Annotated in this window: 113 protein-coding genes and 2 tRNA genes (1 of these 115 running past the window's edge); 47 read left to right on the forward strand and 68 right to left on the reverse strand. The window is 38.8% G+C overall.

Annotated features, from left to right (window positions below; genetic code table 11):
* The first annotated feature begins 42 nt into the window (after positions 1-42).
* From RM549_RS06540 to RM549_RS06555, 4 genes are all read left to right on the forward strand, one after another.
* Complete coding sequence (locus tag RM549_RS06540) at positions 43-288, forward strand: hypothetical protein (protein ID WP_311683310.1); 246 nt, start codon at positions 43-45, stop codon at positions 286-288.
* 269 nt (positions 289-557) lie between these two features.
* Positions 558-713: a lmo0937 family membrane protein gene (locus RM549_RS06545; protein WP_311682987.1), complete on the forward strand. Its 156-nt coding sequence runs from the start codon at positions 558-560 to the stop codon at positions 711-713.
* A 72-nt stretch (positions 714-785) separates the two neighbouring features.
* Entirely contained in the window at positions 786-1,544 is a 759-nt protein-coding gene (locus tag RM549_RS06550) for an SDR family oxidoreductase (RefSeq protein ID WP_311682989.1), read from the forward strand.
* A 70-nt stretch (positions 1,545-1,614) separates the two neighbouring features.
* Complete coding sequence (locus tag RM549_RS06555; protein WP_311682991.1) at positions 1,615-2,283, forward strand: hypothetical protein; 669 nt, start codon at positions 1,615-1,617, stop codon at positions 2,281-2,283.
* A 51-nt stretch (positions 2,284-2,334) separates the two neighbouring features.
* Here RM549_RS06555 and kynU read toward each other — a convergent pair whose 3' ends face one another.
* The gene (gene kynU, locus RM549_RS06560; protein WP_311682993.1) at positions 2,335-3,618 is read right to left on the reverse strand and encodes a kynureninase; all 1,284 of its coding nucleotides are present in this window, start codon (positions 3,616-3,618) and stop codon (positions 2,335-2,337) included.
* Between the two features lie 93 nt (positions 3,619-3,711).
* Between kynU and RM549_RS06565 the strand changes: the two genes are divergently transcribed.
* Positions 3,712-4,353 carry an O-methyltransferase gene (locus RM549_RS06565; RefSeq protein ID WP_311682995.1) on the forward strand — a complete coding sequence of 214 codons (642 nt, stop codon included), beginning with the start codon at positions 3,712-3,714 and terminating at the stop codon, positions 4,351-4,353.
* Between the two features lie 29 nt (positions 4,354-4,382).
* Here RM549_RS06565 and RM549_RS06570 read toward each other — a convergent pair whose 3' ends face one another.
* From RM549_RS06570 to RM549_RS06600, 7 genes are all read right to left on the reverse strand, one after another.
* Positions 4,383-4,943, reverse strand: a complete 561-nt coding sequence (locus RM549_RS06570; RefSeq protein ID WP_311682997.1) for a phosphatase PAP2 family protein — start codon at positions 4,941-4,943, stop codon at positions 4,383-4,385.
* Between the two features lie 17 nt (positions 4,944-4,960).
* The gene (locus RM549_RS06575) at positions 4,961-5,242 is read right to left on the reverse strand and encodes a Sec-independent protein translocase subunit TatA/TatB (protein WP_311682999.1); all 282 of its coding nucleotides are present in this window, start codon (positions 5,240-5,242) and stop codon (positions 4,961-4,963) included.
* An 81-nt stretch (positions 5,243-5,323) separates the two neighbouring features.
* On the reverse strand, positions 5,324-7,636 hold the full coding sequence (locus tag RM549_RS06580) for a M1 family metallopeptidase (protein WP_311683001.1): 2,313 nt from the start codon (positions 7,634-7,636) through the stop codon (positions 5,324-5,326).
* A 60-nt stretch (positions 7,637-7,696) separates the two neighbouring features.
* Positions 7,697-8,203 (reverse strand): DUF6702 family protein, encoded by a 507-nt coding sequence (locus RM549_RS06585; RefSeq protein WP_311683003.1) that lies wholly within the window; start codon positions 8,201-8,203, stop codon positions 7,697-7,699.
* A gap of 29 nt (positions 8,204-8,232) precedes the next feature.
* Positions 8,233-9,015, reverse strand: a complete 783-nt coding sequence (locus tag RM549_RS06590; RefSeq protein WP_311683005.1) for a peptidase associated/transthyretin-like domain-containing protein — start codon at positions 9,013-9,015, stop codon at positions 8,233-8,235.
* Positions 9,016-9,065: 50 nt separating this feature from the next.
* Positions 9,066-9,860, reverse strand: a complete 795-nt coding sequence (locus tag RM549_RS06595; RefSeq protein WP_311683007.1) for a peptidase associated/transthyretin-like domain-containing protein — start codon at positions 9,858-9,860, stop codon at positions 9,066-9,068.
* A gap of 25 nt (positions 9,861-9,885) precedes the next feature.
* Complete coding sequence (locus tag RM549_RS06600) at positions 9,886-10,683, reverse strand: peptidase associated/transthyretin-like domain-containing protein (protein ID WP_311683008.1); 798 nt, start codon at positions 10,681-10,683, stop codon at positions 9,886-9,888.
* A 98-nt stretch (positions 10,684-10,781) separates the two neighbouring features.
* Between RM549_RS06600 and pepE the strand changes: the two genes are divergently transcribed.
* Positions 10,782-11,489 carry a dipeptidase PepE gene (gene pepE, locus RM549_RS06605; protein WP_311683010.1) on the forward strand — a complete coding sequence of 236 codons (708 nt, stop codon included), beginning with the start codon at positions 10,782-10,784 and terminating at the stop codon, positions 11,487-11,489.
* A 1-nt stretch (position 11,490) separates the two neighbouring features.
* Positions 11,491-12,405 (forward strand): glutaminase, encoded by a 915-nt coding sequence (locus RM549_RS06610; RefSeq protein WP_311683012.1) that lies wholly within the window; start codon positions 11,491-11,493, stop codon positions 12,403-12,405.
* 122 nt (positions 12,406-12,527) lie between these two features.
* Here RM549_RS06610 and rpsT read toward each other — a convergent pair whose 3' ends face one another.
* The 4 genes from rpsT to proS form a co-directional block, all read right to left on the reverse strand.
* A complete protein-coding gene (gene rpsT / locus RM549_RS06615; protein WP_311683014.1) occupies positions 12,528-12,776 on the reverse strand; it encodes a 30S ribosomal protein S20 in 249 nt (82 codons plus the stop codon).
* A 33-nt stretch (positions 12,777-12,809) separates the two neighbouring features.
* Positions 12,810-12,881: transfer RNA gene (locus RM549_RS06620), tRNA-Glu, on the reverse strand.
* A 67-nt stretch (positions 12,882-12,948) separates the two neighbouring features.
* Positions 12,949-13,020: transfer RNA gene (locus RM549_RS06625), tRNA-Glu, on the reverse strand.
* Positions 13,021-13,097: 77 nt separating this feature from the next.
* Positions 13,098-14,576 carry a proline--tRNA ligase gene (gene proS / locus RM549_RS06630; protein WP_311683016.1) on the reverse strand — a complete coding sequence of 493 codons (1,479 nt, stop codon included), beginning with the start codon at positions 14,574-14,576 and terminating at the stop codon, positions 13,098-13,100.
* Positions 14,577-14,687: 111 nt separating this feature from the next.
* Between proS and RM549_RS06635 the strand changes: the two genes are divergently transcribed.
* Positions 14,688-15,860, forward strand: a complete 1,173-nt coding sequence (locus tag RM549_RS06635) for a hypothetical protein (RefSeq protein WP_311683018.1) — start codon at positions 14,688-14,690, stop codon at positions 15,858-15,860.
* Positions 15,861-15,955: 95 nt separating this feature from the next.
* Positions 15,956-17,464: an OmpP1/FadL family transporter gene (locus tag RM549_RS06640; protein ID WP_311683020.1), complete on the forward strand. Its 1,509-nt coding sequence runs from the start codon at positions 15,956-15,958 to the stop codon at positions 17,462-17,464.
* A gap of 74 nt (positions 17,465-17,538) precedes the next feature.
* Here the strand turns inward: RM549_RS06640 and RM549_RS06645 are convergent, their stop codons facing one another.
* Positions 17,539-19,392 carry a T9SS type B sorting domain-containing protein gene (locus tag RM549_RS06645; RefSeq protein WP_311683022.1) on the reverse strand — a complete coding sequence of 618 codons (1,854 nt, stop codon included), beginning with the start codon at positions 19,390-19,392 and terminating at the stop codon, positions 17,539-17,541.
* Between the two features lie 144 nt (positions 19,393-19,536).
* Between RM549_RS06645 and folE the strand changes: the two genes are divergently transcribed.
* Genes folE through RM549_RS06670 form a run of 5 tightly spaced genes read left to right on the forward strand, consistent with a single transcriptional unit; the run spans position 19,537 to position 23,350 of the window.
* A complete protein-coding gene (folE, locus tag RM549_RS06650) occupies positions 19,537-20,214 on the forward strand; it encodes a GTP cyclohydrolase I FolE (RefSeq protein WP_311683024.1) in 678 nt (225 codons plus the stop codon).
* A 34-nt stretch (positions 20,215-20,248) separates the two neighbouring features.
* Entirely contained in the window at positions 20,249-21,733 is a 1,485-nt protein-coding gene (gene cysS, locus RM549_RS06655; protein ID WP_311683026.1) for a cysteine--tRNA ligase, read from the forward strand.
* A gap of 5 nt (positions 21,734-21,738) precedes the next feature.
* Positions 21,739-21,978 (forward strand): membrane protein insertion efficiency factor YidD, encoded by a 240-nt coding sequence (gene yidD / locus RM549_RS06660; protein WP_311683028.1) that lies wholly within the window; start codon positions 21,739-21,741, stop codon positions 21,976-21,978.
* 56 nt (positions 21,979-22,034) lie between these two features.
* The gene (gene lgt / locus RM549_RS06665) at positions 22,035-22,856 is read left to right on the forward strand and encodes a prolipoprotein diacylglyceryl transferase (RefSeq protein ID WP_311683030.1); all 822 of its coding nucleotides are present in this window, start codon (positions 22,035-22,037) and stop codon (positions 22,854-22,856) included.
* Positions 22,853-23,350 (forward strand): DUF192 domain-containing protein, encoded by a 498-nt coding sequence (locus RM549_RS06670; RefSeq protein ID WP_311683032.1) that lies wholly within the window; start codon positions 22,853-22,855, stop codon positions 23,348-23,350. Before lgt ends, RM549_RS06670 begins: the two co-directional genes overlap by 4 nt.
* A gap of 623 nt (positions 23,351-23,973) precedes the next feature.
* Here RM549_RS06670 and secDF read toward each other — a convergent pair.
* The 5 genes from secDF to asnB form a co-directional block, all read right to left on the reverse strand.
* Positions 23,974-27,000: a protein translocase subunit SecDF gene (gene secDF, locus RM549_RS06675; protein WP_311683034.1), complete on the reverse strand. Its 3,027-nt coding sequence runs from the start codon at positions 26,998-27,000 to the stop codon at positions 23,974-23,976.
* A gap of 163 nt (positions 27,001-27,163) precedes the next feature.
* Positions 27,164-28,090: a malate dehydrogenase gene (mdh, locus tag RM549_RS06680; RefSeq protein ID WP_311683036.1), complete on the reverse strand. Its 927-nt coding sequence runs from the start codon at positions 28,088-28,090 to the stop codon at positions 27,164-27,166.
* Positions 28,091-28,178: 88 nt separating this feature from the next.
* Complete coding sequence (locus RM549_RS06685) at positions 28,179-29,147, reverse strand: DUF6588 family protein (protein ID WP_311683038.1); 969 nt, start codon at positions 29,145-29,147, stop codon at positions 28,179-28,181.
* Between the two features lie 121 nt (positions 29,148-29,268).
* Positions 29,269-31,209, reverse strand: coding sequence for a DNA topoisomerase (ATP-hydrolyzing) subunit B (gene gyrB, locus RM549_RS06690; protein WP_311683039.1), 1,941 nt, complete (start codon positions 31,207-31,209; stop codon positions 29,269-29,271).
* A gap of 185 nt (positions 31,210-31,394) precedes the next feature.
* Positions 31,395-33,014, reverse strand: coding sequence for an asparagine synthase B (gene asnB, locus RM549_RS06695; RefSeq protein ID WP_311683041.1), 1,620 nt, complete (start codon positions 33,012-33,014; stop codon positions 31,395-31,397).
* 269 nt (positions 33,015-33,283) lie between these two features.
* Between asnB and RM549_RS06700 the strand changes: the two genes are divergently transcribed.
* Entirely contained in the window at positions 33,284-33,841 is a 558-nt protein-coding gene (locus RM549_RS06700; RefSeq protein ID WP_311683043.1) for a DUF2911 domain-containing protein, read from the forward strand.
* A gap of 53 nt (positions 33,842-33,894) precedes the next feature.
* Here RM549_RS06700 and RM549_RS06705 read toward each other — a convergent pair whose 3' ends face one another.
* Positions 33,895-34,527: a 7-carboxy-7-deazaguanine synthase QueE gene (locus RM549_RS06705; RefSeq protein WP_311683044.1), complete on the reverse strand. Its 633-nt coding sequence runs from the start codon at positions 34,525-34,527 to the stop codon at positions 33,895-33,897.
* A 133-nt stretch (positions 34,528-34,660) separates the two neighbouring features.
* Here RM549_RS06705 and RM549_RS06710 point away from each other — a divergent pair, with 133 nt between their 5' ends.
* From RM549_RS06710 to RM549_RS06725, 4 genes are read left to right on the forward strand one after another with little or no spacing between them, the layout of a single operon-like run.
* Positions 34,661-35,998: a D-alanyl-D-alanine carboxypeptidase/D-alanyl-D-alanine-endopeptidase gene (locus RM549_RS06710; protein WP_311683047.1), complete on the forward strand. Its 1,338-nt coding sequence runs from the start codon at positions 34,661-34,663 to the stop codon at positions 35,996-35,998.
* Positions 35,999-36,056: 58 nt separating this feature from the next.
* Complete coding sequence (locus tag RM549_RS06715; protein ID WP_311683048.1) at positions 36,057-37,106, forward strand: S66 peptidase family protein; 1,050 nt, start codon at positions 36,057-36,059, stop codon at positions 37,104-37,106.
* A 16-nt stretch (positions 37,107-37,122) separates the two neighbouring features.
* Entirely contained in the window at positions 37,123-38,640 is a 1,518-nt protein-coding gene (locus RM549_RS06720) for a helicase HerA-like domain-containing protein (protein WP_311683050.1), read from the forward strand.
* A gap of 13 nt (positions 38,641-38,653) precedes the next feature.
* Positions 38,654-39,208 (forward strand): hypothetical protein, encoded by a 555-nt coding sequence (locus tag RM549_RS06725; RefSeq protein WP_311683052.1) that lies wholly within the window; start codon positions 38,654-38,656, stop codon positions 39,206-39,208.
* An 82-nt stretch (positions 39,209-39,290) separates the two neighbouring features.
* Here the strand turns inward: RM549_RS06725 and ftsZ are convergent, their stop codons facing one another.
* The 13 genes from ftsZ to mraZ form a co-directional block, all read right to left on the reverse strand.
* Entirely contained in the window at positions 39,291-41,261 is a 1,971-nt protein-coding gene (gene ftsZ / locus RM549_RS06730) for a cell division protein FtsZ (protein WP_311683054.1), read from the reverse strand.
* Between the two features lie 29 nt (positions 41,262-41,290).
* On the reverse strand, positions 41,291-42,646 hold the full coding sequence (gene ftsA, locus RM549_RS06735) for a cell division protein FtsA (protein WP_311683055.1): 1,356 nt from the start codon (positions 42,644-42,646) through the stop codon (positions 41,291-41,293).
* A 3-nt stretch (positions 42,647-42,649) separates the two neighbouring features.
* A complete protein-coding gene (locus tag RM549_RS06740) occupies positions 42,650-43,366 on the reverse strand; it encodes a cell division protein FtsQ/DivIB (protein ID WP_311683056.1) in 717 nt (238 codons plus the stop codon).
* Positions 43,363-44,709 (reverse strand): UDP-N-acetylmuramate--L-alanine ligase, encoded by a 1,347-nt coding sequence (murC, locus tag RM549_RS06745; protein WP_311683058.1) that lies wholly within the window; start codon positions 44,707-44,709, stop codon positions 43,363-43,365. The genes RM549_RS06740 and murC overlap by 4 nt, the downstream gene beginning before the upstream one ends.
* Positions 44,710-44,721: 12 nt before the next feature.
* Entirely contained in the window at positions 44,722-45,825 is a 1,104-nt protein-coding gene (gene murG / locus RM549_RS06750) for an undecaprenyldiphospho-muramoylpentapeptide beta-N-acetylglucosaminyltransferase (protein WP_311683060.1), read from the reverse strand.
* A gap of 1 nt (position 45,826) precedes the next feature.
* Entirely contained in the window at positions 45,827-47,029 is a 1,203-nt protein-coding gene (locus RM549_RS06755) for an FtsW/RodA/SpoVE family cell cycle protein (protein WP_311683063.1), read from the reverse strand.
* A gap of 64 nt (positions 47,030-47,093) precedes the next feature.
* On the reverse strand, positions 47,094-48,434 hold the full coding sequence (gene murD, locus RM549_RS06760) for a UDP-N-acetylmuramoyl-L-alanine--D-glutamate ligase (RefSeq protein WP_311683065.1): 1,341 nt from the start codon (positions 48,432-48,434) through the stop codon (positions 47,094-47,096).
* 1 nt (position 48,435) lies between these two features.
* Complete coding sequence (gene mraY / locus RM549_RS06765; protein WP_311683067.1) at positions 48,436-49,668, reverse strand: phospho-N-acetylmuramoyl-pentapeptide-transferase; 1,233 nt, start codon at positions 49,666-49,668, stop codon at positions 48,436-48,438.
* A 44-nt stretch (positions 49,669-49,712) separates the two neighbouring features.
* On the reverse strand, positions 49,713-51,179 hold the full coding sequence (locus tag RM549_RS06770; RefSeq protein ID WP_311683069.1) for a UDP-N-acetylmuramoyl-L-alanyl-D-glutamate--2,6-diaminopimelate ligase: 1,467 nt from the start codon (positions 51,177-51,179) through the stop codon (positions 49,713-49,715).
* Positions 51,176-53,173 carry a penicillin-binding protein gene (locus RM549_RS06775; protein ID WP_311683071.1) on the reverse strand — a complete coding sequence of 666 codons (1,998 nt, stop codon included), beginning with the start codon at positions 53,171-53,173 and terminating at the stop codon, positions 51,176-51,178. Before RM549_RS06775 ends, RM549_RS06770 begins: the two co-directional genes overlap by 4 nt.
* Before the next feature lie 7 nt (positions 53,174-53,180).
* Complete coding sequence (locus tag RM549_RS06780) at positions 53,181-53,498, reverse strand: FtsL-like putative cell division protein (protein WP_311683073.1); 318 nt, start codon at positions 53,496-53,498, stop codon at positions 53,181-53,183.
* Positions 53,499-53,538: 40 nt separating this feature from the next.
* Positions 53,539-54,435, reverse strand: a complete 897-nt coding sequence (rsmH, locus tag RM549_RS06785; protein WP_311683075.1) for a 16S rRNA (cytosine(1402)-N(4))-methyltransferase RsmH — start codon at positions 54,433-54,435, stop codon at positions 53,539-53,541.
* A complete protein-coding gene (gene mraZ, locus RM549_RS06790) occupies positions 54,422-54,889 on the reverse strand; it encodes a division/cell wall cluster transcriptional repressor MraZ (RefSeq protein ID WP_311683077.1) in 468 nt (155 codons plus the stop codon). The genes rsmH and mraZ overlap by 14 nt, the downstream gene beginning before the upstream one ends.
* A gap of 289 nt (positions 54,890-55,178) precedes the next feature.
* On the opposite strand from mraZ, the gene RM549_RS06795 reads away from it, so the two are divergent.
* Positions 55,179-55,943: an alpha/beta fold hydrolase gene (locus tag RM549_RS06795; RefSeq protein WP_311683079.1), complete on the forward strand. Its 765-nt coding sequence runs from the start codon at positions 55,179-55,181 to the stop codon at positions 55,941-55,943.
* Between the two features lie 56 nt (positions 55,944-55,999).
* Positions 56,000-56,605 (forward strand): ribosome biogenesis GTP-binding protein YihA/YsxC, encoded by a 606-nt coding sequence (gene yihA / locus RM549_RS06800; RefSeq protein WP_311683081.1) that lies wholly within the window; start codon positions 56,000-56,002, stop codon positions 56,603-56,605.
* 45 nt (positions 56,606-56,650) lie between these two features.
* Here the strand turns inward: yihA and RM549_RS06805 are convergent, their stop codons facing one another.
* The 3 genes from RM549_RS06805 to gldB form a co-directional block, all read right to left on the reverse strand.
* A complete protein-coding gene (locus tag RM549_RS06805) occupies positions 56,651-56,842 on the reverse strand; it encodes a hypothetical protein (protein ID WP_311683083.1) in 192 nt (63 codons plus the stop codon).
* A gap of 238 nt (positions 56,843-57,080) precedes the next feature.
* A complete protein-coding gene (gldC, locus tag RM549_RS06810) occupies positions 57,081-57,419 on the reverse strand; it encodes a gliding motility protein GldC (RefSeq protein WP_311683085.1) in 339 nt (112 codons plus the stop codon).
* Complete coding sequence (gene gldB, locus RM549_RS06815) at positions 57,419-58,381, reverse strand: gliding motility lipoprotein GldB (RefSeq protein WP_311683087.1); 963 nt, start codon at positions 58,379-58,381, stop codon at positions 57,419-57,421. Before gldB ends, gldC begins: the two co-directional genes overlap by 1 nt.
* 106 nt (positions 58,382-58,487) lie before the next feature.
* On the opposite strand from gldB, the gene nadE reads away from it, so the two are divergent.
* Together nadE and RM549_RS06825 are read left to right on the forward strand one after the other, a co-directional pair.
* The gene (nadE, locus tag RM549_RS06820) at positions 58,488-59,279 is read left to right on the forward strand and encodes an NAD(+) synthase (RefSeq protein WP_311683089.1); all 792 of its coding nucleotides are present in this window, start codon (positions 58,488-58,490) and stop codon (positions 59,277-59,279) included.
* 117 nt (positions 59,280-59,396) lie between these two features.
* Positions 59,397-60,035: a response regulator gene (locus RM549_RS06825; RefSeq protein WP_311683091.1), complete on the forward strand. Its 639-nt coding sequence runs from the start codon at positions 59,397-59,399 to the stop codon at positions 60,033-60,035.
* Here RM549_RS06825 and dnaG read toward each other — a convergent pair.
* The 4 genes from dnaG to RM549_RS06845 all read right to left on the reverse strand — a co-directional run bounded on the left by dnaG (position 60,028) and on the right by RM549_RS06845 (position 64,575).
* Positions 60,028-61,995: a DNA primase gene (gene dnaG / locus RM549_RS06830; protein WP_311683093.1), complete on the reverse strand. Its 1,968-nt coding sequence runs from the start codon at positions 61,993-61,995 to the stop codon at positions 60,028-60,030. The genes RM549_RS06825 and dnaG overlap by 8 nt on opposite strands.
* A 133-nt stretch (positions 61,996-62,128) precedes the next feature.
* On the reverse strand, positions 62,129-63,151 hold the full coding sequence (locus RM549_RS06835; protein ID WP_311683095.1) for a hypothetical protein: 1,023 nt from the start codon (positions 63,149-63,151) through the stop codon (positions 62,129-62,131).
* 91 nt (positions 63,152-63,242) lie between these two features.
* A complete protein-coding gene (locus tag RM549_RS06840) occupies positions 63,243-64,025 on the reverse strand; it encodes a hypothetical protein (protein WP_311683096.1) in 783 nt (260 codons plus the stop codon).
* Positions 64,012-64,575 carry an RNA polymerase sigma factor gene (locus RM549_RS06845; RefSeq protein WP_311683097.1) on the reverse strand — a complete coding sequence of 188 codons (564 nt, stop codon included), beginning with the start codon at positions 64,573-64,575 and terminating at the stop codon, positions 64,012-64,014. The genes RM549_RS06840 and RM549_RS06845 overlap by 14 nt, the downstream gene beginning before the upstream one ends.
* A 194-nt stretch (positions 64,576-64,769) precedes the next feature.
* On the opposite strand from RM549_RS06845, the gene rluF reads away from it, so the two are divergent.
* The 4 genes from rluF to RM549_RS06865 all read left to right on the forward strand — a co-directional run bounded on the left by rluF (position 64,770) and on the right by RM549_RS06865 (position 67,649).
* Positions 64,770-65,609, forward strand: a complete 840-nt coding sequence (gene rluF / locus RM549_RS06850; protein ID WP_311683098.1) for a 23S rRNA pseudouridine(2604) synthase RluF — start codon at positions 64,770-64,772, stop codon at positions 65,607-65,609.
* 125 nt (positions 65,610-65,734) lie between these two features.
* Positions 65,735-66,157: a VOC family protein gene (locus RM549_RS06855; RefSeq protein ID WP_311683099.1), complete on the forward strand. Its 423-nt coding sequence runs from the start codon at positions 65,735-65,737 to the stop codon at positions 66,155-66,157.
* A 16-nt stretch (positions 66,158-66,173) separates the two neighbouring features.
* Complete coding sequence (locus RM549_RS06860; RefSeq protein ID WP_311683100.1) at positions 66,174-67,193, forward strand: AI-2E family transporter; 1,020 nt, start codon at positions 66,174-66,176, stop codon at positions 67,191-67,193.
* Between the two features lie 27 nt (positions 67,194-67,220).
* A complete protein-coding gene (locus tag RM549_RS06865; protein WP_311683101.1) occupies positions 67,221-67,649 on the forward strand; it encodes a YkvA family protein in 429 nt (142 codons plus the stop codon).
* A gap of 6 nt (positions 67,650-67,655) precedes the next feature.
* Here RM549_RS06865 and RM549_RS06870 read toward each other — a convergent pair whose 3' ends face one another.
* From RM549_RS06870 to argS, 5 genes are all read right to left on the reverse strand, one after another.
* The gene (locus RM549_RS06870) at positions 67,656-68,549 is read right to left on the reverse strand and encodes a bifunctional 5,10-methylenetetrahydrofolate dehydrogenase/5,10-methenyltetrahydrofolate cyclohydrolase (protein ID WP_311683102.1); all 894 of its coding nucleotides are present in this window, start codon (positions 68,547-68,549) and stop codon (positions 67,656-67,658) included.
* A gap of 34 nt (positions 68,550-68,583) precedes the next feature.
* A complete protein-coding gene (locus RM549_RS06875) occupies positions 68,584-68,955 on the reverse strand; it encodes a four helix bundle protein (protein WP_311683104.1) in 372 nt (123 codons plus the stop codon).
* A gap of 43 nt (positions 68,956-68,998) precedes the next feature.
* Complete coding sequence (gene ffh / locus RM549_RS06880; protein ID WP_311683105.1) at positions 68,999-70,327, reverse strand: signal recognition particle protein; 1,329 nt, start codon at positions 70,325-70,327, stop codon at positions 68,999-69,001.
* A 154-nt stretch (positions 70,328-70,481) separates the two neighbouring features.
* The gene (locus tag RM549_RS06885; protein ID WP_311683107.1) at positions 70,482-71,732 is read right to left on the reverse strand and encodes a DEAD/DEAH box helicase; all 1,251 of its coding nucleotides are present in this window, start codon (positions 71,730-71,732) and stop codon (positions 70,482-70,484) included.
* Positions 71,733-72,206: 474 nt separating this feature from the next.
* Positions 72,207-73,985 (reverse strand): arginine--tRNA ligase, encoded by a 1,779-nt coding sequence (gene argS / locus RM549_RS06890; protein ID WP_311683109.1) that lies wholly within the window; start codon positions 73,983-73,985, stop codon positions 72,207-72,209.
* Between the two features lie 376 nt (positions 73,986-74,361).
* Here argS and RM549_RS06895 point away from each other — a divergent pair, with 376 nt between their 5' ends.
* From RM549_RS06895 to RM549_RS06925, 7 genes are all read left to right on the forward strand, one after another.
* On the forward strand, positions 74,362-75,204 hold the full coding sequence (locus RM549_RS06895; RefSeq protein ID WP_311683111.1) for an O-methyltransferase: 843 nt from the start codon (positions 74,362-74,364) through the stop codon (positions 75,202-75,204).
* A 156-nt stretch (positions 75,205-75,360) separates the two neighbouring features.
* A complete protein-coding gene (locus RM549_RS06900) occupies positions 75,361-76,059 on the forward strand; it encodes an ABC transporter ATP-binding protein (protein ID WP_311683113.1) in 699 nt (232 codons plus the stop codon).
* A gap of 93 nt (positions 76,060-76,152) precedes the next feature.
* Positions 76,153-76,347 carry a hypothetical protein gene (locus RM549_RS06905; protein ID WP_311683115.1) on the forward strand — a complete coding sequence of 65 codons (195 nt, stop codon included), beginning with the start codon at positions 76,153-76,155 and terminating at the stop codon, positions 76,345-76,347.
* Positions 76,344-76,916 (forward strand): cob(I)yrinic acid a,c-diamide adenosyltransferase, encoded by a 573-nt coding sequence (locus RM549_RS06910; RefSeq protein WP_311683117.1) that lies wholly within the window; start codon positions 76,344-76,346, stop codon positions 76,914-76,916. The genes RM549_RS06905 and RM549_RS06910 overlap by 4 nt, the downstream gene beginning before the upstream one ends.
* 150 nt (positions 76,917-77,066) lie before the next feature.
* Complete coding sequence (locus tag RM549_RS06915; RefSeq protein ID WP_013070580.1) at positions 77,067-77,288, forward strand: DUF2795 domain-containing protein; 222 nt, start codon at positions 77,067-77,069, stop codon at positions 77,286-77,288.
* 87 nt (positions 77,289-77,375) lie between these two features.
* A complete protein-coding gene (gene secA, locus RM549_RS06920; protein WP_311683119.1) occupies positions 77,376-80,738 on the forward strand; it encodes a preprotein translocase subunit SecA in 3,363 nt (1,120 codons plus the stop codon).
* Positions 80,739-81,456: 718 nt separating this feature from the next.
* Complete coding sequence (locus RM549_RS06925) at positions 81,457-82,161, forward strand: DUF8692 domain-containing protein (RefSeq protein ID WP_311683121.1); 705 nt, start codon at positions 81,457-81,459, stop codon at positions 82,159-82,161.
* Between the two features lie 172 nt (positions 82,162-82,333).
* Here the strand turns inward: RM549_RS06925 and RM549_RS06930 are convergent, their stop codons facing one another.
* From RM549_RS06930 to RM549_RS06945, 4 genes are all read right to left on the reverse strand, one after another.
* Entirely contained in the window at positions 82,334-83,023 is a 690-nt protein-coding gene (locus RM549_RS06930) for a peptidoglycan DD-metalloendopeptidase family protein (protein ID WP_311683123.1), read from the reverse strand.
* Between the two features lie 110 nt (positions 83,024-83,133).
* Entirely contained in the window at positions 83,134-84,528 is a 1,395-nt protein-coding gene (locus tag RM549_RS06935) for a YggN family protein (protein WP_311683125.1), read from the reverse strand.
* The gene (locus tag RM549_RS06940) at positions 84,509-85,120 is read right to left on the reverse strand and encodes a hypothetical protein (RefSeq protein WP_311683126.1); all 612 of its coding nucleotides are present in this window, start codon (positions 85,118-85,120) and stop codon (positions 84,509-84,511) included. Before RM549_RS06940 ends, RM549_RS06935 begins: the two co-directional genes overlap by 20 nt.
* Positions 85,104-85,649: an RNA polymerase sigma factor gene (locus RM549_RS06945; RefSeq protein ID WP_311683127.1), complete on the reverse strand. Its 546-nt coding sequence runs from the start codon at positions 85,647-85,649 to the stop codon at positions 85,104-85,106. The genes RM549_RS06940 and RM549_RS06945 overlap by 17 nt, the downstream gene beginning before the upstream one ends.
* A 188-nt stretch (positions 85,650-85,837) precedes the next feature.
* Between RM549_RS06945 and RM549_RS06950 the strand changes: the two genes are divergently transcribed.
* Entirely contained in the window at positions 85,838-86,416 is a 579-nt protein-coding gene (locus RM549_RS06950) for a DUF2911 domain-containing protein (protein ID WP_311683129.1), read from the forward strand.
* Between the two features lie 277 nt (positions 86,417-86,693).
* Here the strand turns inward: RM549_RS06950 and RM549_RS06955 are convergent, their stop codons facing one another.
* Entirely contained in the window at positions 86,694-87,119 is a 426-nt protein-coding gene (locus RM549_RS06955) for an organic hydroperoxide resistance protein (protein WP_311683132.1), read from the reverse strand.
* A gap of 93 nt (positions 87,120-87,212) precedes the next feature.
* Between RM549_RS06955 and meaB the strand changes: the two genes are divergently transcribed.
* Positions 87,213-88,289 (forward strand): methylmalonyl Co-A mutase-associated GTPase MeaB, encoded by a 1,077-nt coding sequence (gene meaB / locus RM549_RS06960; RefSeq protein ID WP_311683134.1) that lies wholly within the window; start codon positions 87,213-87,215, stop codon positions 88,287-88,289.
* On the opposite strand, the gene RM549_RS06965 is transcribed toward meaB, so the two are convergent.
* From RM549_RS06965 to RM549_RS06985, 5 genes are all read right to left on the reverse strand, one after another.
* Positions 88,275-88,847 (reverse strand): phosphatase PAP2 family protein, encoded by a 573-nt coding sequence (locus RM549_RS06965; RefSeq protein ID WP_311683136.1) that lies wholly within the window; start codon positions 88,845-88,847, stop codon positions 88,275-88,277. The two genes, meaB and RM549_RS06965, sit on opposite strands and share 15 nt — an antisense overlap.
* A gap of 1 nt (position 88,848) precedes the next feature.
* The gene (locus RM549_RS06970; protein ID WP_311683138.1) at positions 88,849-89,076 is read right to left on the reverse strand and encodes a DUF8828 family protein; all 228 of its coding nucleotides are present in this window, start codon (positions 89,074-89,076) and stop codon (positions 88,849-88,851) included.
* 17 nt (positions 89,077-89,093) lie between these two features.
* Positions 89,094-90,464 carry an MATE family efflux transporter gene (locus RM549_RS06975; RefSeq protein WP_311683140.1) on the reverse strand — a complete coding sequence of 457 codons (1,371 nt, stop codon included), beginning with the start codon at positions 90,462-90,464 and terminating at the stop codon, positions 89,094-89,096.
* Between the two features lie 262 nt (positions 90,465-90,726).
* Positions 90,727-92,148, reverse strand: coding sequence for a M20/M25/M40 family metallo-hydrolase (locus RM549_RS06980; protein ID WP_311683142.1), 1,422 nt, complete (start codon positions 92,146-92,148; stop codon positions 90,727-90,729).
* A 44-nt stretch (positions 92,149-92,192) separates the two neighbouring features.
* Positions 92,193-93,071: a PPK2 family polyphosphate kinase gene (locus tag RM549_RS06985; protein WP_311683145.1), complete on the reverse strand. Its 879-nt coding sequence runs from the start codon at positions 93,069-93,071 to the stop codon at positions 92,193-92,195.
* A 79-nt stretch (positions 93,072-93,150) separates the two neighbouring features.
* Here RM549_RS06985 and RM549_RS06990 point away from each other — a divergent pair, with 79 nt between their 5' ends.
* Positions 93,151-93,762 (forward strand): hypothetical protein, encoded by a 612-nt coding sequence (locus RM549_RS06990; RefSeq protein WP_311683147.1) that lies wholly within the window; start codon positions 93,151-93,153, stop codon positions 93,760-93,762.
* On the opposite strand, the gene RM549_RS06995 is transcribed toward RM549_RS06990, so the two are convergent.
* From RM549_RS06995 to RM549_RS07025, 7 genes are all read right to left on the reverse strand, one after another.
* Positions 93,759-94,925, reverse strand: a complete 1,167-nt coding sequence (locus RM549_RS06995) for a sigma-54-dependent transcriptional regulator (protein WP_311683150.1) — start codon at positions 94,923-94,925, stop codon at positions 93,759-93,761. The two genes, RM549_RS06990 and RM549_RS06995, sit on opposite strands and share 4 nt — an antisense overlap.
* A complete protein-coding gene (locus tag RM549_RS07000; RefSeq protein WP_311683152.1) occupies positions 94,925-95,833 on the reverse strand; it encodes a DUF6268 family outer membrane beta-barrel protein in 909 nt (302 codons plus the stop codon). Before RM549_RS07000 ends, RM549_RS06995 begins: the two co-directional genes overlap by 1 nt.
* Entirely contained in the window at positions 95,817-96,740 is a 924-nt protein-coding gene (locus RM549_RS07005; RefSeq protein WP_311683154.1) for a mechanosensitive ion channel family protein, read from the reverse strand. The genes RM549_RS07000 and RM549_RS07005 overlap by 17 nt, the downstream gene beginning before the upstream one ends.
* Positions 96,741-96,742: 2 nt before the next feature.
* Positions 96,743-98,041 (reverse strand): ABC transporter permease, encoded by a 1,299-nt coding sequence (locus RM549_RS07010; RefSeq protein WP_311683156.1) that lies wholly within the window; start codon positions 98,039-98,041, stop codon positions 96,743-96,745.
* Positions 98,034-98,963, reverse strand: a complete 930-nt coding sequence (locus RM549_RS07015; protein WP_311683311.1) for an ABC transporter ATP-binding protein — start codon at positions 98,961-98,963, stop codon at positions 98,034-98,036. Before RM549_RS07015 ends, RM549_RS07010 begins: the two co-directional genes overlap by 8 nt.
* A gap of 210 nt (positions 98,964-99,173) precedes the next feature.
* Positions 99,174-100,298 (reverse strand): molecular chaperone DnaJ, encoded by a 1,125-nt coding sequence (dnaJ, locus tag RM549_RS07020; protein ID WP_311683158.1) that lies wholly within the window; start codon positions 100,296-100,298, stop codon positions 99,174-99,176.
* A 32-nt stretch (positions 100,299-100,330) separates the two neighbouring features.
* Positions 100,331-100,927 carry a nucleotide exchange factor GrpE gene (locus RM549_RS07025; protein WP_311683159.1) on the reverse strand — a complete coding sequence of 199 codons (597 nt, stop codon included), beginning with the start codon at positions 100,925-100,927 and terminating at the stop codon, positions 100,331-100,333.
* A 160-nt stretch (positions 100,928-101,087) separates the two neighbouring features.
* Between RM549_RS07025 and RM549_RS07030 the strand changes: the two genes are divergently transcribed.
* Entirely contained in the window at positions 101,088-101,759 is a 672-nt protein-coding gene (locus tag RM549_RS07030; protein WP_311683161.1) for a YceI family protein, read from the forward strand.
* A 110-nt stretch (positions 101,760-101,869) separates the two neighbouring features.
* On the opposite strand, the gene RM549_RS07035 is transcribed toward RM549_RS07030, so the two are convergent.
* The 3 genes from RM549_RS07035 to RM549_RS07045 all read right to left on the reverse strand — a co-directional run bounded on the left by RM549_RS07035 (position 101,870) and on the right by RM549_RS07045 (position 104,028).
* Complete coding sequence (locus RM549_RS07035) at positions 101,870-102,772, reverse strand: TIGR01777 family oxidoreductase (protein WP_311683163.1); 903 nt, start codon at positions 102,770-102,772, stop codon at positions 101,870-101,872.
* A 66-nt stretch (positions 102,773-102,838) separates the two neighbouring features.
* Entirely contained in the window at positions 102,839-103,519 is a 681-nt protein-coding gene (mnmC2, locus tag RM549_RS07040; protein WP_311683165.1) for a tRNA (5-methylaminomethyl-2-thiouridine)(34)-methyltransferase MnmC2, read from the reverse strand.
* A 44-nt stretch (positions 103,520-103,563) separates the two neighbouring features.
* Positions 103,564-104,028, reverse strand: a complete 465-nt coding sequence (locus tag RM549_RS07045) for a DUF4920 domain-containing protein (protein ID WP_311683167.1) — start codon at positions 104,026-104,028, stop codon at positions 103,564-103,566.
* 105 nt (positions 104,029-104,133) lie between these two features.
* Here RM549_RS07045 and RM549_RS07050 point away from each other — a divergent pair, with 105 nt between their 5' ends.
* Positions 104,134-105,201: a branched-chain amino acid aminotransferase gene (locus RM549_RS07050; RefSeq protein ID WP_311683169.1), complete on the forward strand. Its 1,068-nt coding sequence runs from the start codon at positions 104,134-104,136 to the stop codon at positions 105,199-105,201.
* Between the two features lie 151 nt (positions 105,202-105,352).
* Here the strand turns inward: RM549_RS07050 and RM549_RS07055 are convergent, their stop codons facing one another.
* Positions 105,353-105,889: a Gmad2 immunoglobulin-like domain-containing protein gene (locus tag RM549_RS07055; RefSeq protein WP_311683171.1), complete on the reverse strand. Its 537-nt coding sequence runs from the start codon at positions 105,887-105,889 to the stop codon at positions 105,353-105,355.
* A gap of 11 nt (positions 105,890-105,900) precedes the next feature.
* Positions 105,901-106,287, reverse strand: a complete 387-nt coding sequence (locus RM549_RS07060) for a pyrophosphohydrolase domain-containing protein (protein ID WP_311683173.1) — start codon at positions 106,285-106,287, stop codon at positions 105,901-105,903.
* Between the two features lie 89 nt (positions 106,288-106,376).
* Between RM549_RS07060 and RM549_RS07065 the strand changes: the two genes are divergently transcribed.
* The 7 genes from RM549_RS07065 (at position 106,377) to RM549_RS07095 (ending at position 113,073) form a co-directional block, all read left to right on the forward strand.
* Positions 106,377-106,601: a hypothetical protein gene (locus RM549_RS07065; protein ID WP_311683175.1), complete on the forward strand. Its 225-nt coding sequence runs from the start codon at positions 106,377-106,379 to the stop codon at positions 106,599-106,601.
* A 90-nt stretch (positions 106,602-106,691) separates the two neighbouring features.
* Complete coding sequence (locus RM549_RS07070) at positions 106,692-107,723, forward strand: SRPBCC family protein (RefSeq protein WP_311683177.1); 1,032 nt, start codon at positions 106,692-106,694, stop codon at positions 107,721-107,723.
* Between the two features lie 19 nt (positions 107,724-107,742).
* Positions 107,743-108,117, forward strand: a complete 375-nt coding sequence (crcB, locus tag RM549_RS07075; protein ID WP_311683179.1) for a fluoride efflux transporter CrcB — start codon at positions 107,743-107,745, stop codon at positions 108,115-108,117.
* A gap of 399 nt (positions 108,118-108,516) precedes the next feature.
* Positions 108,517-108,855, forward strand: coding sequence for a P-II family nitrogen regulator (locus RM549_RS07080; RefSeq protein WP_311683181.1), 339 nt, complete (start codon positions 108,517-108,519; stop codon positions 108,853-108,855).
* A gap of 29 nt (positions 108,856-108,884) precedes the next feature.
* Positions 108,885-110,111 (forward strand): ammonium transporter, encoded by a 1,227-nt coding sequence (locus tag RM549_RS07085; protein WP_311683183.1) that lies wholly within the window; start codon positions 108,885-108,887, stop codon positions 110,109-110,111.
* 146 nt (positions 110,112-110,257) lie between these two features.
* Positions 110,258-111,385: a porin gene (locus RM549_RS07090; protein ID WP_311683185.1), complete on the forward strand. Its 1,128-nt coding sequence runs from the start codon at positions 110,258-110,260 to the stop codon at positions 111,383-111,385.
* Positions 111,386-111,864: 479 nt separating this feature from the next.
* A complete protein-coding gene (locus RM549_RS07095) occupies positions 111,865-113,073 on the forward strand; it encodes an MDR family MFS transporter (RefSeq protein WP_311683187.1) in 1,209 nt (402 codons plus the stop codon).
* On the opposite strand, the gene RM549_RS07100 is transcribed toward RM549_RS07095, so the two are convergent.
* Both RM549_RS07100 and RM549_RS07105 read right to left on the reverse strand, forming a co-directional pair.
* The gene (locus RM549_RS07100; RefSeq protein ID WP_311683189.1) at positions 113,070-114,497 is read right to left on the reverse strand and encodes a hypothetical protein; all 1,428 of its coding nucleotides are present in this window, start codon (positions 114,495-114,497) and stop codon (positions 113,070-113,072) included. The genes RM549_RS07095 and RM549_RS07100 overlap by 4 nt on opposite strands.
* An 83-nt stretch (positions 114,498-114,580) precedes the next feature.
* Positions 114,581-114,784, reverse strand: a complete 204-nt coding sequence (locus tag RM549_RS07105; RefSeq protein ID WP_311683191.1) for a DUF1328 domain-containing protein — start codon at positions 114,782-114,784, stop codon at positions 114,581-114,583.
* A 202-nt stretch (positions 114,785-114,986) separates the two neighbouring features.
* Here RM549_RS07105 and RM549_RS07110 point away from each other — a divergent pair, with 202 nt between their 5' ends.
* Positions 114,987-115,343, forward strand: partial view of a class I SAM-dependent methyltransferase gene (locus tag RM549_RS07110; RefSeq protein WP_311683192.1) — the 5' end (the start) only. The gene runs 552 nt beyond the window's last position; 357 of the gene's 909 nt are visible here — the first part of the coding sequence; its start codon is at positions 114,987-114,989; its stop codon lies beyond the right edge, outside the window.

Raw genomic sequence — 115,343 nt, forward strand, 5'->3', positions numbered from 1 at the left:
AAGAATATGCTTAATTTATTTTTTAATCAAAACCTTAAAAATATGGATCAGCAGAAAATTGATCAAATGCGGGCTACGCTTAGTAAGCTTGAAGATATCAAAAACAGCCAGGAAAGCATAATTGATAAAATCAACCATGTAATTACAGATCTGTTTCAGCATCCAGATAAAGAATTGGAAAAAGCAATGGAGAATGCTCATCAAAAATCTTCAGATAATGTGGATTCTGTTCGGGATGCGATTGAAGAGTATGAGATGAAACTTAACAAACTGGAGAACCAGGGTTAGACCTCGTCCAGAAAATAAGTTGAAAGGTAATTTATATACTTATTAGAAGGAGGTCTTAAAATGGCAATTTTCGGCATAAAGTTTTCTGGCGAAGAAAACCGCAACGCCACTTTTTTAATCAGAAGAAAGCTTAAGTGAAAATCTCAGAAATACATTGGTGATTTAACTTTTGAGTTAAACACTAGTTAAAGCTTATTGAACCAGTTTAAGGATTGCCTAAATTCGTTTACTATAACCGACCAGCAACTTGTTGCTTAAAAACTAAACTTATGAAAGATTTAATCTGGCTTATTATTGTTCTATTAGTTATCGGATGGCTGATAGGCTACTTTGCCTTCCCAGACCTGGGTTCAATAATCCACATTTTAATTGTGGTTGCGATAATTATGATCGTGTATAAACTACTAACTGGTCGCAGACTATAACGATTATTTTGAATATAAAGTAAAAACCTTTGAGCAATCAAGGGTTTTTTTATTCCTAAAAAGAAAACATTTATGTGGAACTTAGAAAATAAAAAAGCTGTTATTACAGGAGGAACAAAAGGTATTGGTAAAGCCGCAGTCCTCGATTTTTTAGAATTGGGGGCCGAAGTACTTTTTACCGCAAGAAATGCTGAAGATGTAAAGAAGCTGGAAAATTCACTGAGGAATGATGGGCATAAAGCTACAGGCATTGTTTCAGATTCAAGTTTGGAAAAAGATCAGTTGGAATTAAAGCAATGGGTGGAGAAAAACTGGGGAAATGTAGATATTCTGGTAAATAATGCTGGAATAAACATTAGAAAAAAAGCTCAGGATTACTCTGAAGAAGAATACCGGAAAGTACTCGAAGTCAACTTATTCTCTCCTTTTGAATTAAGCAGAAAACTGTATCCACTTTTAAAAAAGTCCGGAAAAGCAGCTATAATTAATATAGCATCTTCTGCAGCAATTCAAGATGTAGGCACAGGCACTCCTTATGCCATGTCCAAAGCAGGGTTACTGCAACAAACTAGAAGCCTTGCGGTAGAATGGGCTATGGATGGGATAAGGGTTAACGCTGTATCGCCTTGGTTTACAGAAACTCCCTTAACCGAGGGTTTTCTTGATCAAAAGGAAAGAATGGAAGCCATTATTAAGGGAACTCCGTTAAAAAGAATTGCACAGGCTAAAGAAATGTCTTCTATCATTGCTTTTCTGGCTATGGATAAATCCTCTTATATCACCGGCCAAAATATCGTGGCAGATGGAGGAATGAGTATTAATGCAATTTGAAAGGGTTAATTTGTATATTTAATCCTAATAAAATTCCGAAAAAACTGTCGGAAGCCTAAAATTTTATAAAATGAAAAACCTATTCTTCCTTCTTATCTTCGCTGCAACTTTGAACAGCTGTAATCAGAATAATACAGCAAATACTTCTTCTTCAGCAGAAAACACAGACTTGCCACAACAGATTGCAAATGCGAATGGTTTACAGTCTTTTGAAGATGTAGAAAAACTAAATTTCACCTTCAATGTAAAAGTTCAGGATACCATAAGATCCCAAAGAAGCTGGGAATGGAATCCCCAGACCAATGAAATTAGCCTGACTGAAAAAGGTACTACCCGCAGTTACACTCAGGATGAGGATTTGACTGAGGAGGAAAAGGAAATAGATCAAAAATTTATAAATGACACCTACTGGCTGTTGTTCCCATACCAGCTTGTATGGTCTGATGCAGAGATTACAGAAGAGGAAAATGCAACAGCTCCCATTAGCGGCGAAACAATGAATAAATTAATTGTTTCCTATGCAGTTAACGGCGGCTACACTCCTGGTGATACTTATGACATTTATTATAATGACGATCTAATAGTCCAGGAGTGGGTTTACAAATCTGCCGATGGAAACCGGGAAATGCCTACCTCCTGGGAAGACTACCAGGAATATAACGGGGTGAAAATTGCCAAATCCCATAAGTCTCCTGACGGAAGTTTTGAATTGTTCTTTTCGGATATTGTAGTAGAATAAAAAAGTTCTTAACTACAATTTGGGTGAAAAACGAACCGTTTATAACAAAAATCACCTTTTTTTACTCAAAATCCCTTGTTTTAATACCTGTCCGAATGTAAAAACATCCAAAAAAGAACAATAAAATGGTGCTGGAGCCAACCTGATAACGTTTGGTTCACGCCAATCCAGAAAAATGCCATTTTTCATGAGATAGTTAAAAATATCTTTGCCTTCACCATGTAGAAAAACAGAAATTTGGGTTCCCCTTTCCTTTTGATCTGAAGGAGTGATAATTTCGAAGCTACTCTCTACTTCTTTGTCTATTTCCTGCAGAACAAATTCCAGGTAAGCAACTATCTTATTCCTTTTCTTGATAAGGGCTGGCATTCCTACTTCATCGAACATTTCCAGGGATGCCAGGTAAGGAGCAAGTGCCAAAACCGGGGCATTGCTAATTTGCCAGGCATTTGCATCGGGTTCCGGTTGAAATTCCGGCTCCATCAGGAATCGACGTTCCTTATTATGCCCCCACCATCCTTCAAATCGAGGCAGATCTTTTAGGTTATGATATTTTTCATTTATGTAACATCCGGAAGCATTTCCGGGACCCGAATTCATGTACTTATAGCTACACCAGGCTGCAAAATCCACCTTCCACTCATTCAGTTTAAGTTCCACATTTCCAGCTGCATGAGCCAAATCCCAACCTACAAAAGCGCCAATATCGTGCCCTGCTTTAGTGATTTTCTGCATGTCGAAAACCTGCCCCGAATAATAATTTACTCCTCCAATCAAAATGAGTGCACACTCCTCTCCTACTTCTTCAATTTTCTGAAGAATATCCTCAGTTCTGAAATTATTTTCCCCATCCCGCTTTTTAATTTCGACAATCGCTTCGGAAGGATCATAACCATGAAATCGTACCTGGCTCGCCAACATATACTGGTCGCTCGGGAAGGCTTTTTCCTCACAAATTATCTTATATCTCTTTCCGGAAGGCCTGTAAAAAGAAACCATTAATAAATGAAGGTTTACGGTAAGGGTATTCATTACTGTAACTTCTGAAGGTTTTGCACCAACTACTTTTGCAAGTTTCTCTGAGAAACGCTCATGATAATCCCACCAGGATTTTTCGGCTTTAAAATGGCCTTCTACGGCGAGGTCTGCCCAGTCCTGCATAATTTCATCAACATATTTTTTTGCCGACCTGGGTTGCAGGCCAAGGGAATTTCCTACAAAATAGACAACCTCTTCCCCATCTAATTCAGGAAAAATAAATTCTTTTCTGTACTTCGCAAGATTATCTTCAGCATCCAATCTTAATGCAAATTCCCTTGTATTTTCAAACTGCATAGCATTCCTTTTTGTGTAAAAATACGATTTAACGAGGGAAATTATAATTAATTTGGCCTTCCTAAATTACTTAGATTTGTAAAAAGCAAAGCGATGGATTTTCTACCAGATAAAATTGAGAATTATATTATTGCCCATTCTCAGAAAGAACCTGAATTTCTTGCCAATCTGAACCGTGAAACCTATCAGAAAATACTTCAGCCGCGTATGCTTAGCGGACATTACCAAGGGCGGTTACTGAGTATTCTATCCAAAATTATCCGGCCAAAAACTATTCTTGAAATTGGTACTTTTACAGGCTATTCCGCTCTATGTCTTGCCGAAGGATTGGTAGAAGATGGCCATATCCATACTATAGATATAAATGAAGAACTTTATGATTTTCAGAAGAAATATTTTAAAGCTTCGGCTTTTAAGAATAATATCAAGCAATATCTTGGTGATGCCCTGGATATAATTCCGCAGATAAACGAAAAGTTTGACCTTGTTTTTATAGATGCCGATAAGCCAAATTACCCCGCCTATTTTGATTTGATCATAAACAAGATGAATCCCGGAGGCGTAATTTTATCTGATAACGTCTTATGGAGCGGAAAAATTGTGGAAGAATTAAAACCTGATGATGAATCCACAAAAGCTTTGCTTATGTATAATGAGATGCTGGCTAATGATACGCGAGTGGAGACCATTATACTTCCTATAAGGGATGGACTTACTTTAACGAGAAGAAAATAGAACTTGAAAAATTTTTTCAAGAGATAAAATCACAAAGCAAATCGTTTACCTGATTTTTGATAGGCCCAAAAGAATAGGAAAGCCATTATTACACCTACAAAAGCACCTACTATTATATCTGAAGGATAATGAACTCCTACAAAGATCCTGCTAAGTACAAATAGGAGGGGCCAGATATAGCCTAAATAGATCCATGAAAATTTTTCCCTTAGCACCAGAACGATAAAAGTGACCGCTGCAAAAGATGTAGATGCATGTCCCGAAAAGAAACTATAATTGGTTGGTTCCTGAAGGATACGGATTATTTCCATGAGGTCTGGATTATTGTTAGGCCGTAATCTTATAGCAATACCTTTAACAAGATTAGTAAACGCCAGGGTGGTTCCAACTGTGGCAAGCAGGAAAAGGGAAGTCATCACTGCCTTTCTCCAATAATAAGCAATAAAAAAAAGGATAAAAAATAAAATGTGTAGAGGGATCCAGTTTTCGGGCTGGGTTACAAATATCCAGAAATTATCATGAGATTCTATTCCTAAGCTGTTCAGATAAACAAAGAGTTCCCTGTCCCACTGTGTTAGCTTATCCCACATACTTTTCCAGAGGCTGTTTAAAATTTACGTCTTACGGAGCCGGTGATTTCATCGATATCTTCTCTCACCTTATCAATTTCACCTTTTATATCGTTAGACATATTTTTATCGATTCCCTGCTTTTCTGCACTTCGCTGGATTTCACTTTTAATATCATTGGAAGCATTACGGAGCGTCTTCATACCTTTCCCCAAACCACGGGCAATTTCAGGAATTTTATCAGCTCCAAATACCATGACAAGGATGAACATAATGAATGCAATTTCGGCACCGCTGATAAATAATGGTAGTAATAACATAGCACACAAATATATATACAAATATGGCTAAAAAAAAAGCCGACTCGTTAAAGTCGGCTTAATATTTTAAGTTAAAATTAATTACTCTGCGTTCTCTTTAAATTGTTCAAACTGATTTTTTGTTTCTGTCTCCGGCCAAGTATTATTAGACAAGTCTACATCTGCAGTTTCCAGGTCGGGATCTATCGTAATTTTTAAGATCTCTTTGTCTGTAGCAATAGCTTTGCTCACCCGATCATCATTTTTTCTCCAGATTTGAGCAGGATAAGTCACTTTTTCAGAAGTTCCATCGGCATATTCGTATTCCACAATTAACGGCATTACCAGTCCTCCCGGCTTTTCAAAAACAATCTGATAGAAATAATTAGGAATATTAAGATTCCGGCGCTCTTCTTCAGAAAAGTTATCCATCAAATATTCGTTTAAGGAAGGAGCATTTTCTAATACAGATTTTCCTTTCATGCTCTCCTCAAAACCTTCGCTACCCTCTTCAACTACATAAAGCGCATCGATATCATCGGGATTAGACACACCCTGATTCCTCAGATATTCCAAAGCCTGCTCTGTGGGTTCATCTGTCACAAATAACTTCTGAACCCTCTCAAGACCTATATCTACATTATCTGTACTGTAGAACCAACCATTCCAGAACCAGTCCAGGTCAATGCCTGAAGCATCTTCCATCGTTCTGAAAAAATCTTCGGGCGTTGGGTGTTTAAACATCCATCTTTGCGCATAAGTAGCATAAGCATGATCAAATAACTCCCGGCCCATCACAGTTTCCCTAAGAATATTTAGCGCCGTAGCAGGCTTTCCATAAGCATTGTTCCCAAGCTGATGCACCTCTTCAGGATTAGACATAATTGGAGCAATAAACCTTTGATCGCCTTTCATGTAAGGAACAATTTTAGACGGTATACCTCTTCTGGAAGGATATTCGCTTAAGGGCGCTATAGCTTCAGGATATTGTTCAGCAAATTTTTGCTCTGCCAGAAACTGAGTAAAAGTGTTTAAACCTTCGTCCATCCACCCCCACTGGCGCTCATCACTATTTACAATCATTGGGAAATAATTGTGTCCTACCTCATGAATAATCACGCTTATCATTCCAAACTTAACGCGATCACTATATTCCCCGTTCTCGTCGGGTCGTCCATAATTCCAGCAGATCATTGGATATTCCATCCCCTGATTTTTGGCGTGTACAGAAACGGCTTTATGATAAGGATATTGAAAAGTGTGGTGAGAATAACTCTGCAAAGTACTTGCTACTGCTCTTGTTGACCACTGCTCCCAAAGGGGATTTCCTTCTTTTGGATAAACCGATACAGCCATAACATCTTTACCCATAACATCTACAGCCATCATGTCCAACAGGAATTTTCTCGATGTAGAGAAAGCAAAATCCCTTACCATATCTGCTTTATAGGTCCAGGTTTTTGTTTTTTCGGTAGCTCCTTGTTCAGCCTTTTCAGCTTCTTCCTGGGTTACAATCATCACAGGCTTATCATAAGATTTCTTTGCCTGCTCATAGCGTTGCATCATCTCCCGGGAATATACTTTTTTCCTGTTCTGAAGTTCCCCTGTAGCTTCCATAATATGATCTGCAGGCACAGTGATATTTACTTCGTAATCTCCAAATGGAAGAGCAAACTCCCCGCTACCCCAAAATTGCATGTTTTGCCAGCCTTCTACATCATTATAAACAGCCATTCTAGGAAAAAATTGAGCGATTACATAAGCTCTGTTATCATCGTCAGGAAAATATTCGTATCCAGAACGCCCCCTGTCAGTAACATGGTTATTAATATTATACCACCATTTAATTGAGAAAGTATAGCTATCCCCAGATTTTAAAGCTTCGGGAAGGTCTATTCTCATCATTGTTTGATTAATTGTATAATCGAGGGATTTACCATCTTTGGAAACCTCTTCAATATTAAAACCTCCATCAAAAGGCTCTTCAAGATATTGGTTAACAAAACGTCCCGGGGTGGAAACGGGGGTCATCCCACTTGGATCCTTCTCAAGTGAAGGTGAATCTTTCTTCCGGATATTTTGATCCAGCTGTACCCATAAATACTCTAGATCCTGGGGTGAATTATTGTGATAGGTAATTGTTTCCTCTCCATCCAATCTGGTATTCTCATCATCCAGCACAATATCCATTTTGTAGTCAGCCTGGTTCTGATAATAAGCAGGCCCCGGCGCTCCAGATGCAGCACGATATTGATTGGGCGTTGAAAAAATCTGATAAAGTTGTCTGAACTTGTTCTCGTTTACATGCCCCTCCTGCCGCTGTGACTCCTGATTTTCTCCAGTATTCTCCTGAGCATTAACTCCGGCGAACAAGAACATAATGCACACTGAATATTTTAATCTTATTGATTTCATTAAGTAATATTTAATTTAAAGATTGCTAAAAGTAATATTTTCATTGCTAAAGAATAATCATTAGCCAAAATTTATAATGCCTTTATCTTGTTCTTTATCTAATAAAAGACTTTTTAACTGATCATCCATTCTTACGTGTACCACATTTTTCTGATCATCGTAAAGATCGGTTAGTATGGCATTGGTGACTTCCATTTTATCGAAAACCGGCACATTTTCTATCTCGATATAAAGGATTAGCTGATCTCCGTCATACTCTTTCCCCAGGTATCGAAGCTGTAATTTTTCTCCGTTAATTACAAGTTGCAGCTTTTGCGCAAGATATTTTTTTATACTGTTCTTTACATCTCCGGTCTCCTTCTCATAAGAAAGACTGATATTTTTGCCGTAACGCGTATTAAGTACTTTCTGAAAATCATCAATAAAGACCCGGCTAATAATTTGAAGTGCACCTGAATCTTTTTTGTACTCAATCTCCGTCACGCTCAAATAGAACTCATGGCTGTTGTTCGCTTTAAGGGAAGAAAATAGGAGAAAACAAACCAGGATTAAGGTAGTTCTTTTCATTCAGGAGTTTTTACAAGTCTTAGCAAACATTAGTCCAAATTATATAATTTAAGAAAATCCGGAGCGTGATTTTTATAGTATTCCATAAGCTCCAGTACATTCTCTTGGCTTAGCAAATCTTTGAATTGAGGATCTTCAGCACAAAAATAAATCAAATTAACAATTTCATCTTCGGGAACTTTCAGTTCATCTGCATAAAAAGTATACGGTAACAATTTTCCTGCCTTCTGTGCTATAGCCTGAAGCTTTTCATTTTCCCCGACCTTCTTCAGCCTTTTGATATCTCCACTAAGGTGCCCAATAAGAGCATCTACAGGACTGCCACCATAAGCAGTCAATTTTCTTTCGCTTAAGGTTCTTTCCTTACGGTCATGACGTTTAAAGCCATAATTATCTTCAACAATATTCATTTCTGAAATATCACTGGCCAGGTTTCCGGTTAAAGTTATATTGCTGATCTTCACTTCGTCCAGTTCGTTCATCCCGGGAATTAATTCGACTTCTAGATAACCGGCTTCAAAAATCATGGTGCTAATTACTACTTCCAGCTTTTCGTATTGAATTGAAGAAAATTGGAGAGTATCCTGCTCCCTCACTCTAATTTCGAATGTTCCGGAAGTAGAATTAATAGTTCCCGTATTAGTAGTTTTATTAATAATGTTGATAAAACTACCTTCCAGGGAATCATTTAGGATTTTGCCCTGAAGCTTTACACTTTCCTGAGCAAGTGCCGGGGTAAGATTGCAAAAGCAAAATATTCCGGAAAGAATTAAGCTCCAGCGGAAGCTTTTTATCCTAATTAGTATTTTCATTAGCGAGATGTGATGATTTGATGATGATACTACGCAAAATGAGCAAAAATTTATTCTGGACCTTTCCCATCCAAAAATTCAGGGGCATACTTTATGTAAAATTCCAGAAGATCCAACCTATTTTCATCTTTTAAAAGATATTTCAGCTGATGATTTTCTGCACAATAATAAACGAAATTTATGATTTTATCTTCCGGAATTTTTAATTCTTCCACAAAAAACCGGGTAGAAAAAGCAGCAACACCTTTTTCCACCATCTGCTGAAGTTTTTCATTTGCCACTACTTTCTTCAGCTTTTTTGTTCTTCCGGTAATGGCATTAATTAAAGGATCAAGGCCAACTGCCCCTCCTGCTCCCCCACCCGAAACGGATGTAGAGACGGATGTTGTAGTTGCAGCGTGCAGCCTTCTTTCTGCAGCACTTAAGGCTTTCCTGTTGGCATTTGGAATCCCAAATTGCGAAATGCTAAACGTATTCATATTGCCAATATCCCTGCTTAAATCACCGGTGAGATCGATGTTACTGATTTTCACTTCATCTAATTCGCTTATTCCCGGGACAAGAAGTACTCTAAGATATCCAGCTTCCATTAGCAATGGCGTCACTACGACTTCTAATTTCTCGTATTGAATTGAAGAAAATTCGAGAGTATCTTTTTCCCTTACCTGAATTTGAAATTCCCCCGAAGAAGAATTTATAGTCCCGATATTTGAAGTTTTGTTGATGATATTTATATACGAACCGTCAAGGGAATCATTGGTAATTTTACCTTTTAGCTGAATACGTTCCTGGGCAGAACATAGAAATGGAATAAATAAAATTAGTACAAATAAATATTTCAGCATAAATTAGGGTAGATCTTTTAAGGCTTTAAAACTCCTGCTTGAAATTCTCCTTTTGCTCGAAAAGAAACTGCATTATCTCTAAATCATTTTTGGTTTTCAGCATTTCCTGAGTGAGTCCATTATCTATAACGTAAAAAAGAAAGTCGCTGGTATGTTCCCGGGCAATGTTAAGAGTTTTTGTAAAATATTCCTCTCCAAAACGAAACCAAATTAAGTTTGCCATTTCTTTTGGCAAAAGCTTTTCTACATTCTCCTTATTTCTCCCTTTCTGGTTAAAAATTGCTCTGAAAATATTTGCAAAATTAAGACCCTGATAATCACTTGCTGTTACATTTCCCATCGCATCGTTGCGAACATAGCCAGTGCGGTAACGCTCCGGCATACTTTTTAACCTCAGCAGTTCGGGTGTTGACACCCATTCTTTTTCACCGCCAATTACCCTTATCCTTTTTACATCTACTTCAATAATTCCAGAAAGATCACTTATTTTCACCTCGGGAAGGTCATTTACTGCGGCATTCAAATTAATAGTCATCACACGTTCTTCCATTAGATTTTCTGTCACCACAATTGTAAAATCGTTAAATTGTACTGCAGAAAACACAAGACTATCACCTTGCCTCGCCATTATCTCAAAATCCCCATTATCATCTGTAATTGTTCCGGAGCGCAAATTTTTATTGAAAATGGTAATTCCACCAGCATCATCACCAGCCGGCACAAGAACACGACCATCAAGCAGGCCGCGACTTTCCTGCGCACCTACTACAGAAGTTAGTACAAGAAGAGAAAGGAAGAGAAAATTGCTAATTAAGACTTTCATTGTCTATAAAGTAACAATAGTTCCTTTTAAAATTTACAAATGACACACTAAATTCCTCTTAAAATGTCAATTTTTCTACTTTTACAAAAAACCAGACTATGAAATACGCAATTCTTGCGAGTACATCGACTTTACACGGCCAGGATTACCTGGAATACTTACTTCCAGAGATAAAAAGACTCTATAAAGAAGCTTCAGAAGTAATTTTTATTCCTTTTGCAAGACCTGGAGGGATCTCATTAAATGAATACACTCAGAAAGCAGGTGATGCCTTTAAAATGGCAAATATCGACCTGAAGGGAATCCATGAATTTGAAAACCCCCAGGAAGCCCTGAAAAACGCAAAAGGTATTTTTACCGGTGGCGGAAATACTTTTATTTTGGTTTCAGAATTATATCGCAGAAAATTAATGCAACCCTTAAAGGATGCAATTATGGCCGGAACGCCTTATTTAGGAACAAGTGCAGGAAGTAATATCGCAGGTTTAACGATGCAGACTACTAACGACATGCCTATAGTGCACCCTCCCAGCTTTAAAACCTTAGGTATTATTCCCTTCAACATTAATCCGCACTATTTAGATCCTGATCAAAATTCTACTCATAAGGGGGAAACCCGGGAGACCAGGATCAAAGAATTCCACAGTATCAATTCTCAGCCTGTGGTTGGGCTTAGAGAGGGCAGCTGGTTGGAAATCTCCAATAATAAAATATCGTTAAAAGGAGAGTTGAGTGCCCGAATTTTTAAAAAGGATCAATTACCTTACGAATTAGATGCAAACAGTACTCTAACAGATCTTAGTTAATATGGATTATCAGAAAATACTCGACTCGATTAATGAGGAAATGAGCTATCGCGATGTAACAGGCCAAGTTGCCTCGTATATCCCAGAACTTGCCAAAGTAAACCCTAAAAAATTTGGAATGCACCTTTACTGTGGCCAGAACCAGCATTACGGTTTTGGGGATCACGAAGAGAATTTTTCTGTACAGAGTATCACCAAAGTTTTTACACTGGCTATGACAATGAAGATAATGGGAGAAGATCTCTGGAAGCGTGTGGATGTAGAACCGTCGGGAAATCCTTTTAATTCGCTTACCCAACTTGAACAGGAAAGTGGCATTCCCAGAAATCCGTTTATTAATGCGGGAGCGTTGGTAATTTCAGATATACTTGTAGACCATCTTGATGATCCAAAAGCAGAACTCCTGGCTTTTGTGAGAAAAATTACTGGTGACGATGAAATTCAGTACGATGGAACAATTGCTGCTTCAGAAAAATCAACAGGATATAGAAATATTGCGTTGGTAAATTACATGAAAGCTTTGGGAAACATAAAGTGTGATGTAGAACCTATTCTGGATTTTTATTTTCACCAATGCTCCCTTGCAATGTCGTGCAAAGATCTTGCTAAAGCCTTTATGATTTTTGCAAATAAAGGTAATATCCTGGAGACAGGTGAGAATATACTTAAGCCGGAAAGCGTAAAACGAATAAATGCGCTCATGCAAACCTGTGGTTTTTATGATGAAGCCGGGGAATTTAGTTTTGAGGTTGGCCTTCCTGGAAAAAGTGGCGTAGGCGGCGGAATTGTGGCCATACATCCAGATAATTATTCTGTTGCCGTATGGAGCCCTATTTTAAACCCTAAAGGAAATTCTGAACTGGGAATGAAAGCGCTGGAAAGATTGACGACACTAACAGGAGTTTCGGTATTTTAAACTGAAATATTCAAGCGACAGATTACAACATCCTGTCGTAAAACCGAAGAATCTTTTATAAATAAAAAAATGCTTTCTATTTTCACAGAAAGCATTTCCTATAAATTGAACACTATTAAAATTTAAAGCGCAGCTACGTGTTTAGTCAGTTGAGACTTAAGGTTAGCGGCTTTATTGTCATGTATAATATTTTTCTTCGCTAGTTTATCTACCATAGATACTACAGAAGGCAATAATGCTTCAGCTTCCTGCTTTTCAGCTTCTTTCAGCCTCTTGATAGCATTCCTGGTAGTTTTGTGCTGGTAACGGTTTCTAAGACGCTTAGCCTCATTACTACGTATCCTCTTTAACGATGACTTGTGATTTGCCATTACAAATTCTGTTTAAATTGTTTTCTTAAAAAGTAGTCCGTAGGGGAATCGAACCCCTGTTACCAGGATGAAAACCTGGCGTCCTAACCCCTAGACGAACGGACCAAAAATCATTTCAAATATCGACCTTTTCAGATCACTTCTGCACAAACTCTAAAATTTGTACTTGTTGTAGTCCGTAGGGGAATCGAACCCCTGTTACCAGGATGAAAACCTGGCGTCCTAACCCCTAGACGAACGGACCGTTTTTTGTTTAATTGCGGATGCAAAAATACAACTATTTTTGAATGGCGCAAATGTGAAACAAAAAAATTTCAAAATTTAATACGCCTTTGCAAAAAGCACCCTCTGCGAAGAAGGTTTACCAGTTAATACACAGCTACCCTCTTCTTTTTCCTGATTAAATGGTACACAGCGTATTGTGGCTTTTGTAAGCTCCTTTATTTTATTCTCTGTCTCTGAGGAACCATCCCAATGAGCAGAAATAAATCCTCCTTTTTCTTTTAAAACTTTTTTAAACTCATCGAAAGATTCTACTTCAGTAATATGTAAATCTCTAAAAGATTTAGCTTTTTCAAATAAAGAATTCTGCATCTCAGTCATTAGTCCGCTTATTTTCTCCACGACCTCATCCTGGTTCACAAATTCTTTTGTTAGAAGATCCCTCCTGGCAAGCTCCACTGTTCCTTTCTCTATATCTTTAGGACCAATTGCAAGCCGTACCGGCACTCCCTGTAGCTCATACTGGGCAAACTTCCATCCCGGCTTTTGGGTGTCACGGTCATCATATTTTACAGAAATACCTTTAGCCCTTAAATCTGAAGCTAATTTATTGGCTACTTCAGAAATTTGATCTAACTGTTCATCATTTTTATATATTGGCACTATTACCACCTGGATTGGAGCAAGGTTTGGAGGAAGAACTAGTCCATTATCATCACTATGCGTCATAATAAGCGCACCCATTAGCCTTGTGGAAACTCCCCAGGAGGTCGCCCATACATGTTCAAGACCACCTTCTTTAGTGGCAAATTTCACATCAAATGCCTTTGCGAAATTCTGACCAAGAAAATGGGATGTTCCTGCCTGTAAGGCTTTACCGTCCTGCATAAGCGCTTCTATACAATAGGTCTCTTCTGCACCTGCAAACCGCTCATTTTCGGTTTTACTTCCTTTAACCACAGGAATAGCCATAAATTCTTCAGCAAAAGTTGCGTAGATATTATTCATCTGCATTGCCTCATCTAAAGCTTCCTGTTTGGTAGCGTGCGCAGTGTGACCCTCCTGCCACAAAAATTCTGCAGTACGAAGAAATAGCCGTGTTCTCATTTCCCACCGCACAACATTTGCCCACTGGTTAATAAGAATAGGCAAATCACGGTAAGATTGTACCCAGTTTTTATAAGTATTCCAGATAATTGCCTCAGAAGTAGGACGTACCACCAGTTCTTCATCCAGTTTGGCTTCAGGATCTACCATGAGCTTCCCGGGCTCGTCTGGATTATTTTTTAAACGGTAATGTGTTACCACTGCACATTCTTTTGCAAAACCTTCGGCATTTTTCTCTTCAGCTTCAAAAAGGCTCTTTGGAACGAAGAGCGGAAAATAGGCATTTTGGTGTCCGGTTTCCTTGAACATCTTATCTAATTGAGCCTGCATCTTTTCCCATATCGCATATCCGTATGGTTTTATAACCATACAACCACGAACTGCTGAGTTCTCTGCTAGATCGGCTTTTACAACCAGTTCGTTATACCACTTAGAATAGTCTTCACTCCTGGTAGTTAGTTTCTTCCCCATTAATCAGTTATTTGGCACAAAACTTGTGATTTGTTATACACAGGTTAAATCCTCTGTTAGTTAGCGCAAAACTAACTATTTTTGTAATGTTCAACAATAAAATACACGCTAATGATACGCAATTACAATATATATCGAAAGTTTACATTTTTCATGGCTCCTGTATTTTTGCTATTGTTAGCATCCTGCGGCTCTTATGAGTATGCAGGTTACGGTAACGATGGCATTTATGGTGCAACAAATCCAGATGTTCGTTATGATCAACGGACGGATACACGACAGGATCGTTATGTAGAAAAAGAAAATAAGAACAGCAATAGCAGTTATTATAAAAATTTATTTGCTGAAAAATCACAAATGTACAACGACGTTCTGGAAAATGGCATTTTTACTGATGTAGAATCCTATTCTTCTACAGAAGGAGGCCAGGAAGACGAGTACTATGACGACTCTATGGAATACACCGGAGGTTATGCTCCTTGGGGAGGAGATCCAGATGAGTACACTGTTAACATCTATAACAATGGCTGGTACGGCGGCGGCTTCATGAATCCTTACCGTTGGGGCTGGGGCAACCGGTTTGGATATGGATTTGCCGGACACGGAGGTTACTGGGGCAATCCTTACTGGGGAGGATGGGATCCTTTCTGGGGACCTGGTTTTGGACATCCTTTTATGGGAGGATACGGAATGGGCTTTGGACATCCTTTTATGGGATATGGAATGGGATACGGAATGGGCTTTGGCTGGGGCTACGGCGGTTTATTTAACCCTTATTTCCATAACAGAGGTTTATACAACGGCGGTTGGTATGGCTCTCCTTATTACGGAGATAACAACAGGCGTGAAGTAGCTTATAACGAAGGAAGAAGAAACTCAAGACAATCATATACCGGCAGAAGCAGTAGAAATACATCGGCTACCAATGCAAGAACAAGAAACTCTTCTTATTCCCGAAGCATTCGAGAAATTAGAAATAATAGAACTGCAGATTACAGCGGTTCCCGCAGCAGATCTGTAAGATCTTCTGGCAACGACTCTAACATCTACAGTAGAAGCTCATCCAGATCTACTCCTGTAAGAGTAAATTCTGAATCTTCAAGAAGAAACTCGTCTTACGAAAGATCCTCTCCTACCAGGAACAGAAGCACACAAACAAGATCTTCTACTCCTACAAGAAGTAGTAGCGGTTCTGTAAGAAGCTCTGGAAGCTCCGGAAGAAGTAGTTCGGGTACCAGAAGTTCTGGTGGAGGACGATCCTCTTCAAGAGGAGGTAGAGGATAAACTCACCTGCTTTATAAAATTTGTATTACAGTGGACCTTACAGTTAAAACCGTAAGGTCTTTTGTAAAATACCTTATTAAAAATAAAATTATACTATGAAAAATCTTCTTTTATTTTTCTGCATCGGGTTGCTGTCTATCTCCTACGTAGCAGGTCAAACAACTGCAGATGCTTATAGATATTCTTCAGAAGAATTAACCGGAACAGCTCGGTACCGATCGATGAGTGGGGCTTTTGGAGCTCTGGGTGGTGATATATCTGCAATAAGTATAAATCCCGCCGGTTCAGCAGTATTTCTAAACAGTTTTGCCACCTTTACCCTGGATCACCGGAATTCAGAAAATTCAGTTAATTATTTTAATGGATTAACAACCAATGAGCGTTCAGACTTTAATTTCTCTCAGGCTGGTGGTGTATTGGTATTTCAGGGAAACAGTAATAATCCATGGAGAAAATTTACGATAGGGATTAATTTTACTGAAACTAATAATTTTGATGATAATTTCATTGCCAGTGGAACAAGTAATTCCTCAATAGACGAATATTTCCTGGGTTATGCTGAAGGAGTCCCCCTGGATCTATTGGAGACAGTGGACGGAGAGAGTGTTACAGACCTTTATACCTACTTAGGAGAAAACCAGGGGTTTGGTACCCAACAGGCAATGTTAGGATATCAGGGCTATATTATTAATCCGGAGAGTACAGATTTGGACAATACTTCTTATAACTCTTCTGTAGAAGGAGGTAGTTTCGCTCAGAATTATGCTATGGCCTCTACCGGAATGAATGGTAAATTGTCATTTAATTTTGCAACCCAATATCAGGATTTCCTTTATTTAGGAGCAAATTTAAACACGCATTTCTTAAATTATAATAGTTCTACCCTCTTTACCGAATCAAATAACAACCCTGGTAGTACCACAACTTATGTTGAATTCGAGAATAACCTAAATACAACAGGTGATGGCTTTTCATTCCAACTTGGTGCTATAGCCAAAGTTAATCAGAATGTAAGATTAGGTGCTTCTTATGAGTCACCTACATGGTACAATATAAGAGAAGAAGCCACGCAATACCTGGAAACAGACAATACTTTAGAAGGCACAACAGTAGTTAATCCTAATACAATTAACATCTATCCCGATTACACGCTTAAAACTCCCGGCAAATTAACCGGTAGCCTCGCTCTGCTATTTGGTGGCAGTGGATTGATTAGTTTTGATTATTCTTATAAGGATTACACAAACATGGAGTTTCGTCCTGTTAATGATCCTGATTTTGGTATCCAGAACCAGGAAATTAATGATACTTTCCAGGCGACATCCAGTTATAGAGTTGGTGGTGAATACCGGATCCAGGGATGGAGCTTACGTGGAGGATACAGATTTGAAGAGAGTCCTTACAGGGACAGAGGTAACCTAGGAGAAGTAACAGGTTATTCCGGCGGATTCGGATATAATTTTGGATCTGTTAAACTTGATCTTGCCTATAACAAAACGGAATTTTCAGATGCCCGGGAATTGTACAATGTTGGATTAACAAATGCAGCAAATATTGATCGCGACATTTCTAATTTTGTTATTTCTTTAAGTTTTGGATTATAGATGAAAAATAAAAAAAGTACAATTTTAAGCTTAAAATTCAGAAGGTTATTTCCTGCTGATTTTTAAGCTTTTTTTCATCTTATAAGACTAAAATTACCACTGAATTCCCCGGATTGACCGTTAAGTTCGTTCACAAACAGAATCTTAAACCAGTAATCGTCGGCAGGAAGATTTTCCCCCATCACAGTGCCGTCCCAACCTGGACCCGAAGGGGAAATTTGTTTTAAAAACCTTCCAAACCTGTCAAAAATATAAATTTGTCTAATCGTGATGCCGATTTCATCATTTCCATTAGCCAGGGTCCAGGTATCATTATAACCATCTGAATTTGGAGTGAAAAAGCGCATGTATCCAATTATAGTAAATTCATCTGAAATGGTAACACCACAACCGTTAATCTCCCTCGCACTCACCACATAAGTCCCTGGATTTACATCTCTGAAAACAGGACCAGGTTGCCAGTTACCATCGTTCAGCTGATATTCATGCTCTGTTGGATCGCCCACCCCATGAACAGCTTCGGCTGTTACTGTAGTGCCGCCTGTAAAGTCACTTCCACTAATTTCAATAAGGACTTCAGCAGGCGCTGAAAAATACTGCAATTCGGTCTCAAAATTTTGGCTACATCCGGTTTCGTTATTGGTAAGAACCAGCCTGTAACTTTCTACAGTAGGTACTTCAGAAATAACCAGCACCGCTTCATTGGAAACAATTCCGTTAGTACTTCTCCATTGATAAGAGTATCCGGACCCGAGGTCACTTCCAATACTAATTTCATTTTGCAAACCCCCATCAGGATTTAAACATATTCGAGTAACTTCACTCAGATTAACTTCAGGAAATACGGCCTGATCCAAATCAAAGGAAACTAATTGAGATCTACAGCCACTCTCCACACCAACAACCTGGGCAAAAATTTGATCAGTTTCCTGCCAACTATAGGCTGCGGGAGAATTAACTGGTATATCTTCCTCTGCTGCCTCCTGAGACTCGTAGTAGATAACACTATAATTTTCACGATTTGAATTCCCCGCTAAAATTTCCGCCGAGGCTTCTGTCAAATTCACCGGCTCACCCTCTTTTGAACAGATTACAAAATCTTCAGGTAAAGTGGCAACAGGTGTATCATAAAACGTGACATTAACATCATCTTCTGCAACCTCCTCAACTTCAGAATTAGCTACAACTATTCTATAGTTTCCACTTGTCGTCACATTTAAAGTAGGGCTTGTCTCACCAGCAATAAGATCATATGCTCCAGAAGTTTCATTATAGGTATACCACTCATAATCTGTTGCACCCTCTGTTGTACCATCCAGAACAACCTCCTCTTCCCCACAAGCAATTCTGTCCTCTCCCAGTGTGCTCTCCAGAATACTACAGTCTGTCGCACCAGCACCTGCCTGGGCAGAGTTAGTCTGCTGTAAACTTATATAACCGGGAGACTCAGAAAAATTGGTAATAAGTACAATATAAATATCATCGGCTTGTGCATTGTTAATGGTCATACCTTCAATAGCCGATTCAGAAAAACTACAATCCACAAGGTTCTCTCTACTTAATGCCGCATCATTACAATAATCTTCATCTTCACTGAACGGACCCCAGACTGCAAAATCTACATCCAGTCTTGCTCCCGAACCGTCCTGATTCTGAAATTGTGAAATTTGGAATCGCAGATTTCCCGAGTTTTCTATCTGAAGATAAAACCATGCAGGAAAAGGCTGGGAAAGAAGGCAACCATAAAAAGGCCCTGCTTCTCCATTGGCTAAAGAACCACTCGCATAGTTAGAATTTGGAAAAACCAATTCCTCATCCCCGGCACAAAAAGGATCAACCTCCTCACACAAGCTGCCCTGGCCATAGGTATTACCAGCTGTAATGAATATAAAAATCGTAAAAATTCGTAAGAAAAACCTGAATTTCATCAAATACTAACTCTGCCGCAAATTAAAGAATATAAATCTAATACTTTTCAAAACGCTTTTAATTAACTATTCTCCTGGAAAGCTTATAAATATGTATCTTTGCAAGCTAAACTCCCGGTTTACGACTATTATTGTAAAAATAGGATGAAAATAGATAAGATTTTGAACGAAATAGATGAAATTGGAGAAGCACATGCCAGTAGTAGTGCTGATACCCCGCTTCGTGATGATGCTTTTGAAATAAGCGACCTCGAGAAAATTGAACTTATAAAACAAGATGTAAATAACATCATGAACACCCTGGGGCTAGACCTTAATGATGACAGCTTAAAAGGAACTCCACAAAGGGTGGCAAAAATGTTTGTAAATGAAATCTTTTCCGGTCTTGACCCAAAAAGAAAACCCAAAGCATCTACTTTTGATAATAAATACAAGTATGGGGAAATGCTTGTTGAAAAAAATATTACTGTTTATTCTACTTGTGAACATCACTTATTACCCATTGTTGGTAAAGCACATGTAGCATATATTTCTAAAGGCTCGGTTGTAGGTCTCTCCAAGATGAACCGTATAGTAGATTACTTCGCTAAGCGCCCACAGGTACAGGAACGTCTTACCATGCAAATTGTTCAGGAATTACAACATGTACTTGGAACCAAAGATGTTGCCTGCGTAATAGACGCAAAACATTTATGCGTTAACAGCAGGGGAATAAGGGATATCGAAAGTAGCACGGTGACTAGTGAATTTGGTGGAGCTTTTAAAGAAAAAGAGGTGAAACGGGAATTTTTGGATTACATCAAACTGGATACATCATTTTAATCAGCGTACAATTTATTAAAACAACAGGGCATTTATGGCGCTTTACCAGGAACAAAGCTTAAAGATTTATAACTCCATGACAGGAGAAAAGGAGAAATTTACTCCTATAAATGAAGGAAGTATTGGAATGTATGTTTGCGGACCAACCGTTTATAGTAACGTGCACCTGGGCAATTGCAGGACTTTTATTTCCTTTGATCTGGTTTTTAGGTATCTGAAACACCTGGGATATAAAGTTAGATACGTACGGAATATTACAGATGCAGGTCACCTCGAAAATGATGCTGAAACCGGGGAAGACAGGATAGCTAAAAAAGCCCGTCTGGAACAGATTGAGCCCATGGAGGTTGTGCAACGCTACACTATAGACTTTCATAACATCCTTGAAAAATTTAATAATCTACCTCCCAGTATTGAGCCCACAGCTACCGGCCATATAGTGGAACAGATCGAGATTATAAAAACCATTATTAAAAATGGTTTTGCTTATGAAGCCAATGGTTCGGTTTATTTTGATGTGATAAAATTTAATCAGGAAAACAACTATGGAAAACTTAGCGGAAGAGCAATTGAAGATATGATCGCCAACACCCGGGAACTAGCCGCACAAAGTGATAAGAAAAGTCCCCAGGACTTTGCGCTTTGGAAAAAAGCAGAGCCACAGCATATAATGAGATGGCCGTCACCCTGGAGTGATGGTTTTCCTGGCTGGCACCTGGAATGTACAGTGATGAGCACAAAATATCTTGGAGAAGAGTTTGATATCCACGGCGGCGGAATGGATTTAAAATTTCCTCATCACGAATGTGAAATTGCCCAGGGAGAAGCGGCAACAGGAAAAAGTCCCGTAAATTACTGGATGCACGCCAATATGCTCACCTTAAATGGCAAGAAAATGGCGAAAAGTACAGGTAATAACATCCTTCCCGGAGATATTTTTAGCGGAGAGAATGATGTTCTGGATAAAGCTTTTTCACCCAATGTAACCCGATTTTTTATGCTTCAGGCAAACTACAGAAGCATCCTTGATTTTTCCAATGAAGCACTCTCTGCAAGCGAGAAAGGTTTTAACAGATTAATGGAGGCTTATCATTCTATCGACAGCCTACCGGTGAGTAATGCTTCCTCTTTTTCTATTTCAGAATGGAGACAGTCCTGTTACGATGCCATGAATGATGATTTTAACAGCCCTATAGCGATTGCCAAATTATTTGATGCTGTCAGGAATATCAATAACATAAAAGAAGGAGCATCCACTATTACTTCTGAAGATAAAGAAGTCTTAAAGAAAACAATGTCCGACTTTATGTTTGATGTACTTGGACTTAAAGATGCGCTGGAGGAGAAAAATGACTCGACAGATAAACTTTCAAGCACTATTGGTTTGCTGATTCAGCTAAGAGCTGAAGCCAGAGCAAATAAAGATTTTGCCACTAGTGATAAAATCAGGGATCAATTACAGGAAATGGGAATTCAACTAAAAGATGGTAAAGAAGGCACTACTTTTTCCTTAAACTAAAACTTGTGGAGAAGTGGCTTGCATATCCTTTCATACTTTTGGTGAAATTCTACCAGAAATTCATCTCGCCCCTTACCCCTGCAACTTGTCGCTATACCCCCACCTGCTCACAATATACGCTCACCGCATTAACCAGGTTTGGAGTTTTTAAAGGAGGATGGCTCGGATTAAAAAGGATTTTTAGCTGCCATCCCTGGGGAGGTTCCGGGTATGATCCTGTACCATCAAAATCTGCAGATAAATGATATGGCAGAAACATTCAAATATGTATATTTACTTCCTTAACGAATAAATTCCCTTCATGTTAATTAACGCCATACAATGGAATCCTTCAGAGGGCCTGGATTTAGGTATCCTTACACTTCATTATTACAGTTTGATGTTTTTGATTGCCTTTGGTTTGGGCTGGTATATCATGAAAAGCATATTCGTTAGAGAAAACATTGAGATTGAAAAATTAGATTCCCTATTTATTTATACTGTTCTAGCAACTTTAATAGGTGCCAGACTGGGGCATGTTATTTTTTATGACTGGGATTATTTTCAATACCACCTGTTAGAAATATTTCTTCCGGTAAAATTTGAACCAGAATTTCAGTTTACCGGTTTCAGGGGCCTTGCAAGCCATGGAGCAGCACTGGGGATAATTACAGCCATGTTTCTTTACAAGAAAAGGATCCTGGACAGACCGGTTTTATGGATTTTGGACAGAATTGTTATTCCGGTAGCCTGTGGAGGTATTTTTGTGAGAATAGGAAATTTTATGAATTCTGAAATTGTTGGGAAACCTACAAATTCTGATTATGGGGTTATTTTTCTGAATCTAAGAGAAACTTTTCCGCGTCACCCGGCACAATTATATGAAGCGGTGTGTTATTTGGCAATTTTCGGCTTTTTGTGGTACCTCTACTGGAAAACAGAAAAACGTTTTAAAGTCGGTTACATTTTTGGAGCTTTTCTTGTACTCTTGTGGACGGTTAGATTCTTTATCGAATTCCTAAAGGAGCCGCAAGTAGAAGAACGTGCGGTATGGTTACTTAATACCGGGCAATGGCTTAGTATCCCATTTATCCTGGCCGGATTCTACTTCATGTTCAGGCCTTCTAAAAAGCGCATGCTATGACCATCAAACGCATTCTTCTAATTCCTGTTTTCTTCGGAATTTTAATTACTGCATGTAAGAACGATTCAGAAGAAAATGACAATATTGAAACAGAACCTATTGTCTTTACCAAAGAAGCAGAATTATACCTGCTAAAAGCCGAAGGTGATACGGTACAAAAATTAGATATTGAAATTGCAGATAATGACTATGAAAGGGAAACCGGATTGATGTACCGGGAGAGCATGGAGGAAAACCAGGGAATGTTATTTGTTTACAATACGGAAACCCCTCGCAGCTTTTATATGAAAAATACTTATATTCCCCTAGATCTCATTTTTTACGACAGAGACAGCACTGCTGTAAGTTTCCAGGAAAATGCAGAACCTTTAAATGAAGATAATCTACCTTCAGGAGAAGCCACTCAGTACATATTAGAAATAAATGCCGGACTTGTGGAAAAATGGAACATTGAAGCCGGCGATAAATTTTCTGTAGTAAAAGCAAGCGAATAACACTTTTTTTACATCTGAATTTTTGTATTTGCCTGAAAATGCCAATTTTCGCCTTACAGAATACAGGGTCAGCAAAAGCAAGAAATAATTAGCACCTTCTGAATCACTTCGGAATAAACTATTAAAGTACTGCCTGAAAAGGGCAATTAGCGGCCTTAAATTTATTCCAGATCAGCAAGAGTATAAAGCAAATTCAGCTTCAGAATATTTAAATTATACTTTAAAAGTCCTGCTTGAAAAATGGCAATTTTCGGCCTTAGAATCCTTCAGGTTCAGCAAAAACTACAAGCGAAGCTCACCTTCAGATGAAATTCCTGCTAATCCTTAAAATTCAATGCCTGAAAACGGCAATTATAGGCCTTAGATTTGTTCGAATCAGCAAAAACTAGAAAGCGTAGATCAACTTTAGAATATATTCTTTGCAATCTCAAAAGTCAACGCCTGGAAATGGCTATTATCGGCCTTAGAACCATTCAGAATTGGCTAAAAATAGAAGTGAACATCTATAGTAACATGAAACTTACTGTCTCAAAATGACAAATATAGATAGTGACTTACAAGTCACATAAAAAAAAGGCTCTCCAAATGGAAAGCCTTTTTAGAATAATTACGTTTTGCAGAAATTAAGCTGTGGTAGTAGTTGTACCTGCTTTCTCTGGTTCTTCTTCATTCTTCTTTTTCTTCTCTATTTTGGATTTATCACTTACACTATCAAACATGATAGGTGTGGCAATAAAAATGGAGGAATAGGTACCTACAATAACCCCAACAATAAGCGCAAACATAAATCCTCTAATGCTTTCTCCCCCAAAGATAAAGATTGCAAGCAATACAATTAAAGTTGTAAGCGAGGTGTTTAATGTACGGCTCAAAGTACTGTTAAGTGCGCTGTTAATGGTCTTACCCAATGGCCAGCTGGTATGCTCATTTACAAATTCCCTGATCCTGTCGAAAACTACCACGGTATCGTTCAGCGAGTAACCTATTACCGTAAGGATTGCAGCAATAAAAGCCTGGTTAATTTCCATACTAAAAGGCATCACTTTATAAAGTAGTGAGAAAATACCCAAAACAATAAGAACATCATGGAATACTGCGGCTACCGCACCAAGACTAAATTGCCATTTTCTAAATCTTAATAAAATATATAGGAAAACTACAATAAGAGAACCTAAAACGGCCCAGAAAGAGGCATTTTTAATATCATCTGCTATAGTAGGCCCAACCTTCATAGACTGCATTATTCCCAGAGACCTGCCTCCTGAACCGGCGGTAAACTCGTCAAAAGTTAAATCTGCAGGAAGATAATTTTGTAAAGCATCATATAAATTCTGCTGAATTTCTTCATCTACCTGAGCACCTTCATCTTCTACACGATAATTTGTGGTGATCTTAAGTTGGTTGTTTGGTCCAAAAGTTTTTGCTTCAGCACTTCCGAAGACAGCAACTAGATCCTGTTCCACTGCAGTAGGATTAACATCCTGATCGAACCTAACAGTGTATGTCCTACCCCCCACAAAATCTACACCCTGATTAAGTCCCTGTACAAATAAGGAGCCAACACTGATGATAACAAAAATAGCTGAAGCTATGTAAGCCATTTTCCTTTTGCCAAGGAAGTCGATGTTCATATTAGTGAACAATTTCTTAGTGGCTCCAGTGGAGAACTGTAATGACTTTCCGTTTTTACCGTATCCGTCAATAAATAGGCGGGTAATAAAAATCGCAGTAAAAAGAGAAGTCGCTATACCTATTAGTAAGGTCGTGGCAAAACCTTTAATTGGACCTGTACCTAAGATTAAAAGTATAAATCCAGTTAAACCTGTTGTAATGTTAGCATCAAGAATAGAAGAAAGCGCATTACTGAATCCGTCTCTAATGGCATCCACCTGAGACTTACCTTTTGCGAGTTCTTCTTTGATCCTCTCGAAGATAAGAACGTTGGCATCCACAGATATACCTATTGTTAAGACAATACCTGCAATACCTGGAAGGGTAAGAACCGCACCCAAACCAGCAAGAATTCCAAAAATGAATAAAATGTTCACTACAAGGGCAACATCGGCGAATAAACCAGCTTTACCATAATAGAAAACCATCCATAAAAGCACAAAAATAAGTGCAATTCCAAAAGATAACACTCCACTGTTTATAGCTTCCTGTCCTAAAGACGGACCAACTATTTCACTTTGGATAATTTCTGCTGATGCAGGAAGTTTACCGGCACGTAAAACGTTTGCTAAATCCTGACCTTCAGTAATTGAAAAATCTCCTGAAATTTCACTTCTACCTCCCGAAATAGGACCTGTAGAAACACCTGGCGCAGAATAAACAATATTGTCAAGTACAATTGCTATATTACTTTGTTGATTTGAAGCCTGACCGGTCATTTCTTCCCAAATCTTAGCTCCTGTACCGTCCATTTGCATAGAAACAGCCACATTTCCTAACTGACCGTATGTTTGCTGTGCATCGGTAATTACACTACCACTTAATGGTGGCTCCATATTTCGGTTACCCTTTAAAGCGTACAATCCAACAGTACCTGTTTCTTCGTCTGGAACACCCCAAACGAATTTTGCATATCGTTGCTCAGCAGGCAGTAAAGAACGTACCCTGGACCTGCTCAAATAATCATTAACCTGTGCCGTATCAGCAACTGAAAAAGTCGCAATAACAGGACTCCCCTGGAATCCAGGTGATCTAATAAGTTCGAATAAAGGATTATTTCCTGTAGCTACTTCTGTAGTATCCTCAGCATCTGCAAGAAGTTCGCTGATGTCCTCATCCTCTGTAGTAGTTGTGGTATCTGCAGTGGTAGTAGTTTCAGGAACATCTTGTTCACTTTCCACGATGTCTGCTAATACTGTATTTGCTTCAAAAAGGAAATTTCCTAGTTCAGTATTTTTATATACGTGCCAGAATTCTAATTGGGCAGTACTTTGTAACAGGTTTTTAACCCTGTTTACATCCTTAGCTCCAGGTAATTCTACAAGGATCCTTCCGGAATTTCCAAGTCTCTGGATATTTGGCTGAGTAACGCCAAATTTATCGATACGTTTACGCAACACCTCAAATGCTGATGTAATAGACTCATCAACCCTAAGTCTGATAATCTCCTCAACCTCATCATTAGACATATCAGGATTAATGTCGTCGCTAAGTGCTCTGTTAAAGAAAACATCAGGAGAAGCTAAACGTGCATCTGGAATACTATTGAATTCTTCAAAGAATAAATCTATATAATCATCCTGGCTATCTGCCTGAGCTGCATCGGCGCGGCTTATTGCCTGATTAAATGAAGGGTCATTTGTATTATTAGCAAGACCGCTAAGAATATCTTTTACCGAAATTTGAAGAATAACATTAATTCCACCTTTAAGGTCAAGACCCTTATTTAATTCTTTTTCTTTTGCACTATTATAGGTAATCCCTGCAATAACTTCTTCATTCCCAATAGAATCAAGGTAACTCTGTTCCTCAACATCCCTTAACTCAGAGTAATTCTCTACTCCCTCACCAACTCTTCGTTCTGCATACTCCTCAGCATCGTTTTCAACTTTATTACTTATAAAGGTAAACGACAACTGGTAAAGACATACCAGCCCAAATAAAATTGCAAAAACTTTAATAAGCCCTTTGTTCTGCATTATTCCTTAAATTATAATTAAATAGGTCAATTTTAAAAACGGACAAATATAGGGTTTCAAAAATGAAATCCCAATCTTTTTTTTTTGAATATTTTAACTTTTAAACACAGAAAAGGCCACTGATTTAGTGGCCTTTTCGCTTAAAAATTTTGTTGAATTTATCTTAGAACTCCAGTAGACTGTTAGTCTTCTTCACTCCTTCTGCGCTTTCTTTCATTTTGTTCTTTTCCGCTTCATCAAGTTCTATTTCTACAATTTCCTCAAGACCATCTTTACCAAGAATTGCAGGAACACCAATACAAAGATCATTAAGTCCATACTCCCCTTCAAGTAAAGCAGAACAAGGGAACATTTTCTTTTGATCACAAGCTATTGCCTGTACCAAACCAGATACTGCTGCTCCGGGAGCATACCACGCACTCGTTCCAAGTAGCTTTGTAAGGGTTGCACCTCCTACTTTTGTATCTTCAGAAACCTGGTTCAGCCTTTCTTCAGATAAAAATTTTGTCACCGGCACACTATTCCTGGTAGCCAATCTTGTAAGTGGCACCATTCCGGTATCACTATGGCCACCTATTACCATTCCATCCACATCAGACGGTGGGCATTCTAAAGCTTCACTAATTCTATATTTAAATCTCGCACTATCTAAAGCTCCTCCCATCCCAATGATTCGATTTTTTGGAAGTTTAGTGGTTTTATGTACAAGATATGTCATGGTATCCATTGGGTTACTAACAACAATAAGGATTACGTCTGGAGAATGTTCAATTAGCTTTGAAGAAACCTCTTTAACGATTCCTGCATTTATACCAATTAATTCTTCTCTGGTCATTCCAGGTTTACGCGGAATACCACTGGTTATAACAGCAACGTCGCTACCCGCCGTTTTGGAATAATCGTTTGTACTCCCAGTAAGTTTGGTATCAAAACCATTTAAGGTAGCAGTTTGCATAAGGTCCATCGCTTTCCCTTCAGCAACTCCTTCTTTGATATCCAGTAAAACAACTTCTGAAGCAAAATTCTTAATTGCAACATACTCCGCACAGCTGGCACCAACCGCACCTGCTCCTACTATAGTAACTTTCATTCTTTAATATTTATTCGGTTTATAATTGAGACTAAAATACGAAATATGTTAATGATTTTATAATAACAAATGGTTAAAGTCCGCCGCTCTAAATTCTAAAATGAAGTCCCACATTAAGATTAAAAAATCTCCCGGCTGTCGCCATTGTACTGACTTTAAAGTCATCAAAGTAAACATTGAAACCAATATCTCCTTTAAATTGTGCTTCAGAATCTCCTAAGTCCTCCAAAGCCTCATTAATCGTACTCAAACCAAAATTGCTTCCCTGCATCATGTAAGAAAAATTAGAGCTTGCAACTCCAAGAGCTCCGAAAATTTCAAAATTCCCATAACGTTTTGAACCTAATGCTTCTGCTACCCATACATTTGCATCTACGTCTATAGCATTTAGTTGTGCAAATTCTGCAAGATCAACAGGTTCAAAAGCATAAGCTACATCAAAAATACTGTACGCAGCAAAAGCAGCAAATTGAAAGTCATCGGGCCGGTTAAATCTTAAATACTGACTAAAATTGTGCTTGATTCCCACACCATATGTACTTACCTCCACATCATTAACTTTTAATTGAGGCACTGCCCGTACCGCAACTTCAGTTTCAAAAGGAAGACCCACAGTTACCTGGGCAAATGGATGTGCTACGATACTTTGGTTTACCCCCTCAATCGCCTGGAAGGGAGGAATTTCCTGACCGAGTACTTCTCCTTCAAAATAAACTTCAGAAGAAGAACCAAAAGCCGTAGGAATAATTGCACTATTCCCTCCACCCTGGATATTAAGTGCGCTTAAGTTACTTATTTTAAAGGTTTTCCTGCTTTCAGGAACTATTAAAGCGTTGGCATGCAAAGAAACTTCAAATTTCCAGGCACCCAAAGACTGTGCAGAAGAAAACCATCCTCCATTGGCCTGATAGGCAATACTGTTAGCTGCCGGCTGGGCAAAACCCTCGGCTATCCTCCTCAAATCATTAACTACAGGAATGTCAGTGGAACTTTGAGCCGAGACAGAAGTACCGCACAATATTGCGGTAAGGCAGAAAATATAATATATTTTTTTCATAAGTGAATTCAGGTTTTAATTGGGGTGTAAAAATAATAAAATAATAATGTAAGGTTTAACAAAAAAAAACAGGTCTGCAAATTTGCGGACCTGTTTATCATATATTTAAGACAGTCAGTCTCTATGCGTCAATATTAGCATACTTAGCATTTTTTTCTATAAATTCCCTTCTGGGAGGTACTTCATCACCCATAAGCATTGAGAAAACCCTATCTGCTTCACCACTATTATCAATATTCACCTGCCTCAATTTTCTACGCTCAGGATCCATTGTTGTATCCCAAAGTTGCTCAGCATTCATCTCCCCAAGACCTTTATACCTTTGGATTTGAACACCTCCGCTATAGCTTTCAGCAATTTCATCGCGCTCCTTCTCAGACCACGCATAGCGCTTTTTAGAAGCTTTTTTCACCAAATAAAGAGGTGGGGTTGCAATGTAAATATGTCCACCTTCAATTAACTCCTTCATATATCTATAGAAGAAGGTTAAAATAAGTGTTTCAATATGGCTACCATCCACATCGGCATCACACATAATAACAACTTTATGATACCTTAGTTTTGACAAATTCAAGGCTTTACTATCTTCTTCTGTTCCGATAGTAACACCAAGGGCAGTATAAATATTTTTAATTTCTTCGTTATCAAAAACCCGATGGGTCATTGCTTTTTCCACATTAAGAATTTTACCCCTTAACGGAAGAATAGCCTGAAATTTCCTGTCCCGACCTTGTTTTGCCGTACCACCTGCAGAATCTCCCTCAACAAGAAAAACCTCACATTGTGCAGGATCCTGTTCAGAACAATCTGATAATTTCCCGGGCAACCCCCCAATACTCATCGCGGTTTTTCGCTGCACCATTTCCCGTGCCTTCTTGGCTGCATTCCTGGCCTGCGCTGCAAGAATTACCTTCTGAACAATTGTTTTTGCATCATTGGGATTTTCTTCCAGATAAATATCCAACATTTCTGACACCGCCTGAGAAACAGCTGATGTCACCTCACGGTTACCTAATTTCGTTTTCGTCTGACCCTCAAACTGAGGCTCCCCAACTTTGACCGAAATAATTGCCGTTAATCCTTCCCGAAAATCATCCCCGGTAATTTCAAACTTCAGTTTATCAAGCAATCCTGAAGCATCTGCGTATTTCTTTAGAGTGGTTGTTAAACCTCTTCGGAATCCAGAAAGGTGAGTTCCACCTTCATGGGTATTAATATTGTTTACGTAAGAATGGAGATTTTCATTAAAAGAAGTATTGTAGATCATAGCTACCTCTACAGGAATGTCGTTCTTCTCCCCTTCCATGGAAATTACGTCCCCGATAATAGGCTCACGGTTACCGTCTAAAAACTTTATGAATTCCTTTAAGCCTTCTTCAGAATGAAAAGTTTCGGAAACAAAATTTCCCTCTTTATCTTTTTGTCTCTTATCTGTAAGGCTTATAGTAAGTCCTTTATTCAGAAAAGATAACTCACGCATTCTACTGGAGAGCGTGTCGTAACTATATTCTACTGTTTGCTGAAAGATACTAGGATCTGGCTTAAAAGTGACCATAGTACCAGATAATTCTGTTTCTCCTACAGGTTTTACAGGATAAAGCGGTTTCCCCAGTTCATATTCCTGCTCCCATATTTGACCATCACGATAGACAGTAGCCTTAAGACTGGAAGAAAGCGCATTCACACAGCTAACCCCCACCCCGTGCAAACCTCCGGAAACCTTATAAGAATCTTTATCGAATTTCCCTCCGGCACCAATTTTGGTCATTACAACCTCAAGAGCAGAAACACCTTCTTTTTTATGAAGGTCGATTGGAATACCTCTACCGTTATCTTCTGTGGTTACAGAACCATCTTCATTTATAGTAACTTTTATTGTATCGCAATGGCCTGCCATCGCTTCGTCAATAGAGTTGTCTACTACTTCATAAACCAAATGATGCAGACCTCTTATCCCGGTATCTCCAATATACATAGAAGGCCGCATACGAACATGCTCCATCCCCTCGAGGGCCTGTATACTGTCTGCCGAGTAAAGTTTTTTCTTGGCTTCTTCGCTCATGTATTGTGTAAATTAAATTCGTGTATTTTTGGTAACGAACAAATATAGGAAAACCCCTGCTTTTACACTGTGAGAGCGACCTTTAAAGCTCTGAAGTTATTAACAATTTATGTGGAAAACCCGTAGCATTCCCGATGAAAAAAGCGGGTGCTACGGGTTAAACAAACCACACGAAAATTTTTCCTCTAGACTTTGGCTAATTCATCCAATTGCTTCTTTGCAGTAGAAGCTACGTGTGAGGTATTTGCCCTTCCACTTGGATCCAAATCTTCCTGCCATTTTGGAATCCATCTCTTTACCGTTTTAGCTGCACTTTCCTGCGGATAGTGACTATGGAAGATCTCTCTGTAGAAATAAGCTTCTTTTGTAGCAGGAGTATTGTGCGGGAATCTTGTTGCTGCTTCTGCCATTTGCTCATCGCTAACATGCGCAGTTGCATGAGCTATAAGCTCATCTATCCAGTTATAACCTACACCATCACTAAATTGCTCTTTTTGTCTCCATAGCACCTCATCTGGAAGGAAGGGACGCTCTGGAGTGTCAAATGCTTTACGAAGAATGTATTTTTCAACACCGTCATACGTGCTTGGCATTTTTTCTCTTGGCTCGGTTTCTATAGCTGTTTTAAGAAATTGTTTATCCAGGAATGGAACACGTGCTTCCAGACCATGTGCCATTGTAGATTTATCTGCTCTTAAACAATCTGCAGTAGCAAGTCTTTGCACTCTCCTAATTGTTTCTTTCTGAAACTCTTCAGGAGAAGGAGCATTTTTAAAGTACAGGTAACCTCCAAAAATTTCGTCTGCACCTTCACCAGAAAGTACCACCTTCACACCCTTATCTGTTATAGCTTTAGAAAGGAAATACATTGGAGTACTTGCTCTTACCGACGTAACATCATAGGTTTCAAGATGCCATATAAGCTTCTTGAGAATATCTATTCCTTCTTCAACAGTAAAATAAAGCTCTGAGTGTTCTGTTCCTAAAAACTCCGCAACTTTTCTTGCCGCAATTAAATCAGGTGCCGTTTCATCTAAACCAATAGAAAAGGAATGTAATTTTTGACCTGTTCCTTCAAGAAGTCTTGCTGCAATAGAAGAAGTTAATGAAGAATCAAGACCTCCGCTTAACAATACCCCTAAAGGCACATCTGCCATTAAACGTTTTTTGGTTGCAGAGATAAGACTTTCTCTCAGTTTTGCAAGATCCAGCTCCTTTGTTCCTTTTTTGTAATCGTACCAGTCCGGAGTATAATACTCTACAAAACCAGTTTCAGGAGTATAGTAATGTCCCGGAGGAAATGCAGCAAAGCTTGAACATTGGTCTGCCAATGCTTTCATTTCACTTGCAAACCAAATAGCACCATCATCATCGGTTCCGTAGTAAAGTGGCTTCACCCCGATTGGATCACGGGCTGCAATAAAATCTTTTCCATCTACTATTACAAATGAAAACACCCCATCCAATTTGTCTAAAAAATCATAACCATATTCTTCATATAAATGAACAATAACTTCAGAATCTCCCGTTGTACGGAATTTGTGATCTTTTAGTTCATTATTTCTAAGCGCAACGTGATTATATATTTCACCATTATGAATCATCCAGGCTGATGATGTACCCTGGATTGGTTGTTTTCCTGTTTCTAAATCTACAATAGAAAGTCTTTCGTGACTTAATACATAACCTTCTTCGGTTATATGAACATCACTTTCGTCCGGCCCGCGGTGAGACATCCTTTTAGACAGGCTGCTTACTTTCTCTTTACTTAATCGATCTCCGATTACTGCTAAAATTCCACACATGACATTTACGTTATTAATTTGATACAAATATGGGTCGAAGCTTACAGTTTTTAAAACCTTATCCTTTGATTGATTTCATTTGTAAAAAAATTAGTTAGTATTGGCATTTAAACGATAGCTTATCCACCTAATTACCTAATAAAAATTTACAGGTGTAAATATTCTGGATTTTAACAGCATCTAAGTAATTTTTTAACACGAAAGACGTTGTACCTGAAGTATCTTTAAAAAAATTAATGAAATACTTAACAACTAAATTTTAAGAAGTAATGAAAAAATTATTTATAGCTGTATTTGGAATAGTGCTTACTTGCGGAAGCCTTAGTGCACAGGAAGAAAACACTGGTGCTCCCAATTTTACGAAGATGGACAGCAGCCCCATGGATCTCGCTCTTTATAGAAACCAAAATGAAGAACCTGTCGCCCGGGTAATTTACAGCCGACCTCAAAAAAGGGATCGTGAAGTATTTGGTAAACTTGTACCTTATGGGGAAGTATGGCGAACAGGAGCCAATGAGGCAACAGAACTTACTCTTTATAAAGACATGCAGGTGGCCGGAGAAAAAATCCCTCAGGGAACTTATACATTATACACTGTTCCTAATGAAAAGGAATGGACTGTAATCCTTAACAAAAAAACGCTTACATGGGGTGCTTATGAATATTCTAGCGAACAAGATCTCGTAAGAATTACCGTGCCTGTAAGAAAAGCTCCAAATGACATTGAAGCTTTATCTATGGCATTTCAGGAATCTGGTAATGGGGCAGACCTTCTTATAGGCTGGGACGACAGCTATGTGAAAGTTCCTTTTGAACCAACAATGTAAAAATTGGTGCAATCAGTAAGTAGAAAATTAAAAAGCGCCTTTTGGCGCTTTTTTTATGGAATATTAAGATATTTATGAGTTTGCAACGAAACTTTCCACTTTGGATTTTTCATCACATAATCTACGATTAGCGGTATCATTTTTTCCCTGTTGCTCCATTCCGGCTGCAGGTAAAGAATGCAGTTTTCACCAACCTTTGCTGCCTGCTCCTCGGCAAATTTTAGATCGTGTTTATTAAAAACAATCACCTTAAGCTCATTGGCCGCAGCATACACTTCTTCTGTCGGTAATTTTATTTTCTTTGGAGACAGGCAAACCCAATCCCACTGCCCTGTCAATTTATAAGCCCCGGAAGTTTCTATATGGGTTTTACAACCTTTCTCCCTAAGACTCTTCGTTAAAAGCGTCATATCCCAGGTAAGCGGCTCCCCTCCTGTTATCACAACGGTATCACTTTTCGCAGCTGCCTTTTCCACCATTTCACCAATATGTGTAGGTGGATGCACGCCCGCATCCCAACTCTCCTTCACGTCACACCAATGACAGCCTACATCGCAGCCCCCAATCCTTATAAAATATGCCGCAGTGCCCTTAAAAAAACCTTCCCCCTGTATTGTATAAAAATCTTCCATTAAAGGAAGCATTATACCCTCATCTACCAACGCCTGTGTTTCTTTTGTAATCATAGCGTGCAAAGATACGGAAACTCTTAGTTTATAGGTTTAAAATCCTTTTACTTTCCAAGCGGTAAAAAATTTCTTCGGAATTGTGCTTAAATAAAAGTAATTTCACATCATTCTAACCGGAAATCCTGAATTTTTGACCACCTGCAAATCTTTTAATCAGCCCGCTTTATTGCTGCTAACTCTACTGCTGCTCCTACTTTTTAGCGCTTGTAGTACTACCCGAAGTTTAAAAAAGAGCCTTAATAAAGAAATAAGCAAGACAGAAAATCTAAGCCGGGGATTTACAGGTTTTGTTCTTTATGATCCCGGTTCAGAAAAGACAATTTCCGAACATAATTCCGAGAAATATTTTACTCCGGCGTCTAATATCAAAATATTGACTTTTTACGCCGGATTACAGACTTTGGGAGATTCCATTCCCGCGATGAAGTACACCGTCAAAAATGACAGCCTTGTTTTTAAAGCTACCGGCGATCCTTCTTTTTTGAATCCTGATTTGCCCACTTCCGGATTGCTGGAATTTCTGAAGAACCGCGAAGAAAAACTCTTTTATCTGGCACCTTCTTATTTTGAAGAAAAATTTGGACCGGGCTGGGCGTGGGATGATTATAATTACGCCTTTTCTGCGGAAAGAGCTGCTTTTCCGATTTATGGCAATAAGCTGAAGGTTACGTTTAAAGAAAATAATCCTCTTCCGCACACCAAACCATCATTTTTTGAAGACCACATCGCTACTGAAGAAGATTCACTTAAGCATTACCGCGGAATACATAGAAAAATGAATTCCAATGATTTTACTTACATTTCAGAAGAAAATTGGAAGAATTCTGAAGTAACCGTACCCTTTATTTATTCCGAAAAATTGTTTCTGAAACTTCTCAGCGATACGCTACAGAAGGAAATTGAGCCAATTAAAGCCTTGCCTCAAAAATGGCAATTATCGACCTCCTATTACGGAATCGCTGCAGACAGCCTTTACAAAAGAATGCTGCAGGAAAGTGACAATTTTATAGCAGAACAAATCCTGCTTTTAGCTTCAGAAAGCATCTCAGACACTCTAAAATCTGACATTGCGATTGATTTTATAAAGGAAAAACCCCTTAAAAGCCTTCCCGATGAGCCAGTTTGGTTAGATGGCTCCGGACTTTCGCGCTATAACCTCGTCACACCACGAAGTATGGTGAAATTGCTGGAAAAAATTAAAAATGAAGTTGATTGGGAGCGGTTAACCACTCTTTTGCCGGCCGGCGGACAATCAGGAACGCTGAAAAACAGCTTTAAATCTGAAGAACCTTATGTTTTTGCCAAAACCGGAAGTATGAGCAATAATTACAGCTTAAGTGGATACCTTAAAACCAATAATGGTAAAATTTTGATCTTCAGTTTTATGAACAGCAATTTTACGGCAGACAGTGAGCTTCTAAAAAGGCAAATGGAAGAAATAATGCGCTTTATAAAAGACAATTATTAAAAAACTTTTCAGGAAAGTCCTTAAAATGCCTAATTTCGGTAAGTCTCAAGCGTCAAAAATGGAAAGAAGAAAATTTATTCAGAATATTGGAGTTGCAGGAATGGCAATTCCATTGAGTTCCTTCAGCAACAGCACAAATTTTCCCATTTCCGAAGAAATTATACGTCCTAAAGGACTAAAAGAAGGTGATACTATAGGTATTATAAGCCCTGCAAGTGCCATTTTTGAATCTGAGCCTTATGAAATCGCCCGGGAATCGTTTGAAGCCATGGGGTTGAAGGTGAAGTTTGGGAAATTTGCCAAAAACAGGTACGGACATCTCGCAGGAACAGACGAAGAACGAGCGGGCGAAATAAATGAAATGTTTAACGACCCTTCAATAATGGCAATTATCGCCCTTAGAGGTGGCTCCGGCTCGGCAAGAATTTTGGATAAACTGGATTACAACCTCATCAGAAAAAATCCGAAAATATTTATAGGTTACAGTGATATTACAGCCCTGCATTTGGCTATTTTTCAGAAAACGGGCCTCGTAACTTTCCATGGGCCGGTAGCGGTTTCTACGTGGAACAGCTTCAGCACAAAACATTTTAAAAATCTCTTATTCGAGAAGGAGATGCTTACACTTGAAAATCCTTCAGATAAAGGAGATGAACTTACGCAAACAGAAAACAGAATCCGTACTATTAGTCCGGGAAAAGCACGAGGAAAACTGCTTGGCGGAAACCTTTCGGTACTAACCGGGATAATGGGAACCGAGTATTTCCCTGAAGACTGGAAGGGAAAAATATTATATATAGAAGATATTGGCGAGAAAATTTATGCGGTAGACCGCATGATGTCGCAGTTACGACTGGGCGGAGTACTGGAGCAGATTAGCGGATTTGTACTGGGAAAATGCAGCGATTGTGAACCCGGCGGCAGTGGTTTTGGCTCCCTTACCCTGGAAGAAGTGATAAATTCTTATATTGAACCTCTTAATATTCCTGCTTTCACCGGTGCGATGATTGGCCATATTGATGATAATGTTACTATTCCCAACGGTATAGAGGCAGAAATTGATGCTGAAAAAGGAACCATCAGGTTATTAAATGCAGCGGTACGCTAATTTGTAAGAAATTAAAGTGGAGAAAAGACAAAAATTCATTGATCATATTTCCTCCGGCCACCAGCCTAAAGGTCCTTATATCTATTTGGGTGCGGCAATGTACAATGGAGAAACTATTCCGGAAGCCGCTGTAAAGATTCCGCTAAAAATGATGAACCGGCACGGACTAATCGCCGGTGCCACGGGAACCGGAAAATCGAAAACCCTCCAGATCCTTGCCGAAAATCTTTCGGAACAAGGAGTTCCGGTTTTATTAATGGACGTAAAGGGAGATCTTAGCGGCATTGCAAAACCTTCTAATGGAGAGGCTTTTCTACATGACAGACATAAAAAAATTGGATTTCCATACGAAGCGAAGGCTGCTCCGGTTGAGATTTTAAGTATTTCTGAACAAAAAGGAGTGCGGTTAAGAGCCACCGTAAGCGAATTTGGGCCGGTACTGCTTTCCCGAATTCTAGATGTCACCCCAACGCAGGCGGGAATTATGGCAATTATCTTTAAATATTGTGATGACAATCACCTTCCGCTTCTGGATCTTAAAGATCTTAAGAAGGTGCTGCAATACGCTACAGATGAAGGCCGGGAAGAAATAGAGAACGAATACGGAAGAATTTCTTCAGCCTCTACAGGAGCTATTCTTAGAAAGATTGTGAGCCTCGAACAACAGGGAGCAGAGCTGTTTTTTGGCGAACGTTCTTTTGATGTGAAAGATCTTACCCGAAAGGATGAAAACGGAAAAGGATTTGTAAATATTTTCAGGCTCACCGATATTCAGGACAAGCCTGCGCTGTTTTCTACTTTTATGCTGAGTTTGCTCGCCGAAATTTACACTACTTTTCCTGAAAAAGGCGACAGCGAAAAACCAGAACTGGTAATGTTTATAGACGAAGCGCACCTGATTTTTGATCAGGCTTCCAAAGCGCTTCTCAATCAGATAGAGAGTATCATTAAGCTAATACGGTCCAAAGGCGTCGGAATTTACTTTGTTACGCAAAATCCCACAGACGTTCCTTCAGAAGTACTTGGACAATTAGGGCTTAAGATTCAGCATGCTTTGCGGGCCTTTACTGCCAAAGACCGGAAAGCAATAAAATTAACTTCAGAAAATTATCCGATTTCTGAATTTTACGATACAAAAAATGAAATAACGGCGTTAGGTACAGGAGAAGCCTTAATTTCTGCATTGGATGAAAAAGGACGCCCGGGGCCGCTGGCAGCTACAATGCTGAGAGCGCCCATGAGCAGGATGGATATTTTAACGGGAGGGGAACTGGATGAAATAATCGACCAATCTAAACTCGCTGATAAATATAATGAGGATATTGATCGCGAGAGTGCCTACGAAATCCTTTTAGAAAAAATAAAAGAAGCTGAAGAGGAACAGGCAAAAGATAAAGCAAGGTCTGAAAGAAAAACTATAAAGAATTCAAGTTCCCAAACAAAAACAAAGACTGAAGGAGCTATAATAAAAGTATTGACCAGTGCTACATTTATAAGAGGAGTTATGGGTGTATTAAACAAGCTTATAAAATAATCTAAACCTAAATATGAAAAACAACCTTCTACTTTTACTAGTAAGTTTTCTTGTGTTTTCCTGCAACAATGATGAAAATGACCCATACCTCATCACTCCCACACAGGTAGGAAAAATTAAAAAAGACACCAGGATTAATCAGCTCGATTCAATTTTTGCTGAAGATTCTATCATAAGACAAACCAGCGGACCAGAACAGTTTAGATCAACAGATGAAATAAGAATATTTGAAAAAGGAGGAAAATCTCTAATGTACCTTGAGCCGTTACAGGAATTTGATTCTACAAGTACTATTGGATATCTAAGAATATTGGATCCCAGGTACGAGACCAAAGAGGGTTTGAATATTAGCAGTACTTTTAAGGATATTGTGGAGAATTACAATATTTCCAGAATTGAAAATACACTTAATGCTGCAGTGGTTTTTCTTGATGACATCAATGCCTATATTACCATAGATAAGAAGGAACTTCCGTCAAGTTTAAGATATGACACTGATACCAGAATTCGTGCATCCCAAATTCCTGATGAAGCCAAAATTAAGTACTTTATGATTTACTGGAATTAAAATGAGACGTTCATTTTATTTATAAAAAAAGGTTACGGAAGAAAATCCGGAACCTTTTTTTATTCAGCTGTTTTTTGCAATTCTAGTCTACATTATCATGTAGAAAAGAGTTATTTCTTCTGAATTGTAAATCGTCGTTATCATCCTTTCCCAGGCTTGTCCTTGAAAGCTTGCTTTCTCCAGGTCTGTTATCATCAAGATCCACACCCTGTCTTTTGTAAGCAGGTTGCTTTTCTATCTCATCTATTTGAGCAGCATTACTTCTGAATTTATAATTGAACTCTTTCATTTTAGCACGTCGCTCTGCAGCACGTTCAATTAGCATTTCTGAAATTGGATTATTAAAAGGATCTTCCTCTTCTCCTGAACCCTGATTTCTTTCCGGAGTTGGAGCCACAGTCTTTTTTTCAAAAGCAATGGTTTCGTCTTTTGGCTCCTCCTTTTTTACGGGTTTGGAATTTTCCAGTTTCTGCTCAAATTCCATATAATCATCTAGGCTGTACCGCTTCACTCCCTGCGCAGAATTTTCGGTTACAGGGATGATTTCTACCGGCTCATTAACTTCAATATTCCTGGCTTCGTGAGAGGTGTTTTTCTCTTCTTCTCTTCTTTCTTGTTTCCTATGCTGCGGAATTGCAGGTTTGGATTTTTCCTTTTCTTCATTTATAGGAAAATCGAAAGTAAACATGATCTGATCGTCATTTGCCTCTTCAGGCTCATCCACTTGCGCCTCGGGAAAATCTTCTTCAGAAGCATCATTTATTATAAAGTCTTCAGGATTTATCTCCTCATAAACTACATCCATATTTCTTGCGGAAGGTGGCGTGTAAAGATTATCGTCCTTTTTAGTGGAAATATTTCCAACCTCATCCACTTCTTCGATATCTTCATCCAGCGTATGAACAATTTTACTTTCTTCCGGCTCTTCCTGCGTGTCTTCAGCAATGTTTTCTTCAAAAGAAGAAGCGTAATAGCCACCTTTCTTCGGCATTAAATCATGCTCTGCCTTTTGCTCATCTTCTAAAGTATGGATGATCTTTTTGGTTTCGGTATTAACAATTTCATCCTGCTGCTCTACATTAAAACCCGTTGCAATAATTGTTACTGCAATAGCATCATCCAGCGCCTCGTCTTCACCAACACCCATAATGATATTTGCGCTGTGACCGGCTTCTGCCTGGATGTGGTCGTTAATTTCACCAATTTCGTCTATTGTAATTTCTTCGGCACCAGAAACGATAAGCAGTAATACATTTTGTGCACCGGTAATTTTATTGTCATTCAGCAATGGAGAATCGAGCGCTTTACGAATTGCATCGTTAGCCCTGTCGGCACCAGATGCGCTCGCAGAACCCATTATAGCAGTACCACTATTGCTCAATACTGTCTTGGCATCGCGCAAGTCAATGTTTTGAGTATAGTGATGGGTAATAACTTCAGCAATACCTCTGGAGGCTGTTGCCAAAACTTCATCGGCTTTGGAGAAACCGGCTTTAAAACCGAGGTTTCCGTATACCTCGCGAAGCTTGTTATTGTTAATTACAATAAGTGAATCTACATGAGAACGCAATTTTTCAACTCCCAGCTGAGCTTGTTCATTACGCATTTTTCCTTCAAACTGAAAAGGAATGGTAACGATACCTACGGTAAGGATCCCCATGTCCTTTGCCTGTTTGGCAATTACGGGAGCCGCACCTGTACCGGTTCCACCACCCATCCCGGCAGTAATAAACACCATTTTGGTATTTACATCCAGCATCTGCTTAATCTCGTCAAAACTCTCTACTGCAGCCTGCTCGCCCACACTGGGGTTTGCACCTGCACCAAGCCCTTCGGTAAGGCTAACCCCCAGTTGGATTTTATTGGGTACCGAACTGTTATCCAATGCCTGCGCATCTGTATTACAGACTACGAAATCTACTCCTTTAATTCCTAACTGAAACATATGGTTAATGGCATTGCTACCACCACCTCCTACGCCTATTACTTTTATGACGTTTGATTGATTTTTCGGTAAATCGAATGAAATGTCTCCAAATTCTGTACTGCTCATAAATTCAATTTTACTGGTTGTATGTTGTATTACTCTGCGTTATCTAAAAAATCTTTAAACTTCTCTGCCCATTTATCAAAAATGCTTTTCCTGGGCTCTTTTCGTTGAGAATCTGAACTTTCCTGTGCGAAAGTTTCATCTTCCGGATCATCAGAAATTTCCTCCCCTACTTCATGTGCGTCATCTTCTTTTTTAAGAACAACTTCTTCCTGAAAACGGCTTTTGCTTTGTTCCAGGCTGTTCATTACCAGACCAACGGCGGTTGCGTAAACCGGACTGGTAGTTTCAGAATCGTTAGTACCGGCAAGATGCTCGTTTGGATAACCAATCCTGGTATCCATTCCGGTAATATATTCTGCCAACTGCTTAAGATGTTTTAACTGTGCGCCACCGCCCGTTAATACCATCCCGGCAATCAGTTTCTTCTTTTGTTCCTCGTGGCCGTAATTTTTGATCTCCAGGTAAACCTGCTCAATAATTTCGACTACTCTGGCATGGATAATCTTTGAAAGGTTTTTAAGGGTAATTTCCTTAGGTTCCCTACCACGTAATCCCGGAATAGAAACGATTTCATTATCCTTATTTTCCCCCGGCCATGCAGAACCGAATTTTATCTTCAGTAATTCTGCCTGTTTCTCAATAATTGAGCAACCTTCTTTAATATCTTCAGTAATCACATTTCCGCCGAAAGGAATCACAGCGGTATGCCTGATTATCCCGTCCTTGAAAATTGCCAAATCTGTCGTACCACCACCAATATCAATTAAGGCCACTCCGGCTTCTTTCTCTTCCTGACTCAAAACAGCGTTTGCTGAAGCCAGCGGCTCCAGGGTAACTGCAGAAAGTTCGAGTCCCGCGCTTTTAACGCATCTTCCGATGTTCCTTATCGAAGAAACCTGACCTACCACCACATGAAAATTGGCTTCCAGACGGCCGCCGTACATCCCGATAGGCTCTTTAATTTCGGCCTGGCCATCTACTTTAAATTCCTGCGGAAGCACATGTATAATTTCCTCTCCCGGCAGCATCACCAGTTTATGAACCTGATTGCAAAGAGTATGAATATCCTCTGCATCTATAACCTCATCTGGGTTTGGTCTTGTAATATAATCGCTGTGTTGTAAACTTCTTATATGTTGCCCGGCAATCCCCACCACAACATCTTCAATTTTTAATCCTGAATCTGCTTCAGCTTCCTGAATAGCCTGCTGGATAGACTGGATCGTTTGGGTAATATTATTTACCACACCACGATGCACGCCTAGACTTTTGGACTTCCCGATCCCGACAATTTCTACTTTGCCGTACTCGTTCTTACGTCCAATCATGGCTACAATCTTGGTAGTTCCAATGTCTAATCCTACTGCTATCTCCTTCTGTTCCATAAATTATTTTTTAGTGCAAACAACCTGATTACCAAATTGCAAGTTCACTTTTCTGTAGGTATTTAACTTATCGTCCTTAAGAGCTTTCTTGTAAAAAGCTTTAAAGTTGTTGAACTTTAATTCTATATGCTCTGCCTTGCCGAAATACACCATAAAATCCAGCTTTCTCATTTCCAGCTCAAATTTCCCGGTGCTCAGGCGGTTTATTCCTGTTATATGTTGGGTTAAAAATTCATCATTTTTAATATAATCCAAAAGCGGATAAGCCTCTACCACATTCCCGCCGTCAAAGCCAAACATTAGCGGCACCCTTGCGGAATAATATGGCGAAAGCGGCATTAACTCCCCGTTTTTATCCAGGTAAAAAGAGGAATTTCCCATTACCCTACCAATAGGTTTACGCTGACTGATTTTCGCCTGAAGCTTCCCGTCGAGGGTTAAATAAACTTCAGCATTTTCAATCATATCGTGGTTATTCAAAAGTGTTTCTACCCTATTCAAATCTAAAGTTTCTTTGTCCATGTTTGGAACGGCCACTTTATTTTGTATCAACAATTTATTAACCGCTTCCTCAGTCACATACAGGTTTTCATCGGCCGTAAACCGAACAGCTACTTCATTGATTTTACGTGCTTTCTGCCTTTTTTCAGCAAAACCAAAAAGGAAGGCTACGAGACCAATCAGTAAAATCGCTTTTATATATCCTAAACCTGATTTCATTGCAGCGCTAATTTTACTTTTTCTACTTCCTCTCCAATGTCTCCGGCGCCCATCAAAACAACCACTTCAGCGTTTGCGCCTTTTATTTTTTCTGAAATGTTTTCCTTCTGAATAAGCTCTTTATTCTCATTATTAATTTTGTCCAGAAGCCATGCTGAAGTAATTCCTTCTACCGGAAGTTCCCGTGCCGGATAAATATCCAACAACATTACCTGATCAAATTTGCTGAGGCTTTCAGCAAAGTCATCTGCGAAGTCCTTTGTCCTGCTGAATAAATGCGGCTGAAAAACAGCCAGAACTTTCTTTCCTGCATGCATTTCCCGAACAGCTTGATAAACCGCTGAAATTTCTGCAGGATGATGTGCATAATCATCTATAAGAACAAGATTTTCAGATTTAATTTTATAGGAAAATCTTCGTTTCACTCCTTTAAAACTATACAAAGCCCCGGCAAGCTGATTCGTGGGGGAACCGTATTCTATCGCCATCGCCAGGGCTGTTATAGCATTTAGCAAATTGTGTTTGCCGGGTAGAAAAAACTGTAAATTTTTTATCGTCTCTTTCGGAGTTTTTAAATCGAAGTTATAGGCTCCGTTTTTTATTTCAATATTTATCGCTGAAAAATCAGCATTATCGTCTATTCCAATTGTTGTGCCTTCCAAAGGCAGTCCATTCCGCACAAATAACCTGCCATTGGCAGGAACCAGGGCAGCAAATTTTCTAAAGGTGGCCTGTAATTGCTCATTTTCGCCATAGATATCCAAATGATCTGCATCCATAGAAGTAATTGCAGCAATATTTGGCGATAATTGTAAAAATGAACGATCAAATTCATCTGCTTCAGCAACAATTACTTCGTCGCCCTGCATAATGAGGTTACTTTGGATATCTTCACTAATTCCGCCGAGAAAAGCTGTTACTTTTGCACCGGTTTCCTTCAAAATATGCGCTAAAATAGCCGTTGTAGTCGTTTTTCCATGTGTACCGGCGACTGCAAGTGTCAATTTCTTCTGCGTTACCATTCCCAGCACCACTGCTCGCTTTTTCAGATTATAATTATTGGCTTCGAAGTATTTATACTGATCATGTCCTGTGGGAATGGCCGGAGTATAAACGACAAGCGAATTTTTGTCTGAAATAATGGCATCCGGAATTTGCCCAATATCGTCCTTATAAATAACCACAATCCCTTCTTCCTCCAGCTTTTTTGTGAGCGGAGTAGGAGTTTTATCGTAACCGGAAACATACTTCCCCTTTGCTTTGAAATATCGCGCAAGGGCACTCATCCCGATTCCACCGATCCCGATAAAATAAAAGTTTTGTATGTTATTGATATCGTTCAAATTTCGCTATTTCTAATTCTCTATTTTATTTATCAGCTTTTCCACCTCATCTACAATATTTGCTGTAGCATTTGGCAGCGCCATTTTTTTAATATTCTCTCCCAATTCCTTTTGTTTTGCTTCGGAATTCACCAAATCGAAAAAAGTTTTTTCAAATTTTTCTTCCAGTTCAGCTTCAGTTAAAGTAAGTGCTGCATTATTTTCTGTAAGCGCCATCGCGTTTTTTGTCTGATGATCTTCAGCAACGTTTGGCGACGGAATAAACAGTACAGGTTTCCCTACAATACTTAATTCTGAAACGCTTCCTGCTCCTGCGCGGGAAATAATAACATCTGCCGCGGCATAAGCCCGGTCCATCCGGTTAAGAAATTCATAGGTCTGCACCAGGTCGCTGTTATGCTTCCGGTATTCATCATAATATAATTTTCCTGTCTGCCAGATAAGCTGAATGTTTTCTTTTTCAAATTTCGGAACCCAGGTTTCTATTAACTGGTTTATTCTCCTTGCACCTAAACTTCCGCCAATTACCAACACAGTTTTCTTCTTCTTGTCCAGATGGAAAAAACGCTGTGCTTCTTCCCTCTTTTCAGAAACTTTTAAAAGATCCAGCCTCACAGGATTCCCTGTAATTACAGTTTTTTCAGCAGGAAAGAACCGCTTTACTTCCTCGTAAGCCGCACAAATTACATTGGCTTGTTTTGACAAAATCCTGTTGGTTATTCCCGGATAAGAATTCTGCTCCTGGAGCAAAGTCGGAATTTTGTTGGAAACCGCCACCCGAAGCAATGGCCCACTGGCAAAACCGCCTGTCCCTATTACCACATCGGGATTAAACCTTCTTACAATTTTCCGGCTCTTGCTCAAACTACTGTATAGCTTAAATGGAAACATCAGGTTCTTCAGGGAAATTTTCCTCTCAATTCCGCTGATCCACAAACCTTCAATATCATAACCTGCCTGCGGAACTTTTTCCATTTCCATACGATCTTTAGCTCCTACAAAGATAATTTCGGAATTGGGGTAACGTCTGCGAATTTCATCGGCAATAGCGATGGCCGGGTAGATATGTCCACCGGTCCCTCCTCCTGATAATATGACACGCAAGTTCTCTTTCACTTTAGATCGCTTCACTTAATATATCTAACGGATTTTCATCATCAGTCTCCTGAGATTCCGCTTCTTTAATTTCTTCTCTCTTTGCACTAACACTAAGAATAATTCCCAGCGCCATGCAAGTCATCCAGATGGACGTTCCACCGCTACTTATTAGCGGCAGTGTTTGCCCCGTTACCGGAAATAATTCCACTGCTACAGCCATATTTACCAGCGCCTGGAATACAATGGGAATTCCCACCCCCATTACCAGCAGTTTTCCAAAAACTGTATTCGCTTTAGTAGCGACAATTACAATTCTGAAAAGCAGCATTAGATATGCCAGCATAACTCCAAAAGCCCCTATCAGCCCCATTTCTTCAACGATTATTGCATAGATAAAATCTGAAGAAGATTGCGGTAAAAAATTCCTTTGTACAGATTTTCCAATTCCAGTACCTGTGATCCCCCCTCTTGCAATGGCAATTTTCGCTTTCTCGATCTGATAATCTGCTTCAGTATCGCCATCGTTTGTAAAACTATCTATCCGGCTTGCCCAGGTATCCACCCTGCTAGGCAGTACTCCCGGAAAAGCTTTTGCTGTAAGCACGAAAATTGCCAAAAAAACGAGTCCGACTCCCACAATGGCAGCAAGATATTTTAAAGGATATCCACCCAGGAACATTAAAACCAGCGTCATTGCAAAAATTAATGCTGCAGTAGAAAAGTTAGCCGGGAGAATAAGCGTTAGAATCAGAAAAACCGGCAGCCACAAAGGCAAAATAGTCTCCTTGAAAGTGACCGTTCTTTCTGTAATTTTAGATAAATACCGCGCCACATAAACCATAAGCACTACTGAAGCCAAAGTAGATGACTGAAAGGAAACACCTAAAACAGGGATTTGTATCCATCTACTGGCATAAGCACCCCCAATAAAAGTGCCTTGTGCTACGGTATATATAAGCAAAACTATAATAACGGGCAGCATTAAAATCGAGAGTCCGCGAAAATAAGTATACGGAATACGATGCACCGCAAAGAGCAAACAAAATCCCAGCAGCAGATGAAAGAAATGCACCACAAGATAATTGAAGGTGCTTCCATCTCCATGAAGATAAGCAAGATTACTACTGGCGCTATAAACCGGCAGGAACGAAAAAATTGCCAACAGCCCCGCGGTAGCCCAGATAACCTTGTCTCCTTTAAGATTTGAAAAAATACTGCTCATTTGTTACTTAACTCTTGTTCCAGACCTCACAGATTTTGAAAACCTGTGAGGTCTTATCAACACTCTATAAATTTCTCACCGCTTCTTTAAACTGGCGTCCCCTGTCTTCATAGTTTTCAAAAAGATCAAAACTTGCACATGCCGGTGAAAGCAAAACGCTTTCGTTTTTTTCTGCAATTTTGTAGGCGATCTTAACTGCTTCGTCCATAGATTGTGTTTCCACAATGGTATCCACGCAGTTTCCAAATGCCGCCATAATCTTGGCATTGTCTACACCAAGGCAGATAATGGCTTTTACTTTTTCGTTTACCAAAGGCAGCAAATCGCTGTAAACATTGCCTTTGTCTACCCCTCCAACAATCCAAACTGTCTCGGTTTCCATACTTTCCAAAGCATAAAAGGTTGCATTGATGTTGGTAGCTTTAGAATCGTTGATGTACATTACATTATTGATCTTAAGCACCTTTTCCAGGCGATGTTCCACACCCTGGAAATTCTCCATACTTTCCCGAATAGTTTGTTTCCTGATTCGTAAAAGTTGAGCAACCGTTGAGGCCGCCATCGCATTCTTTGTGTTGTGCTTGCCCTGAAGGCTAAGATCTGTTGTTGGCATATTAAACTGGGTGTTATTAATTTTTACTATTATTTCATCATTCTCCAAAAAAGCACCATTTTCAAACTTTTTCTCGAGGGAAAAAGGTAGTTTTTGTGCTTTAATAGGGTTTTTCTTGAGCCACTTCATGATATTTTCATCATCTGCATCGTAAATGAAGTAATCTGCTTCTGTTTGATTCTTTGTTATTCTAAACTTGGATTCTATATAATTATCCAGACTGTATTCATATCGATCTAAATGATCTGCAGTTATATTCGTTAAAACGGCAATTTTCGGCCTGAAGTTGAGGATTCCATCCAATTGAAAACTACTCAGCTCCAGCACATACCAGTCAAACTCATTCTCCGCAACCTGTTTAGCAAAACTATCTCCTACATTCCCGGCCATCCCTGCGGAAATATTTCCGCTTTTAAGGATATGGTGGACAAATTTTGTAGTGGTTGTTTTTCCGTTGCTTCCTGTAATACCAATTACTTCTGCGGAAGTAAATTCTGAAGCAAATTCAATTTCAGAGATCACAGGAACACCTTTGCCCTTCAGTTTTAAAACCAATGGAGCATTATCAGGTATGCCCGGACTCTTCATCACTACTGAAGCTGTGAGAATCCTTTCTTCAGAATGAGTATTCTCCTCCCAATCGATTTCATGATGTTCAAGAACTTCCCTGTACTTATCTTTTATCTTTCCCTTATCAGAAACAAAAACTTCAAAGCCCTCCTTTTTGGCCAATATTGCTATGCCTACCCCACTTTCGCCTCCTCCCAGGATTGCAATGCTCTTTCTATCCATATTATCTCACTTTCAGGGTAACTACTGTTACAATCGCCAGGAAAATCCCAACGATCCAGAATCGGACTACAATTTTGCTTTCATGATGCCCTTTCTTCTGATAATGATGATGCAGAGGGGACATCAGGAATATTCTGCGGCCTTGTCCGTATTTTTGTTTGGTGTACTTAAACCATCCTACCTGCATTACTACAGACAAATTCTCCATCAGGAAAATTCCGCAGAGAATAGGAATGAGTAATTCTTTTCTGGTCGCTATAGCTAAAACGGCAATTATCCCCCCAATGGTAAGGCTGCCGGTATCTCCCATAAAAACCTGTGCCGGATAAGTGTTGTACCATAAAAAACCGACTAAAGCACCCGCCATTGCCGTTATATAAATTGTCATTTCTCCAGAGCGCGGGATATACATGATATTCAGATAATCTGAAAAAATGATATTTCCCGAAACCCACGCAAAAATCCCCAGCGTGAGGACAATAATTGCTGAAGAACCTGCAGCGAGTCCATCTACACCATCGGTAAGATTGGCTCCATTGGAAACTGCGGTTACAATGAAGATCACAATCGGAATAAAGATTAACCAGGCATATTTTGAATAATCCGGATTGATCCAGGTGATTAAACTTGCATAATCAAATTCATTATTCTTAACAAAAGGAATTGTAGTTGTGGTAGTTTTTTGTTCCGGCCCCATTTCCCTAAGTTCTCCTGCTTCCAAAAGTTCCTGATTTGGCACTACAGAATTTGCCTCTTCCTTTACCGTAATGCCGGGATGAAAATACATAGTACCGCCAACAATTAAACCCAATCCCACCTGGCCTATAACCTTGAAAACGCCCTTAAGACCTTCTTTATCCTTCTTAAAAGTTTTTATATAATCGTCCAGAAAACCTATAGCTCCCATCCAGAGCGTAGTCACGATTAGCAAAATGACATAAATATTCTCCAGCTTTGCAAAAAGGAGAACCGGAATAAGTGTGGCAATTATAATTATTAAACCACCCATTGTAGGAGTTCCTGCTTTTTCACTCTGCCCTTTGAGCCCAAGTTCACGCACACTTTCACCTACTTGTTTAGCCAGCAGGTAATTAATTATCTTTTTACCATATATCGTAGAAATTGCCAAAGACAAAATAATAGCCATAGCAGATCTAAAGGAAATATATCCAAACAACCCCGCTCCCGGAATTTGATATTCTGATCCTAAATATTCAAATAGATAGTATAACATACTTTATCTTTCAGATCTTTCCTTTTTAAGGAAAAAAGCTTCAGTTACTTATTCTGCTGTTTCAAAAATTCCTTTACAATCTGGAGATCATCAAAATCATGACGCTCCCCATTTACCTCCTGATAAGTCTCATGTCCTTTACCAGCAATCAGGATAATATCATTCTTACCTGCCAACTGGCAGGCGGTTTTTATCGCCTGCTTCCTGTTGGTAATGGACATTGTTTTTTTAAAGTTTTGAGGCTGTACCCCGGCCTCTACATCTTCGATAATTTTTTCAGGATCCTCGGTTCTTGGATTGTCACTGGTAAAAATCACCTTTGTGCTTAGAGCTGAAGCAATATGCCCCATTTTTGGCCTTTTAGTTTTGTCCCTATCACCTCCACAACCAACTACAGTAATTAATTCCTCATTTTTTGTACGAATCGCATTTATTGTTTCCAGCACATTTTTTAAAGCATCCGGCGTATGCGCATAATCTACGATGGCTGTAATTTGCTCATTATCGGAAACTACATACTGAAATCTTCCGCTTACAGAATTAAGTTCACTTATAATCTTCAGGCTTTCCATGGTTTCCAGCCCGAGTAATTCAGCTGTAGCATAAATCGCCAGCACGTTATATGCGTTAAAATTCCCTATTAGCTTCGACCAAACCTCCTGCTCATTTATCTTCAACAATAAACCAGTAAACTGATTTTCCAGAATTTGCGCCTGATAATCTGCATATGATTTAAGAGCATATGTATATTTTTTTGCCCTTGTATTCTGAAGCATCACCTCTCCATTCTTATCATCTACATTAGTAAGTGCAAACGAGGAGGCCGGCAATTCGTCAAAAAAACGTTTTTTAACATCACGGTATTCCGCAAAATCCTTGTGATAATCTAAATGATCATGAGAAAGATTGGTAAAAATCCCACCTGCAAATTCAAGGGCAGTTGTTCTATGCTGAGCTATTCCATGAGAACTCACTTCCATAAAGCAGAACTCCACACCTTCCTCATTCATCTCCTTCAAATAGGAGTTGATGGTAATAGAATCTGGAGTAGTTCGTATAGCTGAATATTCTTTATCAGCAACCATCACCCTCACTGTAGAAAGTAAACCGACTTTAAAACCTGCCTTTGTAAAGAGATTATAAAGCAGAGTTGCTATTGTCGTTTTTCCATTGGTCCCGGTTACCCCTACTAATTTTAATTTTTCTGAAGGATTTTCAAAGTAATTGGAGGACATATAAGCCAGTGCCTTCTTGGAATCATCTACCTGAACATAGGTTACTCCGTTAATGATCTGCTCCGGTAACTCTTCGCAGATAACAACGAGCGCTCCCTTTTCTATGGCCTTTTGAATGTAATCGTGACCATCGGAAAGAGTACCCCTGATAGCAATAAAAACATCGTTAAGCTCCACCTTTCTCGAATCGAAATGGAGGTTATTAATGGTTACCCCGGTATTTCCAACCACGGCTTCCATTCTTACACGATATAGGATGTCTTTTAAAATGATCAACTTAATTCTAATTTTATATTCAATTCTTTAGTCTGACTTATTTCTATTCCCGCAGCCACAGACTGACTTTTAACCTTTCCTTTACCCCTGAAATTCACTTTAAATCCGAGATTTTCCAGCAATGAGATCGCATCCATAGCGGGCATCCCGGTAACATCCGGCATCAAAATTTTTTCATTCTGAATTTTGCTATAGTACTTTTTAAAGTCAGCTTTCACATCTTCGTTTTCAACTTCAAGGGAAGGCAGCTCATCCATAATTGGAGTATCGGTATAAATTTTTTGAGCAATGCTCTTGAAAACCGGAGCGGCTACAATGTTTCCGTAATAACCTTTCTTTCTGTTTGGCTTATGAATTACCACAATACAGGAGTATTTAGGATCTTCAGCCGGAAAATATCCAGAAAAAGAAGCGATATACCTTCCCGGCTCAATCCAGTATTCTACCTGACAGGTTCCGGTTTTTCCCGCCATGGAGAAATTAGGGGTATAAATATTAGCCGCAGTTCCGCGTTTCACAGTATTCTCCATCATCTTCCGTACTTTTTTGGCAGTTTCGGGAGAACAGATAGCAGGATTAATTATTTCCTTTTCCACCTTCACGATGGTTTTATCCCATTCTTTCACTTCCTTTATAAAACGAGGTTTCACCATTTCCCCGTTATTCGCTATAGCATTATAAAAGGTAAGTGTCTGCAGAGGAGTTAATGACACTCCGTAGCCAAAGGCCATCCAGGGAAGACTCAGTCCATTCCAGCCTTTATCATCCGGATGCGGAATTCTTGGTTGACCTTCTCCATTAATATCTAACCCAATTTTTTCATTAAGCCCCATAGCATAAAGCCGATCTACGAACTTTGAAGGATTTGTTTTATAACCTTCTGTGACCATTTTTGTAAATGCCGTATTTGAAGAAAGTTCGAAAGCTTTTGCTGCCGAAATTTTTCCGTAGCCACCGTGATGGGAATCACGCACCGCCCGACCATAATACCGGACGACACCATTTTCTGTATCCACTACCTGGGCCGTGTCTATTACCTTGTCTTCCAGGGCAGCCACCATTGCCATTAATTTAAAAGTCGACCCCGGCTCATGGGATTCATAAACAGCATAATTTCTCTTTTCGAAGTAAGTGCCATCTTTTGTCCTACCGAGATTAGACATTGCTTTGATCTCTCCGGTTGCAGTCTCCATTACCACTACAGTTCCATGCTCAGCTTCAAAATACTCGAGCTGTTTTAAAAGCGCATGATGAGTGATATCCTGAATGTTGACATCTATAGTAGAAACCACATCGTAACCATCCCGCGGTTCCACTTCATTATTGTCGCTAATTGGCTTCCACTGCCCTTTTGCTATTTTCTGTTTTAACCTTCTACCATCGGTCCCCCTTAAGTAATTTCCAAAAGCACCTTCCAGACCCACACGGGTAAAATATCCATCTGCATCTTTTCTTTCATATCCCACGGTTCTCTCTCCCATTTTCCCTAAAGGATGCTCACGCACTGTTCTTTGCTCCACAATTAAACCACCTTTGTAGGCACCCAACTCAAACATTGGAAAGTTCCTGAATTTGACATAATCTGAATAACCCAGGTTTTTGGTAATTAAAAGATAACGTTGCTTATTAGCCCTTGCCGCCCTTATTTTTTGCGAATAATAAGAAGCATTTCCTCCAAGTGCTTCGGAAAGTTCTTCGGACAACGGACCTATGTTTTCTTCAAAATCTTTATCTGAAACAGTAACGGCATCAAACCTAATATCGAATTTAGGGACTGAAGTTGCCAGCAGGCTACCATTAGAATCGTAAAGATTCCCGCGGTTGGCAGGAATTTTAAAATTGCGGTAGGTCCTGTCTTCTGCCAGTTCTTTATAGTATTCCCCTTCTACAAACTGAATATCCATCAACTTAAAAGCAACAGCAAACGCGAAGATGAACAGGCATCCTGCGATAAAATATAATCTGTTTAATATGCTTTTTTCAGTAGTTGCCATTCAGTCTCTACTCCTTTAAGTTTACTTTTATTTTGTACGGCGGAGTTTCAGAAGGTTTTATTCCTGTTCCGCTTAATTTGTTGATAATTGTAGATTCCATTTTAATACGCATAAGCGCAGATCGTCGGTCTACAAATTCACTTCTCAATTCCCTCACCTCATTATTAAGCCGTGCAATTTCATGTACTTTACGTTCTGCACTGTGAGAGCAGGCAATCATTACAATTGCCAGGAGCGTACAAAAAACAATAAAACGCCAGTTCTTTACAGCGTCGTTGCTTATAAGAAAATTAGCTTTTAATATGTTGTACAATCCCTTGTTCATCCTTTATCATTTAACTCACAAAGCCAGAAGAAGCTTCTGATTACAGCTTTTTAGCAATACGAAGTTTTGCACTTCTCGCCCTGTTATTTTCAGCAATTTCTTTTTTACCCGGAACTACTAATCCTTTTACTTTTTTATAGGGAACAGAAATATTTCCGTAGAAATCTTTTTCCGGTTCACCTTTAAAAAGTCCGCTTCTTATATACCTCTTCACCAGGCGATCTTCAAGCGAATGGTAAGAAATCAAACTCAGCCGCCCTCCCGGTTTTAGCAATTCTTCTGTCTGCAATAGAAAATCTTTTAAAGCTTCGATCTCCTGATTAACCTCAATCCTGATTGCCTGATAAATCTGGGCCAGGATTTTGTTTTCCTTACCCTTAAAAAGGCTCGGTTTCAATAAATCATTAAGTTGTTCACTACTTTCGATTGGCTTTTCCTTCCTTTCTGTCACTATCATACGAGCCAGCTTGGGAGCATTCTTTAAATCTGCATACTCATAAAACATCTTTTTAAGCTGCTCTTCATCATACTCATTTATCACCTCGTAAGCACTAAGCTTACTATCCTGATTCATCCTCATATCCAGCTTCGCATCAAAACGGGTTGAAAAACCGCGTTCAGCTTCATTAAACTGATGAGAGGAAACGCCAAAATCCCCGAGAATACCGTCTACTCGTTTTACTCCGTAGAACCTTAAAAATCGTTTTATATATCTGAAGTTTTCGTTGATCAGCGTAAAGCGATCATCCTCTATTTTATTTTGTAAAGCATCTTTATCCTGGTCAAAAGCATAAAGCTTACCCCCCGGACCAAGTTCTTTTAATATTTCTCTGGAATGCCCGCCACCACCAAAAGTCACATCCACGTACACGCCGTCTGGCTTAATATCCAGACCACGCACAGTTTCTTCAAGTAGTACAGGTTTATGATATTCCATCTAAATCATCGTTTCCCATTACCTCTTCCGCCAGATCTGCAAAATCATCTGAGGCGGCATCGATAGCGTTTTCATATTTATCTTTATCCCATATTTCGATAATATTAATTGCAGAAGAAAGCACTATCTCTTTCCCGATTCCTGCAAAACCAATAAGATCCTTAGGGATTAACAACCTTCCGTTAGTATCCACCTCAACAGTTTTTACACCTGCGGTGAAGCGACGGATAAAGTCGTTGTTCTTCTTTTTGAAACGGTTCAGCTTGTTTATTTTCTGCATCATTTCATCCCACTGCTCCATGGGATAAAGCTCCAGACAAGGCTGAAAGACAGAGCGCTTTAAAACAAATCCGTTTTGCAACATAGGCGCAAGCTGCTTCTTTAGAGCAGAAGGAACCATTAAGCGGCCTTTCGCATCTACTTTGCACTCATATGTTCCAATTAAATTTACCACTCTGTAATTTATAGATCAAATATATCGAAAAAAAAACCACTTTTTACCACTTTTTACCACATTGTTGATAAGTTTTACCACTGTATCCTGCTGAAACACTTCTAAATAGCTGTATTTACTTATAATTCAGAAGGTTGATAAAAGTGGGAAATTTTAACCTAAAAAATATGCCTATTCTAAAGCCAGAGACTGTATTAAGCTTTGGCAAAAACTCTTTGCTATTAGGCAAAAATGATTATACTTGTATTGAAATCGCTATATTTGCGATTGCTAACCGCAAAGGGCATCAATGAAAAATCACTTAAAGCAAGAAGGAAAGTTTACTTACTTAGAGGAGGGAGAAGGCAAGCCGATTGTCATTTTACACGGGCTCATGGGAGGCCTTAGTAATTTTGACGGGGTTGTGAATTTTTTCCCGTCTAAAGGTTATAAAGTTTTAATTCCGGAATTGCCTTTATACTCGATGTCCCTTCTTAAGACAAGTGTCGCGACATTTGCTAAATACCTTAAGGAATTTATAGAATTTAAAGGTTTTGACGAAGTTATCCTGCTTGGAAATTCTCTTGGAGGTCACATTGCGCTTGTTGCCACCAAACTTTACCCAAGCCTTATAAAAGGGCTTGTGATCACAGGAAGTTCTGGTCTCTACGAAAATGCAATGGGTGAGAGTTACCCGCGGAGAGGCGATTATGAATTCATTAAAAAGAAAGCGCAAAACGTTTTTTATGACCCTGAAGTAGCCACAAAAGAAATTGTTGATGAAGTTTATGAGACTGTAAGCGACAGGAACAAACTGGTAAAAACTCTGGCTATTGCTAAAAGTGCCATCAGGCATAATATGGCCAAGGACCTGCCAAAAATGCTCACTCCCACATGCATTATCTGGGGAAAGAACGACAATGTTACCCCACCTGAAGTAGCTGAAGATTTTGACAGATTGTTGCCGGATTCTGATCTTTACTGGATCGACAAATGCGGACATGCGGCTATGATGGAGCATCCTGAAGAGTTCAATGATGTACTATATGCCTGGCTCGAAAAAAGGCAATTTTAAGCATACACTTTTTACCACCCTAACTATTCCAAACCAGGAAAAAAGACAGACTTAAGATGAAAATTAAAAATGCTGAATTTGTGATAAGCAACAGCAGCGTTGCAAAATGCCCCAATAGTAAACTTCCGGAATATGCTTTTATAGGAAGAAGTAATGTTGGGAAATCATCTTTAATCAATATGTTAACCGGGCGTAAAGCTTTGGCTAAAACCTCTGCAACTCCCGGGAAAACGCAGTTAATAAATCACTTTTTAATAAATGACAACTGGCACCTTGTGGATCTGCCGGGCTATGGATACGCCAAAGTTTCAAAATCTACAAAGAATACTTTCCAGAAATTTATAACGGCTTATTTTGAGAAGAGAGAGCAAATGATTTGTGCATTTGTTTTAGTAGACTCAAGACACAGTCCGCAGAAAATCGATATGGAATTTATGCAATGGCTGGGTGAACATCAGGTTCCATTCTGTATCATTTTCACAAAATCTGATAAGCTGAAGTCTAAAGAACTGGATTTAAAAATCGAAAATTACGAAGCAGAGATGCTAAAAACCTGGGTGGAAATGCCGCAATATTTTGTCACCTCAGCAAATACAGGAATGGGTCAGGAAGAAATTTTAAGTTATATTGAAGAGATCAATAAAAACCTGAAGTTGAGGTAGAAACCTCTAACTTCTAAATCTTAAAAGAGTAGCAGGGTTCCCATACTACTCCTTTTTTGTTCTCTCCCTTAGTAAACTTTTTAGTTCTCCATCATTTTTCAGGCTATTCAATTCTTTAGTAGAAATCAGCACTTGCAACCCGTCGCTACTCTCAGTTAACACAATAGGAAAATCGAATTTATATCCAAATTTCGAAGCGTATTGTTTTTCAAACTCATCTGCGTGCAAAAACTCCATTTCCAAAACTGAAGATTTCCTGAATTTCTTCCAAGATTTCTTTTCCCCCACAATCCCATGGGTAAGATTGCATAGATTGCAGTTATAGGTTTTCGGATTGAACACTTTGTGCAGGGCATCCAGTATTCCGTTTGCCGGTCCTGACTGTGCATTATATATAAAAATAAGTTTCTTCAGACGTCTATCTTTAATTTATGTTGTCGCAGATTTTTAAAAATCCCGGAAAAAAGCTCCGGAATTACTCCTTCTTCAGGTTCATTTTTTCAGCAAAATAGTCACAGAAATCCTGCATTGTTGCTGTCATTTTTTCATCCTGTGTGGCACGATTAAAAGTGTTGCTCATTGCCACCAGGGTTTGATGGAAAAATTTCTTCATTTCATCCACAGGCATATCCTTGGTCCACAAATCTATTCTTAAGGTCTCCTGAGCTTTGCTGTCCCAGACTGAGAGCATTAAAGCTTTCGCCTCTTCCTGGTAAACATTCCCATCTTCTGCCGTCCAGTAAAGTTCCTCCGGAACATGATTTTCATCTGTAACTACTTCTATATTTATCTCAGATTTTTTGAATTGAGCCATTACTTCTTTGGTTTATAATTTGCATCATTAAATATTTCTTCGGCGTTGGTATTCAACATTTCCAGAACGCCCACATCATTTTTATCCATATACTGCCTAAGCATTTGCCAGGCTAAATATTGCCCCAGCCTGTCCGGTGATTCACTATCCAGCAATAAGTAAAACTTCGAAAACGGTGCAGGATAAAGGAAGCGGGTATAAAGCTCTGAATCTGTTTCGAACAAAATTTCGTTTTCCACAAAATACCTCCAGATTTGCTCTTCATTCTTCTTTGCCCACTGCAACTCCTCTTCAGTATATCCCATCTTTTCAGCATCAGATATAAAAGGAATCCAAAGATCTTTCAGGTAAAGTATTTTTCCGTAGTAGACCATATTAGCCAAAAAAGTTCGGGAATCTGGCCGGGGCACAAATTGCTGGGCTATAGCTGTAGCTGCGTCTGGTATTATTTGTTCTTTTTCGAAATTCTTCTTTAAGTATTCCTGAAGTCCCACGTAAAAAGGATGGTCTTTTCCCAAATACGTATCCAGGGAAATAAGGAGTTTACTCCCTGTATAAATAACTTTATTTTTATAATCTACTTCAGAAGTAACAGTATAAACATCGGGTACTTCAAAGTTCGGAAAATAATATTTTACATGCTGAAAAAGGCTGTGCAGCTCGTCCTCTGTTTCAGAAAATTCCGGAAAAGCTTCAGCAACTTCAGTATTAATTTCCTGCTGAATAGTATCTGTGATTTTACTCACCCAAACACTATCAGGATATTGCGGCGGAAAGAAAAACGGAAACTCTCCTTTTAAAGTACCTAAATTCTGCGGAGTCGCATCTGCAAAACGCTTATCGAACCTTGTAACCTCAAAATCCACCTGAACCTTTTCTATCTCCTCCTCAACATCAGATTTAGATTCACAGGAAAATAATAACGGAACAACAATTAATATAAAAAAAAATTTCTTGATCATTCTTATCTTATTGTGAAGGCTTTAACGCCGGCACCTTTTATAAATTAGGTATAAGTATTAGATTTGTGTACAAAGGTATTATTTACAAATTTAACAACCCAACATTATGCAGACCGAAAAAGTGACGGATCACATTATAGACTGGCTAAAAGATTATGCCACCCAGTCCAACATGCAGGGATTTGTATTAGGTATAAGCGGCGGAATTGATTCTGCAGTTACCTCTACGCTGTGCGCAAAAACCGGCTTACGTACCCTATGTGTTGAAATGCCAATACATCAGCCTCAAAATCAGGTGACAAGAGCAAAGAACCATATAAAAGCATTAAAACAAAATTTTGCAAACGTCACCAACCTCACCGTCGATCTCACCTCTACTTTTGATCAATTTAAAGATGTCCTTCCTGCTGAAGAGAGTAATGACCTTCTGGATTTATCATTGGCCAATACCCGTGCGAGACTTAGAATGACTACCTTGTACTACTTTGCAGGTTTACACAAATACCTGGTTGCCGGAACAGGAAATAAAGTTGAAGATTTTGGTGTAGGTTTTTTTACAAAGTATGGTGATGGTGGCGTTGACATAAGTCCTATTGCAGATTTAATGAAGAGCGAAGTATATGATGTTGGTAAGTACCTCAATGTTTCAGATGAAATTCTGGATGCTGATCCTACAGACGGGCTATTCGAAGATAGTCCAAGTGACGAGGAACAAATAGGTGCAAGCTATGACGAGCTTGAGTGGGCTATGAAAAAACAGGAAGAAGGTAAAACTTACAAAGACTTTTCGGGCAGGGAAGCAGAGGTCCTTAGATTATATCATATGTTGAACACTCAAAATCAACATAAGATGCAACCGATTCCAGTATGTGAAATCCCCGTTCATCTTAAGAAATAATCCCTTTGTCGAAAAGTCAATTGAGCATCAAATTATAATAAAATTATGATATACTTTTAGGTAATTATACATGTATTAAGATTCCCCCGGTTTGATACATGCCAATATCAGCCAACTATGTATAAAGTATTAGTCGCAGACCATCATCCCGTAATTAGTCGGGGTATTGGCTTTATCCTCAAGAACAATCCGGCATTGCAAATTATCGGAAATGTTACCAATGGGGACGAATTATTTAAATTTCTTGAAAATGGAGTTCCGGATGTCCTTATTATAGAACTGGATTTACCACAGATAAACGGAATAAATGCTTTAAGAAAAATTAAACAGGATTACCCCGGAACCAGGATGCTGATATTCAGTACACATCCTGAAGAAATGTATGCGCTTAGCACTATTAAGGCTGGGGCTGCCGGATACATTTCAAAAACGACAGATCCTGAAACACTGGAAAAAGCAATTTACCAGGTAGCACGAGGAGGGATTTACCTCAACAAAAAAATTACAGAACGTTTAAATTCCGGTATTTCACACGGCAGGGGGCTTATTGCGAAGTTTAAAAAGCTTTCTACAAGAGAAACTGAAGTACTCAACTTACTTTCTTCAGGAAAGCGGAATAAAGATATTGCTGAAGCTCTGGCGATAAATGAGAAAACCGTAAGCACCTATAAAACCCGGTTGTTGAAAAAATTAAAAGTAGATAATGTGGCTGATCTTATAACCCAGTCGAGATTACTGCAGTTGAATATTACCTAAATCGGAGAATATTGGATTTTCGTGTTATTAAAACTTTTAGATGGTTATAATCCATTATCTCTTCTAGAACATTTGTTTGATGACTGACTCCCTCTCTTGCATTTTCATTTAGATCTTCAATTTTCTGCTTAATAAGTTGAAGTCGAAGATCCAAAATGACTTGATTTATTTCTGAAACTTCTAGTTGATTTTTATGCTTTACAAAAATATCCATTCTTTCCCAGTCATGAAGTTCATACTTCTCGGAATCCATTAATATATCTGTAATCTTTGAAGCTTGAGCTGGGTCAATTTCATTGATCAAAGCTTCTATATTAAATTTAGGATCTTCGTTCAGTCGATCGATCAAAGTTTGATATATAATTCTAAAATTTAAATTCGCAAATGCTATTTCATCTTCCTGTAAATCAAGATAAATTTTTTCAAAAACTTTTTGCTTCTGTTTTATAGGTTCAAGAGATAGCTCCCCATTTAGGTTTTCTTTTAAGATTAAATCTTCAAATTCTTCCTCTGTAGTGCCATAGAGCAACAATATCCGAATAATTGTTTTCTCCAGTTCATATAATTGGTCAACTTCTACTTTCATAGAAGAAGTTTCTTCACGAACCACATCCATAGCCTTTTTCGGACGCTCTTTTCCGGAAGGCTTTCCTTTTGCATCTCTGGAGTTAAGCTGTGCCAGGGTTGTGAATAAAACATCTTCAGAAATATCCATTATCCGGGCACATTCCTGAATATAAATTTCCTGCTGAATATTATCCGGAATTTTCGAGATAGAGCTTACCATATCCCTTATCACATCAGCCTTTTTTACGGGATCATTTTTTGCCTCTTTTACAAGAAGCGAAGCTTTATAAGTAATAAAATCATTGGCATTCTCCAGTAAGAATACCTTTAACTCCTCCTCACTATACTTCTTCGCAAAACTGTCGGGATCTTCACCCTCGGGGAAAGTGCAGACTCTCACATTCATCCCCTGCTCCAGGATAAGGTCGATACCTCGCAGAGATGCTCTCGTTCCCGCCGCATCGCCATCAAAAAGAACAGTTATATTTTTCGTGAGCCGGTTTATTAACCTGATTTGCTCTGAAGTTAATGCAGTTCCCGAAGAAGATACCACGTTCTCAATCCCCGTCTGGTTAAACTGGATTACATCTGTATAACCTTCTACGAGATAACAATTATCTTCTTTTGCAATCGCCTGCTTCGCATGATAAATCCCATAAAGGACTTTACTCTTATGGTAAATTTCACTTTCGGGCGAATTCAGGTATTTGGCTGCCTTTTTTCCATTTGTAAGGATTCTACCCCCAAAACCAAGAACACGGCCAGACATAGAATGGATAGGGAACATCACCCTTCCCTTAAACCTGTCAAACTGCTTCTCCCCTTTTACAATGGTAAGTCCGGTTTTTTCCAGGTAATCCAGTTTATAGCCGCTGCCCAATGCTTCTTTGGTAAAAGCATCCCACTCATCCAGGCAATATCCTAAATCGAATTTCTTAATCGTTTCAGCAGTAAAACCACGCTCCTTAAAATAACTTAAGCCAATTGCATTTCCAGAATCGGTTTTATGTAGAATTTTTTGAAAATACTTGCTTGCATATTCAGAGACAAGATACATACTCTCCTTCTCATCTGCCTGCTGCTTTTGCTCATCAGTTTGTTCTGTCTCTTCAACCTCAATTCCGTATTTTTTGGCGAGATATTTTATGGCTTCGGGATACGTAAAATGTTCGTGCTCCATTAAAAAAGCAATTACGTTCCCTCCTTTTCCGCTGGAGAAATCTTTCCAGATTTGCTTTACGGGTGAAACCATAAAACTCGGCGTGCGCTCATCGCTGAAGGGACTAAGCCCTTTTAGGTTACTTCCAGATTTTTTTAACTGTACAAAATCGCCAATCACTTCCTCTACACGGGAAGTTTCGAAAACATTGTCGATTGTGGTTTTAGAAATCAAGGATTAGTAACTTTTTGGAATGACCACAAAAATATACAATTTCATCCACATTGTATGACCTCTTTAACTGCAAAAAACCTTACAAATCCCTCCTGGAATCTATAAGGTTTTCACCTTTTAAAATTGCAAGTATTTAGTCCAGATCAAACCTTAGACCGAGAGAAAAATTGTTTAATTCTGCATTAGGATCCTGGAAGATTGGATTAAGATCGTACTTTGCATACAGCGAAGTTGCTCCCCAGCCTATATATCCACTAAGACCGTAGACAAAATCATTAGTGTTATAGTCGCTTTTAAGCTTTTCCTTTACGTTATCCCCATCCTGATCATACTTCAGTTTTTGGCGCTCTCCTATGTTAAATCCGGCGTAACCTCCAAGTCCAACTTTAAACATTTCATTAGTGTCAAATTTCACACCTTTATAAGATTCATAACGTCTGGAAGGACCAAATTCAAAGTGTACAGGAAAAACCAGGTTGTCCATTCTAAATTTTGATTTATCCAGATTATACTCAAACTCTTCTAAAGAAGTAAGATCACCATCTTCAACAAAATAGCGGTTATCTGTAGGTTTTAGTCCGTTTAACTGAAACGAAACTCCGTATTTTATTCTTAACCAGTTCGATTTTTCAAAAACACGGGTATTCCACGCCCATCCTATTTCAAAAAAGCGGCTACCACCAATTTTAAAATTTGAATCCTGTATTGACTGCCCATCAGAAAGCGCATTGTTGAATCCGGCAGCAATAACAAATTCTGAAGTTGTCCTGGCGTAATAATTTTCGTCTTCTTCCCGGCTCGGTTCAGAGTCAAATCTCCAGAAACTATCAGATTCATCTTCCTCCTCTTCGCCCCGGGAAAGCAGCGCAATCCTGTTATCCAAAATAGCCACCCGGTTTTCTATATTTAAAGCATGTTTTTTTGCGGCTTCCTTTTTCTGTTTTTCAGCTTCCTGTCTGGTTATTTCTCCATTGTCCAACTGAGAATTTATTCTCTCTACTTTTTCCTTTAAGGACGCTTTTTCTTCAGCAACAATTTCTTCTTTTTCCTTCTGAAGGTTTTCTATTTTTTCAGCATTTTCATTTTCGTAAGTCTGCGCCTCGCAAACTCCGTAACTGAATAAACTAAGAGCAACGTAAAAAATAACAGTTTTCATAATTTTTGGTTTTTTAGTGAAGGATTTCTCCTCCAGGTTGATTGATGATTGACCCTGCCGGGTATGGTGATGATTATTTATATTAATTAGTCTAATTATTTCTTGTTGCAACTGCAGTCCTGGCTCGCACAAAGCCATCTTTTAGCATTTCGAAGACTTTATCTCTAAAAGAAGCATCCAGTTCTTCCTCTACATCTTCCAACAGCGAAAGGGCATCTACAGATCCCGCAGTATATCGAAATTGTGAAGTTTTGCTTATCTCCTTTGCGGCACTTGCCAGCAGTTGGTCCACTTCTTCATTTGTCATTTCATCCCCATGAGCCTCTTTGGCGTTTACTTCAGCAATTATCTGCTCCAATTTGCTCTCAAACACCTCATTTTCGACCATTTCCTCTTCGGAAGCAGCTATTTCACTGATTTCCGCGGAATTTTCTACTCTTTTCTCCGGAATTTCAACATCTACAGCGGCTATCTGCGCTTTTTCGATTGTTTTTTGCTCTTTCTGAAGAGTTTTCTCTTTATCAGATTGCATTTTTTCCTCTTCTACCTTAATTTCTTCGGAAGCAAGTTCTGCTTCAGGTCGATAATTGCCATTTTCAGGGGTCGGCTTATTTTCTTCAATTTCTTCCGTAGGATTATCTACGATTGAAGGTGTAGTGCCTAAAATTTCAGTTTTCGCCACAAAGGTTCCAATGAGAAGCGCTGTAACTGCCGCAGCGGCCATTCCCATCCACCATTTACGACTAATTCCAGATGATTTTCTCTCTTCAGCATCCAATCTGCTGCTCAATTTGTCCCAGCTGTTTTCAGAAGGCGATATTTGCCTTTTTTCGAGCTGCTCCTTAATATGTTTTTCAAATTTATCTGGTGCCATAACCTGTAGTACTTTGTGATTTTAATTTCTCCTGCAACATTTTTCTCGCTTTAAACAATTGGGATTTCGAAGTTCCTTCAGAAATATTCAGCATTTCCGAAATCTCGCTGTGTTTATATCCTTCTACGGCATACATTACAAAAACCATCCGGTAACCTTCGGGAAGATCATCGATTAATCGCTGCAAATGCGCCACTTCTAATTCAGAATTAATATTGTTCCCACTTTCAGAAAAATCAGCCATTTCTTCCTGCTCAAATTCTACTTTGTGATTTGCACGCAAAAAAGAAATTGCCTCCCTAACCATTATTTTCCGGATCCAGCCTTCAAAACTTCCTTCTCCTTTAAATGAATTTAGATTGGTGAAAACCTTAAAAAACCCATTCAGCATTACCTCTTCAGCATGATGAAGATCTTTAATATACTGCCTGCAAACGCTCAACATTTTTCCCGAATGTATCTCGTACAGCCGCTGTTGCGCCTCCCGGTTATTGTTGGCAGCACGCTTGATAAGTCGCGTATCGTTTTTAAAAAGCTGAATTACTTTCACCTGACAATTGTTATTAGAGCCTTCTATTTATATAGACGCAGAAAAGTTACAAAAGGTTGCCTGACCCTATAATTTTTTATTGAAATTTCTTCTGAAGAAAAGATCATTTAGAAATTACAGCTCGAAAATTGCCATTTTGAGCACGTGCCTATTGGGATTTAAATCTTGTATCTTTGCAAAACAGAATTCATTTTATGTCTGAAATTAAACTTACCAGAATCAATAAATACCTGAGTGAAGTGGGCTACTGCTCACGACGGGAAGCCGATAAATTAATCGAACAGGGCAGAATTACCCTTAATGGAAAAGTCCCTGAAATGGGAACTAAAGTTGCTCCCGGAGATGAAGTGCGGGTAAATGGAAAATTAGTTTCCAAAGAAGAACTTAAGGAGCCGAATGTTTATCTGGCTTTTAATAAGCCTGTGGGTATTGTTTGCACTACAGACACGCGGGTGGAAAAGGATAATATTATTGATTACATTAATTATCCCAAACGGATTTTCCCAATCGGCCGGCTGGACAAACCCAGTGAAGGATTGATTTTCCTTACCAACGATGGCGATATTGTAAATAAGATCCTGCGTGCCCGTAACAACCACGAGAAGGAATATATTGTAAGTGTTAATAAACCAATTACAAAGGATTTCATAAACCGAATGGGCTCCGGAATCCCAATTCTGGGCACAACCACCAAAAAATGTGAGGTAGAACAATTAGGCAAATATGAATTTCGAATCATTCTTACCCAGGGATTAAACAGGCAGATTAGAAGGATGTGCGAATTTTTAGGCTACGAAGTTACCTCCTTAAAGCGCATCAGGATTATGAATGTGCAACTGGATGTACCCGTGGGAAAATGGCGGGAACTAACCGAAGATGAGCTTAAAATCATCGACACAATGGTAGATGAGTCGGTAAAGACTGAAGAAGCCTCTAAAATCAACAATTCCGGCAGAAAAGAACATTCTGCAAAGCGTAATCAGAAGAAAGAAAGCACTCATAAAGCCAGGCGCAACCGTAGGGACAAATCTTAACAGATTATTAGCGCGGGCATTAGCCGTGATCTAAAGATATCTTGTTAATTTTAAACGAAATTGATTTACTCTGGTTCCTCAAATCAAAGTGAATTTTTTAATGAGCTATAAATTACCCAGCACAAATGAAAATACAACCTTTCCATCTTGCTATACCCGTATCTGACCTTGAGAAGTGCAGAAAGTTCTATAAGGAAACGCTTGGATGTGGAGAAGGACGTAGTAGTGATCATTGGGTGGATTTCAATTTTTTTGGACATCAGCTGGTAATTCATTATAAAGAACCCGAAAAAACTGCGGCTGCAGCCAGCAATCCTGTAGACGGAAAAGATGTTCCAATCCCACACTTTGGTGTGGTATTACAATGGGATGTTTTTCAGGAATTCTCCAAGATATTGCAATCCAAAGGCATTGATTTTGTCATCGAACCTTATATTCGTTTTGAAGGACAGGTAGGTGAACAGGCTACAATGTTTTTTAAAGATCCATGTGGAAATGCTTTAGAATTTAAAGCATTTAAAAACATGGACCAGCTTTTTGCCAAGTAACCTCAACTAAAATTATATGAACACATTAAAACCGGCTCTGGTACGTCAGATTTTCGTGCTATTGCTAATTCTTTTTTTAGCGGTTTTAATTTTTAAGGAAATTATTCCCTATTTGTCGGGAGTACTTGGTGCCATTACACTTTACGCGCTGCTTATAAACTGGATGAGAAAACTGCTAATCCGGGGATGGAAGCCCAGTCTCGCAGCAGCCTTTTTAATGACAGGTTCTTTTGTGTGCATTCTAGTGCCGGTAACAATAATTGTGCTAATGCTTTCCTCTAAGATTGGAAAAGCAGTGGCAAATTCAGAAAGGGTGGTTTCTGCTATAAAGGAACAGACATTTATTTTAGAAGATTATTTTAATTATAATTTAAGCCAGACAATCGATACTTCCTCTGTAACCAGCTGGATTTCCACAAATCTTCAAAGTTTGGCGGGAGGCACTTTTGATGCTTTTATAGCAATAGGGATAATGTATTTTATGCTCTATTATATGCTTACAAACCGAGAAGCTTTAAAAGACTCCCTTATTGCTTATATTCCGTTAGGTAAGGATAATATTACCCATATTGGTGAAGAAAGCAATCAGCTGGTAAAATCAAATGCGCTAGGAATACCACTTGTAGCTTTAAGCCAGGGAATTATTGCTTTAATAGGGTATCTAATTATAGGTGTTCCTGATCCCTTTTTCTGGTTTGTAATAACAGCGGTTGGATCTATGATTCCCTTTATTGGTACAGCACTAGGGATATTACCGGTTACCATTCTACTTCTTGCACAGGGCCAAAATTTACAGGCCATTGCAATTTTAATTTATGGACTTGTAGTGGTAGGAGCAACAGATAATATTATTCGTCTTTACGTATTAGAAAAACTGGCGAGCGTGCACCCGCTAATCACCCTTTTTGGAGTAGTTGTGGGCGTACCTTTATTTGGCTTTATTGGATTAATATTTGGACCTATCCTTATCTCTTTGTTTTTATTGATCCTTAAGATCTATAAAAAAGAATACGGTAATGGTCATGATACATTGTAACAGGAATAAATAATTAAAATGTAAATTATGTTAGAAAAAAAACTCAAAGAATTAGACGAGAAGTACCTGAAAGAAGGAGCCTCTAAAATTGATGACGGAGATGTAAAAATTGCTGCGGAAAACCAGGAGCAAATTTCAGACAAGATACTTAATTCCAGTATGTTGAAAAAATATACCGAAATAGGTAAATTGATGTTTGGTATGCTACAGGATTACCGCAGCGGCACTTACAGAAACATACCCTGGTTTTCAATCGCTGCTATTACCTTCGCATTTTTATATATTCTGAATCCTTTTGATATTGTACCTGATTTTATTCCGGGACTGGGATACATAGATGATTTTGCAATCATGACGATAACCCTGAGATTCCTGGAAACCGATTTACATAGCTATCTTGACTGGAAACTCGCTGAAGGAGATTCTGAAGAAGAGGAAGAACCAGAATTTGCGTAATTAGTTTTACTGTTGTTTTTTTAGTGCTCTGTGACGTTCTCTGGCCAGCAAAGTATTCTTTAGCAGCATAGAAACCGTCATAGGGCCTACTCCTCCAGGTACCGGAGTAATATAAGATGCACGTTTACTTACGTTTTCGAAATCCACATCTCCTTTAATAATATATCCTCGCGGACTATCTTCATCTGGAACCCGTGTGATTCCAACATCGATTATAACCGCATCATCTTTAATCATTTCCCCTTTAAGAAAATCAGGGATACCAACGGCGATAATAATAATATCTGCCTGGGAAGTAATTTGGGTAATGTTCTTAGTGAATTCGTGGGTAAGCGTAACGGTAGAATTCCCCGGAAATCCGCTACGTCCCATTAAAATACTCATTGGTCTCCCCACAATATAACTTCTACCAATTACTACAGTATGTTTTCCTTTGGTGGGAATGTCGTATCGCTCCAGTAATTCCAATATCCCGAAAGGTGTCGCCGGAATAAAGGAGGTCATATCAAAAGCCATTTTCCCAAAATTCGTAGGATGAAATCCATCCACATCTTTGTCGGGATCTACAGCTAGTAATACTTTTTGAGTATCGATTTGTTTGGGTAGTGGAAGTTGAACAATAAAACCATCGATATCATCATTCTGGTTTAATTCTTCAATCTTATCCAGCAACTCCAGTTCACTCACGGTAGAAGGCAATCTGTAAAGAGAAGATTCAAAACCTACCTGCTTGCAGGATTTTACTTTACTATTTACGTAAGTAAGGCTCGCACCGTCGTTTCCAACAATAATTGCAGCCAAATGCGGAACTTTTTCTCCGCGTTCTTTCATTTTTGTAACCTCTTCAGCAATTTCATTTTTAATGTCGTTGCTGATTTTCTTACCGTCGAGTATTGTCATATTTCAGTTAGCAGTGTTCAGTCTCAGTTTGCAGTCATTCTTTACTTGCTCCAAACCTAGCAGGATTGTTTATCATATAGTTTAGCAGTTTTCCAACTTCTAAACTTTTTTGGTTTAGTTCTTCTTTGGTATTTTTATTAATATACTCACAAGCATAAGCAAATTCTAACCAACTTTGAGTTTCAGCATTTTCAGCATCACTATCAGTTAATTTACTGATAAAGTGATTAGGATACCGCCGCTTTCGATAAGCTTCCGCAACATTCGCACATACCGATCGCGAACTTCTTCTGATCTGATCTGTTAAGGAATACCTCTCTTCTTTTGGAAATTCCTTTGTCAGGTTAAAAATGTCCATTGCAAGGCCAAAACCAATTTCATAAACCTTTAATGATCTAAAATCCATTAATTCGAAATTTTACTGCCTACTGCCCCTGCAAACTGATTTTTTACTTCATCCCCTTCATCATATTCATCATCTGCCGGCCGCCGCCACCTTGCATCATCTTCATCATTTTCCCCATCTGGTTGAATTGCTTCAAGAGCTGATTAACTTCCTGAACAGAAGTTCCTGATCCTTTTCCGATTCTTTTCTTTCTGCTGGAATTGATGATTTTCGGGTTACTTCTTTCTTCCGGAGTCATTGAATGGATTATCGCTTCAATCCCTTTAAAGGCATCATCATCAATATCTACATCCTTCAGCATTTTTCCTGCTCCCGGAATCATCCCAAGAAGATCTTTCATAGAACCCATCTTCTTAATTTGCTGAAGCTGATTCAGAAAATCATCAAATCCGAATTTATTTTTGGCAATTTTCTTCTGAAGCTTTCTCGCTTCCTCTTCATCATACTGCTCCTGGGCACGTTCCACAAGGGAAACAACGTCTCCCATCCCCAAAATCCTGTCGGCCATACGGGAAGGATAGAACACATCCATCGCATCCATCTTTTCACCGGTACCAATAAATTTGATTGGTTTGTTTACAACAGATTTAATCGAGATTGCAGCACCACCACGAGTATCACCATCTAATTTGGTAAGGATAACCCCGTCAAAATTAAGGCGCTCGTTAAAAGTCTTCGCTGTATTCACTGCATCCTGCCCGGTCATGGAATCTACCACAAACAACGTCTCCTGTGGCTGGATGGCACTGTGAATATTTGCAATTTCGGTCATCATCGCCTCGTCTATCGCCAGACGACCCGCGGTATCTATGATCACCACATTGTGTCCGTTTTCTTTAGCATACGCAATCGCAGCTTTGGAAATTGCAACCGGATCCTGATTTCCTTCATCACTAAAAACCTCAACGCCAACCTGTTCTCCAACGACGTGAAGCTGATTGATCGCCGCCGGCCTGTAAACATCACAGGCAACCAAAAGTGGTTTTTTAGTTTTTTTATTTTTAAGATAATTCGCAAGTTTTGCCGAGAATGTTGTTTTACCACTACCCTGTAAACCGGACATTAAAATAACCGACGGATTACCTGATAAGTTAACTCCTGCAGCTTCACCACCCATGAGTTGGGTTAGTTCGTCTTTTACAAGTTTCACCAACATCTGGCCCGGTTTTAAGGCCGTAAGTACATCCTGTCCAAGAGCCTTTTCCTTAACCTTGCTGGTAAATTCCTTTGCAATTTTATAGTTAACATCGGCATCTACCAAAGCCCGCCGCACTTCCTTTAAAGTCTCTGCAACGTTAATTTCAGTAATCTGGCCATGCCCTTTTAAGACATGAAAGGCATTGTCTAACTTGTCACTTAAATTATCAAACATATTCTTGCTACGTTTTTAAGAGTTGCAAAGATAAGGATTGGCAACTTAGTTACAAAGGCAGTTATGCGGAAAAGATTGAAGATTAAAATGTTTCCCAACAAAAAAACCACCATACAAAGTACAGTGGTTTATAAATCAAAATTTATTCTGAAACCTAATTTCTCCTTCTGCCGTAATTGCTGCCGGACTTAGACTTATTGTTATTATTATTTCTGCGTGGCCGATTGTTTGCCTTGTTTTCAGCCTTTCTTTCCAGAACCTCATCAAGACTTTCTGTAGGTTCGAATCCACTCATCACTTCTTTTTCCAGCGTTTCCCCAAGAAGTTTTTCGATGCCCCGTACATATTCATTTTCATCTACACTCACCAAAGAAATTGCTTCCCCACTGGCTCCTGCCCTTCCCGTACGTCCTATTCTATGCACGTAATCTTCCGGAATATTAGGAAGTTCATAGTTTATTACGTGTGGTAAAAGCGGAATGTCCAGGCCACGGGCGGCAATATCTGTCGCCACAAGTACGCGTACCCTTCCTTTTTTGAATCCGTCGAGTGCTTTTGTTCGTGCACCCTGACTTTTATTTCCATGGATTGCTGCGGAAGTGATTCCGGTTTTTTCCAGTTTTTCACTTAGGCGGTTTGCACCGTGTTTAGTTCTGGTAAAAACCAGCACCTGTTCCCAGTTTCCGTCTGAAATCAACTTGGTAATTAAAGCAGTCTTCTTCGATTTGTTGGTTCTGTAAACTTTCTGGTCTACCTTTTCTGCTGTTGTATTTTCCGGAGTAGCTTCAACTAAAACAGGTTTTGTAAGGAAAGTATTCGCCAGTTGCTTTATATCCTTTGAAAAGGTTGCCGAAAACAGCAAATTCTGGCGCTTTTCCGGCATGAGTGCAAGGATTTTCTTAATATCTCTAAGAAATCCCATATCCAGCATCCTGTCAGCTTCATCCAAAACCAAAATTTCAATATTGGATAGAGTAAATGCTTTTTGCTGATGCAAATCCAGCAAACGTCCAGGCGTTGCCACCAATATATCTACTCCCTGACGCAAAGCGCGGATTTGTGGTGCGGAGTTCACTCCGCCAAAAATCACGTGCGACTTAAGGTCAAGAAAGGTACTGTAATCTTTAACATCTTCTAAAACCTGTGCAGCAAGTTCCCTTGTTGGGGTTAAAACTAAAGCGCGAACCGGTCTTTTTCTTAAATTTTCTCCTTCAGATAATATTTGAAGCATTGGCAAAGTAAAACCGGCAGTTTTGCCTGTCCCTGTTTGCGCCGATGCTAAAATATCTCTTCCTTCTAAAATAAACGGAATTGCCTTTTCCTGGATAGGTGAAGGCGTAGTGTGTCCTTTTTTGCTAATTGCTTTCAGCAAGGGTTCAGACAGACCCAATGATTTAAATGACATAAAAATTGTTTAAAAAATGACAATTTTAAGCTATGCCATTTTTATATAAGCGGCAAAGGTACGGCTAATTCCCGAGCTAATCTATTTTTGGGGTTTAAGTGGGGTTTAGCGGAGTTGTGGGGTTGTCTGTTGTCTGTTGTCTGTTGTCAAAGTTCCAGGTTTCAGGTTTCAGGTTTCAAAGAAAAGAGACTGTTAAAATGGCAATTTTCGATTCTAAATTTTCCCACCAATCCACAAGTAAACTCAGAGAGCTTCCGCAGAATCCTTTTTAGCGAGTGTCCTGATTCTTATCTCCTGTTTCCTTATTCAGTTTACGGTGAACGATCTAAAATAACAATTATAAATCTATAAATTTACTACGAATGCTCGAATAAATTCTTCATACTCTCTCCTCTAAAAAGATGAAGGCTCTAAATTGGCAATTATCGGCATAATAACTTTCGTACTTCTAACTTCATCACCTCGTACCTCAAATCACATTCTCTCCGGAACCTGGATTCCTAATAAAGCGAAAGAAGATTTTATTACATTTCCGACGGCTTGCGATAATTGTACTCTAAAAACCTTCTCTGCCAGTTCGTCTGCGCCCAGAATAGTCACATTTTGATAAAATGAATTAAATTCTTTCACCAGTTCGTAGGTATAATTCGCGATAAGCGCCGGACTATGATTCTCTGCTGCCAACTGCACCGTTTCAGGATAAAGCTGAAGCTGCTTTATCAATTCTTTCTCCTTGTCGTGCAATTGATAGTCTGCCGGGACATCTTTCCTGTGGTCAAAACTGACTTTTCTTATAATTGACTGGATCCTGGCGTAGGTGTACTGGATAAACGGACCGGTATTTCCCTGGAAATCCACCGATTCCTTTGGATCGAATAAAATCCGTTTTTTAGGATCCACCTTCAGGATATAATATTTTAAGGCTCCAAGGCCAATGGTGCGATACAATTCGTCCTTTTCTTCCTCAGAATAGCCGTCTAATTTTCCTAATTCTTCAGAAATAGTACGCGCTGTTTCCTTCATTTCAACAATAAGATCATCGGCATCTACAACCGTTCCTTCGCGGCTTTTCATTTTTCCGCTAGGTAAATCCACCATTCCGTAGCTAAGGTGGTAGAGATAATCTGCCCAATCGAAACCAAGTTTTTTCAGAATAAGGAAAAGCACTTTAAAGTGATAATCCTGTTCGTTTCCTACCGTATAAACCATTCCGTTTATATCGAAATCCTTTACTCGTTGGATGGCGGTACCAATATCCTGCGTCATATAAACCGCCGTGCCATCGCTTCTAAGCACAATTTTCTCATCCAGGCCTTCGTCTGTAAGATCTATCCAAACACTGCCGTCGTCTTTTCGATAAAAAACTCCTTTTTCCAGCCCCTGGTTTACCACGTCTTTCCCGAGAAGATAGGTGTTACTTTCGTAATAATTTTTATCAAAATCCACTCCCAATGCATCATAGGTTTTCTCAAAACCATCGTAAACCCACTGATTCATCTTTTCCCAGAGCGCAACCACTTCAGGATCTCCCGCTTCCCATTTAAGCAGCATTTGTTTTGCTTTAACCAAAATAGGAGCGTCAGCTTTTGCAGCTTCTTCAGAAAGACCTTTTTCCTTTAACTCAGCAATTTCTTTTTTGTATTCCTGATCGAATTTTACGTAATAATTTCCAACTAATTTATCTCCTTTAAGCCCTGTCGATTCAGGAGTTTCTCCATTTCCGAAGTGCTCCCAGGCCAGCATGGATTTACAAATATGGATTCCGCGGTCATTTATAATCTGGGTTTTATAGACTTTATTTCCGGCAGCTTTAAGAATTTCTGAAACCGAATAGCCTAATAAGTTATTCCGGATATGGCCAAGATGTAAAGGTTTATTTGTGTTTGGCGAGGAATATTCTACCATAATTCCTTTGGCATCCTGAGCCGGAAGAAGAATTCCGAAATCTTCCCTGTTCTTCATATTTCCGAAGAAATTGAGGTAGAAAGAATTACTCAGCACAATATTTAAAAATCCCTGCACCACATTAAAATGGGAAACCTCAGCAACATTTTCCTGAAGATAATTGCCAATTTCCTGCCCTAACTTTGCAGGATTAGTTTTGACCTGGCGCAACATAGGAAACGTAACCAACGTTACATCACCCTCAAAATCCTTACGGGTAGGCTGAAATTCTACCTGGTTGATTTCAACATCATGAATTTTTTTAACAGCTTCTTTTACGTGGGTTGCAAGAATGCTTTGGATTGCCATTTGGTCTTATGTTTTTTATAATTAAAATCTGAATAAGAAGGTGCAAAGATAAGAGAAATTAGATGTTTGCCTACAGGCTTTACACTCAAATAGCTATCTTTAATGTTTGGGTGAAGGGTAAAAGTGGAGTTCATGCCTTTAAAAAATTTTTAATTATGGAAGAGGTATATTCCAATTTTGAATATCTAAAAAATGATTGGAACTTTACAGCGTTACATCAAATCAAAAGGTGAAAAATAACTTTTTATTTTCCCTCTCTCATTTTATCTGATAAACAACAGACACTTCTTCTTTGCACCTTCTAAAATCCTACATATCCTTCCTCCTAAAAAGCCAAAACCAGCACGGGCTCCACTCCCCTTTTGTTTATGCACTGGTGACAAAGTGTTTTTATGATAAAGAAAAGTATCCAGCGTATGATCTTCTAAAATCCTTCCGGAGAAGCTTACTGAAGAATGATAATTTCATCAAAGTAACCGACTTTGGTGCGGGAAGCAGGGTTTTCAGTTCTGATAAAAGAAAAATTTCAGCAGTGGCAAAGAATGCAGGGATTTCGAGGAAGCGTGCAAAGCTTCTTTACCGGCTGGTGAACTACCTTGAATGTAAAAATGTGCTGGAACTGGGAACTTCGCTCGGAATAGCTACTTCAGCAATGGCTGCGAATAAAAGCACTAACGTGCTGACTGTAGAAGGTTGCCCCGAAACGGCAAATATTGCCCAACAGCAATTCGACAGATTCGGATTAAATAATAATATTCAGATGAAAATTGGCAAATTTGAAGATGCGCTGGAGGAAGTTGTTGGTGGAAAGTGGAAAGAGGAAAGTGAGTCAGGACTCAGGAATCAAGAGAAAGGAGGCAAGAGACGACAGAGAGGAGAGTGGAAAGTGGAAAGAGAAAACAAGAAAGAGAAAAGAGAAGAGCAAACGGCAGGAGGAGAAACAAACAACAATTTACAAACTACGAATTACAACCTGGTATTCTTCGACGGAAATCACCAAAAGCAGCCTACCTTAGAATACTTCCATAAATTACTGCCTGCTGCTAAAAACAATTCAGTTTTTATTTTTGACGATATTCACTGGTCGCCGGAAATGGAAGAGGCCTGGGAAGAAATAAAAAAACATCCTGAAGTCACGGTTTCCATAGATACTTTTTACTGGGGACTTATTTTCTTCAGAATAGAACAGGCCAAGCAGCATTTTGTTATAAGACTGTAGACTGTAGGCTAATTAAATCAAAAAGTCAACGAGTTTAAATTTAATGAGTTTCCTTTTGCAGTTCCTCTTTTCCTTCTTCACTCTACACCATAAAAATTGTACAGTTGTAACAAATCTCTTTAACTTGCGTCTTATCCTTTGAAAACAGCTTTACAAATGAGCAGAGTCATCGAAATTACCAGCATTACCCGTGATTTTCCACTGGGCCAGGAAACCGTGAAAGTACTTAAAGGAATCGATCTGAAAATTGAACGTGGAGAATACGTGGCATTTATGGGACCTTCAGGATCTGGGAAATCTACTCTTATGAATTTACTGGGTTGTCTTGACACTCCAACTTCGGGATCTTATATCCTCAACGGAAAAGATGTAAGCAAGATGACTGATGATGAACTGGCTGAGGTACGGAACAAAGAAATTGGTTTTGTTTTTCAGACATTCAACCTTTTACCACGTACTACCGCCCTGGATAATGTTGCTTTACCTATGGTTTATGCAGGATATTCAAAAACTGAAAGGACTAAACGGGCAAAAGAGGTTCTTACCAACGTAGGTCTTGGTGACCGTATGGATCACAAGCCCAATCAACTTTCCGGCGGGCAAAGACAGCGTGTTGCTGTTGGCCGCGCCCTGGTGAACAAACCTTCAATAATCCTTGCCGATGAACCTACCGGAAACCTGGATTCCAAAACTTCGGTAGAAATCATGCACCTTTTTGATGAAATACATGCTGCGGGCAATACGGTTATCCTGGTAACTCATGAAGAAGATATTGCAGAACATGCACATCGCATTATCCGTCTTAAAGATGGTATTGTAGAAAGTGACGAAAGAAAGGAAGTGATAAGCAGGTAATCCTGAAAAGTTTACTTATTGTTGATTGCTTATTGTTTATTTGACTTTTCCCATTCACGTAAAACTTTCTTATCTTCGTGAAAAGAACCCAAGATGCTTGATTTTGATCAGGAAACCTGGCTTTACCTTGCTATTATCGCTGCTATTTTTATCTACTTCAGCAGGAACTCGAGACGCGCAAAGAACAATCGGAAAAATAGAAAAAACAGAAATTTTAGAAGAAGGTATTTGGAACGCAGAAAGCAGGAAAAATCTGAAGAAAATTTTCAGGACAAAAATAAAACATGAAAATATACACCAGAACCGGTGACAAAGGAACTACTGCGCTATTCGGCGGTACCCGCGTCCCGAAACATCATATTAGGATTGAAAGCTACGGCACTGTAGACGAACTTAACTCCCATATTGGACTTCTACGCGACCAGGATATTGAAAATTATATTAAGCAAAACCTGATCAAGATTCAGGACCGTCTCTTTACAATTGGGTCGATCCTGGCTACAGATCCCGAAAAGGCTGTGCTTAAAAATGGACAACAGCGGTTATCCATTCCGAAAATTTCTGAAGAAGACATAGCGTTTCTTGAAGAAGAAATGGATAAGATGAATGAGGAACTTCCCGAAATGACGCATTTTGTACTTCCGGGCGGTCATCAAAGCGTGTCATTCTGTCACATCGCACGTTGTGTTTGCCGTAGAGCAGAACGTTTAGCCACAGCTCTTTATGAAATTGAAGCTTTTGACGATTTGGTTCTAAAATATCTCAACAGACTCTCTGATTATCTTTTTGTGCTGGCACGAAAATTGACAAATTACTTCCAGTCGGAAGAAATAAAATGGATCCCACAAAAATCCTAGAAGTTTCATTTTCCCTCTTCTAAAATTTATTTTTGCAAAAATTAAGGTTTTAGAGTAAGTTCTTAACGGTATTGAATAATTATAAGATTTTTTTCTTGGCTATATCAGCAAAAAATTTATTTTTGCAAAAATTATAAACCAGATTCGATCATGTATTGGACTTTAGAATTAGCATCTTACTTAAGTGATGCGCCATGGCCTGCCACAAAAGATGAGTTAATAGACTATGCAATTAGAACGGGTGCGCCTTTAGAAGTTGTTGAAAATCTACAGGCCATCGAGGATGAAGGAGATTCCTACGATTCTATTGAGGAAATTTGGCCAGACTATCCCACAGATGATGATTATCTCTGGAATGAGGATGAATATTGACACGAACCATTAGAAATAAAGCAAAAAAGTCTCCAAAGTGAGGCTTTTTTTTTGCTTACATTTGAAACATATTAAAACAAAAAACTTATGAGTTTTTTAGATTCTGTATTAAAAGTATTTGTTGGCGACAAATCGAAAAAAGACGTCAAAGAAATACAACCCATAGTTGACCAGATAAAGGCATATGAGTCTGAATATGAAGCGCTGGGCCTTGATGAATTACGAGCGAAAACTGCTATGTTTAAGGCAAAAATTGCAGATGCTTTAAAAGAAGTGAACGAAAAGATAATAGCACTGGAAAAAGAAGCAGATGAATCTGAAGATATCACCCGCAAGGAAGATATTTACGTTGAAATTGATGCTTTAAAAGATAAATCTTATGAAATTTCAGAAGGTGTTTTAAATGAGATTCTTCCCGAAGCCTTCGCTACTGTTAAAGAAACCGCCAAACGATTTGTAAATAACACTCAGTTAAGGGTAAAAGCATCTTCTTTTGACCGCGAAATTTCTGCTGAAAAAGATTATGTGAACCTGGATGGTGATTATGCAGTATGGGACAACTCCTGGGATGCTGCCGGGAAACCGGTGACCTGGGACATGGTTCATTATGATGTTCAGCTAATTGGTGGTGTTGCAATGCACCAGGGAAAAATTGCAGAGATGCATACCGGGGAAGGTAAAACCCTTGTGGCCACCCTCCCAATGTACCTCAATGCCTTAACGGGTAAAGGGGTTCATCTTGTAACCGTTAACGATTACCTTGCAAAAAGGGATAGCGCCTGGATGGCTCCAATCTTCGAATTCCATGGTCTTAGCGTAGATTGTGTAGATTATCACCGCCCAAATTCCGCAGCAAGAAGAAAAGCATACAATGCCGATATCACCTACGGAACCAACAACGAATTCGGTTTTGATTATCTAAGGGATAATATGTCCCATGCACCAAACGATCTTGTACAGCGCCCGCATAATTACGCTATTGTTGATGAGGTGGATTCTGTTTTAATTGATGATGCCCGTACGCCACTTATTATTTCTGGTCCTATTCCAAAAGGTGACGTTCACGAGTTTGATCAGTTGAAGCCAGCCGTTGCCAATATTGTTGAAGTACAACGCAAACACCTCGTAAAAATTCTTGCTGAAGCGAAAAAACTTATTGCTGCAGGAGATACTCAGGAAGGTGGAAAACAATTACTTAGGGTTTATCGCGGACTTCCAAAAAATAAAGCTCTCATTAAATATTTAAGTGAAGAAGGAATTAAGCAGTTACTGCAAAAAACCGAAAATCACTACATGCAGGATAACAACCGCGAGATGCCTAAAGTTGATGAAGAACTTTACTTTACTATTGAAGAAAAGAGCAATCAGATTGACCTTACCGATAAAGGAATTGAATTCCTTTCCGGGGAGAACGATCCCGATTTCTTTGTGATGCCGGAAATTGGTATGGAAATCGCAAAAATTGAAAAAGAAGGGTTGCCAAAAGAGGAAGAAGCAGAAAAGAAAGAAGAACTTTTCCGTGAATACAGCGTAAAAAGTGAGCGTATCCATACGATGCGCCAGTTGCTTAAATCTTATACTTTATTTGAAAAGGACACCGAATATGTGGTGATCGACAATAAAGTTAAGATTGTGGATGAGCAAACCGGTCGTATCATGGAAGGTCGTCGTTATAGCGACGGGCTGCACCAGGCTATCGAAGCAAAAGAGAATGTAAAAATTGAAGATGCCACACAAACTTTTGCAACGGTAACGCTTCAGAATTACTTTAGAATGTACCGCAAACTTTCGGGTATGACGGGTACTGCGGTAACCGAAGCCGGGGAGTTCTGGGAGATATATAAACTTGATGTTGTTGAAATCCCAACAAACCGTCCTATTGCCAGAAATGACAAAGAAGATTTGGTTTACAAAACCAAACGTGAAAAATATAATGCAGTGATCGACCATGTTACCGATCTTTCCAAACAGGGAAGGCCGGTTCTTATTGGTACAACTTCCGTGGAGATATCGGAATTACTGAGCAGGATGCTTAAACTTCGAAGTGTTCCGCATAACGTCCTGAATGCGAAAATGCACAAAAAGGAAGCAGATATTGTTGCTGAAGCCGGTAAATCGGGAATCGTGACCATCGCCACCAACATGGCAGGTCGTGGTACCGATATTAAGCTTAGCAAAGAAGTGAAAGATGCCGGTGGTCTTGCCATTGTAGGTACAGAGCGTCACGATTCCCGTCGTGTAGACAGGCAGTTAAGAGGTCGTAGTGGACGACAGGGAGATCCGGGAAGTTCTCAATTCTATGTTTCCCTTGAGGACAACCTGATGCGTCTCTTTGGGTCTGACAGGATTGCGAAATTAATGGACAAAATGGGTCTTGAAGAAGGTGAAGTTATCCAGCATTCTATGATTTCCAAGTCTATCGAACGGGCTCAGAAAAAAGTGGAAGAGAATAACTTTGGGATTCGTAAACGTCTGCTGGAATATGATGATGTGATGAACGCTCAAAGGGAGGTGATTTACAAACGTAGATACCACGCCCTTTTTGGGGAGCGCCTGAGAGTAGACATCGCAAACATGATATTTGACACTTCGGAAGCTATCGCTGAAACAAACAAAGCGGCGATGGACTATAAAAACTTTGAATTTGAGCTTATCCGATACTTCTCAATGAGCTCTCCTGTTTCTGAAGAAGAATTTGAAAAAATGACGGTTCAGAAAATAGCAGGCGAAGTTTATAAAGCTGCATACAAACATTACGAGGAAAAGATGGAACACAGCGCTTCCAGGGCATTCCCCGTGATCAGGCAGGTTTATGAAGATGAAAGGAACAATTTTGAACGCATCTCGGTTCCTTTTACAGATGGCAGCAAAACCTTACAGGTAGTCACAAATCTGAAGAAAGCTTATGAAACTGAAGGAAAGCAGCTGGTAAAAGATTTTGAGAAGAATATTACCCTTGCAATCATTGATGATTCCTGGAAAACGCATTTAAGAAAAATGGATGAGCTGAAACAAAGTGTTCAGCTGGCAGTTCACGAACAAAAAGATCCGTTATTAATCTATAAGTTTGAAGCTTTTGAACTTTTCAAAACTATGCTGGATCAGGTAAACAGGGATGTTATCGGATTTCTGTTTAAAGGAGAAATTCCTGAAGGAAATGTTTCTAATATTCGGGAAGCACAACAAACGAGAAGACGTGAAAAAGTTGAAGCTTCTAAAGAGGAAATCCAGAATATAGATGAGAGAGCTGCTCAAAACCGTGCTGCAGGACAACGGCAGCAACCAAAGCCTCAGGTTACAGAAACTGTTGTTAGGGACAAACCTAAAATTGGTCGTAACGACAAAATCACGGTAAAAAATGTAATGACTGGTGAAAATAAAACTTTGAAATATAAACAAGCTATCCCCCTGTTAGACAAAGGAGACTGGGTACTTGTGGAGAATAAATAGATCGTAGACTAGACTGTAGACGAAATAAAAAATCCCGAAAAACTGAAAATGGTTTTTCGGGATTTTTGTTTGCCCTATGTAGTCCGTAGCAATTAACTACAGGCCGATAAAAGCCATTTTTGAGGCAATGCTAAAGTGAGCTAATTACAGAAGTTTTCCTCCTTATAAAACAGGGATAGCTGATGGTGGAGGTGGTATGGTCGATAATTGCCATTTTTGAGATCCTCTATTAACCACAGCAATGAAAATTTAAACAGTGAAATATTCAATTGACAAAAAAATTTTAAACTTAAAACTTGATTAATATTATTTAAAAAGAAATTATTTAATTTTGCTTTAAAGAAGGCAGTGCTGGCATAAAAGAAAATTCCTGAATTAAAATCTATTTGCTTTCGTCTTTTACAACAGACCACTTTAATTAAATTTTCAACAATATTAATTTTATTGATCAAATAGAAAGCGATCCAATTTTGGAAAATTTTTGATACTACTAAAATTTCCTTTTTAAAGGGAGAGTGGGAAGTATCTCATTAAAATGTTATTAGGTATTGATTTAATGCAACATTTATAAGGTGACACTTCAGACCCCCGGCTTATACTATAATGACCTGAAAATACAATAGTACCTGCGAAAGGCAGTTAGCCCCAATACAAGAAATTTCGAATAATATAAAAACCAGAATTCCACTTTTAAGGATTCCACATCCCTGTTCATTTAATGAAAAAATTACCTCCAAAAAAGACTTTTCTAAATCTTTTGAGTATCATTGCAACCCTACTCTTGTTGCACATAGGATCCTATTTGTACCTGGAAAATAATAATCTTGATCCCGAAAGCTTTTTCTTTAGGAAACTTAATTTTAATAATGAAAGAAATTTACCTACTCTATTTTCTGTAATACTGCATTTATCAGCATCATATTTGCTAGCCGCTATTGCGCTTAGTAAGCTGCAATTAAAGAACAGAAAATGGTTTTGGGGTACATTGAGCCTGGTATTCCTATTTTTAGGACTGGATGAATTATTTACAATTCATGAAAGAATACCCACAAACACTTATAGCTTTGAAGAAGAAAGTATATTTTTCTATAACTGGGTTGTTACCTACATCATAGCTATAATTCTCCTCGCTGTTATCTTTGCAAGGCCGCTATTGTCCCTACCAAAAAAGACCTTGTTTCAATTTATATTTGCCGGTGTTATATTTGTATCTGGTGCTGTCGTACTGGAAAGCATAGCCGCAAACATCGTATTTCAGAGAGAATTAACTCATGAAGAGGTGACATTAGATCCGGTTATTTTCACACTCGCTACATTTGAAGAACTTTTCGAGATGTTAGGAGTGGCTTTGTTTATATATGCCCTGCTGGATTTTATGAAAAAATATAGAATAGACCCAAAGCCAGTTGAAAAATTGCAATAGCAGCCGTATAAACTCCCCTCTCCTTCTTAAACCGAATTTGTTACGTAAGAGTAAATTGAATACGGGTCGATAATTGCCATTTTTGAGGCAACGCTAAAATATGAAAAAAAGGCACCCTTCCTTTTAAAGAAGGGGGACCAAAGGTCGGGGTGATCAGCGGGTACTCAAAAACCTAAATCTTAAGCAACAAATTGGGATCGGGACAGTTCCTTAGGTACAACTCAATTTCTTTTTTGGAGGCGACTCCCGGAAAATCACCAGAATTTCCCATCAAATCTTCCATGATCTGAAAATGTAAATGCGGAGCATAATCTCCGTTCTCCAAAGGTTCACCAAGCTCTGCTATTTTCTCAAATTGTGCTATTTCCTGTCCTGCCTCCAGTCCCAGAAGTGACTTTCTACTTAAATGACCATATAAAGTATAAAATCTTCTATTTTCCACTTCATGCTCCAGGATAATTGTAGGCCCATAATCCCCAAAATTGTCGTTATCACGAAAACTGTGGATTTTTCCGTCCAATGGAGCGAGTACGGCAGTTCCTTCTGCAGTCCAGATATCAAGGCCAATATGAATATTCCTGTTCAGGAATTCTTCAGTGTTCCTGTTAAACAGATTGCTCCTTTTATAGAGGTTTCGCACTTCATTATAGCCTCCGTAAGCTGCTTTTTTATTGGCTTTTCCCAGGGAATTGTTCATAAAAACCGAAAAAGCTTCAGAAGAAAGCATTTCAAGCTTCAGTATTTCAGGATTATTTTCAGAAAGATCTATTGCAACATAATCTTCCTTTTCCAGGTCTTCAACTACTGGCGTAAATCCTGTGGTAAGACTGGTAATAAATTCAGCAAAAGTTTCAGTTTTCATCCGGCATTTTTTCAGCAAAAAAGATCGTGTAAAAATGCCCAATTTCGTCCTTTTGAAATTTTGCATTTTTAGACGACCTTTTTCTATCGACCAAAAATAAGTTTAGATTTTTAATTTACCAAAACATCGCTGAAACTTGCCTTAATACTTACAGTTCCTGACCCATCCCTGCTACGGTTAAATCCATTAAGAATAACATTATCATAAGTTTCTGTAGTCTTAAGCTGCATCGACTTTGGGTAATTGATATCGCTCTGGGTCCCATCATAATTAAAGTTAAAAGCAGTATCGGGCAATGAAAGTTTAAGGTCGCTGTTCTCGAGTGTTATCCTAAGGTTTTTAAATCCGGGAGCTAATCTTACAATATTTAAATTTCCAAAAGATCCGGTGAGTATACCTGTTTCTGAGATTTCTCTTATAATCACATCGCTGGAATTAGAACTTAATTTTATACTTGTAGCTCTGTCTATAATACAATCCTGTACATAATCTGTATTTAAAATACCATAATCCCATTGCCCGATCTTTACAGGAGAATAAGAAACATGTACATCGGTTTGCTTTCCTGTAAGAGTGCTCGCTATTAGTGATCCATGAGAAATACTTGCAACAAGGTTAGAGGTTGTGCCCGGGAGTTTAAGTTCTCCATGGCGCACATTTAGAACCAGGTTTGCGTTTTTGGGAATGCTTATCCTCATCCTTTTCTTCGCCTTAGCCCCATCACTGGATAAAACGATTACTTTACTGTCTTTATCTTCAAAACGGGCTTCCATTTCCTTACCAAATTGCTCACCCCATTTTTCCATTTCTTTACCAAAATTTTCTCCCCAGGCTTCCATATCTTCTCCAAACTTCTCTCCCCAAACTTCCATTTTAGCTTCAAAATCCTTCTCCCACTTCTCAGAATCCTTTTCAATTCTGGCAGCCCATGCTTCCATGTCTTTTTCAAAATCGTCGCCAAATTTCTCCTCTACTTCAGCTTCCCATTTCTTCATATATTCATCTGGGTTCTTCTCGTAAGCTTCAAAATCAAAATTCATGCTACCCATTTTTGACGTAAAATTCTCCGGAAGTGGATTCGCTGCGATATTCTGAATCATAGGCATCAGGTTTTCCATTAGCGGCCCCAGCATTTCCTGCAGCCCACCCATAGATTCACTAAATTCGGACATATTCATACTAATATCAGGCGTAACATTCCAGGATGCACCTCCCCCAGAAAAAATTTTTACATTATTTGAAGAACCTGAAACATCCAACTTCCAGCTTTTCATCAGCTGGTCTATTTCATTTTTATCTGAAGTTTCAGCATCAAGATAAGCCTCAACGCGGACTTCATTCTTATCCCATTTCTCCACAATAACATCGGTGTGCTTTGCATCCAGATTAACATTAACGTTTGCATTTGTTTTAAAACTTTGCACATGTTTCTTGGTTTGTGCCCCAACTCCTGCACTCATAAACCACAGCAGCAGCAGTATATAATTAAGCTTGTAGGTCTTCATAATTGTCGTTTTTTGATTCTTTAATTTCTTTAATCTTGTTCTTTAATTTAAACAGCAAATCCAGTCTTAGCTGAAGGTTTGCCACCATAGCTTCCACAGTCTGTTCATTTGGGCCACTTTCCTTAAGATCGGCATTTAGTCGCTTATATTCCTTATCCAATTCTGCCAGTTTGGCCATAAAAGCATCTATAAGTGCTTTATTATCATCTGTAATATTAAGGTTTGCCAGTTCCAGATTTAGGCTTGCCATATAATAATTCTCAATTTCCCTGTACTGAGGGGAAACATCGCTTAACTGAAATTGCCCTGCAGAATCCTGAAAATCTTCCTGTGGCGCCTCTTCTACTGGCGTCTCTACCATCCGGTTCTCTTCCATTGTAATACCCGGTCTAAAGAAAAACATTGCCACTCCAAATGCCACCACCAGTACAGCAGCTATTTTTAAATATATAAAGCTGTTTTTCTTCTTTTTTTGCGGTAATGCTGCATCCAGCTTCGCTTCAAAACGTTTCTGATGACCGCTTTTCAGTTGATGTGATTTGCGGCTTTCATCCTCATCTTTCCCGAACATGTCTCTAATATCCTGTGCCATTTCTTCTAATTTTTAATTCTTCCTGTAATTTTTTCTTTCCTCTGTGAACCAGTGTTCGTGATGAAACCTGACTAATTTCCATAATTTCTGAAATCTCTTCATGATCGTAGCCTTCTATAAGAAATAACATAAGAGGATATTTGTACTTTTTAGGCAGTCGCTCAATTTCAGCTTTTACTTCTTCGATGCCTATCCCATCCTGTACCTGCCAGTTATCATCCTCTTCTACCGTAGTCATCGTCCGTTCATTTATGGCCACTAATTCCAGTTTTTTCGCTTTCAGCTTATCCAGGCACTTATTAATTACGATCCGCTTTAACCAGGCGCCAAACGTAACTTCACCGTTAAATTGATGAAGTTTTGTAAAAGCTTTTATAAAGGCCTCTTGCATGGCATCTTCAGCTTCAAAAGAATCCTGTATAAACCTCGAGGCTATTAAGTACATGCCCTGGCTGTACTTATTGTAAAGCTTCAGTTGTGCCCTGCGATCATTCTGCTTGCAAGCCTCTATTAACTGATTTTGTAACAAACTCTTTGATTTTGGTTGGTGTTCACTTTTAAAGACGATCCTAATTTAATCATGTTGCAAAACCTTTCGATTTTTTTCTGAAATAAAATTAAAGCCAGCAATTATAACTACTTCAAATGTTTCTGAAAAGAACTTCTTCTGCAGTCAATATTTGCACATTTTTTGAACCTGTAGTACAAAAAGTATATATGAACCCCACTTTAAAAACAGCTTTAAAAATTATTGGTGGTCTTGTGGCTGTAGTTGTGGTACTTTTATTTATTATGCGCTACAACACGAAGGCTCACAGTCCGGAAGATACAGTTCAGTTCGAAAGTGACGGACTAAAACTTGAAGTTTTATACAGCAGGCCTTACAAGAAGGACCGCGAAATTTTTGGCGCACTCGTTCCTTACGATGAAGTATGGCGTACAGGAGCTAATGAAGCTACTACTTTTGAAACTAATAAGGATATTCTGGTAGATGGCTCTCTCTTAAAAGCAGGGAAATACACCTTATGGACCATCCCGGGAGAAAAATCATGGAAAGTAATTTTTAATTCACAAATGTATCCCTGGGGAATTGATGTGGAGAAAAAAGCCTACCGCGATCCCGAATATGACACTCTCGTTATAGAAACAGCAGTAAATAAAATTGAAAATTATGTAGAGCAATTCACCATTTTCTTTGAAGAAATTAATGATTTGGTTTTTCTTTTCCTCAGTTGGGACGATACGAGCGTTTCATTACCTATTAAAGAAGCTGAAGGTTTAGAAATTCCTGAATAATCTCTTTCAAAAAAGAACCACTAATGCACGAATAAATTTAAGAAATTTGTGAATCGTAGTAGAAACTTCAGGTCTAAAATTGCCATTTTTTGTGCATGACCTTAAAATTGCACACCCTCATCCTGCTCTTCTTCAAAAAGAGGCACTAATCACGAATCAATTTTATAAAATATTAGGATATTCGTGGCAGAAAAACGTTTGAGACAAAAAATACCAAAGCTTTTAAAACAGCAAGGAGCGCCAAATGGCACTCCTTGTTGAAAATACACTTTTAAACCTATTCGTCCAGTAAAAGGTTTAGGGTTACATCTATATTATCCATCGTTGCTCTGGAATAAGGGCAAATTTCGTGCGCCTCATTTACCAGCTCTTCCCCTGTTTCTACTTCCACTCCCGGGATGTAGCAGTCCAGAATAACGGAAAGTTCCAGGTCCTCTTCTTCGGTTTTGCCAAGTTCTACTGTTGCCGTAACACTGTAATCACCAAGGTCTAATTTATGTTTTTTTGCCACAACTTCTAACGTGCTTCCAAAACAAGCCGAATAACCGGCTGCAAATAATTGTTCAGGATTGGAATATTCACCACCTTCTCCACCAAGCTCTTTCGGCATAGTTAATTTCATATCCAAAACTCCGTCTTCACTGGTAGTTTGACCGTTTCTACCTCCTGTTGTAGTAACTTCAGTTTTATATAATGTTTTCATTTCAATTCTGCTTTTATATTTATTTTCAGCTTCAATATACAAATAATATTGCCACATAGAATGATTTCCTAACTTTGTGAGAAACCGAAATCCTTGAGCAAGAATTCAGAAAAATCAGCTTTAAATGAATCCGGAAGTTATCCGGGTTCCAATAATATCAACCCGAATTCAGCTGAACGGATCAAGGCTTTCAGAAAAAATAAATCTTCAGAAAAAGAGCTGCTTCAGCAACTGCTGCAGGGAAATAAAACAGCACTTGGCAGGAGCATCACGCTGGTAGAAAGCAATCAGCAATCCCATCAGAAAAAAGCGGAATTTCTTGTGGAGGGCGCGCTTCCTCATGCTCATAAATCTATTCGTATTGGAATTACCGGCGTCCCGGGAGTGGGAAAAAGTACTTTTATTGAGAGCCTTGGAAGTTTTTTAATAAAGCAAGGCAAAAAAGTGGCTGTACTTGCCGTAGATCCTACCAGCACCGTTTCTAGGGGAAGCATTTTGGGCGATAAAACCCGAATGGAAAACCTGGTAACAGAAGAAAACGCTTTTATAAGACCTTCTCCCAGTGGCGATTCGCTAGGTGGCGTGGCCAGAAAAACGCGGGAAAGTATTGTTTTATGCGAAGCAGCCGGGTTTGATGTACTTCTTATAGAAACTGTGGGCGTAGGACAAAGCGAAACTACTGTTCACAGTATGACCGACTTTTTTTTACTGCTGAAACTGGCCGGGGCCGGGGACGAATTGCAGGGAATAAAACGCGGAATCATTGAAATGGCTGATGCTATCGTGATCAACAAAGCCGATGGGGAAAATGAAAAAGCGGCACGGGAAGCGCGCCTGGAATTCAAAAGAGCCCTGCACCTTTATCCGCCAAAAGAAAGCACCTGGGCCCCAAAAGTCCTTTTAAGCAGCGCCCTCTATAATACCGGCATCCATGAAGTCTGGGAAATGATAAGCGAATACCAGAATTTAGCTAAAGAGAATGGATATTTTACTCATCACCGGCAGGAACAAAATAAATTCTGGCTGCTGCAAACGATCAATGAACATCTCAAGAGCAACTTTTACAACGATCCCGAAATAAAAACCACTCTTGAAGAGCAGCTGAAAGCCATTGAAGAAAACGAAACTACTGCATTTGCCGCTGCAAAAGTTCTGCTAAACCTGGGCTAGGTTAAATTTTGAGAAAATGTACTGCAGTAACTTATAAAATAAATAACCTAGAATAGCACCTATTAATAATCCGGTAATTACATCTGCCGGATAATGTACTCCAAGGTAAATTCGGCTATACGAACTAAGAAGCGGCCAGAGAAGGATCAAATAAATCCCCTTTGGATAAATTCTCCTGAAAAGAAGGATCAAAAACATGGCGACTCCCATGGAGTTGGAGGCATGTGCAGAGAAGTAGCCAAACTTGCCACATCTTACCGCCACAAATCGTGCCTGTTCCATTACACCTTCCTGCCTGCAGGGTCTTAACCTTTCAAATCCATCTTTAAATACATTTGCCAGTTGATCTGTAGCGGTAATTAATAACGTAATCACCACCATGCTGGCAAGTGTTCCTTTCCACCCAAAGTTTCTAAAAATAAGGTACAGAAGAACCGCATAGAGCGGAATCCCCACAAACTTGTCACTTATTGCACGCCAGAATCCGTCCCAGACAGGACTTCCGAGGTTATTGAGAAATAAAAATAATTCGTGATCAAGTTCAATTAGTTCCTGCATATTATTCTTCGTATCGGCTTACTTCGCGGTCGTAAAATTTGCTAGCCTGGTCGATTAAACCTTCAGCTTCAGTAGTAAGTTCTTCTTCATCAGTAGCATCAAAATCTTCCAGCCACTCTACCTCATCATCTTGAAGATTGATAATGAAACGAGGAAATTCAGTATGAATTACAAAAATAGCATCGGGATAATCTGTATTATCGCCTAAAAGAAATTTAGGAAAGTCCATGTTTTTTACTTTTCAAGTTATATTAATTCCTGATGATTCAACTTCTTATTCAGGATTAATTTTTTGCTTAATAAATTAAAGCGAATATACAACATTAAGGCCGAAGCCGTTAAGCCGGCGAGCAGTCCCAGCCAGATTCCCATGCTTCCCAACTGATCTTCTTTCCCGAAGTACCAGGAAACGGGAAAACCGATGATCCAATATGCGATAAAGCAGATAACTGTAGGAATACGAACGTCCTGAAGCCCACGTAAAGCACCTAAAATCACTACCTGCAGCCCATCACTTAGCTGAAACAAAGCAGCAACTACGAGTAATTGTGCTGCCAGTAAAACAACTTCAGCATTATCTATATAAAATGTTGGTAAGATATCCTTGAGCGCAATAAAACCAATGGCAAATACGGCTTCAATTAAAAAAACCAGCAGAAAAGTTGAAAGTGCTATCCTCCTTAACTCTTTAAACTGACTCAAACCCTTCTGATTTCCTACTCTAATCGTTGCCGTAACGCCAAGGCCAACGGCAATCATGAACGTCATGGAAGCAAGGTTAAGCGCTATCTGGTTGGCAGCCTGCGGATTTGTACCTAAAGTCCCGGCAAGGAATACTGTGGCCGTAAAAATGGCAACTTCAAAGAGCATTTGCAAAGCCGTGGGGAAACCCAAAGCAAGCAGGCGCCTGAAAATGGCAGTTTTCAGGAACTCCTTTTTTGTCCATTTAAAATACTCAGCGAACTTCTTCTTTTTCCGCAGGATTACCCAGATAAACCACAACATAAAAAACCTGGAAATAAGGGTGCCGATTGCAGCACCTTCCAGCTCCAACCTTGGGAAAATCCATATTCCGTAAATAAAAAAATAATTGAAAATGATATTTACCACATTGGCAAGCAACGTAGCGTACATTGCGTACTTGGTTTGTGAAAGTCCGTCGGCAAACTGCTTAAACGCCTGGAAGATCATTAAAGGCAGCATCGAAAAAGCCACAATTTCGAGGTACGGAATTGCCAAATCCACCACTTCGGGTGGCTGATCCAGGTAGTACAAAATGGGTTTAGAAAGGAGCAGCACCAAAAAGAGCAAAATTCCGTTTATTCCGCATAGAATGATTCCGTGATGAAAATAATTCCGACCCTTTTCGATATCCCCGGCACCATCGGCCTCTGCAATAAGCGGAGTGATGGCAAAAGAGAAGCCTATACCCAGAGAAAGTGCAATAAAAACAAGGCTGTTACCCAAAGAAACCGCTGCCAGTGGCGCCGGACCCAATTGGCCGATCATTATATTATCCACCAGACCCACCATCACATGCCCCAGCTGCCCGAGCATAACCGGAAAGGCAATTTGCAGGTTTTTTTTGAATTCGCTGGTATAATTTGAAAGGTTCAAGCCGAAAAATTTGTGTGCAAAGATAGCAGCTTTTTTCAGCTGAAAAGTGGGGAGGCTATTTATATTTATATTACTTCAAATCCCGAAGAAGCAGAAAAAATTAGGAGCCGAAAATGGCAATTTTCAACATTTGAGATACGATGTTAAAAGTACGAGATAGAAATTAACAAGAAGTCTTTCCTCTCTTCTCTCTTCTCTAAAAAGTTAAGCTTCAAAAATGGCAATTATCGTCCCCTTGCCCTAAAGAATGTATTTCTGTAATTTACAATTTTTCTTCTACGTCTGTATTTATTCTTTTTATTCCGTAGTTATCAATGAGGTACACCAAAGAAGCCATCGTTGCAGCGCCAAGTTCGAGTTCCCGTTTGTTCACATGTTCAAAAGTATCTGTTGCAGCGTGGTGATGGTCAAAATAGCGTTGAGAATCGGGGCGTAAGCCGGCAAGGACCACATCTCCTTGTTTTAATGGACCAACATCGGCTCCACTTCCGCCTAATTCAAAATAATGGATTAGATAAGGCTTAAAAAGTGCTTTCCAACTTTGTATTTGAGCAAATTGTGCCTCATCTGCATCAAAGGAAAAGCCTCTGGGGGTAAATCCTCCGGAATCGCTCTCCAGTGCAAAAATGTGTTTTTCATTTTTTGACTTGGCTACTTCAGCATATTTATTACCACCACGAAGTCCGTTTTCTTCATTCATAAAAAGCACTACTCTAATTGTCCTTTTCGGCTTATAACCCATCTCCTTAAAAAGCCTGAGCACTTCCATGGATTGTACCACCCCGGCACCATCATCATGGGCGCCGTCACCAATATCCCAGGAATCCAGATGGCCTCCAACGACCATAATTTCTTCGGGATGTTCACTTCCGGTAATTTCGCCAATCACATTATAAGATTGCACATCTTCGTGTTGTTCGGAATTGAGCTTAAAATATAGTTGAAGGTGCTTGTTCATTTTTAAGATTCCGCTTAAATAGGCCGCATCATTGGTACTGATTGCCGCTGCAGGAATCCTTTTTGAAACCGGAGTTTCGCCATAACTCATAGATCCTGTATGCGGATAATCGTCCATTTTTAAAGTCATTGAACGCACAATCACACCTACCGCTCCAAATTTACCGGCTTCTGCAGCCCCGGAATAGCGCTGATCCACACAACCACCGTAAGCTTCAAAAGTGCTTATTAAATCCGGTCGCATTGGTCGGTTAAAAAAGACAATTTTCCCTTTAATTTGTTCTTCTCCATACCGTTCCAGGTCTTCTATTCCCTGCACTTCGATCACCCGGGCTTTTGTACCGCTGGCAGGAGTTGAAACAGAACCTCCAAGAGCTGTTATGTTAACATTCCTGGTCGTGCCGGGGGAAGTTTCTACATAAGCAAATTCTTTTGATCCACGTGTCCATTTTGGAACCATCACCGGTTGCAGCCAGACTTTGTCCAATCCAAGACTCTCCAGTTCGGCCTTTGTATATTCCACAGCCTGCTGCGCCTGATAAGAACCTGATAACCTGCCTCCTATTTTATTGGATAGATGGTCCAGCCAATCATAACTTTTGCCGTGTAATAAGGACATGTCATAAATCTTCCGAAGCATTAAAGAGTCTTCTTGTTCATGATTATTTTGAGCAGTAACAGGATTAATTATCAGTAAACTTAAAACAGTAAAAAATATGTTCTTCATCTAAAATGGCGCTTTTTTAATTATTGAATAGCGAAAATAGGAAATTATTCTTTTTCCAGCTGTTGCCTGTAATCTTCCAGATTTTTTAAAAATTCCGGTGGCAGACTTGGCTCCTGAACATCTTCATACTTCAGAAGTTTATCCAGCATAATTTTAGCAACCAAATAACGTGCCGTTGGTTTGCTATCTGCAGGAATCACATACCAGGGCGCATTTTCCCGTGAAGTCTTATTCATCGCCTCTTCATAACAATTCCTGTATTTGTTCCATACCTTTCTTTCTTCAAGGTCGCCGGGAGAAAATTTCCAGTTTTTATTGGGCTTCCTCAATCTTCTTAAAAGCCTTTGCCGCTGTTCTTCTTTTGAAATATTCAGAAAAAATTTGAAAATAATAGTTCCATTTTGGGCAACATGTTCTTCAAAATTACGAATTGTTTTGTACCGTTCTTCCCAAAAATCCTTGTCTATATCATACACTGAATTAATACCCGGAAGGCGTTCTTTAAGAATATATTCGGGATGGACTTTAGTTATTAATACATTTTCGTAATGCGTACGATTAAAAACGCCAAATTTCCCCCTTTCGGGTAGTGCACAATAATGCCGCCATAAAAAATCATGTTTTAATTCTTTGGAAGTTGGTGTTTTAAAACTATGTACCACCACACCCCGGCTATTAAAGCCTTTAAAAACTTCGCGAATAAGGCTATCTTTACCAGAAGTGTCCATTCCCTGTAGGCATACCAGTACAGAATATTTGTTATGTGCATATAATTTATCCTGCCAGTCTGCCAATTTTCTCCTTGTCTGTTTAAGCTCTTTCTTAACCTCCTCCTCACCGGCTCCCATGTTTAGGGATGTAGGAAGTTTTTCCAGTTTTACGGGTTCTGTTATTTTTAATTTTTGCAGGTCTATTTCTTTCATTTTACAAATATTGGATTACCTAAATATACAATCTTTAAAAGACTAATTTTTTTTATCTTCGCTGCTAAACATTCGCAGCTTGAACAACGAAGAAAAAGAGGAGATCATCGGGAAGGTTAGTACGCTCTTAAAAGAGATTCCTTCTTCTATGGATATTGTGAGAAAAGGCCCTGGCAGAGATAGACGGTTTCGATATCTCGCTACTCATATGGTCGAAAAAGCAATAGAAAAAGATGCTTTAGTAATTTCTGAAAACCGCAAAGGAATTGCTATTCTTTTTAAAACAAGCAAGCAGGAAGAATCCTTCTGGAAAGATTTGTGGCCGGAATTAAAACTGGTTTGGAACGTTACGGGAATAGCGAATGCGTACCAGATTGTAAAAAACCAGAATTATATCAAAAAGCAGCGGCCACAGCAGGGCGAATATCTTTACTGCTGGTTTTGGGGCATCCTTTCTGATTCCCGCGGTGCTGATACACAGGTAGGAAAATCTATGAAAGATGAATTTTACCGCCAGGCAAGGGAATATAAAATTCCGTTATATGCCGAAACCAGGCATAGGAAAAATGCCCTGGTTTACCAGCGATTTGGGTTTGAACTTTTTCACACCTGGGACCACCCCAGCGGTGATACTATGTACTTCTTAAGATATGTTCCCGATAACGTTAAATCTACACCCGTAAGTTCTTAAAACTTACTGGCAAATAATTTTACATCTTCTGCTGTAACTTTTTCACCGCCCAGGATGATTAGCCGTTCTACAACGTTTCTAAGTTCCCGCACATTACCACGCCAGTCATATTCCTTGAGAATTTCCAGCGCTTCATCTGTAAACTCCTTTTTATTACTTCCGTGGTCACTGGCAATTTTTTCTGTAAAATGATCCACCAGCAACGGAATATCTTCTTTCCGGTCATTTAACGCAGGTACCTGGATGAGAATAACGGCAAGGCGGTGGTACAAATCTTCCCTGAAATTATTTTTCTCAATTTCTGCTTTCAGATCTTTATTGGTTGCAGCTACCACCCGCACATCTACTTTTATATCTTTGTCACTACCAACCCGGGAAATCCTATTTTCCTGAAGTGCCCTTAACACCTTTGCCTGGGCAGAAAGGCTCATATCCCCAATTTCATCCAGAAAAATAGTACCACCATTGGCAGCTTCAAATTTACCGGCCCTGTCTTTGTTGGCTGAAGTAAAAGCCCCTTTTACATGTCCAAAAAGCTCACTCTCAATTAATTCTGAAGGAATTGCAGCACAATTTACTTCTACCATTGGGTTTTTAGAGCGATCGCTTTTTTGATGCAGCCAGTGGGCAACCAATTCTTTTCCTGTACCGTTAGGTCCGGTGATTAGAACCCGCGCATCTGTATGTGCAACTTTTTCTATGAGCTCTTTTATCCGCACGATAGCTTCAGATTCACCAATCATTTCGTAGTTCTTACTCACCTTCTTCTTAAGACGGGAATTTTCTACCACAAGTTCTTTTCTATCCAGCGCATTACGAACGGTATTAAGAAGACGGTTTAAATCTGGCGGTTTGGAAATATAATCGAAAGCCCCCATTCTCATGGTATTTACCGCCGTATCTAGATCCCCATGCCCCGAAATCATGACGAAAGGAATTTCAGGTTTTAATTTTTTTGTAGCCTCCAGAACCTCAACCCCGTCCATTTTTGGCATTTTAATATCACAAAGGACCAGGTCGAAATCTTCATCTTTAATCTTCTCCATTCCTTCTAATCCATCTGCAGCCTCTTCTACTGAATAGTTTTTATTTTCTTCAGAAAGAATCTTTACAAGAACCCTTCTTATCGCTGCTTCGTCTTCTATTAATAAAATTTTCGCCATTACAGTATACTGAATTTTAATCCGCCTCGTGAGTAAAATGTGTTGGTGTCGTTGATCGTAAGGACATCATCCATATTCGAATCCCGAAAACGTATATCGTTAATTAAAGTGTAACCGGCATAAACATAAAATGATAAATGCTCGGTAAAATTATATTCATAACCCAAACCGCTTAGCAGAATTGTCATCGACATATTCTCTGCAATAGCGTCCCGGCTATGATTGTTCCTTGGTGTGACATCAAAATTTTCCTGTACATTTGCAAAAAAGCCATCCAGAGTGACAAAAGCCTGCAAAGTACTTTTTTCACTTATAGAATAACGCAGATTACTTTTTGGTACACCCACAGAATATGACCAGTCCGGACTAAATTCCTTATAATAATTTATTACTGGTAAAGGAAAAGGAAAACCTCTTGTAGTAGAGTAATTTACCCCCAGAATTAAACGCCAGGGCTTTTCAATTTCTTCGCCATTTTTTACTTTAATAAAGAATATTGCCCCGTCATAGATTAAATCATCATTAGCTATTATCCCCCGGGAAAAATTGGATGCTATTTTTAAACCTGTTTGTGCTCCAAACCTCCAGTCGTTTTTCATCTTAAAAGTATAAGCCAGACTGGCAGTAAAAGATTGGAATCTATCCAAATCTCCCGTCTCAAAAAGTTCCGGATCGTCGTACTTGAAATTTACATTCCTGTATTCTATCCCTGGAACAAGGTAAGACCCTTCTTTGTTAAGCTCTATAGGGTAATTAAAAAAGGTCCTGAACCTTCTAAAGGAGTTGTCAGACTCCCGCTGCGGAAAATAGGTATACTCTACTCTTGCCAGATCGGTGACCTGTGCTCCTGTTTGTCCAAAAAACAGCAGACCAAATACTAAAAAAAGAAATTTAATTGCTTTCTTCATTACCTGTAGGTTTGTTCTGTGGATAAAACATATGCACATCCCTTTGCGGAAAAGGAATAGTAATATTATTTAACCTAAATTTCTTATCAATATTGAACCTTAACGCACTTTTAACTTTAGGGTCTACAAAACTATCGGTAATATAAAAATGAAGTGCAAACATTAAAGCCGAATCACCAAAATCCTCAAAGAGAACAAAAGGTTCAGGCTTTTTTAATATTCCTTTTTGCTCCTTTGCGCATTCCAAAAGGACCTGTCTTACTTTTTCTGTATCGCTACCATAAGCCACCCCAACTTTTACTGCTTCCCGGGTTGTCTTATGGTTTTGTGTGTAATTATACAGCGTGTCACTAATAAATTTATGATTGGGAATTATCATAACTTTATCATCCCTGGTTAAAGCGCGGGTGGTCCTGAGCTTTATTTGAAAGACGCGACCGACACGGCCGTCCATCTCTATGACATCACCAACCAGAAGGGATTTATCTATAATTATAAATATACCCCCTATTATATCCTGAAATAATTCCTGAAGGGCAAGACCAAGACCAACAAACAGCACGGCAGAAGCAGTAAGGAGAAGAGTGATATCAATCCCCGCTGTACTTAGGGTGATAAGGATTACCGTAAGGTATACAATGTACTTAATAAATTTGAAGACGCTCACAAACTTCATCTGGTCCTCAACTATCAACTTGCTGCTAATAAATGACCGCAGTAAACGCAGTACAATACTGGTGATAATAAAAACAAAGATTACAAGCAGGACGAGACCTATAGTAATTTCTATAATAGAACCGTCTTTTACCTCATAGGAAATAAGGACATAATTCCATATATCTTTAATAGCCCCCCAGATATCCTGTTCGATTATTTCTGATATTTGTTCTCTTGTTCCTTCCTGCATTTTTAATATTTAAGCCATTTGTAAAGCTCCTTATAACTTGCTTTTTTACCATACATAAGGATCCCGACCCTGTAAATTTTGGCTGCAATCCAAACTACCGCAAAATTTGTGGCAAGTAAAATTGCTATTGAAATTGCCAATTCCCACCAGGGTACATCAAAAGGGATACGCATAAGCATCACAATTGGTGAAGTTAACGGAATCATAGAAAATATTGTGGAAACAGTACCATGAGGATTTTCTATAACTGCAAAGAACCCCACATAAATTCCCAGCATTAGCGGTAAAATTACCGGAAACATAAACTGCTGTGTATCGGTTTCACTATCTACAGCTGCTCCTATAGCAGCATAAATTGCACTGTATAGAAAATATCCGGCAATAAAATAAATCAGGAAGTAGATAAGAAGGCTTAGGATGGGAAGGTTAACCACATCCACTATCAGCTGCTGAATTTCAGGTTGGACCATCTGCTCCATTTGTGCTTGTGCGGGTGATTCTATAATAAAAGGATCTATACCAAAGAAGAGGGAAAGAACAGCAAGCAAAATACCTCCCACAATAACCCAAATTGAAAATTGTGTGATGCCAGCCAAAGAAGTACCTATTACTTTCCCCAACATTAGATGTATGGGTTTTACTGAAGATACTATAATTTCAATGATACGATTGGTTTTTTCTTCAATCACACTGCGCATCACCATATTTCCATAGATAATGATAAACATCATAAGCAAATAACCAGCTGCTGCACCAAAAAACATCTTAATATAATTAGACATTTTGGAGCTTCTTTCTCCTGAAAAATTCTGGATCTGCACATTTACCTGCGCCCTTGCAGCTTCTATCTGGGAGATATCTATCCCGCGATCCCGTAGTTCCTGATCTGTAAGTTTATCTGCTATTATCTTTTCTATATTTTGCAGCATCCCCATACCAGGCGATTCCTTACCATAGAAACGTACTGCCCCAGCTATGTTACTATCATCAATTTCTTCAGGAATATAAATTAATCCGTAATATTCCTGATCCAGGATCATATTTTTGGCTGCTTCAAGATCTTTGGAAGAATAATCCAAATATTGAACCTGCTCATCATCCTGAAATTCATTAATAAATTCCCCGCTTTTGTCATGGATCCCAATAATTCGTTGTTCACTGCTGTTGAGCATACTTAAATAGCCAATCAGCAGGATCATTCCTACCAGGATCAGCGGACTTAGAAAAGTCATTACAATAAATGTTCTGTTCCTGACCCGCGCGAGATATTCACGCTGAATAATAAGCTTCAGATTACGCATTCTGGGTAACTGTTTTAATAAAAATATCGTTTACTGAAGGTATCACTTCCACGAAGTGGTTAATTTTCCCTTTGGTAAGAAGGTATTGCAATAATTGATTTGGAGATTCTGAATCTTTTAACTGCACACTTACTTTAAGATCATCATTAATGCTTTTGAACTGTGCTTTTCCCAAGGTAAACTTCTCCTGAAGCTCTGCAAGTAAAGCAGCTTCATCTAAGGTCTCCACTCCAATTTCGTAAGTATTAGCCTTATACTCCTTCTTAATGTCTGATACCTTTCCATCGAGCAATTTATTAGATTTATTTATTAACGCCATATAATCACATAGCTCCTCGACACTTTCCATCCTGTGGGTTGAAAACAAAATAGTTGCCCCTTCTTCTTTTAGCTGAAGAATTTCCCGTTTTATTATTCCGGCATTTACGGGATCAAATCCACTGAAAGGTTCATCAAAAATCAACAATTTCGGGTTGTGCAGTACAGTAATAACAAATTGTACTTTTTGTGCCATTCCTTTGGATAACTCCTGAATCCTTTTATCCCACCATGAAGTGATTTCAAGTTTTTCAAACCAGAAATCGAGTCGTTTTTTTGCTTCAGCTTTAGATAAACCTTTTAACCTTGCAAGGTAAAGTGCCTGCTCCCCTACTTTCATAGATTTATAGAGTCCACGTTCCTCCGGAAGGTAACCTATATGCACGATATCATCTGGATGCAGCGGCTTTCCGTCCAGGTAAACCTTTCCTTCATCTGGCATTGTAATCTGATTGATAATCCTGAGAAGTGTGGTTTTTCCAGCTCCATTAGGTCCTAGAAGACCAAAGACACTTCCTCTTGGTATACTGATTGAAACATTATTAAGTGCAGTGAATTTCCCGAAGTGTTTGTAGATATTTTCGGCCACCAAAAGATTATCCATAGAGAAAAATTCCAGATTAGGTAAATATATAGAAAATTGCCAGAGCGTTCTTTGCATTAAGAACTTTTTATATTTACATAAGGTCCTTAAAAACAAAACCCACCCTTAATAAAATTAAGGATGGGAAAAAAATTGCTATGAAAAAGAAAAATTATCACTAAAAGACTTAGTGATACTCAAATATATAAAAATTTTCTTAAAACTCCTGCATTAAGAAAACATATCTTTAACTTTTTCAAAAAATGATTTATCGTTTTTCTCTGGATTAGGCTGGAAATTTTCATCATTAGCCATTCTTTCAAAGAATTCTTTCTGTTCTTTATTTAAAGTTTTGGGCGTCCAAACGTTAACATGAACCAAAAGGTCTCCTTTACCGTAGCCATTTAGATTCGAAATTCCTTTACCTCTAAGACGCAGGATTTTTCCAGATTGAACTCCTTCTTCTACTTTGATTCTCACTTTGCCCGAAACAGTATCTATTTCCCTGGAACTACCAAGAGCAGCTTCAGAGTAACTTATATAAAGATCGTAGTGCAGGTTGTCGCCTTCCCTTTGTAAGGTTGAATGTTCCTTTTCTTCGATGGCAACAAGAAGGTCTCCCGGAATTCCATTGCCCGGTGCGTCATTTCCCTTTCCGGCAACTTTTAACTGCATACCATCCTCAACACCTGCCGGTATCTTAATGGAAACAGTCTCTTCTTTTGTAATTAGTCCATGAGCATCGGCATCTGCAGGCTTTTGATCAATAATCTGCCCACTACCACCACACGTGGTACACGGGGAAGCAGTTTGCATTCTCCCCAAAATAGTATTAGTTACCCGTGTAACCTGACCTGTACCATTACAGGTACTACAGGTTTTATAGGTAGTTCCCGGTGCCTGTAATTTTCTTTTTACCTTTATTTTTTTCTCTGCACCATTGGCAATTTCTTCCAAAGTAAGAGAAACCCTAATTCTTAGATTGCTCCCCTTGGCACGTCGCTGGCCACCGCCAAATCCACCACCAAAACCGGAAAAGCCGCCGCCGCCGAAACCGCCGCCGCCAAATATATCTCCAAACTGGCTAAAGATGTCATCCATGTTCATTCCGCCGCCGCCGAAGCCGCCGCCACCTTCGAATGCCTGGTGACCAAACCTGTCATAGCGTGCTCTTTTTTCTTCGTTTCCTAAAACTTCATATGCTTCAGCTGCTTTCTTAAACATATCCTCGGCTTTGGAATCCCCGGGATTTTTATCCGGGTGATGCTTTATAGCCATCTTGCGATATGCTTTCTTTATTTCAGCAGCAGAAGCTCCTTTGCTTATGCCTAATATCTCGTAATAATCCTCTTTCATGGTGTCTTTTTGCGGTTCAAAAAAAAGTTGCTCTACTTACCGGTAACTACTTTTGGATAACGAATAATACGCTCTCCAAGTTTATAGCCCCTTTCTACAACATCTACTATTTTCCCTTTTAAATCTTCAGAAGGTGCAGGAATTTGGGTAATAGCTTCATGAATATCTGCATCAAAGGTTTCCCCTTCTTCAACATTCATTGGCTCCAAACCTTTGCTCCTTAGGGTTTCCCTAAATTTATTATGAATAAGTTCAACTCCCTGGAGAAGGTTTTTATCTTCAGTTTTCCGGATCTCGTTCAAGGCACGATCAAAATCGTCCAATACCGGCAACATAGCTGACATTACTTCCTGATTGGCAGTCTTAAATAATTCCAGCCGCTCTTTGGACGTACGCCTCTTATAGTTTTCAAATTCAGCAAAAAGGCGAAGAAATTTATCTTTTTCTTTTTGAACTTCTTCTTTTAATAATTCCGTTTCCGAAAGGCCAAATTCAGAATCATCCTCTGCATCATCATTATTAGCTTCACTTTCTTCCACCTCTTCTATTGCCTCGTCGATGATATCCTCTATTTTATCTTTAACAGATTTCTCTTCTGCTTTAGCTTTATTATCGTTCTTCTTACTCATGTGTTTGCATTTTTAACTATCCACTATGGGACAAAAGTATTGCCAATTATAGCGAAATGTCAAAATGTCATCAGATAGATTTTAATAATAATTTGTGAATAACGTATTGATCTTATTCATACTTTCGCAGCTTAACAAAAAATCAAAAACAGGTATTAGTATGAAAACTAATTTTTTAAACACATTTGTTTTCGCATTCCTTGCTTTATCAATAGTAGGATGTAAAAATGAAAAAAACAACGAAGTTGAAGTAAGTGAAGCTAAAGAAGCTGCAGTTGCTCAGGGTGAAGTTGTGGAATATAAAGTAGATACTTCTGCGACAGTTATCGAATGGGCGGGATCTAAACCAACTGGAACCCACACTGGAACAATTAAGGTTTCTGAAGGAACTTTTTCTGCAAACGACTCTATAGTAGAAAGCGGAAATTTTACAATCGATATGGTAACTATTGATGTTACAGATCTTGAAGGTGAAGATAAAGAAAATCTTGAAGCACACCTTAAAGGTACTGTTGAAGGTAAAGAAGGAGATTTCTTTAATATCCTGAAGTATCCTGAAGCTACATTTGAGGTAACAGGTATTTCTGAAAAAGACGGTCAAAAAATGATGGAAGGTAACCTTACTATTAAGGAAGAAACTAAAAACATTTCTTTTCCTGTAAGCATTAACCGTTCTGGGGACGAAATTGAAATTACCAGCGAAACTTTTACAATTGACAGAACTGACTGGAGTGTAAACTACGGATCAAAATCTGTATTTGACAATTTAGGTGACAATTTTGTAAGTGACGATATCGAACTTAAGATCGAACTTAAAGCTACAAAAGCTTAATCAAAAGTTTTCAAACTTTAATAGGATCAGAAAAGCTGCCGTTTGGCAGCTTTTTTATTTCCCTACAATTCGATTTATTTCATTTTAAAGGAGATGGTTAGCATTTAGTATTACAACAAATCTTCCAGGGCTTTGGATAAATGTGCATATTTAAAAGTATACCCAGTGCTTTCAATTTTCTTATTACTTACCAACTGGCTCGAAAGAACAATCGTAGACATTTCCCCTAAGACTGTTTGTAAAACAAATGCTGGCACATTTGGCAACCAAACAGATTTATCCATATGCTTTGCCACACACTTAACCAGTTCTTTATTCGTCACTGGATTAGGCGCCACAGCATTATAAGTACCCGCAAGTTCATTTTCCAGCGTATGTACAAAAATTTGAGCAAGATCCTCAATATGTATCCAGGACTGCCATTGCTTTCCGCTTCCCAAAGGAGAACCAACGTTAAATCCTACAGGATCTTTAAGCTTTTGTAGAATTCCGCCTTTTGGCGCCAGGACAAGACCTATCCTAATTTTAGTAACATCAATACCTATATCCTGAAAATTATTAACAGCACTTTCCCATTTTACCACAACCTTTCCCACAAAAGAATCATCTATTCCATCATCGTCTTCAAAATAAAGCTTCTCAAGAGAACTGGGATAAATACCTATTGCACTGGCAGAAATAAATTGTTCTATAGAGTGATCGCTATGCGATAAAGTATCGAAAAGTAATTTTGCAGTCTCTGTTCTACTCTCAATTATTTCCCGTTTATATTCTTTTGTCCAACGCTTGGCAATACTTGCCCCTACCAGGTTTATTATTGCATTAACTCCATCAAGGCTGGCAAGATCAATATTATCCTCCTTTGGATTCCAGTAGAAACCTTTATAATTTTTCTTCTTCTCTATTTTTGACCTGCTTGTAGTAAGATAGTGCACATCAATTCCCTTCTCATGGCATAAATTAGTTACATGCGAACCAATTAAACCTGTTGCTCCTGTAATTAAAACCCGCATCTTTTTTCTTTTTAAGGTACACACTGTAAGGGAGTGAAACTAAAATTACAGGAGGTTTAACAAGAACTATATATGTTTTTTAACTGCTCTTAACATTTCGCGTTTCCCAGGAGGCCCGGGCAATCTCTCCACAGTAAAACCTACTGCCTGCATTGCCCGCCTCACACTACCTTTGGCTGCATAAGTTACCAATACTCCCCCGGGAAGTAAAGCTTCAAACATTTTCTTAAAAACATCTTCCGTCCATAGTTCCGGCTGTACCCTTGCCCCAAAAGCATCAAAATAAATAAGATGCCAGGTATTCTTTTCGCTTATATCTTCGAATTTCTTCTTTTGTTTTTTCAGAAGAAAATTTTCTGAAATTGCTGTTTCTTCTTCCCACGATCTTTTATGCATCTCCAGCAAAACAGCTTTTTTATCTTCTGCGGAAAGCACCTCAGCATAATTAAGTTTCTCAATTTCTGAAGCTTCTACCGGAAAAGCCTCCACTCCCGTGTAATTTATTTTTTTCTGAATTCGCTCTAACTGAAGAAAAGTTATAAATGCATTTAACCCTGTACCAAAACCAATTTCAAGAATTCTAATATTTTTAAAATTATTTTGTTCTACATAATAATTAAGCCCCATCTCAATAAAAACATGTTGTGCTTCCTGAACAGCACCATGTTTAGAGTGATATTGTTCATTCCATTGCGGTAAATGAATGGTAACCGAACCGTCGCCGGTTGTAATAATTTTTCGTTCCAAACTACTTTTGTTCTATTAAAACCCCATCAGCAAGAAAAGACATTCTATGCTCCGGTTCTGTTATCGCTGCAATTTTCAGCTTCAGATTTACCTGCATCTTCAGCATAATGTTTTAATTCCTGCACAGGAACTTCAGTGATATATGCTTTCCCCTGTACGATCACTTCTTCATTTACAAGATCCTTTGGAACAAAAAATCCGTAGTCGCGAAATTTTACCATTATCTCTTCCCCTTCAGCTAAATCCAGCTTCATCCAACAACCTTTCTTTTTGCATACGCTGTTGACATCCGTATTGAAAGTTACATCCACACTATCCCCAACTGCCAGATTTTCATAAAGCTGCCTCATTTTAATCCTATCTATACTTTCTTCTACAGCTACTTCACCACCAAATGAGGAATAGCTTTTTTCTTCCTGCTTTGCTGCTATTTGTGGCTCTTGTTTGTCTTGGCTTTTGCAGGAAAACAGGACCAGCATTAAGGCAATTGTTATCGCATTTCTTTTCATCCTCTATCAGTTAATAAAAATCTTCTTATGAATCAAATTTACCAAAAGTTTAGATTTTGATTCTGTTTTAATTTGGGTAAATTTGTTGGTCAAAATATAGATACTATGAAAACCAGCACTAATCCTGTGGATATACAAAAAGCCCCAACTTCTAAGATTGAAAATGTAGATTTTAATAATCTCGCTTTTGGACAGGTCTTTACAGATCACATGATGATTTGTGACTACAAAGATGGTGCATGGCAAACTCCTAAAATTCAACCTTACGGCCCGTTGGAAATGGATCCTTCTGCCAAAGTCTTTCATTATGGTCAGGCTGTTTTTGAAGGAATGAAAGCTTTTAAGGATGAAGATGATCAAATCTGGCTTTTTAGACCAGAAGATAATTTTGAGCGTATAAATAAATCCAGCGAACGTCTTGCTATTCCAGCTTTCCCAAAAGAATTTTTCTTTTCCGGAATGGAGGAGTTGCTCAAACTGGAAAAAGACTGGATCAAGAAAGGTTTTGGAAATTCTTTGTATATCCGTCCGTTTGTTATTGCTACCGAAGCGGGAGTTTCTGCGGCACCAGCAAAAGAATATAAATTCATGATTATTTGTTCTCCTGCACAGGCTTATTATAGTGGTGAAGTTAGAGTACAATTTTCAGAAAAATATAGCCGTGCAGCAGATGGCGGTGTAGGATTTGCAAAGGCTGCAGGCAATTATGCCGCCCAGTTCTATCCTACAAACCTCGCAAAAGATGAAGGTTTCCAACAGATTATCTGGACAGATGCCAATTCCCACGAGTACCTGGAAGAGGCAGGCACCATGAATATTTTTTTTAGAGTTGGGGACAAATTAATAACTGCTCCTACTAACGACAGGATTCTTGACGGGATAACCAGAAAAAGTATCATTGCCCTGGCAAAAGAATTTAATATTGACCTTGAGGTAAGAAGGGTTTCTGTTAAGGAAATTGTGGACGCTGCAAAAAGTGGCGAATTGAAAGAAATTTTTGGTTCTGGTACTGCTACCGTAATAAATCCGATAGTTGGCTTTGGTCACGCGGGACAAAAATTCGATTTGCCAAAACTCGAAGATTCTTATGCTGGCTTCTTTAAAGATAAACTTACAAAAATACAATACAACCAGGCTGAAGATAAGTTTAACTGGAGATACCAGGTTAAATAAATTTCTTCAGATAATATTTAATATAGCAAGAGCAATTCTCATCCCGGAATTGCTCTTGTTATATTAATCTCTTCGGAATAGCAGAAATCTGAAGATATCTTTAAAATTTATATCCCAATTTTACAAGTTTTACCTTCGGAAGAGGAAAAAGTTAAATTCCTTTATTCACTGAAAAATTTACCGGAATTATAAGGTTTTTATCATACTCTGGCTTTCCTGAAGGGTTTGCACGATGAAGAATCAGGAATCCATTTTCAAAATTTTGGGCATCAAACTCCAGATTTCCCTGAAATGGAACAAAATCTTCTGTCATCCACTCCCCTTTGGCCTCTATGATGCCGGTGGCAAGCTCTTTTTGGCCATTATCGACCAAAGTGACCGGCGCGGTACCTTCAAAGAACCAAATTCCTCTTGCTTTTCCCTCAATTTGCAGCGGAGAAGACACATTTTCATTTTCTTTAGGCTGCGCTACACTAATGAGGTTCGAAATTTGCCAATTTTCGCCCTCCTCTTTAACTGACTGCCGATAATTGTCATTTTCGGCGTTGCTTCGTGTCTTTACAGTATCTTCAATTAAAGCATTATTTTCTGAAGTTTCAGTAGAAGTTTCACCTTTCCGGTTTTCACCACATGAAAAGCAAAGTGGAATTATAATCATGAGGCTAAACAGGCTTTTTAAAGTTTTCATTTTCAGCATACTTATTTTTTTAAAATTTTCTCTATATCTGGTTTAAAGTAACCGGGGCCCTTCAGCACTTTTCCATCTTCACGATAAACTGGTTTTCCATCTGCACCCAACTTGCTCATATTGCTTAGCTGGATAGCATCAAAAACCTCTTCAATTTTATGCTGCATCCCATGTTCTATTATTGTTCCGCAGAGAATGTAGAGCATATCGCCCAGGGCATCTGCAACTTCGGTTAAATTATTATTATTGGCAGCTTCCAGGTATTCTTCGTTCTCCTCCTTCATAAGTTCAAAACGTAATCTGTTTTTAGCTTCTCCAAGATCTGCAACGGGCTTTTCATTAATCCCAAGTCCAAATGCAGTATGAAATTCTTTTACAGCCGCTATTCTTTTTTTCATAAGATAATATTTCAATTTGCAGGTGACTACTCCGGCTTTTGAGCTTAAATAGCCATTAAAAGCTTAACTTTGCCTGAAAATATACAAAAATGTTTAGTACCGGACAGCTCATTTTTGCAGGCTTTTTTGTGGTAGCCTTTGTTGCCCTGATAATTTACAGTTATCGCAAAGATATTGCGCTGCATAGGAAGTATTATAAAGGAAGCATTTATGTGCTTATTGGTTTTATCGCCTTTATCGGTTTACTTTTTCTAATCAAATTATTTCTAAATGGTGATATTCCCTTTCTAAACTATATCCTACTAACGCATTAACTCCTTTAAACCCTTCCAGTTCTTCAGCTTCACGAATTTCGACACAACAAAGGATTTTATTTATCTTAGCATTTAATTAAACGGAATAAAATGAAAATTATTAAATACCTACTGTTTCTAATTCTTATCCTTATTATAGGTTCCTCTATATATATTGCCACAAAAGAAGGCAATTATCAACTGGAAGAAACAAGGATAGTTGCAGCACCGCAGGAAATGATTTTTAATGAAGTTAACGAATTCCGAAACTGGGAAGATTGGTCTCCGTGGCTGCGAAGCGCTAATAATCCAATTTTAAATTACAGTGACGAGAGTAGTGGCAAAGACGCCTCTCTTTCCTGGAAAAGTGACGAAATTGGCAATGGAGAAATCACTACTGTAGAAACACGACCTTTTTCTTCCATTAACCAGAAACTCGTTTATACCATACCATTTGGAGAATCTACCAGTGAAATGTACTGGAATTTTGAAGAGACCGAAAATGGAACTCAAATCACCTGGGGCATACAGGGAAAGCATAGTTTCATGGAAAAAGTCGGCTTTACGTTTCAGAACGGGGATTTTAAAGATATCATGAGACCTAAATTAAAACAGGGACTGGAAAACCTTGAAAGAATCACCAGTGAAAAGATGGCCGAGTATTCTATAAATGTTGACGGAGTAACACAACATGGAGGAGGATATTATATGTATAGCACAACCGCGAGCAAAATCAGCCAGGTAAATGAACGTATGACTATCATGATAACCGATATAAGCTCTTACATGGAAAAGAACAATATTGAGAAAATCGGAAATCCTTTTGTCCTTTATAATGAATGGAACGATAATAATACCACCGCCATTTTCTCTGCAGGTTACTTTACCCCTAGTGAAGTAATTACCCCAGAAGAAAGTGCGGTCCTGACAGGTTTTATGCCTAATCAAAAGGTAGTAAAAACTACATTAAATGGAAATTACAACAACCTGCCTGAAGCCTGGGACAGAGCTCATGCTTATATTCAGGAAAATAATCTGGTACCACTCGAAGCTTCAAATCCTTTTGAAGTTTATAACGCAGGGCCGAAACAGACCCAAAATCCTGCTAATTGGGTAACGATTATTTATATTCCAGTAGAATAGATAATAATTAAAAATCTCTATGAAAAGTGCTTTTCTGGTTTTTATAGGCGGTGGCCTGGGTAGTGTATTTCGTTACCAGTTAAGCAAACTATTAAATAATCCCGTAATTACTTCTATTCCCTACGGAACTTTAACCGTTAACACTTTGGGAAGCCTTCTTTTGGGCTTTCTCTTTGGCCTTGGTCTCAGGTATGTGAACTTATCGTCTGACTTAACTTTATTTTTTGCCGTAGGCTTTTGCGGCGGATTCACCACTTTCTCTACTTTTGCTTATGAAAATCAGGTTTTCCTTAGATCTGGTGACTATTACAATTTCTTTTTATATACCCTTGGCAGCCTACTTCTTGGAATTATAGCTGTCTTTCTGGGGCTTGTTCTTTCCAGAATTACTTAATTTTTGCCGCTACAGGCAAAATTTCACACACCACTGTTTAACAAACTCCATACCCTCCAAAATTTTGAGGGGTATAAACATATAATTAAGCATTCAATTTAGTAGATACCTATTAATGATAGGGCTATATAGAAAAAATTCCACTTTTCTGCCTCAAATAATACTTCAGCAGTCCTTTTTTAGAATATTAGATGCTATTTCTCTAATTTTTCTGTCCACACTTACCTAAGATTTTCTATAATTAGGTAAATATTCCGCATAATTGCACTTTTAAAATATATACCCCTAAAATTTAAGGGGTATAATTTCTTAATACAATAAAAGTTAAGCACAACACCCTATTTTTTAACGGGGTTTATGATAATTTTATAACTTTATCAAAAGTTTTAATTAGAAATTATGAAAAAAATCGAAGCAATTATTCGTAAATCAAAGTTCGATGAAACTAAGGTGGCACTCCACGATATTGGAGTCACCTTTTTTAGCTACTGGGATGTTACCGGGGTTGGCAACGAAAAAGAGGGCCACGTATACCGAGGTGTAAGCTACAGCACAGCAGATATCCAAAGAAGATATCTTTCTATTGTAGTAGGGGACTCCTTTGTGCAAAAAACAGTAGATGCAATATGTAAAACTTCTTATACAGGCCAGGTAGGGGATGGTAAAATTTTCGTCTCTCCTATAGATGAAGCTTACCGCATAAGAACTAAAGAAAAAGGAGAAGAATCTCTTAAATAAATCACTAACTCTATTTAAGCCAAAGAATTATGGAAGGATTACTAACAGTTAACAACGTATGGATGATGATCTGTACAGGACTGGTATTTTTTATGCACCTGGGATTCGCATTTCTCGAAATTGGTCTTACCAGGCAAAAGAATACAATCAACATCTTATTTAAAAATTTATTTATCATCACAATGGGCTTGCTTCTCTATTGCCTCTTAGGATTTAATCTTATGTACCCTGGGGAATTTAACGGCTATATTGGTTTTGCAGGTTTTGGTCTTAGCAGTCCTCTTGTAGACGGTTCACTGGACCTGGCGTACAGTGAAGGTTATACGTATTGGACCGATTTCCTTTTCCAGGGAATGTTTGCCGCAACTGCTGCCACTATTGTATCTGGTGCTGTTGCAGAAAGAATGAAACTTAGTGCTTTTATGATCTTTGTTATTATATATGTTGGATTGGTATACCCTATTGCAGGTTCATGGAAATGGGGAGGTGGATTCCTGGACGAAATGGGTTTTTATGATTTTGCAGGTTCCACACTGGTACACTCCGTAGGAGGGTGGGCTGCTTTAGTAGCTATATGGTTACTTGGCGCAAGAATTGGAAAATTTAAAGATGGTAAAATTGGAGCTTTTCCAGGACACAGTATGCCTTTTGCTACTGCAGGAGTATTAATCCTATGGTTAGGATGGTTTGGATTTAACGGAGGTTCAGTTTTATCTGCAGATCCGGAGCTTACTTCTTTGACCCTGGTTACAACTTGCCTGGCTGCTGCAGCCGGTGGTGTCGCTTCCTTTATCTTCTCAACAATGCTTTACAAAAACTATGATATTACAATGTTCCTTAACGGAATCCTTGGTGGTCTGGTAGGAATTACTGCAGGAGCAGATCAAATGTCCCCCACAGATGCGGTTTTAATCGGCGCCATCGCCGGGGTTATTATTGTACTGGGAGTAGCATTAATAGACAAGATAAGATTGGATGATCCTGTGGGAGCAGTAGCTGTACATTTAATCTGCGGAATATGGGGAACACTAGCCGTGGGAATCTTCGGAAATCTCGCCAGCTTCGATCAGTTTATTACGCAGCTTATTGGAGTAGGATGCTATGCTGCCATTTGTATAGTTGGTGCCTTCATTATTTTTTATATCCTGAAAGTTACCATAGGAATAAGGGTTTCTAAAGTTGAAGAAACAGAAGGACTGGATATACATGAGCACGGCATGGATGCTTATGCCGACTTTGGACTAAGACAACACTAAATGTAATTATCAATATAGAGAAAAGAAAACGGAGCGTTTTGCAGAACGCTCCGCTAAAAATTACTCTACATATTTTTCGATTGCCTAAACATGATCAATCGAGCCTGGAAGCTAAATCAAATCAAAAAAAATTAAACAATCTTATTATGAAAGTAATTAAAACTTCAAATTTAACAAAATTTCTGCTTTTAGTAGCAGTGGTTTTCTCAAGTTCCTATACCTATGCACAGGAAGAATTAGATACGGAAATTGAAGAGGTAGAGGAAGAAACATCCAACTGGACTTTAAGTGGTAGTGTCGACGCTTACTTCAGGACAAATTTTAACGGCGTAAATAAAGTAGAGTACGATGCAGATGGGGATCCTATTGCTTTCCCTCAAGCTCCTGCATCTTCTTTTGCCAACACTCCAGGTTTTGCCCTAGGCATGGCAAATGTGATCCTGGGCTACGAAGGTAGTAAAGTGGGTTTTGTTGCAGATCTTGTTTTTGGCCCTCGTGGTGAGGAAGCGGTTTTTAATTCTGTTGGCTCAAGTAATATAGTAAACCAATTATACGTGTATTACAATGTAAACGACGCCTTAACCCTTACTTTAGGTAACTGGAATACCTTCCTTGGATACGAGGTAATCTCTCCCGCTGCAAACTTTAACTATTCTACTTCTTATATGTTCTCTTACGGACCTTTTTCCCACACAGGTTTAAGAGCCGATTTTAATTTTGATGATAACTGGACAGGGATGCTGGCTGTTATGAACCCAACAGATTTTACCGAATTTAATCCTTACGGAAAATATTCTTTTGGAGGACAGTTAGGTTATTCTAATACTTCTGGTAGTGCATTCTTAAACCTGCTGTATGGCGAACAGTCCCCGGTTTCTGATGAAGCAACTTTTCAAATTGATTTAACCACAGGTTGGGATTTAACAGACGCATTCTATCTTGGATTCAATACCACGTATGCAGATACCGACGGAACAGGATTTTACGGAGCAGCAATTTATCCGCAATTTCAGGCTTCCGACAGTTTTGCAATAGGTTTAAGAGCAGAATATTTTAAAGAGTTGGAAAATGACTTTGATGAAGCTATAGTTTATGGTTCTGGGGTAAGGGCTTTAGATTTCACCCTTACAGGAAGCTACACAGTAGGAAGCCTGATTGTTAAGCCCGAATTTAGATTAGATAGCCTGTCTGAAGATATGTTTGTTAATAGAAATCTTAATAATATAGATGATAATCTCTCATCATTCCTTATTGCAGCAATCTATGCCTTCTAATTTAAAAACTAATTGAAGGAAGATCCCTGATTCCAAGAGAATATATAGAAACAGAGATAATTTTTCTTTCCAAATTAAACTTTTTTACGAAATCACCCCTCCGGCAATCCTTATTAATAACCGTCCGCCGGAGTTGGTGATTTTTTTTATATTAAATGGCATAATTTCATCTTTCTGAAATTAACATCTTCCCGGAAAAAGTTCTAACAAAGTACTTTTTATACTTAGGATCGAAAATTGCCATTTTTCGTGCCTCATCTTTTCAAATAAAATTCACTTCTGAAGTAATTCTTTCGGAAATTCTCCCAAACATTAGTGAACTACTGAAATTCCTATTCTTTTAACTGCAAATTCCGCAGATTACATTTCAGAAATAGAAAAAACTATAAGATTTTATAAAAAACAGAAAAAAATTTTTCAGAATTATAAAAATAAGAAGCTAACATAATTTGATATAATTTAGAGCTTTATTTCATCTTATGCTTCATCAATTATATCGCTCCTACACGGGTTCTTTCACTGGTTTAAGAAAAGAGGTCTGGCTTCTGGCCTTGATAACATTAATTAACCGTGCAGGAACCATGGTAATTCCATTTCTATCACTTTACCTCACCAAAAGCCGCGGATTTTCCCTGGAAGATGTGGGCTGGATCCTGACCTTTTTTGGTTTGGGTTCTGTAACAGGATCCTGGTTGGGAGGAAAATTAACCGACGAAATTGGCCATTATAAGACCATGGCTGCAAGTCTAATCCTATCATCCCTTCTCTTTGTGCTGCTTCAGTTTCCCGAATCCTTCTGGGGAATATGCACCGGGATTTTCCTGGTAATGATGGTGGCAGATATGTTTCGACCGGCAGTTTTTGTGGCCATTAGCGCCTACAGCAAACCTGAAAACAGGACACGGTCTGTCACGCTTATCCGGCTGGCTATTAACCTCGGTTTTTCTGCAGGACCTGCAATTGGCGGATTAATAATTACCGGAATAGGTTATAGCGGACTTTTTTGGGTAGACGGAATCACGTGTCTTGCTGCAGGAATCCTGTTATTAAAATTACTTAATCCCAAACGGGCGCTGGAAAATGCAAAGGAGATAAACCTGAAGCCACAATCTGTACTAAAAGACAAACCCTATCTTATTTTTATTTCAGCTATGATCCTGTTTGGTTTTATTTTTCTACAGTATTTCTCGACTGTTCCTCTCTTCTATGCTGAAATCCATCAACTTTCAGAATTTGAAATTGGGGTGTTACTCGGTTTTAACGGATTGATAATTTTCCTTTTTGAAATGCCGCTCATAAAGTTTCTGGAAATAAAGAAAAACTCTGCAACCAATTACGTTATCATTGGTATCGTCTTGGCCGGAATAAGTTTTCTCGCCATAAATTTAAGCAACTGGCTGGGAGTTCTTGTTATAGGAATGTTTCTATTGACGATTGGGGAAATGATCGCTTTTCCTTTTTCTAATAGCTTTGCTTTGCAACGTGCAGATAAGGGTAAGCAAGGATCCTACATGGCGCTCTACAGCATCGCATTCTCTATAAGCCACATTTTTGGCCACAATTCCGGAATGCAGTTGATTGGGAAATTCGGCTATAGCTTTACCTGGAACGTGATGATAGGTCTTGCTCTAATTTCTTGCCTGTTGCTGGTCTGGCTGAAATTTAAACTTAAAAAGGAAACATTTTAATCCAACAACTCTGCCTGGTAATATTTAGATTCCCCCAGATACTGCTGGATAAGCTCGTTATATTCCGGACTCAGTTTTAAATCCAAAATTCCGGGAATATTATAGAGTGCCTCCATATCGTCAAAACCTAATTTCAGTAAATCTTCCAGGTAAAGCAGGGCCGTTTCATAATCGCCATCCTGTCCGGCAAGTTTTACTATATTTAAATACGGTTCAGGATTTTCCTTATCCAGGACAGTCCTAAGTAAACTTGCAAAAATCCTCACATCCAAATGAGCATTACTGCGCTGGATATCATCATACTTTACCTTGGAATAACTTTTCAGAAATCCTTCAAGTCTATGCGCCATTTTCTGCTCTACGCCACTTCCTTTTTCCTGTAGTTCTTTTAATTCATCCAGCTGATAAGCCCACCAACCAATATTTTCGAAGTTGGCAATGGCAAGATCATTTTCGAGAAAATAAATATAATCCTGCTGTTTAATTTCTTCCCTTGCCTTCACCCGCCTGGACTCTCTTCTTTGCTTCTTAAAAGCTCTGGTCCTGCGCAGATCCCTCTTCCTTTCTTTCAGGATATCATCAAAATTATAATCCTGATACTTCTCCTCCATTTGTTCCAGTTTCACATATGCAGGATAATATTCTCTTTTTCGTCTTAAACTTTCGGCATGCTCAAGTCCATTCTGGAAAAGCGACTCCACAACTGCAGCATCACGGTCACGACTTCCTCTTTCCATAGCATTTAACACAAAGCCGGCAACTGCGCTATTGATTACCTGGGTATCCGGCCATTTCTCAGGACTGTCAGAATAATAATTTAGCTCAGCGGGAAAACCCCGATCTTCAAAAAAATCAACATAACTTTCCATCTGGAATTTCTGATAATCCAGCTCACTAACTATAGCACTAAACATAAACGTGTTTTTCTCAACAACAAAGTCAGGATTTAATACCGCATTTCCTATTGCGAGAACACCATCAATATCACTATATATTAGTGGAAGAGCCGAAGCTACCTGAGCTCCTTCATTAAGTCCCGCAGCAAAAATTTCATCTGTTTCTATCGGGATAGTTTTAACCACACTACCAATCATCCTTAACGCCTGCGTCACATTTTCCTGAAGTGAGTCCTGTTCCATATTCACATTAGAAGACGCAATTACATAAGAATGCTCTTCAGCAACTCCCCGAAAAAGTTGCGCCGCCAGCCTGCCCCTGCCTTCAGGATCAAAGACAAAAATAATGGGATTGGCTTTTTCAGCTTCAAAAGATTGAGGGACATATAGCGCATAAGATCCCCCAAGACTATCCTGAACAGGAATAGAATCTGTCACCCTTCCTTTAATCAGGCGCAGTTCCTGCGCTCCTGCGAAAGAGAAAACAAAAATTAATAGTAGGAATACACAGTAATTTTGCTTTTTCATAATCAAGTGATCGTTAGTAAATATAAAAAAAAGCCTTTACCCTCAGGTAAAAGCTTTTATTAATGCTAGCATATTTCCTAATCCTAATTATTCTTAATCCGTTGCAATCTAACCTGCTGTTGATCTGACGAAAAAAAGAATCTGGCCAAAACTGTAATTAACAGGATATCGGCAAATATTAGGAACATTACCCTTATGGCGGCTATACCATCAAAAGTCATTCCTGAAAATCCAATTAGTCCTGTTATTATAGTTAACGCTAGAAATATTATTAGTCTCTTGTCCATAGTTTAATTTTTTTATAAAGGTAAGTCTTAAATGAGTAATTAATCTGAAAGAAATTATAATTACCACTAAATTAACGCGAAACCTCTGTTTATAGTGAAGTTCTTAATATTTTAATTCAATGCTCATTTCTCAATTCCTAACATTCGTCGTAAAGGCGAAACCAAAATTACTATCTTCGTGTTAAAGAATTGAGAAAAAAATTTGAGCAAAAAAAATTTACATAAAGGACATTCGGAAGAATTTTTTGGAGATTACAGAGATTTTTGGTGGAATAAACCGTTCCTGGATCTAACTGCAGAAAGATTAAACCTCAAAAGTGTTAACTCAATGCTGGATGTTGGCTGCGGAAAAGGACACTGGACCAGAACATTGGCGCCCTACCTGAGCCAAAATGCGGAAATCACTGCCGTAGACAATGATAAAAAGTGGTATGTTGAAAATTTAGAACTCGAACATTATTTCTCCGGAAGAGCGCAAAATTTCAGCCTGATGATGGCAGATGCTCAAAAATTGCCATTTCCAGATAACAGCTTTGATTTTGTCACCTGTCAGACGGTA

Source organism: Autumnicola patrickiae (genome assembly GCF_031846525.1).
GTDB classification, from domain to species: Bacteria; Bacteroidota; Bacteroidia; order Flavobacteriales; family Flavobacteriaceae; genus Autumnicola; species Autumnicola patrickiae.

Bases quoted from the DNA above. Each gene is read 5' to 3' on its own strand.
- RM549_RS06585 (WP_311683003.1), bottom strand. From the start codon at position 8,203: ATGAAAAGAACTACCTTAATCCTGGTTTGTTTTCTCCTATTTTCTTCC.
- RM549_RS06865 (WP_311683101.1), top strand. From the start codon at position 67,221: ATGTTAGAAAAAAAACTCAAAGAATTAGACGAGAAGTACCTGAAAGAA.
- RM549_RS06950 (WP_311683129.1), top strand. From the start codon at position 85,838: ATGAACCCCACTTTAAAAACAGCTTTAAAAATTATTGGTGGTCTTGTG.
- RM549_RS06575 (WP_311682999.1), bottom strand. From the start codon at position 5,242: ATGTTATTACTACCATTATTTATCAGCGGTGCCGAAATTGCATTCATT.
- RM549_RS06965 (WP_311683136.1), bottom strand. From the start codon at position 88,847: ATGCAGGAACTAATTGAACTTGATCACGAATTATTTTTATTTCTCAAT.
- RM549_RS07025 (WP_311683159.1), bottom strand. From the start codon at position 100,927: ATGAGTAAGAAGAACGATAATAAAGCTAAAGCAGAAGAGAAATCTGTT.
- RM549_RS06775 (WP_311683071.1), bottom strand. From the start codon at position 53,173: ATGGCAACTACTGAAAAAAGCATATTAAACAGATTATATTTTATCGCA.
- RM549_RS06875 (WP_311683104.1), bottom strand. From the start codon at position 68,955: ATGGATTTTAGATCATTAAAGGTTTATGAAATTGGTTTTGGCCTTGCA.
- RM549_RS07030 (WP_311683161.1), top strand. From the start codon at position 101,088: ATGAAAACTAATTTTTTAAACACATTTGTTTTCGCATTCCTTGCTTTA.
- RM549_RS06940 (WP_311683126.1), bottom strand. From the start codon at position 85,120: ATGGCACAGGATATTAGAGACATGTTCGGGAAAGATGAGGATGAAAGC.
- RM549_RS06970 (WP_311683138.1), bottom strand. From the start codon at position 89,076: ATGGACTTTCCTAAATTTCTTTTAGGCGATAATACAGATTATCCCGAT.
- RM549_RS07060 (WP_311683173.1), bottom strand. From the start codon at position 106,287: ATGAAAAAAAGAATAGCGGCTGTAAAAGAATTTCATACTGCATTTGGA.
- secA (WP_311683119.1), top strand. From the start codon at position 77,376: ATGAGTTTTTTAGATTCTGTATTAAAAGTATTTGTTGGCGACAAATCG.
- RM549_RS06925 (WP_311683121.1), top strand. From the start codon at position 81,457: ATGAAAAAATTACCTCCAAAAAAGACTTTTCTAAATCTTTTGAGTATC.
- RM549_RS07035 (WP_311683163.1), bottom strand. From the start codon at position 102,772: ATGCGGGTTTTAATTACAGGAGCAACAGGTTTAATTGGTTCGCATGTA.
- proS (WP_311683016.1), bottom strand. From the start codon at position 14,576: ATGGGGAAGAAACTAACTACCAGGAGTGAAGACTATTCTAAGTGGTAT.
- mdh (WP_311683036.1), bottom strand. From the start codon at position 28,090: ATGAAAGTTACTATAGTAGGAGCAGGTGCGGTTGGTGCCAGCTGTGCG.
- asnB (WP_311683041.1), bottom strand. From the start codon at position 33,014: ATGTGTGGAATTTTAGCAGTAATCGGAGATCGATTAAGTAAAGAGAAA.
- RM549_RS07095 (WP_311683187.1), top strand. From the start codon at position 111,865: ATGCTTCATCAATTATATCGCTCCTACACGGGTTCTTTCACTGGTTTA.
- gldC (WP_311683085.1), bottom strand. From the start codon at position 57,419: ATGGCTCAATTCAAAAAATCTGAGATAAATATAGAAGTAGTTACAGAT.
- RM549_RS06640 (WP_311683020.1), top strand. From the start codon at position 15,956: ATGAAAAATCTTCTTTTATTTTTCTGCATCGGGTTGCTGTCTATCTCC.
- RM549_RS07105 (WP_311683191.1), bottom strand. From the start codon at position 114,784: ATGGACAAGAGACTAATAATATTTCTAGCGTTAACTATAATAACAGGA.
- RM549_RS06870 (WP_311683102.1), bottom strand. From the start codon at position 68,549: ATGACAATACTCGACGGTAAGAAAATCAGCAACGACATTAAAAATGAA.
- RM549_RS06910 (WP_311683117.1), top strand. From the start codon at position 76,344: ATGAAAATATACACCAGAACCGGTGACAAAGGAACTACTGCGCTATTC.
- RM549_RS07010 (WP_311683156.1), bottom strand. From the start codon at position 98,041: ATGCGTAATCTGAAGCTTATTATTCAGCGTGAATATCTCGCGCGGGTC.
- rpsT (WP_311683014.1), bottom strand. From the start codon at position 12,776: ATGGCAAATCACAAGTCATCGTTAAAGAGGATACGTAGTAATGAGGCT.
- gldB (WP_311683087.1), bottom strand. From the start codon at position 58,381: ATGATCAAGAAATTTTTTTTTATATTAATTGTTGTTCCGTTATTATTT.
- RM549_RS06715 (WP_311683048.1), top strand. From the start codon at position 36,057: ATGGAAAGAAGAAAATTTATTCAGAATATTGGAGTTGCAGGAATGGCA.
- dnaJ (WP_311683158.1), bottom strand. From the start codon at position 100,298: ATGAAAGAGGATTATTACGAGATATTAGGCATAAGCAAAGGAGCTTCT.
- RM549_RS06600 (WP_311683008.1), bottom strand. From the start codon at position 10,683: ATGAAAGTCTTAATTAGCAATTTTCTCTTCCTTTCTCTTCTTGTACTA.
- ftsA (WP_311683055.1), bottom strand. From the start codon at position 42,646: ATGGAACAGAAGGAGATAGCAGTAGGATTAGACATTGGAACTACCAAG.
- RM549_RS06635 (WP_311683018.1), top strand. From the start codon at position 14,688: ATGATACGCAATTACAATATATATCGAAAGTTTACATTTTTCATGGCT.
- RM549_RS06985 (WP_311683145.1), bottom strand. From the start codon at position 93,071: ATGAAAGAAATAGACCTGCAAAAATTAAAAATAACAGAACCCGTAAAA.
- RM549_RS06740 (WP_311683056.1), bottom strand. From the start codon at position 43,366: ATGAAATCAGGTTTAGGATATATAAAAGCGATTTTACTGATTGGTCTC.
- mraY (WP_311683067.1), bottom strand. From the start codon at position 49,668: ATGTTATACTATCTATTTGAATATTTAGGATCAGAATATCAAATTCCG.
- RM549_RS06540 (WP_311683310.1), top strand. From the start codon at position 43: ATGGATCAGCAGAAAATTGATCAAATGCGGGCTACGCTTAGTAAGCTT.
- RM549_RS06840 (WP_311683096.1), bottom strand. From the start codon at position 64,025: ATGGCACCAGATAAATTTGAAAAACATATTAAGGAGCAGCTCGAAAAA.
- RM549_RS06805 (WP_311683083.1), bottom strand. From the start codon at position 56,842: ATGGAGTTTTTGCACGCAGATGAGTTTGAAAAACAATACGCTTCGAAA.
- RM549_RS06685 (WP_311683038.1), bottom strand. From the start codon at position 29,147: ATGAAAAAAATATATTATATTTTCTGCCTTACCGCAATATTGTGCGGT.
- RM549_RS06555 (WP_311682991.1), top strand. From the start codon at position 1,615: ATGAAAAACCTATTCTTCCTTCTTATCTTCGCTGCAACTTTGAACAGC.
- RM549_RS06955 (WP_311683132.1), bottom strand. From the start codon at position 87,119: ATGAAAACATTATATAAAACTGAAGTTACTACAACAGGAGGTAGAAAC.
- lgt (WP_311683030.1), top strand. From the start codon at position 22,035: ATGTTAATTAACGCCATACAATGGAATCCTTCAGAGGGCCTGGATTTA.
- rsmH (WP_311683075.1), bottom strand. From the start codon at position 54,435: ATGGAATATCATAAACCTGTACTACTTGAAGAAACTGTGCGTGGTCTG.
- cysS (WP_311683026.1), top strand. From the start codon at position 20,249: ATGGCGCTTTACCAGGAACAAAGCTTAAAGATTTATAACTCCATGACA.
- RM549_RS06860 (WP_311683100.1), top strand. From the start codon at position 66,174: ATGAACACATTAAAACCGGCTCTGGTACGTCAGATTTTCGTGCTATTG.
- RM549_RS07050 (WP_311683169.1), top strand. From the start codon at position 104,134: ATGAAAACCAGCACTAATCCTGTGGATATACAAAAAGCCCCAACTTCT.
- rluF (WP_311683098.1), top strand. From the start codon at position 64,770: ATGTCTGAAATTAAACTTACCAGAATCAATAAATACCTGAGTGAAGTG.
- RM549_RS07065 (WP_311683175.1), top strand. From the start codon at position 106,377: ATGTTTAGTACCGGACAGCTCATTTTTGCAGGCTTTTTTGTGGTAGCC.
- RM549_RS06570 (WP_311682997.1), bottom strand. From the start codon at position 4,943: ATGTGGGATAAGCTAACACAGTGGGACAGGGAACTCTTTGTTTATCTG.
- yihA (WP_311683081.1), top strand. From the start codon at position 56,000: ATGAAAATTAAAAATGCTGAATTTGTGATAAGCAACAGCAGCGTTGCA.
- RM549_RS06595 (WP_311683007.1), bottom strand. From the start codon at position 9,860: ATGCTGAAATATTTATTTGTACTAATTTTATTTATTCCATTTCTATGT.
- murD (WP_311683065.1), bottom strand. From the start codon at position 48,434: ATGGATAGAAAGAGCATTGCAATCCTGGGAGGAGGCGAAAGTGGGGTA.
- RM549_RS07100 (WP_311683189.1), bottom strand. From the start codon at position 114,497: ATGAAAAAGCAAAATTACTGTGTATTCCTACTATTAATTTTTGTTTTC.
- pepE (WP_311683010.1), top strand. From the start codon at position 10,782: ATGAAATACGCAATTCTTGCGAGTACATCGACTTTACACGGCCAGGAT.
- secDF (WP_311683034.1), bottom strand. From the start codon at position 27,000: ATGCAGAACAAAGGGCTTATTAAAGTTTTTGCAATTTTATTTGGGCTG.
- argS (WP_311683109.1), bottom strand. From the start codon at position 73,985: ATGGCAATCCAAAGCATTCTTGCAACCCACGTAAAAGAAGCTGTTAAA.
- ffh (WP_311683105.1), bottom strand. From the start codon at position 70,327: ATGTTTGATAATTTAAGTGACAAGTTAGACAATGCCTTTCATGTCTTA.
- RM549_RS06565 (WP_311682995.1), top strand. From the start codon at position 3,712: ATGGATTTTCTACCAGATAAAATTGAGAATTATATTATTGCCCATTCT.
- RM549_RS06645 (WP_311683022.1), bottom strand. From the start codon at position 19,392: ATGAAATTCAGGTTTTTCTTACGAATTTTTACGATTTTTATATTCATT.
- RM549_RS07055 (WP_311683171.1), bottom strand. From the start codon at position 105,889: ATGAAAACTTTAAAAAGCCTGTTTAGCCTCATGATTATAATTCCACTT.
- RM549_RS06980 (WP_311683142.1), bottom strand. From the start codon at position 92,148: ATGAAGAACATATTTTTTACTGTTTTAAGTTTACTGATAATTAATCCT.
- RM549_RS06780 (WP_311683073.1), bottom strand. From the start codon at position 53,498: ATGAACAAGGGATTGTACAACATATTAAAAGCTAATTTTCTTATAAGC.
- RM549_RS07090 (WP_311683185.1), top strand. From the start codon at position 110,258: ATGAAAGTAATTAAAACTTCAAATTTAACAAAATTTCTGCTTTTAGTA.
- RM549_RS06705 (WP_311683044.1), bottom strand. From the start codon at position 34,527: ATGATTACAAAAGAAACACAGGCGTTGGTAGATGAGGGTATAATGCTT.
- RM549_RS06855 (WP_311683099.1), top strand. From the start codon at position 65,735: ATGAAAATACAACCTTTCCATCTTGCTATACCCGTATCTGACCTTGAG.
- RM549_RS06915 (WP_013070580.1), top strand. From the start codon at position 77,067: ATGTATTGGACTTTAGAATTAGCATCTTACTTAAGTGATGCGCCATGG.
- RM549_RS07085 (WP_311683183.1), top strand. From the start codon at position 108,885: ATGGAAGGATTACTAACAGTTAACAACGTATGGATGATGATCTGTACA.
- ftsZ (WP_311683054.1), bottom strand. From the start codon at position 41,261: ATGAGCAGTACAGAATTTGGAGACATTTCATTCGATTTACCGAAAAAT.
- RM549_RS06995 (WP_311683150.1), bottom strand. From the start codon at position 94,925: ATGGCGAAAATTTTATTAATAGAAGACGAAGCAGCGATAAGAAGGGTT.
- RM549_RS07045 (WP_311683167.1), bottom strand. From the start codon at position 104,028: ATGAAAAGAAATGCGATAACAATTGCCTTAATGCTGGTCCTGTTTTCC.
- RM549_RS06905 (WP_311683115.1), top strand. From the start codon at position 76,153: ATGCTTGATTTTGATCAGGAAACCTGGCTTTACCTTGCTATTATCGCT.
- nadE (WP_311683089.1), top strand. From the start codon at position 58,488: ATGCAGACCGAAAAAGTGACGGATCACATTATAGACTGGCTAAAAGAT.
- RM549_RS06610 (WP_311683012.1), top strand. From the start codon at position 11,491: ATGGATTATCAGAAAATACTCGACTCGATTAATGAGGAAATGAGCTAT.
- RM549_RS06590 (WP_311683005.1), bottom strand. From the start codon at position 9,015: ATGAAAATACTAATTAGGATAAAAAGCTTCCGCTGGAGCTTAATTCTT.
- RM549_RS07015 (WP_311683311.1), bottom strand. From the start codon at position 98,963: ATGGATAATCTTTTGGTGGCCGAAAATATCTACAAACACTTCGGGAAA.
- RM549_RS06795 (WP_311683079.1), top strand. From the start codon at position 55,179: ATGAAAAATCACTTAAAGCAAGAAGGAAAGTTTACTTACTTAGAGGAG.
- kynU (WP_311682993.1), bottom strand. From the start codon at position 3,618: ATGCAGTTTGAAAATACAAGGGAATTTGCATTAAGATTGGATGCTGAA.
- RM549_RS06835 (WP_311683095.1), bottom strand. From the start codon at position 63,151: ATGAAAACTGTTATTTTTTACGTTGCTCTTAGTTTATTCAGTTACGGA.
- crcB (WP_311683179.1), top strand. From the start codon at position 107,743: ATGAAAAGTGCTTTTCTGGTTTTTATAGGCGGTGGCCTGGGTAGTGTA.
- RM549_RS06930 (WP_311683123.1), bottom strand. From the start codon at position 83,023: ATGAAAACTGAAACTTTTGCTGAATTTATTACCAGTCTTACCACAGGA.
- RM549_RS06755 (WP_311683063.1), bottom strand. From the start codon at position 47,029: ATGAGCAGTATTTTTTCAAATCTTAAAGGAGACAAGGTTATCTGGGCT.
- RM549_RS07005 (WP_311683154.1), bottom strand. From the start codon at position 96,740: ATGCAGGAAGGAACAAGAGAACAAATATCAGAAATAATCGAACAGGAT.
- RM549_RS06550 (WP_311682989.1), top strand. From the start codon at position 786: ATGTGGAACTTAGAAAATAAAAAAGCTGTTATTACAGGAGGAACAAAA.
- folE (WP_311683024.1), top strand. From the start codon at position 19,537: ATGAAAATAGATAAGATTTTGAACGAAATAGATGAAATTGGAGAAGCA.
- RM549_RS06725 (WP_311683052.1), top strand. From the start codon at position 38,654: ATGAAAAACAACCTTCTACTTTTACTAGTAAGTTTTCTTGTGTTTTCC.
- RM549_RS07000 (WP_311683152.1), bottom strand. From the start codon at position 95,833: ATGAAGAAAGCAATTAAATTTCTTTTTTTAGTATTTGGTCTGCTGTTT.
- RM549_RS07070 (WP_311683177.1), top strand. From the start codon at position 106,692: ATGAAAATTATTAAATACCTACTGTTTCTAATTCTTATCCTTATTATA.
- RM549_RS06825 (WP_311683091.1), top strand. From the start codon at position 59,397: ATGTATAAAGTATTAGTCGCAGACCATCATCCCGTAATTAGTCGGGGT.
- RM549_RS06900 (WP_311683113.1), top strand. From the start codon at position 75,361: ATGAGCAGAGTCATCGAAATTACCAGCATTACCCGTGATTTTCCACTG.
- RM549_RS06885 (WP_311683107.1), bottom strand. From the start codon at position 71,732: ATGTCATTTAAATCATTGGGTCTGTCTGAACCCTTGCTGAAAGCAATT.
- gyrB (WP_311683039.1), bottom strand. From the start codon at position 31,209: ATGAGCGAAGAAGCCAAGAAAAAACTTTACTCGGCAGACAGTATACAG.
- RM549_RS06700 (WP_311683043.1), top strand. From the start codon at position 33,284: ATGAAAAAATTATTTATAGCTGTATTTGGAATAGTGCTTACTTGCGGA.
- RM549_RS06935 (WP_311683125.1), bottom strand. From the start codon at position 84,528: ATGAAGACCTACAAGCTTAATTATATACTGCTGCTGCTGTGGTTTATG.
- RM549_RS06670 (WP_311683032.1), top strand. From the start codon at position 22,853: ATGACCATCAAACGCATTCTTCTAATTCCTGTTTTCTTCGGAATTTTA.
- RM549_RS06580 (WP_311683001.1), bottom strand. From the start codon at position 7,636: ATGAAATCAATAAGATTAAAATATTCAGTGTGCATTATGTTCTTGTTC.
- RM549_RS07080 (WP_311683181.1), top strand. From the start codon at position 108,517: ATGAAAAAAATCGAAGCAATTATTCGTAAATCAAAGTTCGATGAAACT.
- RM549_RS06545 (WP_311682987.1), top strand. From the start codon at position 558: ATGAAAGATTTAATCTGGCTTATTATTGTTCTATTAGTTATCGGATGG.